Source organism: Emticicia aquatilis, from assembly GCF_014644295.1.
Classification (GTDB): Bacteria; Bacteroidota; Bacteroidia; order Cytophagales; family Spirosomataceae; genus Emticicia; species Emticicia aquatilis.
This window is the reverse complement of the sequence record NZ_BMKK01000006.1, coordinates 1-115,343: the sequence shown is the minus strand read 5'-3', so window position 1 is coordinate 115,343 and position 115,343 is coordinate 1. Positions and strand designations below refer to the sequence as shown.

Here is a 115,343-nt window from a genome sequence, read left to right as displayed (position 1 = left end):
AAGATATGCTCAAATGTATCCCATGGATTTTCTTCTAAGTGTTTGTGGCTAAGAGCTAAACGACGGTTTTCGCCATCTAATTCTAATACCATTACTTCAAGAGCATCACCAACTTTCACGAAGTCAGATGGGTGTTTGATTTTCTTAGTCCAAGACAAGTCAGATACGTGAACTAAACCATCAATACCTTCTTCTAATTCTAAGAAAATACCGAAGTTAGTCATGTTACGTACAGTACCAGTGTGTTTTGTGTTCACTGCATACTTGTTGATAAGGTCTTGTTTAGTCCAAGGGTCTTCTGTCAATTGCTTGATACCCAATGACATTTTACGCTCGTCACGGTCAAGAGTCAATACAACAGCTTCGATTTCGTCACCGATTTTCAAGAAATCAGATGGGTTACGTAAGTGTTGTGACCATGACATTTCTGAAACGTGGATTAAACCTTCAACACCTGGTTTCAATTCTAAGAAAGCACCGTAATCAGCGATGTTTACGATTTTTCCTTTAACTCTTGAACCGATTGATAGTTCAGCAGCCAAAGAATCCCAAGGATGAGACTCCAATTGCTTCATACCGAGCGAAATACGTTTCTTGTCTTCGTCAAAGTCTAAAACTACAACTTTGATACGTTGGTCAAGTTTCAATAATTCGTTCGGGTGGTTGATACGGCCCCAAGAAATATCAGTGATGTGCAATAAACCATCTACGCCACCAAGGTCAATGAATACCCCGAAGTTAGTGATGTTTTTAACCACACCTTCCAATACTTGTCCTTTCTCAAGGTTAGTAAGGATAACCTGACGTTGAGTTTCGAGGTCTTTCTCGATAAGAATTTTGTGTGAAACTACTACGTTATCGTTAGTATGGTTGATTTTCACAACCTTAACTTCCATTTTCTTACCAACGAAAATATCAAAGTCACGAATTGGTTTCACGTCAATTTGTGAACCTGGCAAGAATGCCTCAATTCCATAAATATCTACAATCAAACCACCTTTTGTACGGCGTTTTACTAAAGCGTCGATAATTGCATCTTCAGTAAATGATTTTTCGATGTTGCTCCAAGCAGTCAATACTCTTGCTTTTTTGCGAGAGATAACCAATTGGCCCATTGCATCTTCTTGTTTTTCGATGAAAACTTCCACTGTATCACCTACTGCAAGGTTAGGAAGGTCACGGAATTCAGAAGTCGAAACTAAACCGTCTGATTTAAAACCGATGTTAAGCAATACTTCACGGTCAGTGATACCCACTACCGTTGCCATTACTACATCTTTTTCTGTTACATTAGCAAGCGTCTCTGAGTAGAGTGCTTCTAATTTTGCTTTTTCGTCGGCTGAGTAGCCTCCGCCAATACCTCTTTTGGTGACCTTATCCCAGTCGAAATCTGCAATTTGTGCTGCCATAATATGTTGATTTTTAGCTCTTTATACATCAACCCGTCGAGCTGCCCGTGTTGAAAATTGTTAAAAATAAAGTATTCCTTTGCAAAAAGGAGTGCAAAATTACTAAAATTTCTGTAAAAACAACCTTTTCAAGTCGAATATTTTTACTTAAAAAGCTGATTTTCAACGAAAAATATAGATTGAATGTAGTTTTTTCTCATATTTCATATCTCATATCTCGCATCACAGCTATCTTTGCGGAAAAAGCAAAAATTGTGGTGAAAAACTATCCTTTATATTCGCATGAATACTTCATGGCAAAAGCCCTCGACTTGGCCATTCAAGCCGGCGAAGCTGGCGAAATACCAGTTGGGGCAGTAGTAGTGGCTGGTGGAAGTAAAATTATAGGTAAAGGAAGTAACCAAACCGAACAGCTAAATGATGTAACTGCCCATGCCGAAATCATAGCCATTACGGCCGCAACTCAATTTTTGGGAGCGAAATATTTGAAAGATTGTACACTTTACGTAACCCTTGAGCCATGCGTGATGTGTGCAGGAGCATTACATTGGTCGCAGATTGACCGCATAGTTTTCGGAGCATCCGATACCAAAAGAGGTTTTAGTCGAGTAAGTCCGCCGATACTTCACCCCAAAACAAGTGTTGTAAAAGGTATTTTAGAAACCGATTGTGAAATGCTTCTAAAGAATTTTTTCAAAGGTTTGCGAACATAAAATTGAAAGTTAGCGTTTACGGTTTAGTGTTGATAAGTAGTCCATAGTCAATAGCCGACAGTCCACAGTGGTATAAAGTATTTGTTAGTAAAGGTTTGCACAAATACAGATGTCGTTTATTTTCAATCATCTGCTTACAAATAGCGTAGCATAAAATTATCATCTAATATTTTAAATTTTGTTTCAAAAATGGCATATACACTCGAACCCCTACCGTATGCAAGTGACGCTTTAGAGCCACACTTCGACAAAGCAACCATGGAAATTCACCATGACCGTCATCATCAAGCTTATGTAACAAACCTCAACAATGCAATTGCTGGTACAGAAATGGAAAGCCTTTCATTGAAAGAGTTATTAGCAAATATTAGTAAATATCCAGCACCAGTTCGTAACAATGGTGGCGGACATTTCAACCACGATTTATTCTGGAATATTCTTTCACCAAATGGTGGAGGCGAGCCTTCAAGCACATTGGGTGCTGCTATCGACGAAACTTGGGGTTCGTTGGCTAATTTCAAAGAAGAATTCAAAAAAGCAGCTATCGGCCGTTTTGGTTCAGGTTGGGCATGGCTTTGTGTTGATGATCAAGAGAAGCTTTTCATCACATCAACTCCAAATCAAGATAATCCTTTGATGGATGTAGCCGAGAAAAAAGGTATTCCTGTTTTAGGTTTAGATGTTTGGGAACACGCATATTATTTGAAATTCCAAAACAAACGCCCAGATTACATAGATTCATTCTGGAATGTTGTTAATTGGGAAGAAGTACAAAAACGTTATTCAAATGCGAAAAGAGTAATTCCAAACTCATAAGAAAATAGAAGTTATAAATGAAAAGGGTAGGTTTTCGTCGTGAAACCTATCCTTTTTTATTATGAAAAATTAGGAATTTGAAAGATTATGAGAGTATTTCTATCTACCAAAAAATAAATAAACAAAATTTATTTGATTAATTTTGCTATATAATACTTAGTTTTGTGTTTTAATTAACGCCCTTTTATTCATAGGCAGCTACAAAATGAATCTAAAAAAACAACTCATTCTTTCGATAAGTAAACTTTCACTTTTTGTTTTTATTAGCCTTTTAGGTATTTCTACTGCTTTTGCACAAAGTGTCGACGAACTATCAGATGACCAAATTCAGCAGTTCATGAAACAAGCTCAAGAGAGCGGAATGACAGAAGAACAACTAATGGCAGCAGCAGCGGCTAAAGGTTTTGGCTCAGCTGATATTTCTAAGTTCAAAGAAAGAATGACCAAACTTCAAGCTGATAAAAAGGCCCCAGTTAATACAAATACCACTGATACTGAAAGAAGATTAAACGATACGACTTCTACTAAAAGTGTAAGACAACAAATTAAAGAAGATAGTACGGCCATAAGAAGAGAAAAGTATTATGGACTTAATTTGTTTAATAATAAAAAGATTGTTTTTGAACCTAATTTACGTATCCCAACACCCAAAAATTATATCTTAGGAACTGGGGATGAATTAAATATTTCAATTACAGGCTTTGCTGTACAAACTTACAAAACAAAGGTTTCTCCTGAGGGAACTGTCCAGTTAGATATTCTTAGTCCTATTTATGTGAGTGGATTAACAATTGAGCAGGCTCGTGAAAGAATAATAAATAGATTGAAAAGTCGATTTGCTGGCCTAAATAGTTCAGGCGGAGGATTATACGCAGATATAACTTTGGGAAATATTAGAAGTATTTCCGTAACGGTTATCGGAGAGGCTCTTCAACCAGGAACATTTACTGTCCCGTCGCTCGCAAATGTATTTAATGTTCTTTATGCTTGTGGTGGACCATCTGAAATTGGTTCACTAAGAAATATAGAAGTGTTTCGTAATGGAAAAGTTATTAGAACATTAGATGTTTACGATTTCTTATTACATGGCGACCAAAAGGATAATATCATTCTCCAAGACCAAGATATTATTCGTATTCCTTATGTTGATACCCGTGTATCACTTATCGGAGAAGTAAGAAATCCTAAAATTTTTGAGGTGAAAAGAGATGAAACGTTGAAAGATGTCTTGGCTTTTGCTGGTGGTTTTAAAGAATTAGCCTACTCAAAAACAATTTCTTTAGAAAGAGCAACACCCACTGAAAAGCGTATTATTAGTATCGACCAGAATGAGATAGCTAACTTTACTCCTCAAAAAGGAGATATTTATACGATTGGTAAAATATTGAATCGTTTTGAAAATATTGTCACAATCAAAGGAGCCGTTTATAGAGAAGGAAGTTATGAATTAGAAAAAGATATAACCGTAAAACAATTAATTGCTCGTGCAGAAGGTTTGAAGCAAGATGCTTTTAAGGAAAGAATTTTATTAAAACGAGAGAGAGAAAACCTTGAACCAGAGATTATACCACTCAATTTATCCAAAATCTTGAATAGTGAGTCCGAAGATATTCGTTTGAAATTAAAAGACACATTGTTTATTAAGTCATATAAGGATTTAAGAGAGCGTTTGACTGTTTCAATAAGTGGAGCTATCAATAAAGCTGGAACTTATGAGTTTGCTGATAATATGACAGTTTCAGATTTAGTAACAATGGCTGGTGGTTTTACTGATGGAGCATCTGCGTCAAAAATTGAAATTGCTCGAAGAATTAAAGCAGATACAATAGGTGTTTCTAAAGAACAATCAATCAAAATTGAAACAATAGATGTAGATAGAAATTTAATAGGAGCTGAAAGTAAAAAACTATTATTAAAACCTTTCGATAGAGTATATATAAGAGTTTTACCTCGTTATGAAGAGCAAAAGAACGTTACTATAACAGGAGAGGTTTTCTATCCTGGCCCTTATGCTTTAAAAGATAAAACAGAAAAAATTTCAGATTTAATACTCAAATCAGGTGGGTTAAAAAGTGAAGCAGATTTAGGTAGTGCAAAGTTTACAAGAGCAGGAAAGGTAATTGGTGTTGATATTATTAAGGTATTACAGGATAGAAATGATGTAAATAACTTAGTTCTAAACACAGGAGATGCCTTAGAAATTCCTCGTAAGAAAGAGACGGTTACTGTAAATGGACAAGTATACAACCCAACAACGGTTCCTTATTCATCTGGTTTAAAATTGAAAAAATATTTAGATTTAGCTGGTGGGACAACAGATAGTGCATTTGTAAAAAAGACTTATGTAAAATACGGAAATGGAAGACTTGACCGAACAAGAAGTTTTTTAGGTGTTAGAGCATTTCCTAAAATTGAGAATGGTTCAGAGATTATTGTTCCAGTCAGAAAAAGGTATAAATGGACACCTGCTGAGCGTATAGCAATCAGTTCTGCTATGGTTTCAATAGCGACTATTTTAGTAACAGTTATTAGAACATTTTAATCTATATAAAGCGGATTATGGAAGAAGAAAAAGATATTGTTAGTATTGACTTTAATGCTCTTTTTAAAATAATTTGGAAAGAGAAGATTTGGATAATTCTAATAACTTTATTGTTTGCCTTTGCTGGGATTTATTATGCCTTAACAGCACGCGAGGAGTTTATCTCGACAGGAAAAATATTACCAGAGTACCAATCTAAAGCTGGAGGTTTAGGGCAGTTTGCAGGTTTAGCAAGTTTAGCTGGCATTGATGTTAGTAGTGCAGGTGGAGGTGGTTCAGATGCAATACGTCCTGATTTGTACCCTGATGTTTTAAAAAGTACTCCATTTTTTTTAGATTTGCTTAAAATTAAGGTTAAAACTAAGGATAATAAGGAAATGACATTTAGTCAGTTTTACGATACCTTTGTTTTAGATAATAAGATTGAAGAGAAAAATACCAAAATTAAATTCCCAACGAGTAATCAATATATTGCTGTAAGTTATCAGACTGAAAAGGATTTAAAAGACTTAAGAGAACGCATTGGTGCTGTCATTGATAAAAAGACTGGACTTATTACTGTAACAGTAAAACTACCGGACCCAGTTGTTGCTACAATTATTACTGATTATAGTATGAATTTTTTGACGAATTACATAACTAATTATCGTACAGAAAAAGCAAAACGAGATTTAAACTTTTTAGCAGAAAGGTTAGATGCCGCTAAAGGTAAATATTATACAAATCAAGCTAAAAAAGCACAGTATAGTGACCAATATCAGCTTTCAATGATGAAATTACAAGCTGCTGACTTACAAAGAGAACGCATAGAGTCAGAATACAAGATTTCATCAACTTTTTATAATACTTTATTACAAAAGTATGAGGAGGCTAAGTTGAAATTACAGCAAGAAACACCTGTATTGAAAGTTTTAGAGCCACCAGTTGTTCCAAATAAAAGAAGTGAGCCAAAAAGAACAATAGTTGTTTTGATAGCTACTTTTTTAGGAGGAATATTTGGTATCATTTTTGGAATACTTAGAAAGAAAAACTATAAATTGATAATTAAGTAAAGATTTCGAAGACAAAGTATCTATATGAAAGGAATAATATTAGCAGGAGGTTCGGGTACGAGATTGCACCCACTCACATTGGCAGTAAGTAAGCAATTAATGCCTGTGTATGATAAGCCTATGATTTATTATCCACTTTCTATATTAATGCTGGCTGGAATCAAAGAGATATTAATTATTTCTACACCTCATGATTTACCTCATTTTCAAAAATTATTAGGTGATGGTTCTCGCATAGGTTGTAGCTTTAGTTATGCTGAGCAACCAAGTCCCGATGGTTTAGCTCAGGCTTTTATTATTGGTGCTGATTTTATTGGAAATGATAGTGTTGCTTTGGTTTTAGGCGATAATATTTTTTACGGTAGCGGCTTGAGTAAACTATTACAAAACAGCACAAATCCCGATGGTGGCGTTGTATTTGCATATCAAGTATATGACCCAGAAAGATACGGCGTTGTAGAATTTGACGAAAACCAAACAGCAATTTCGATTGAAGAAAAACCAGAAAAACCAAAATCTAATTATGCGGTGCCTGGTTTGTATTTCTACGATAATAAGGTAGTCGAGATAGCTAAAAATATCAAACCTTCTCCAAGAGGAGAACTTGAAATAACGGATATAAACAGGGTTTATTTAGAACAAGGAAAACTCCAAGTAGGTATCATGAACAGAGGAACGGCTTGGCTTGATACGGGCACTTTTCAATCTTTAATGCAAGCGGGGCAGTTCGTTCAAGTTATCGAAGAGCGACAAGGGTTGAAAGTTGGTTGTATTGAAGAAGTTGCCTATCGTATGGGCTTTATTGATGCTCAGCAATTAGAAGCAATCGCTAAACCATTGGTAAAGAGTGGTTATGGTGCTTATTTATTAAACTTAATTGCTTAAGTTGATAAAAATACAAAATCTCCATATTGCTGTAATTGGATTAGGAAACATCGGTTTGCCTTTGACTTTAGCTTTAAGCGAAAAATACCCAACCATTGGCTTTGATATTGATGATGTTAAGATTGTAAGGTTAAGGGAAGAAAACCCTCTTTTAAACCTTACACTCACAAATGATATAAATAGTCTTTCCAACTGTAATATTTTTATTATCGCAGTTTCTACTTCAGTAAATACAGACGAAAGTCCGAATGTAGTTAACCTATTAGCTGCAACCAAAAGTATAGCCCCCTTTCTTAAAAAAAACGATTTAGTTATATTCGAGTCAACCGTTTTTCCTGGTTGTACTGAAGGGCTTTGCGTTCCAATTTTAGAGGAAATAAGTGGTTTAAAATTTAATATAGATTTTTTTGTAGGTTATTCGCCCGAAAGAATCAATACTGCTGACAATTTTCATACGTTAAAAAATACTATCAAAATAACTTCTGGGTCAAACCCTGAGACTGCTCAAAGAGTTGATGAATTGTATCGTTCGATTGTTGAAGCTGGAACGTATTTAGCTCCCTCAATCAAAGTTGCCGAGGCTGCAAAATTACTTGAAAATGCCCAAAGAGATATTAATATCGCTTTCATGAATAACACAGCGGCGATTTTGACTGAAAACGGTATCTCATTTGATGAAGTTTGGCAAGCGAGTAGCACTAAGTGGAATTTTCTTAAATTTTCAACTGGTCTTGTAGGTGGTGATTGTCTGCCTCTGGCTTCGCAATACCTGAATCATCTTTCTCCTGAAAAAAACAATATACTTTCAGCAGCTCGCGAGACCAATGACGCTTTACCCCAAACGATTACTAAACTTGTTTTTGACAAACTTCAAAACGCTTTCCCACAAAACACCAACCCTAAAATTCTAATTTTAGGAATTAGTTACAAACCTAATACACCAAGCATAAAATGCTCATTAGTAATTAATTTGGTAGAAAAGCTAAAGCAATGTAATGCTCAAATTGATGTTTTTGACCCAGTTGCTGAACTAAATAGTGTTGTAAATATCGAAAGTCTTTCTGATAATCAACATTATCATCTTATCATTAAAGCGACTAATCATCAGATTTTTGAAAATTTGAATCTCTCTGATTTTGCTCTTCCAAAGGCTCTTTTGTTTAATATCAGCACCTTTTCCTTCAAAAGTATCAATCAATAGAAGCCATTTGCAATAATTTTGTTGTTGATAGCGAAGAAATTCCGAACTTTACGGCTTAACTTGTGTAATCAAATAAAATCCGTAAAAGTGTCATACATCGAACTTTCCTTACAAATTGACCTTGATTTCAACGAAATCATGATGGCCGAATTGGCCGAACTTGGCTTTGAAACTTTTGTCGAAACCGAAGATGGCTTGGAAGCTTATATTCAAGAAGAACTTTTTGAAGATTTAGCAGTCAAAAATATGCTCGAAACCTATGCTGAGCGAACACCAATTTCTTACGCTTTCAAGCAGATTGCTAAGCAAAACTGGAACGAAGAATGGGAAAAAAACTTCCAACCCATTTCAATAGGAAATGATATTTACGTGCGTGCCGATTTTCACGAGCCTCAACCTAATTATCTCTACGAAATCATCATAACTCCTAAAATGTCGTTCGGAACTGGGCATCATGAAACCACTTCGATGGTCATGGAGCATCAACTCACGATTCCGCACCAAGATAAAAAAGTGCTTGATGTTGGCACGGGAACGGGTATTTTGGCAGTTTTAGCCGAAAAATTGGGTGCAAAATATGTAAGTGCCTTTGATATTGATGAATGGTCAGTTGAGAATACAATCGAAAACATTGCTTTAAACAATACGAGCAAAATTGCAGTTAGATTGGGTACAATCGAAGATGAGCCACGGGATAAGTATGAAATCGTTTTGGCTAATATCAATCGGAACATTCTTTTACAGCAAATTCCGTCTTATGCAACCTTCATGGCTGAGGGAGCAACTCTTATCATAAGTGGTTTTTATGAAGCCGATATTGCTGATATTCAAGCGGTTGCCGAATCGGTAGGTTTAAAAAAAGTAGCTCAACTAAGCAAGAATCAATGGGCTTCGGTCGTTTTTAAGAGTTGAATCATTCATAATTGATATTTAGTTTTACCCAAAAGTCTCTTCTTCCCTATCCTTATGAGACACTTTAGAATAATATTTTTCTCGGTAATTGCGTTGCTGTCTTTTTCGTCAAAAGCACAGCTAATAAGACTTTCTGAGCAACCCGAAACATTCATTACGGATATTCAGACCGTGATGGCAACCGACAATAATTCAGTAGCGATTGCAACTGGTAAAAAATTTGAAGCCTACTGGGCTTCCCGTTTTAGCCCAGAACAGAAAAAAGCACTTATCGCAACGTGCCGTAGTATGGGAACTCGTGGCCATAAAATGGCACAGTTTTATTTTTTCTTTACGATTCTTGATAAGGCGATTGAGCAAGAAAAGTTTTCGGACGAAAAAATTACCAGTCTGATAGAAATCACTCAAAAGTTTGTCGATGGGTATGATTTGAAGACCTCGACTAAGATGTTGGAAATTCTGAAAGATTTTATCGAAAAACGCCGACTTTATGCGTCAAACTTCAATCGATTGTATGCTTTGGGTGGAACTTATGAGATAAAATTTTTAGATAAGAAAGGAGAAACTAACGCACCCGCACCGACTACAACAACTCCAACTAATCCACAAACGACACTAACACCAACCGAACTTCCTGAAACCAAATATTTTGACGATTGGGATACGCCACCAGCTCCCGAAACAGTTATTACAGCCGCAAAGTCAACTTTTACACCAGATAAAAAACCGATGCCTGTCATCGGTGGTCTTTCGATTCAGCTTAACGATATTGATTTTGTGATGGTTACGGCCAGTGATTCGGTTTGGATAAAAAAGACCAGCGGAACGGTTTCGCTAAAAGATGGAATTTATGTCGGAAAAGGTGGTTTATTTACCTTTGAAAGTGCTAAATTACCACAAATTTCAGTTGTTTTGACCGATTTTGCTTTTGAAATCCGAAATCCGAAGTTTTCAGCAGAAGACGTAACACTGACTTACACCGACCGTCTAACTGCTCCAATCAGAGGTGTTTTTGAGTATAAAAGTGAGAAAAGAAATAAAGGCGTTCCGCCGACGTACCCTCGCTTTATGTCTTATCAAAGCGATGCTTTTATCAAGAATATCGACCGAAATATTGAATATCGTGGTGGATTTTCGATGTCAGGAAGCAGAATTTTCTCTTCTTCGGTTCAAAATCGCTATTCCAATATTTCGGTTAAAAAAGATGGGAAGTTTTTCTTCAAGGCAAGTAGCACACGTTTTGAATTAAGCGATTCGTTGATTACTTCACAGTTGGCCAATTTTGTGACTTTTATAGACAAAGATTCCATTTATCACCCAGCCGTAAAGTTTAATTATAACCAAAAGAACTACATTTTACGTCTGAATAAAATTGATGTCGGTGGATTTAAAGAAACTACGTTTTCTGATACTTACCATCAAATGAATATCAAGTCGGATGCGATGCGTTGGAATTTGAACGAAGGTCGAATGGATTTTTACATCGTTTCGGCCCGAACACAAGTTCCTGCGGTTTTTGAATCATTCGATTTTTATGATGCTCAACGAGTAACTGCTCTTAACAGTAGTGCGGGTTTCAATCCACTGTTGATGGTGGGAAATTTCACGCAAAAAAATAACAAACTGACTTTTACGCTTGATGAAATTGCAGCTTATAACAAAGTGCCTAAGAAAAACATCGGTGGCGGTTTGATGGTTGCGGTGCAGCAAGGTTTTGTTGATTACAATCCTTCTGACGATATTTTCAAGATAACCAGCAAAGGGCAACACTATCTATCTGCTTTTGCAGGAAAACGAGATTTTGATGATTTCTTGATTCCATCTATTTACGGAAATAGCAAAGACTCGACTTCAAATGCAACCCTCAATTTGAATGATAAAACCCTAACAATTAGAGGAATACGTCGATTTAATTTAAGTGATTCACTTAAAATTTATGTATTGCCGTATGACCGTACTATCAAGGTTTCAAAAAATCGTACATTTACCTTTAGTGGGCAGTTTAAAGCAAAAAACTACCGTTTTTCGGGAAAAGATTTGTTGTTTGATTACGAAAAGTTCTCACTTTCCCTCAATAAAATTGATTCTGTAACTTTCACACCTCAAGAGGTTTATCGTAAGGGTGGCCGTCAGGAAATTGGTGGACACATAAAATTCTTAAAGCCCGGTACGCTTTTCCTAAATCGTCCAGATAATAAATCAGGGAAAGTATATTTGCCACAATACCCAAGGCTGAAAATTGATGAAGGGGTAATTGTATATTTTGATGAGCCAGCTCGTGGGATAAGAAAATATAGTCGAGATGTGCGTTTTGATGTTCCGAAAATCGACTTTGATAGTTTGGCCGTAAAAGATATTGAGTTTGATGGAACATTCTATTCGGGAAATATCTTTAAGCCATTCAAAGAAGTACTGAGAATCATGCCTGATACCACACTCGGTTTCTTGCATAAAGTGCCAAATGGTAAATATAATGTCTTTGGTAACGAAACGTCTGTCAATTTTTCATCGGCTTTGGCAATGGATGGAAAAGGCCTCCACTCCGAAGGAAATATCAATCACCTTGCGGCAAGCATGACCGCCAAAGAAATTCTTTTCATGGCAGATTCCTTGACGGCTTCTGGTCAACTCGGAAAAGTGAATGAAAGCGTGCTGAAAGGCTCGTATTTCCCGCAGGTTGATATTAACGATTATACTTTGAAATGGATGCCAAAAGTTGATAGTATGATTATTGCCTCGAAGGCAGGTTTTAACTTCTACACGGGTACATCTTCACTCAAAGGTAAGTTAGTTGTGCGTACGGGTGGTTTGTTTGGTTTGGGTAAATTGATTCGTACTGACTCCGAGACTGCTTCCGACCAATTTAAGTTTAATAAAGAAGGTTTTATTGCGGATAGGTCGCAGTTTAACGTAAAGTCAACTCAAACAACTGCTAAGTCAGTACTCTTGGGTAAAAACGTAAACGTAAACTTCAACGTAAATAATAGCATCGTAAATATTGCTACCAATCAAGGAAACTTCAATGATAGCACTGGCTCAACGCTCGAATTCCCGTATGCGGCTTACAAAACCAACGTTGACCGTGCTGAATGGAATATCAAAGACAAGAAGATTTCGATGAAAGGTGATGTCGAAACGACAATCTTTACTTCAACCAATGCTTCGCAGCAAGGCTTGGCGTTTAATGGAAATTCGGCCGCTTATGACATCGACCAAATGACTTTAAATATTGGTGGAGTACCATACATTAAATCGGCCGATGCGAAAATTATTCCTGATAAAGGACAAGTAGCTATTCGTCGAGATGCCGATATGTTGCCATTTAAAAACGCACGCCTGACGATTGATACGCTCAATGGTTATCATAATTTGATTAACGGGAATATTCAGATTGTATCAAAAAATAAATTCACGGGTGATGCCACCTATCAGTTCGTAAACGTGAAAAAAGACACCTTCAATATCAAGATGGGTAACTTTGAATTGCGAGAAATTACGATGGACGGTGAAGCTGCCAAAAGAAGTAAAAACAAAGAACTATCGACCGTGGCACGAGCAACCGTTATCGAGCGTGATAGTATGTTCCTTTCGCCAAAAATGCTTTACAAAGGCGAAATTACAATGCTTGCCCCAATCAAAAATCTCTCGCTTGATGGTTATATTATTCCCGAACTCAAAAAATACCCTAAACTCGGTGGATATTGGATAACTTATAAAGGGAATAAATCGGAAGAGATCAGGATTACGGTTGATAAAAACTTAAAAAGTGGCAACTCGCCAATTTTTGCGGGACTTCATTTCCGTACAACGACTTCGTCGAATGGTCTTTATCCAACATTCTTATCAACCAAAGAAGTACCTGAAGACCAAAACGTTTTCTTGGCAAGTGGAGTGTGCCGACGAGATGAACCCAACAAGTTATTCAGCATCATTCCAGAAGAAGGCCGAACTTTGGCCAGTAATAAATACGAGATTTTGGATGAAAAAGGAATCATCAATTTGGAAGGAAGGTTCGACCTCTTGAATGAGAAAATTTCTCAATACGTCCAAACTTCGGGTTTTGCCAAAATACGCTTGGATACAGCAAATCACGAATTCAATACCATGATGCTCGTAAACTTCCCGATTGCTCAGCCCTTACTAACGAATATGGCTGAAAAAATCGTGAAAACAAACCTTGATTTAGGTGTAAATGAGGCAGCAATCGAACTAAATTCATCGGAATTGATTACAAAAATTGCCAAATTTGTAGGCGATAAAGATATTGATGATTACAAAGCAAAATCGGCCCGTGAATATGTGCCGTTGTTTAAGTTTTCACCAAAATTTGCCAATACTATTGTTTTCAGTGACTTAAAACTCTTATGGTCGCCGAAATACAATTCATACAGAAGCGTTGGGAAACTTGGTATTTCAAACATTGGTGAAACTGATATTAACGCCAAAATCAATGGTTATATAGAGATTCGTAAAAACCCAATCACTGGCGACGAAATGTATATTTTCTTAGAACTTTCTGGCGAAAACTGGTACTACATGGGCTACAAAGATGGCCAAATGGGCTTGATTTCGTCAGATGATAATTTCAATGCTGCCATTACAGCAAAAGCAGACAAGAAAAAAATCAAAGATTATCAAGTGATTCCAGTCGATTTCCCAGAAGCGATGCTTTTCCGTAAGACTTTCTTAGAAACGTACAGAGGCATTAAGGAAAAGCCAAAGGTGGCTGGCCAAAAACCAACCGATGCCAAGAAATTGGCCGATGTACCAAAAGATGAAACCCAGAAAAAAGACGAAAAGAAAAAGAAAGTAGAAGATGAAAAAGATGGGTTTTAAACGATGATTTTTATCGAAAAATGGGAGAAGTAGAGCCATCTGCTTCTCCCATTTAGTTTTATGATTGGCAAAGAAATTGCTATATTCGCAAACGAGAACTCAACCTCATAGAATCATGGCAAAAAATAAACAAAAACCCAAACAGAATCTACCTTCACAAACTTCCAGTACACCACAAGCTGCGGCGTATTCTGCCCCCAAAGCCAGCGAAAATAACTTTTCGTTGAGTCCTACGGTGGTTTATATTCTTTTGGCTGTTACGGTAATCATTGCTTTTGCGGCAGGTTTCTCGAATGGCTTCGTCAACTGGGACGACCAAATGTATGCCACTGAAAACATAATGATTCAAAACCCAACATTTGCCAATCTTATCAGACTTTTAACGGTTGAATGTGCCTTAAACTACCATCCACTCACAGTGGCCTCACTTTGGCTCAATTCGGCTTTATTTGGTAAGGCTTCAACTTCATTTATCGTTACCAATACGCTCATACATTTAGTTAATACGTTTCTGATTTTCCGTTTTTCACAACAACTCACTCGCAATAATACTTTGGTGAGTTTTTTAGTGGCTCTTTTTTGGGGAATTCACCCGATGCACGTCGAGTCGGTTACTTGGGTTTCGGAGCGAAAAGACGTGCTATATACACTTTTCTTTTTCTTGGCTTGTATTCAGTACGTAAAATATCTGGAGAAAAACGAGCGAAAAATGTTAGTTCTTTGCTTTGTTTACTTTGTTTTATCGTGTTTATCAAAAGCAATGGCGGTGGTTTTACCTTTGGTTTTATTACTGATAGATTATTGGTTCGATAAAGGTTTCTTGACAGTAAAGAACATTACCACAAAAATACCTTTCTTCATTGTAGCTTTATTATTTGGTGCATTAGCCGTACACGTACAAGGTGGCGGAGATTTGGGTGGAAGACTCGAAAAAATGACCCTCGACGTTGCCCTCAGCGATGCTCTTACATTGGGTGATAGAATTAAGTTTGGTTTCTATGGCTTCTTGGTTTACATCTTCAAGCTGTTTATTCCCATTAATCAACACAATTTTTATGCCTACCCAAGTCCTGATAAATACGGAGCGATTCAATACGTAACCGCACCGATTTGGGCTTTATTGATTTTGGGAGGAGCAGCATTTTTCTTCCGTCGTAAAAAAGAAATTTTCTTCGGAATCATGTTCTTTTTCTTTACAATCGTTTTGGTACTTCAATTCTTGTCGGTTGGTGGTGCTATTTTGGCCGAACGCTATACTTATATTCCTTATTTTGGTATTATCTTTTTAGTTTTCTATTTTCTGAATGAAAAAGTAACCTCTAAAAATCTTTTGCTTTACGGCAGTTTAGTGATTGCTCCAGTTTTCATGTATCTGACTTACAAACAGACGCTTACTTATAAAGATACAGGTACTTTATTTGCTAATTCTTACAAATACGAGCCAGAGTCGCCAGTTGTCAACGAAAACCTTGCCAACCATTTCGGGCGTTCGGGAGAAATCGACCAAGTGATTCGTTATGGTGAATATGCTGCTTCAAAAGGTGTACAATCGTATGCCTTGATGGGAGCGTTGGCAAATGCGTATTATTTGAAAGGAAATATGCCAAAGGCATTAGAGCTTTACCAAAAAAGTATTGATAATTCGCCAAATCATAGAAAATTTGTAGCATACTATAATCGTGGAATTGCTAACCGAGATGCGGGAAATTTCTTACAATCAGCCGAAGATTTTACCAAAGCAATGGAACTTGGGCAAAACAAAAATGCTTATTTAGGCCTTAGAGCCTTTGCCAATCTGAAAGCCAATAAATTTAAAGAAGCTTATGATGATTACTCAACGATGATAAACCTCGGCATTGCGGTCGATACGGCCTATAACGACCGTGCAGTGGCACGATATAGCTTAGGCGATACCCAGGGTGCCATCAAAGATTTGAAAGAGGTAATGAAGCGAAATCCCAACTATAAAGATGCTCGTGATAATTTAATCAAATTGGGTGTTCAACCGTAAAGAATAAAGATTGTATAAACAAAAATGGCTTCTGAGTTTTCAGAAGCCATCTTTGTTTGAATGATTAGTCAGTTTTACTGTCGACTATTGACTGCGGACTATTTATCCATATTATTCAAATTACTCTTTCTTTGACTATATAAGAAGTAAACCACAATACCAAGTGTACTCCAAATCAAGAATGCGTACCAAGTATCAGTACGAAGACGTGACATCAAGAATAAGTTAAATAAAACCCCCATTGGAGCTACAAACCAAATCATTGGAGCTTTATATGGGCGTTCGATATTTGGTTGTTGATAACGAAGTAATAATACTGCTCCCGAAATCATGGCAAATGCCAATAAAGTACCTGCCGAACACATTTCTGAAACTTTATCAATTGGCGTAACTGCTGAAACAACCGAAACGATAAATCCTACCAATAATGTACTTTTCCAAGGAGTTTTGAATGTCGGATGAATATCTTTAAAGAAATTTGGCAACAAACCATCTTTGGCCATACCTAAGAAGATACGAGTTTGTCCGAGCATCATTACAAGCATTACCGAAGTAAGACCAGCCACCGCAGCAAGTGTGATAATAAATACTGCCCAAGGAAGACCAGCATCAGCAAAAGCCGAAGCAACTGGAGCTTTCAAATCGAGCGTATCGTATTTAACCATACCCGTAAGTACCAACGATACTAAAATATAAAGAACTGTACAGATAATTAAAGAGGCTACGATAGCAAAAGGTACATCTTTGCGTGGGTTAATTGCCTCTCCTGCTTGCGTAGAAACGGCATCAAAACCAATATAAGCAAAGAAAACGATTGTTGCAGCCGTAATTACACCATCCCAACCAAATGTTGTTGTGCCATCAGCAGCCGTAACGGTATCAGGAATAAATGGAGTCCAGTTTTCAACTTTTACAAAGAATGCACCAACCAAAATTACAAAAATAACAACGCTCAATTTTACGATTACGATGATATTATTTGTTTTGGCAGATTCTTGGATACCTCTTACTAAAATCGAAGTAACTACCCAAGTGATAAAGAATGCTGCAATATTGAAAGCTGGCGTTGGGCCACCAAGACCAAGTTTTTCGCCAGCCGTATATGGGTCATTCATGAGGGTTACTGGTAGTTCTAATCCAAATAGGTGCAGAAACTTCTCGAAATACCCCGACCACGCAACCGCAACAGTTGTTGCACCCATCATGTATTCTAAGATAAGATTCCAACCAATAATCCAAGCGAAGAACTCTCCAACTGTACCATAAGAATAAGCGTAAGCCGAACCTTCTACTGGTAAAATAGAAGCAAATTCACTATAACAAAGTGAAGCAAATGTACAACCGATAGCAGCAATGATAAAAGCGATTGCCAATGCTGGCCCGGCAAAGTTATGAGCAGCAATACCCGTAAGAGTAAATATACCACCACCAATGATTGCACCAATACCGAGCGATGTAAGCCCCCACTTAGTAAGAACTCGTTTCAGTTCTGATTTCTTCATATCAGCTTCGTAAGCTGCCATGGGCTTTTTACGCCAAATGCTTTTTTCCATAAAATTTTAGGGTTTGTTTTTAGATTGTTTTACGAATTATATCGCAATATAAAACAAAAAAGGCTTGGTAAACCAAACCTTTAAAGCAAAATGCAAAATATTGTTTCAAAAAATCAATATTTTGGACATGAAAGTTCTTTTTTATTTCTTCTTTGACGTGGACTATTTCTTTCGAGTGGCTCTAATTGATACGCAATCGAAATTTCGTGCGAACCACCAGTCGAGAAGCCCAAACTTGAAATTGTTACATCATAGCTGTATCCAATCGAAAAATTTTCTTGACGATACCCAAGTAAGAAAACCAAAGCATCATGATTGGTACGTGAGATATTTTGTTTTTTTATGGGAATACCTCTATACCACAATCCCGCCGTAAGAGAAGAGTACGTGCCATAAAAACCTAAATCTAATTGGTCGAATTTTCCTTGTCTTTTATATAAAAATGCAGGCGAAACCGAAAATTCTTTATCGGCATTGGCTGCTCCCGAATAAGGGTTAGCCAATGGGATTTTTAACCCTCCACTAACGCTCAATTTACGAGGCAAACAATCGCCAGTTGGGCAACCAGCAATAGGGCTACTGGTGGCAGAATTCAAAAAAGTATATGTTGGACGATTAATATGGTGCATAGAAATTCCTAACCAAGTACGGCTATTATAAAATAATGCTCCTCCGCTAAAATCAACAAACTTTATGGGAGTAATGTTATTTTTATCAGCAAATGGGTCGCTTGAAGGATTTCCTGTGTATCCACGATTAGTATATTGGTCGCCAAAGGTAAGTCCTAAATAGTCTAAACTTTTATTTGAGTAAGTAGCTTGAGCCCCCAAACGTAAAAAGTTTTCTTCACCTAACTGAATTTGATAGGAGTAGATACCACTAATTTCATTACTTTTCAATCGGCCAGGGCCTTGAGAGTCATTGACCATCATAACACCGATGCCACTATTGAGTTTTTCTATATAATGGTCAACCGAAAAAGCCGAAGTAACAAAATTGGCATTAATCGAAGGCCATTGGTTTCGGTAATTTGCAATCAGCCGTGGTGCATATGCACTACCCGCAAATGCAGGATTCTGATACATAGGTGCCGCATAAAACTGCGAAAATTGAGCGTCTTGAGCCATGCTATTCCAGCAGACCAAAGACAAAAGGAGACTTCCTAAATAAAGTTTTTTCATTGCCTAAATTAAAAGCATTCAACGGGATATTTCTAAGCAAATTTCATTCCAAATACAATCTAAATAATTATTAAACGGATTTAATGGCGTGTTACGTATTTTTTGTAACTATTGTTTGTAAAATTACGTCTTTGTAGTAGAATTGGTGTTATTATTGTTCGATTTTTTGATATTAGCTTTTATTTTAGTAATGAAGTTTCAAATAAAAGAATTTCAAAAGTCGTTTAATTTATAAAAACCACTTCTAAGGTTTGTATGTTTATCTAAGTAGCCTAACAATTAACGAATTATGAAAGGTCGTATTGGCAATACCCTTAAGACTTTTTTACTGATTGCCACTTTTACATACATCTCTTTCGATTCTGTCGCTCAGTTTTATGTAGGAGGCAAACTCTGTGTCGGTTCTGCTGCGATACCGGCTACTCCTTCTATGGGTTCTACGACCACAGCCAACACCGATTGTAGCGAACCAACCATATTTTTCGACCAAAAGAAAGAAACAACTGCTTGGCTTTGGGATTTTGGTGACCCTACTACTAATAATGATGTATCAACAGTTCGTAACCCTAAATATTTTTATTCTACACCAGGGAAATACCTTGTCACACTCATCCGTACTGTGGGAACCACAGTCCAAGCTCCAGATACACTCACAATTACAATAAAAGAACCACCAGTACAGCCATTGTTTTTCAATAAAAAGAAAAGCGATACGACTCTTTGTGATGGGAAAAAACTCAAACTCGACCCATATCGACACCAATTGGGTATTGCACCAAAAGGTACAAAATTTCTTTGGTTTCCGAAAGGACAAACCACACAAACCATTGAAGTAGATTCTTCGGGGTGTTATTCGGTTGAAGTCTTTGATTCAACTGGTGGCTGCTCTCGAATAGCTCAAATCAATGTCAAATTTTGTATACAAGAAACCAGTAGTGGCGGTGGTGAAAAGTGGTATTTTGGACAAGGAGCAACTTTAGATTTTCAAGCCAAGACCAGTCCACCAGCTCCAAGAGATACTTTAGCAAGTAACGGGGACTTATTTGGAAAAACTGACCCAACAGACCCAGTTTTTGTACCAGTAACAGCCACTGCAAGTAATCCTATTCGCTCTCCTGAAGGTGTAGCTATGGTTTATGGTCCAACAGGTTCATTAGTTTTTTATACAGATGGAGTGGCAATTTATGGTAGTAATGACGCACTTTTACCGGCAATTCCCCCACTGACGGATAGTAAATTAGGCGGCACGAACACCTCTACGCAATCGGCAGTTATTATTCCAAAAAATACCTGTAACGAATGTCCGCACCACTTGTATTATGTTTATACAATCAATAAAGATACAGGGCTATTATCATACAGTATTGTAGATACCAGACGAAATGATGGTAGAGGAGCCGTAGTTGAGAAGAATGTGCCAATAAACATAACCACTTCCCAACGCATAACTGCTATGAAAAAGCAAGATGAAACTGGCTTTTTTGTGTACTCGCACGATGCAGGGACGAATACTTTTAGGATATTGAAAATAGATTCGACAGGCACAACCGAAATTACTCAAAATCTTGGTTTAGTTCATGATGATGCGACCAGTCAGCAAGGGTATATGAAACTTTCTGCTACTGGAGCTAAATTGGCCATAGCTGTTTCGAAAGGTGGAAAAAACTATGTAGAAGTATTTGATATAGACCCTGCTACAGGAAGGTTAGGAGCTTCTCCACTAACAATTGATTTAGGTGTATCTGCTCCACCACAAGTCTATGGGGTAGAATTTTCGGACGATGAACAAAAGCTCTACGTTACCCTCAAAGGCGACCCCACAAAGGGACAGACATCGTATCTTTATCAACTTAACTTAAATTTGAGGAATCCAGTAGATATTGCTAATCGAAAGGTAGAGATTGATAAGTCAAAAACTTTTGCGTTTGGAGCACTGCAAAGTGGTCCTGTGAATGGGATGGGCGTCAAATTTATTTACATGGCGATAGAGGGCAGTCAGTATATTCCTTATATTCAATACCCTAATGAATTAGCCCTCTTTGAACAAACTCAAACCAGTAATGCAGCAATTGTAGGTTATCAGCCTATTACAGGTGGTTTTGGGGCTGATGTTTTAGGAAATAGCGGTTTAGGGTTTCCGAATGTTATTCAAGCAAAACAAAAACAGGAAGGAGAGGGACTAAGTGCCACTTACACGGGAAATTGTCAGAATCAACCCACAATTTTTGAAACTCAGGGAATTTGTAGCCCAATGAAAGGCGAAGCCGCTTGGGATTTTGGCGATGGCGGAACGGGTACGGGTTTGAAGACATCTCATACATACACAAAAGCAGGAAGATACATAGTTAAGCTTACACTAACGGTTTATTCCGAAACCATTGTGAGTAAAAATGTGAATATCCCACTCCTAAATAATTTACTGGGAAATGCCCTAAAAGAGAAATGCAAAGATTTTGTGGTGATAGATACATTATATATTAAACCAACTCCAGTAGTTAACTTACCAGATTCAGCTTTTGTTTGCGTAATAGAAGGCGAAACACTTAAACTTGACCCGAAATTACAGCAAGCCTACAACCCTGGATTTCTGTGGAAACCTACCAATGAGACAACTCCAACAATCGTTGTAAGTGCAACAGGAAATTATTCCTTAACAGCAACAAACCGCTTTCAGAATAGCACTACCTGTGCTACAACAGATAAGATTGAAATCAAAGAAGGTTGTGAGCCACGCTTATTTGTTCCTGAAATTTTCACAGCTAATAAAGATGGTATTAATGATATTCTACAAATACCAAATGCTCATATAACAGACTTTGATTTACGCATCTACAATCGTTGGGGAGAGATAATATTTGAATCAAACGACCCAGAAAAAATTTGGGATGGTAGTTATAACGGTAAAGTTATCGCTCCCATGATGTACGCCTTTGTCGTAAGCTACAAAAGTTTATATTTTCCATACCGAGAAAAAATTACTCGTCGAGGAGGAATATTTTTGGTGAACTAATTCATCAAAATACTTATATTTGTGCTTTCAAAAAATAAAGTCTTTCCTCAACTTCATGCGACAAGATTATATCAAAGGTGATGGCGAAGCACTTTCTCCCATCGAAAAAGAGATAGAAAAAGCCTTAAGACCGCTTTCTTTCGATGATTTTACGGGTCAAGATAAGATTTTAGAAAACCTGAAAATATTTGTTCTGGCAGCTAAACAGCGAAAGGAAGCCCTTGACCATGTATTGCTTCATGGCCCACCTGGACTTGGAAAAACAACCTTGTCTAATATTATTGCCAATGAATTAGGAACAAATATAAAAATTACATCAGGCCCAGTTTTGGATAAACCCAGCGATTTGGCTGGTCTTCTAACGAATTTAGAGCCATTTGATGTGCTTTTTATTGATGAAATTCATCGACTTAATCCCATTGTTGAAGAATATTTATATTCAGCAATGGAAGATTATAAGATAGATATCATGCTTGACTCGGGCCCAAATGCCCGAAGTGTGCAGATTGGATTAAATCCATTTACTTTAATTGGTGCTACAACTCGTTCGGGACTTCTTACATCACCACTTCGTGCAAGATTTGGAATCAACTCTCGCTTAGAGTATTACGATGCAGTATTACTGACAAAAATTGTAAAACGTTCAGCATTTATATTAAATATGCCCATCGAAGACGAAGGTGCTTATGAAATAGCCCGCCGTAGTCGAGGAACACCACGTATTGCCAATAACTTATTACGTCGAACCAGAGATTTCGCTCAAGTAAAAGGCGATGGAAAAATAACGATAGCTATTGCCGAAATGGCCCTAACAGCTCTTGATGTTGACCAAGATGGCCTTGATGAAATGGATAACAGAATTTTGATGACCATCATCGAAAAATTCAAAGGAGGTCCAGTAGGCTTATCAACGATAGCCACAGCAGTAGGCGAAGAAGCCGAAACTATCGAAGAAGTTTACGAACCATTTTTGATTCAAGAAGGCTATTTGAAGCGTACGGCAAGAGGGCGAGAAGCGACGGAAAAAGCCTATAAACACTTGAATATATTACCTAAATATCGGATGGGGGAGTTGTTTTAAGAGTTTGCCGTATAATCAATTTTTTTAGGTTTTAGATAAGATAATTATTGTTTTTTTGTAGTTTTGCTGATGTAATAAAGAAACCATAAATAGTTTGCAATAATTGCTCGACAATAAATTAGGATGTACTAAAAAAAAACCATTTCATTGTCAGTCAAATAATTCGTAATTACTACGTAGTTTTATTATTAATACAAAATTGCATATTTAATTACTTCTTTTGCAAAAAGAGTGATTATTCTAAATGCTATCAATTACAAAGAGTAAAATAAAGGCATAAGTTCATGACATTTACATTGAAAGAAAAATCAATTCTTATTACAGGAGGCACAGGCTCTTTAGGAAAAGCACTGACAAAGCATATTATAAACACATATCCTGACGTACACAAAATTATTATTTTTTCACGAGATGAGCAGAAACAATTTCAGATGGCTCAAGAATATCCAGAAAATAAATACCCTCAAATGAGATTTTTTATTGGAGATGTTCGAGATTTTGAGAGAGTAAAAAGAGCATTAAAGGGTGTTGATTATGTAATTCATGCAGCAGCAATGAAGCACGTACCCATTGCAGAGTACAACCCAATGGAATGTGTTAAGACAAATATACTTGGTGCTGAAAATGTTATTAACGCCTGCCTTGAAACAAATGTAGAAAGAGTTGTTGCGTTATCAACTGATAAAGCGGCTGCACCTATTAATTTATACGGAGCTACGAAATTAGCTTCCGATAAACTATTTGTTGCCGCAAATAATATAAAAGGTTGGAATCCTATAAGATTTTCTGTTGTGCGTTATGGAAATGTAATGGGGTCTAATGGTTCAGTTATTCCTTTTTTTATGAATAAAGTAAAGGAGGGTATTCTGCCTATTACAGACCCAAATATGACACGTTTTAATATATCTCTGACAGGAGGAGTTGATATGGTCATGCACGCATTAGAGCATGCTTGGGGCGGAGAAATATTTGTGCCCAAAATACCATCATACAGAATTACGGATATTGCTGAAGCAATTGGCCCAGATTGTGAAAAACCAGTGGTGGGCATTAGACCTGGCGAAAAGATTCATGAAGAAATGATAACTGCCTCTGATTCTTACTATACGTATGATTTAGGAAAATATTATACAATTCTTCCCGCAACACATAGATGGGATTTAGCAGAGTTCATTTTAGCGTTTAATGCTAAGAAAGTTTCAGAAGGTTTTAGTTATAGTTCTGGAAGTAATACAGAATGGGAAAGTGTAGAAAGTTTAAGGAGTCTTATAAAACACCACGTTTCATCTGATATATGAGTTTAATGACACCTATTCCTTATGGGAGACAATGTATCACAGAAGATGATATTGATGTAGTTGTTAAATCTTTGCAGTCAAACTTCCTGACTCAAGGACCTACTATTGAAGCTTTTGAAAACGTTTTTGCCGATTACATTGGCTGTAAATATGCCGTGGCCGTATCTAATGGGACAGCTGCTTTGCATTTATCAGCATTAGCTTTAGGAGTAAATAAAAATTCCAAAGTTATTACTTCTCCTATTACTTTTGCAGCATCAGCGAATTGTGTTTTGTACTGTGGAGGTGAGGTCATTTTTGCTGATATTGAAGAGAAGTCTGCTGTTTTAGATATTAATAAAGTGCGAGAATTACTCGTAAATTCTCCCAAAGGCACTTTTCAAGGCATTATACCAATAGATTTTGCGGGTTTTCCTGTAAATATGGAATCTTTCAGACAATTGGCGGATGAATTTGATTGTTGGCTTTTAGAAGATTCTTGTCATTCACCAGGAGGTTTTTTTATGGATTCTAATGGTGTCCAACAAAATTGTGGTAATGGCCAGTATGCCGACTTAGCTATCTTTTCATTTCACCCAGTAAAACATATTGCTTGTGGTGAAGGTGGTATGATTACTACAAATAATAAGGAGCTATATGAAAAATTATTAAGGCTTCGTACACATGGAATTACGAAGGATAGTAATAAGTTTGTAAAGAAAACTCAAAAGGATGGTGCATGGTACTATGAAATGCAAGAATTGGGATATAATTATCGTTTACCAGATTTAAATGCAGCTTTAGGAATATCGCAATTACAAAGGGCTCATGAAGGAATTGAAAGGCGTATAGAAATAGCAAGAAAATACGATGCAGCTTTTGAAAATACACAAATTAAAACACTTCATAATCCAAGAGGACATGCTTATCATTTGTATGTAATCCAAGTTGACAATAGATTAGGATTATATAATTATTTGAAAGATAATGAGATTTATGCTCAAGTGCATTATATACCTGTTCATACCTTACCTTACTATCAAGGTTTAGGATGGAAAAATGGAGATTTCCCTATTGCGGAAGCCTATTATGAAAAATGCCTAAGTTTACCAATGTATCCAAGTTTAACCGATAAACAACAAGATTTTGTAATAAACTCAATTAAAAACTATTATAATGGCAATTGAAATTAAAAATACACAAGAAAACTTTTGGTCAAGTGATTTTGGAAAAGAATACACAGATAGAAATTCACGAGATACAAGAGATTGGGATAAATTCTATTTAGATACTTACGGGGTAACGAAAACAACTATAAATGAGAAAATTTTAGGTAATTTGCCCAAAGATGCTAAAATTTTAGAAGTTGGCTGCAATACAGGAATGCAATTAGTAGGTTTACAAAAAATGGGATTTACAAATCTTTATGGTGTAGAATTACAGCCATATGCGGTGGAACAAGCGAAAAAATACACTCAAAATATTAACATTATTCAAGGCTCTGGATTTGAGTTGCCGTTTAAAGACAACTATTTTGATTTGGTATGCACAAATGGTGTACTTATTCATATTGCTCCTGAAAATCATCACGGTTTTATGTCAGAAATAGTGAGATGTTCAAAAAAGTACATCACAGGTTTTGAGTATTTTATTGAAGGAGATGTGGAAAGTGTAAATTACAGAGGAAACGAGGGCTTTTTATGGAAAGCCGATTTTTGTAGTATTTACAAAAAAACATTCCCAAATTTAGACGTAATTCAAAAGGATTTTTATCCATACATTACCGACAAGAATTTAATAGATTGTATGTTTTTGTTAGAAAAGAAATAAATAATTAATATGTTAGAGTTAAGATATTGTAAAAAATGTCTTTTCCCCGAAACGAAGCCAGACCTTTTTTTTGATGAGGAAGGAGTATGTTCGGCGTGTCAAGCTGCAGAAGAAAAAGATTATAAAATCGACTGGATTGCTAAGGAAAAAGCATTCGTGGAGATTATTTCTACTTACAAAAAAAAAGATAGTGAAATTGGGTATGATTGTATTATTCCAGTAAGTGGGGGTAAAGATAGTACATATCAATGCTATATGGCTAAAAAATATGGGTTAAACCCATTAGCTGTATGTTTTGAAACAACGTATGTGACAGAGTTAGGGCAAAGGAATATTGATAATATTACAAAAATGGGAATTGATTTGATTCATTTTAAAAAGAATCATCAAGTCTATAAAAAAATGGTTATCGAATCCTTTAAGAGAGTAGGCGATGAGATGTGGCCTAATCATATAGGAATTTTTACCATACCTGTTATAGTTGCAGTAAAATTTGGAATACCACTCATTATATGGGGTGAAAATTCTCAGCAGGAATACGGTGGCCCTATGGAAGCAACAAGAGTTCCTGTTTTAAATCGGAAATGGTTGGAAGAGTTTGGGGGGCTATTGGGAAATAGAATTCAAGATATGATTGGGGTTGAAGGTATTACTGCGAAAGAATTAACACCATATTTTTATCCTTCTGACGAAGATATCAATCGTGTTGGTATAAAAGGAATATTTTTAGGTCATTATTTCTTTTGGGATGCCAGAAAGCAACTTGATATTATACTTCAGGAAACAGGTTTTTCTATTAAGGAAGATGGCCCCATCGAAGGTACTTACACTAACTATGAAAATTTGGATGAAAAATTAGTTGGATTACATGATTACCTTAAATTTGTTAAATACGGTTTTGGAAGGGCAACTGACCATGCGTGCATAGATATACGAAATAAGAGATTGACAAGAGAAGAAGCCAAATACTTAGTTAAAGAATATGATGGAAAATATCCCCACTATGCTATTAAATCTTTTATGGAATATTCTGGTATGACAATAGATGAGATAGATGCAGTAATTGATTCATTTACCAATCCTGTACTTTTCGCACAAGATGAAAATGGAAGGTTTTTACGACATGACAATAAGAACTTAGTACGAAATTTTGAGGTAATTTAGAGAAAGTTTTCACTTTGGTATGACCTAATTATACTTGATAATGGTGGCAATAGTAGAATATGGAATGGGTAACGTGGCTTCTGTTCAGAAAGCACTTCGCTTTTTAAATGTTGATAGTATCGTAACTGCTAATTTTGAAAAAATTAATCAGTCAAAATACATTATACTTCCTGGTGTTGGTTCATTTCGCCAAGCGATGGAGAATTTAGAACAAAGAAATCTTATCTCTTTTTTGAGAGAGAAGGTTACAGAAGGTAAACCATTTCTCGGCATTTGTTTGGGGATGCAGCTATTAGCTGAAAAAGGATATGAAGATGGTCTAACAGAAGGTTTGGGATTTATCGAAGGTGAAGTAATTAGAATTCCTGAATCTAATTTACCTGTACCACATATTGGTTGGAATAATATTAGTATTAAGATTCCTCAGTATTTTGACAAACTTACAGATAGTAATTTCTATTTTGTACATAGTTACTTTTTTAATGCAAAAAACATTAATGATGTAGCTGCAACAGTTAACTATGGGAGTGATTTAGTAGCAGTTGTTCAAAAAAACAATGTTTTTGGTACACAATTTCATCCTGAAAAAAGTCAAACTGCAGGATTACAGGTATTAAAAAACTTTATAGATTTTTATGCTTAAAATTAGAGTTATACCTATATTATCATTCAATGGGTTTGCATTAGTTAAAACCAAGCAATTTGATAATCCTCGTATGGTTGGCAACCCAACGCAAGTAGCAAGGGTTTATAATTCTCGAAACGTAGATGAATTAGTATTTGTTGATATTTTTGCCTCAAAACAAAAACGTAAAATAAATTTAGCAGTTGTTAAGCAAGTAATAAACGAATGTTTTATGCCTGTAACAATTGGTGGAGGTATTGACTCTATTGAAGATATTAATAATTTGCTTAAAATAGGAGCTGATAAAGTAGTTTTAAAAAGCGTTGCCTTGAAAAATCCAAGTTTTATACGAGAGGCTGTTAAGATATTTGGTTCACAATGTATCGTTGTTTCAGTAGATGTTAAATCTGTAAATAATGAGTATAAGGTATATCATTATGAAAACGAAATAAATCGTTCAGCAAATGATTTTATAAAAGAAATGGAAGATTCAGGGGCGGGAGAATTATTCATTAATGATGTTAAGAATGATGGAATGATGAATGGATTTGATATTGAATTATTCAATACTCTACGCAAAGACACTAATATACCCGTTATTGCGAGTGGAGGTGCTGGGAAACCCGAACATTTTGCAGATTTATTAGATAAAGTTAATGTAACAGGAGTAGCAGGAGCAAGTATTTTTCATTATACCCAGTTTACTCCTTTTGATATTAAATATGCCATAAATCAAATCAATCTTCCTGTTAGATTATTTGATTATCATTTATCTGAAGGTGTAAATAAGTAATGTGTTTTATGAAAATAGGAAATTATAATATAGGGCAATCTTACAAACCTTTTATTATTGCTGAAATGTCTGGGAATCATAACCAGTCAATCGAAAGAGCTTTAAAGATTATAGAAATAGCCGCAAAATCTGGTGCAGATGCCATAAAACTACAGACTTATACGGCTGATACATTAACAATTAATCAAAGGGGTGGATTATTTGATATTGAGGATTCTACTTCACTTTGGGCTGGTCGAAATTTATACGAACTATACCAAGAAGCCTATACGCCCTGGGAATGGCATGACGCAATGTATAAGTGTGCGGCAGATAATGGGATTATTTGCTTCTCAACACCGTTTGATGATACAGCCGTCGATTTTTTGGAAAAATTAGATACTCCTGCTCACAAGATTGCCTCTTTTGAGAACAATCATCATCCATTACTAAAGAAGGTCGCAAAAACAGGTAAACCTGTGATTATGTCAACGGGAGCAAGTACAATAGCCAATTTAGATGAGTCTGTAAGAGTACTGAGAGAGAATGGGTGTAACGATTTAATTTTATTAAAATGTACAAGTAATTACCCGGCAACTCCAGAAAACTCTAATATTCGAACGATTCCTCATCTAAAAGAATTATTTAATTGTGAGGTTGGATTGAGTGACCATACCATGGGAATTGGAGTACCGATAGCCGCTGTAACGATGGGTGCTACAGTAATTGAAAAACACTTTTGTTTGAGTAGAGCCGAAGGTGGCGTTGATTCAGCTTTTTCTCTTGAACCTGATGAATTGAAAGCTTTAGTTATTGAAACAGAAAGAGCCTGGCAGTCTTTAGGAGTTGTGCAATATGGGGTGCAAGAATCTGAGAAGAAGAGTTTGCTTTTCAAACGCTCAATTTATGTAGTGAAAGATATTCAAGCTGGAGAACTACTTACTGATAAAAATATTAGAGTGATTCGTCCAGGGGATGGAATGCAACCTAAGTATTATGAGGGGTTGTTGGGGAAAGTGGCAAAGATAAATTATACCGAAGGGACACCGTTGACAAGTTACTAATGAAAACCAAATTTTTTACAACATTATTACTATATCTATCAACTTTAATATCATTAGTTACACAATTTTACATTACCTCTTTTTTTAATAAAAATGATTTTGTGCAATTTAATGTTGGAAAATCAATATTTCAAATGTACGATTTAACTGATTTAGGTGGGCGTCAGGCTTTGGAAAAACTACTGCCGCAATCGTCTAATTATAGGGGTGTATTTTATATTGTTAGTTTAAATTTTATTGTTACTTTATTATCAATATTACTATTTGTTTTTTGGATTATTTTAGGTTATACAAATTATATATATCTGTCTTTAAGTTTATCAGGGGTTTTCTACGCATTAGTTAATAGTTTAAAATCTTATTATCGTTCTAAAGGTGATTTAATTTCATTTTCTAAATTGCTATTATTGAATGATGTTTTATTTCCGATAATTCCATTTCTGTTATTGGTGTTTTACAAAAACTTTTTTTTTTACTGTTCTGCAATTTTACTATCATATATAATTTTGTATCTAATAGTATATTCTAAAACATTAATTAAAATAATACATTTTTTTCCTAAAGTTTTCAAATATGTTGCTGAAGTATTGAGGAATAGTTATCTACTATTTCTTAATACACTATTTCTAATGCTTAGTTCAACAGTTGATAGAATAGTAATAAGCGAATATTTTCATGATATTGCGGCAGATTTTATATTTATATTTACTCTTTTCTCATTAGTGAATATTATACCAACATCATTGATACAAGTTCATATAAAGGATTTAATTTTAAACACAAATAAGGCGTATTACAGTAAATTCATACAAAAAATACTGTTTTTGTCAATTATTTCCAACTTATTTATATATGTATTATATTCATATATTATAAGTTTTTTTCCTTTATATGTTCAAAACTTAAATTTGCTACAAATAACGTTGGTAGGTAATGTGTTGTATTCTATATATGCTGTGCTATTTTATTATTTTCATTCAGTAGATAAAAGGCTTATTATTTTAAAAAATACTATATACAGTACAGTTATATATTATACTGTGCTGTTCTTTATATATCACAACAACATAACAAACATCAAATTCCTTGTATTTATTAAGTTATCGTATTATTTGATGGTAATCTTATTATTAATAATATCATTTTTAAAACATGAGAAGAAAGATTCTATTATTATTAAATAATGCTCCTGATGTGAAAATATTCACAAATGATTTATACAAAAGATTGGAAAACGAAGGGTTTGATGTAATAGTTGCATCTGAGAGTCTTTTTTATCAATATACATTAAATTTAGATTTTTCTGTTGACTACATTTTTAGTCAATATTTTAAATTAAATAAAGATAAATATGATTTAAAATTATTAAATACTTCTATTGCTAATTTTAATATTTGGGAGTCATATTTTAGCGATTATGATAGAGCAAATCATATAGGGAACAAGCATACCAAAGATTATACAAATAAAGTAATGGTTTGCTTATATAATTTTTTTTATGAAATATTTGAAAGAGAAAAAATTGATATAGTGTGGCACGAAGCTGTTTCAAATAGTTTTAACTACGCAGCATATAACATCTCTACCTTATTTAATGCGAAATATAAAGGATTAATTTATTCACGTTTACCTAATAGATATGAGGTACTTAATGCAGTGTATGCAGATTCAAGACAATACATAGAAGAGTATAATAATGCTTTATATAATGCTGATATATTAGATGAAAAGGCAGTAGAATATATAGATAAATACCTATTAAACTTTAGTAATATTCAGCCAGATTACATGCAATTAGTTGGGCTAAATGCTACCGATTCAATGGCACAGCTTTACCTTAGGAAAGATAAAATTAGGTATTTAATTAAGTCGTTGATTTATCTGAAAAAAGAAAGAAAGAATGATGTGCCATATGCTTATCAGTTAGGAAACCCGATTGTATCTTCAATTAATACTTTTTGGATGCAGTTAAAACGTAAAATAAAACTTCCTATAATAATAAAAAAATACTATGAGCCTATTGATAACTCGTTAAATGATTTATTCTTTTTATATCCACTACATTTTCATCCAGAATCTGCTACATCAATTTGGGCAAGGCACCTTAATGATGAGCTCAATACCATTATAAATATCGCATTTAATTTGCCATTTGGGTATAAATTATATGTTAAAGACCATATTAGTGCTGCTGGCTTTCCTTCGTTGTCATTTTATAAAAAACTATCTCAAATCCCTAATGTAGTAATAATTCCGTTTAGTCAAGATGCCAAGATTTTAATAAAAAGATGTGTCAAAGTGATTACACTGACAAGTACAGTAGGATTTGAGGCTCTGGTATTGGGTAAGCCAGTAATCGTGTTAGGGAAGGTATTTTATGAAAAACACCCCTTAGTTACTAAAATTGATAATTTTGAACAGCTATTTAAGATTTTATCTCAATCATCGAGAGATACTATAGCTAATTCTAATAATGCGGTGTCAACAGTGTATGGATATTATAAAATATCAATGTCAATAGATGACTATAAAGATACTATAGATTTGATAATAGATTCAATTAAAAAATAAACATATGAATTATACAATTAATTCTCGAAAAAGAGCTCCACTATGGGTTTTTGCATTTCAGTTAATTCAAGAGAAAATAAGAAAACCACACATTCGTAAAGCTGTTGCGGATATTATATCTAAGTTTTTACCTACTTCGGAAAATAAGACAATTCAGGGGGAGAAACTATATAGTAAATTAAAAGAAGTAGGGTATTGTGAGATGCCAAATATTATTACAACTGAAGAAGCTGATGAGCTAAGAGATAGTTTAACGAATATGATTTGCTTTGACCCGTGGAAACCATATCTTGGCAAATTTAACATTGAAGATGCTCCCAAAGAAGTACATACAGCACAAATAGAGAACGTTTTAGCAATACCACGCCTATTAGAAATTGCCAATAATCCAATTGCATTGGAGGTTTGTGAGCGATACTTTGGATGTAAACCTATTATTGATAGTATTCAGGCATGGTGGTCCTTGCCAGGTCATGAAAAGGCAGAGCAAGCAGAAAATCTGCATAGAGATAATGATGGTATTCGTTTTCTCAAATATTTTATTTATTTAACAGAGGTAACCGAAGAGTCGGGGCCTCATGTCTTTGTGGAGGGTAGTCATTTAGAACCTAAAGGGTTAGATATAAGAAGATATGAAGATACAGAAGTGGAGGCCTTATTTGGTAAAAATAAGTTTAGAAAATTCACAGGTAAGAAAGGCCTATCTTTTATTGAAGATACTTATGGCTTCCATAAAGGACAGCCAGCTAAAACTGAAAAGCGATTACTATTACAAATACGCTATGCTTTGATGCCTACGATTTTTTTGAATAAGAATTACATTAATAATTTCGAAAAAAAGCAAGAATTTGATATTTATTCCAATAAATTTCTTGTGAAATAAGGAGTTACATTTTCAATTGCTATACAGTTTTGTCTTCTAAAAAGCATTAAGCGTGATAAATACAACAAAGAGCAAGAGGATTATTTGCTTATTAGCAGTAGTTTTTCTGAGTTTAATAATTTTCGTTTCTCAACTTCACTTAGACTCGATTTTAAAAATATCTTTTATTTTAAATTTATTGCCAATTTTCGTTGGGACATATTACTACATACATATTCAAAGGTTTAGTATAGCTGGTGGTGCTGTAATTGTATTTATGTTTTTGTTTTATTTTCTTGCTCCAATTTTACAATTGGACAATGATTCTTATGAATTAATAAATAACGCAAAGTATGACACTGATTTATTATTATGTGGCAATCTTTTTGTTTTTGTTTTTTTAACAACATATTTTATTGCATTATTTATTATATTACAAAACACAACGCTTAAAGTGCATGTAGGTAAGTTTAGTTCTAACAGTGTTAGAATGGTGTATATATTGTTTTTTTTTAGTGTCATAATTGCACAAAGGAGCTATAATGAAATGGCAATTATAATATCTACATTTCAGTTAGAGTTGGATGCTGATGAAAGAATAGTAGCGATGTTTCAAAGAAAAGTTCTTTACATGATACCTTTTGTGACAATGTCTGTATATATATTGACAAAAAAAAAGAATTTTTATGTATTTGTGGGGTTTATAATTTTACTATTCTTAGTTTTTTTAACAAAGAATCCGCTGTTAGATAGACGAAATGCAATAGGGCCTGTTTACATTTCATTACTTATATTCGTATTTAAAAAAAAAATTAATTCAAATATAAAAATTTTTGCACTTTTATTTGTGATGATGGTAGTCTTATTTCCACTAAGTTCTTTGTTAACACATATATCCATTGACGAGTGGGGAGAAAAATCTGTAAACTATGGAGAATTAATAAAAGAGCATTTTGTCGATTTACATTATGATGCTTGGGCTAATATACCGGCAAGTATTTTATATGTAAGAAAAAATGGATATGCTTTTGGAAATCAATTATTAGGGACAATCACATTTTGGGTTCCTCGTTCAATTTGGGAATGTAAGCCTATATCAACTGGTGAATTAATCGGAAACTTTTTAATGCAGTTTGAAGGACTACATTTCAATAACATTTCGTCTACTCTTATTGTTGAAGGATATATTGATTTTGGAATATTTGGTATCATTCTCTATGGTTTTATATTGGCTCTATTTGTAGTTTGGCTTGAAAAAATGTATAATACTGAAAGAATTTACGATGAAATTTTTTCAGTGTACTCATCCATATTTATTTTTTTTATTTTGAGAGGTGCGTTAATGCCAGCAGTTGCATATTTGACAGGTGCATGGATATCCATTGTTTTAATACCCAGTTTATTCAATAAAGTTATTATTCTATTTAAATTTTTGAAAGTAAAGTGATGCCAACTGTGAAAAAAACTATCGTAATATCTGCAATTAATTTATTTGAAGGTGGCCCCTTTAGTATATTAGATGATTGTATAAGGGAATTGGTACATGATAGATATGAATATAATATTAAAATTCTGGTCCACAGTATAAAATTGGTAGAACATTATCAATCGAGTAATATTGAATTTGTACAATTTCCTAAATCAAGGAAGTCATATGTAAATCGTTTATTTTACGAATTTTTTTATTTTTATAAATTATCAAAAAAATGGGATGTGTATTTATGGCTATCATTGCATGATGTATCTCCGTTTGTAAAAGCTGAAAAGCAAGCTGTTTACTGCCATAATGCTTCAATATTTAGAGATGTTTATTTTAGAGATATTTATTTGCAGCCAACTCTTTTTTTCTTTTCATTATTATATAAATATATATATAAAATTAATATAAAGGCTAATAAGTATTTAATTACGCAATCTTCATGGATGAGAGATGCTTTTAGTGATTTATTTTCAATTTCAAAAGAAAGAATAATTGTTGCTAAACCAACAACCACAATTGTGCCAGCAAATATAAAAGAAGCTTTTAAATATGGAAAAAATAAAACTTTCTTTTTTCCTGCCTTCCCTAGACCATTTAAAAATTTTGAAGTAATTGGGGATGCTTGTGCAATTCTATATGAAAATAAAATTACTAACTTTGAAGTTTATATAACATTAGATGGTAGTGAAAATATTTACTCTAAATTAATTTACAATAAGTATAAACATTTGCCTAATATCAACTTTTTGGGCTTATTGAGCAGAGAAGAGGTGTTTAAAGTATATAAAGAATGTGATGTTTTAATTTTTCCTTCAACATTAGAGTCTTGGGGACTTCCTATATCGGAATTTAAAGATTTTAATAAACCTATTTTATTAGTGGACTTGCCTTATGCCCACGAAACCTTAGGGTATTATCAAAAAGTAAATTTTTTCGATGCTAATAATCCTAAAATTTTAGCTGATTTAATGAGAAAACACATTAATAATGATATAACTTTTGATGGTAATAAAGACCTCAATATTTTATCTCCTTTTGCCTCTAATTGGAAGGAATTATTTCAAATTTTACTTCAGGATAAATGAAATGTGTAATAGCTGGCAGTATAGTACTGTATAATAATGATTCAGAGACTTTAAGAAAAGCAATTGAAAGTTTTTTAGATACAGAATTAAATGTAAGACTTTATTTAATTGATAATTCGACAAGTAATAGTTTAAAAAAATTAAAAACCCTTGATGATAGAATAGAATATGTACACAATAATGCGAATATCGGATTCGGAGCTGCTCATAACATTGCTATTAAGTCTGCAATAGATATGGGGGCTAAATATCATTTTGTAATCAATCCAGATATTTTTTTTTATGGCAATGTCATCGAAACAATGATTGCGTTTATTGAAATGGATTCATCTGTAGGTATGTTGATGCCTCAGATTTTATATCCTGATGGTTCAATTCAGTATTTGCCAAAACTATTGCCATCTCCAATTCAAATTATTTGGCGAAAAATAGGGATGCCCAAAACAGCATTTCGAAAGTTTATCGACTTATATGAATTAAGGAAGGTACCTCAAAAGCAAATTTGTAATGTACCTGTTCTTTCGGGGTGCTTTTCCTTGTTGAATTTAAATGCCATTAAAGAGGTTGGGCTATATGATGATACATTTTTTATGTATTTTGAAGATTGGGATTTGTCGAGGAGAGTACACCAAAAATATAAGACACTTTATTTTCCATTAGTATCGGTTTATCATGAATATGAGCGAGGTGCAAATAAAAGTTTTAGATTATTCAAGATTTTCATAAAATCTGCTTTCTCTTATTATAAAAAATGGGGTTTTTTTATTGATAAGGAAAGACACAAAATAAATAAAAAAACTTTAGAGCAATTTAATTAATTATGTATAATATACAGATTTCTGGTATTACTGGATTTATTGGAAAAAACTTAAAAAAGTATTTAGAGATTAATGAAAATAATGTATCAGAGGTTTTACTAAGAAACAATAATCAAGACCTTATTAGATTAGAGACAGATACAATCATACATTTAGCTGGTAAAGCACACGACACAAAAAAAAAAACAAAATTGGAAGAATACTACGAAGTAAATACTGCTTTAACTAAGAAACTATTTGATGCGTTCTTAGCCTCTAATGCTAAGGTTTTTATTACATTAAGTTCAGTAAAAGCTGTTGCAGATAGCGTAGATGGTATTCTAACGGAAGAAGTTATACCTAATCCCTCAACTCACTACGGGAAGTCTAAATTATTGGCAGAGCAGTATATTTTTTCAAAACCAATACCCAATGAAAAAAGAGTATATGTTTTGCGTCCCTGCATGGTTCATGGAAATGAGAATAAAGGAAACTTGAATTTATTGTATAAAATAGTAAGTAAAGGAATTCCATATCCTTTAGGCTGTTTTGAAAATAAACGCTCTTTTTTGAGTATTACAAACTTATGCTTTGTTATTGATGAATTAATACATCAAGAAGATATTCCTTCGGGTATCTACAATGTAGCTGATGAAATACCGCTGTCCACAAATCGTTTAATTACACTTATGGGAGAAGTGCTAAATCGAAGGTCAAAAATTTGGTTTATTAATCAATCCGTCATTAGATTTATTGCAAAAATAGGCAGTATATGTCATCTACCATTAGATACTGAGCGTTTACAAAAGTTAACTGAAAATTATATAGTGAGCAGTGAAAAATTATTAAAAGCACTGAAGAAACCTTTACCTATATCTTCCGAAGCAGGCTTACGAATTACTATTAAATGTTTTGCTGATGAAAAATTATAGTCTATTAATTTGGGGTGCTTTTTTGTTTATTTTTGAGATACTATATATCAAAATAGCTAATTATTTTAATATTATTGATAAACCCAATGAGCGTAGTTTACATTCTAAAGTTACTATCAGAGGTGGAGGAATAGTTTATTGGATTGCAGGCTTGATTTATTTTTATTATTATTCAGACTATTCTTACCCTTATTTTTTTTTAGGATTCACTTGTTTAGTAATCATCAGTTTTATAGATGATATTGTCACAGTACCTAATCGTTATCGTTTGTTTACACAGTTTGGAGCATTGGTTTTACTGCTCTGTGAGGTGTCATTTTATACCCATTACTCTTATTATTGGACTTTACCTATTGTGATAATAGGAGTTGGTATTCTTAATGCCTATAACTTTATGGATGGAATTAACGGTATTACTGGTACTTACAGTTTGGTAATATTATTGACATTGACTTATATAAATAATTATGTTTTTCTTTTCATTGAACAAGGATTTCCTAACATAACTATCATTAGTGTTTTAGTATTTTTAATATTTAACTTTAGAAAAAAAGCAATTTGTTTTGGAGGTGATGTTGGAAGTATTGGGATTGCATACATACTGATTTTTTGTGTAGGCCACTTGATATATCTAAGCCACGATTGGAAGTATATATTTTTATTCACTATTTATGGAATGGATAGTATCTACACTATACTTTATCGTTTGCAGCTTAAACAAAATATCTTTAAAGCACATAAACTTCATTTATTTCAGATATTGGTATATAGTTATAACTTGTCTCACTTACAAGTTACGATTTTATATGCAGGAGTACAATTAATATTAAATATTTGGATTATTAATCAATCAGCAAATAGAATAATATACTACATTCCTTTCCTATTTTTGTTGGGATTGATGCATATAGTTAGAGAAAAGCGACAATTTGGAATAACCATTAAATAAAATTTGTAAATAAAGTTTTAATTAGTCTAAAAAACTCACGTACTTAGTATTTATAAAATTGACAAATTATTTATTAAAACAACTAATATTTAAGACAATGAAAACATGTATTACAAAATTGCTTTATGTAGCTACTATTCTTTCGCTAAGTACTTTGGGTGCTTTTGCTCAAAAAGAGAGAGCGAATGTTGGTATTGGAACAACTCAGCCTGATGAGTCGGCAGTGTTAGATATTAAATCATCGACAAAGGGGGTATTAATGCCTCGTATGAGTTTGCAAGAAAGAAATGCAATTCAAAATCCAGCTAATGGATTGATAGTGTACCAGACAGATATGTTATCTGGTTTTTACTTTTATGATGGTAAAAATTGGAAGCCACTAACAACTACAACAGATGCAAATTCAGTTGCTGGTGTAGATGGAGACTGGACATTATTAGGAAATGCTGCTCCAGCTGGGTCTTTTATCGGAACAACAAATGCTACTCCTCTTGAGTTTAGAGTTAATAATGTACGATTCGGATATTTAAGTCCAACTCAAACAACTCTTGGAAATCAAGCTTTATTAGCTAATACTAGTGGTCTATATAACCTTGCAATAGGAGAGTATGCTCTATACGGTAATACGACTGGTTCATACAACGCTGCCTTGGGGTCATCAGCATTAGAGAAGAACAACGGCACTTGGAATTCTGCTATAGGTTATCAAACTTTGCAGAATAATACGTCTGGAGCATATAATGTTGGGATAGGGGGGAGAGCTCTATTTAGTAATACGACAGGTATAAGTAATATGGCAATCGGAGTTAATGCACTTTACACCAATACTACTGGAAATGAAAATACAGCAATTGGTGTGAATGCTTTGAATGGAACAATAGGAAATAGTAATATAGGTATTGGAAATGAAGCTGGTATGAATAAAAATGGGACTGGTAATATTTATATTGGAGCCTTTGCGGGGAGAACGTCATCTTTAACTGCTGAAAGTAATACGCTTTACATAGCAAATTCAAATACCACAACTCCTTTAGTTTATGGAGATTTTGCAACAAAGTATCTTGCAGTTGGTGAAGTAGCTGCGGCCGACCGTGCAGCGGCAACCTCAGGTGGATACCGATTATTGGTAAAAGGTGGAATGATTACTGAAAAAATAAAGGTCGCAGTAGCTGGAAGTGCTGATTGGGCTGATTACGTTTTTGAACCATCATATAAGTTGATGTCTTTAGATAAAGTGGAATCTTTTGTGAAAGAGAACAAACATTTACCAAATGTACCTTCAGCAGAAGAAATGTCTAAAAATGGTTTAGATGTAATGCAGACATCCGCCAAGTTAATGGAGAAAATTGAAGAATTGACGTTGTACATGATTGAAATGAACAAAGAAATTAAGGCTTTGAAAGCAGAAAATGCAAAGTTAAAAAAATAAGAAGTGATGTTTCTCTATTAAGCATCTGATGTTACTTATCAAGATAACCTCTGTCTGAATTGGCAGAGGTTTTTTTTTACCGAATAATAAAATTATATATATATAAATCGTCAGAAACTTGCTGTGTGAGTGTTTCTCACTAAATTTGTTGATGGTTTTAGCCAAAACTCAAAAACTGATAAACTATGTCCCAATTTTTACAAAAATATGCAGATAGGTTTGTTTCAAAGTGGCTAATTTTAGTATTAGATTTATTTATTTGTGCCACAACATTCTCTTTCGCCTCAATACTAAGATTTAATTTTGATTTAATATATATCAATCCTAATTTATTTAAGTATCATTTGGCCATTATTTTAGTAGTTAAAATATGTGTTTTTGTGTATTTTAAGTCATATACTGGTATTGTTCGCCATACAAGTATTGAAGATGCAAAAATGTTATTTAGGGTAAATACACTATCACTGGGTATTTTGCTACTATGTTATGTTATATCTTGGGGAGGAAAAATAAATGTTTTTTTTCATTTGCCACTTTCTATATTAGTAATTGATTATTTTGTTTCTTCATTCGCTCTCATTTTTAGTCGTTTATTAGTAAAAAGTATTTATGAAAATATCTTAGGCTCGTTTAAAACAAATGTAAGTGTGATTATTTATGGAGCGGGATACCTTGGTTTAATGGTGAAGAATACTTTAATGAAAGACAAAAAAAAGAAGTATAATATTCTTTGCTTTGTAGATGATAATCCTCAAAAAATTAATAAGACAATAGAGGGCGTCAAGGTAATTTCAAGAAAGGAAGCAATCAATGATTATATCAAGGGTAATAAAGGAGGACATGTGGAGGTTATTTTTGCGATTCAGTCAATTTCACCAACTACAAAAACAAAAATAGTTGAGGAGTTTTTGTCGAATGAGGTTACAATAAAAACTATTCCGCCAATTAGTCAATGGATGGATGGAGAATTGAATATTAATCAGATTCAACATATTAAAATTGAAGATTTGTTGGAGAGAGAGGCTATTTCGATAAATAATAGGTTAGTTAAACAGTTTATCACAGGTAAAAAAGTATTGATTACAGGAGCTGCTGGTTCTATTGGTAGTGAGTTAGTTCGGCAATTAATTAAGTTTTCTCCCAGTAAGTTAGTATTGATTGACCAAGCCGAATCTGCTCTATATGATTTAGAAACTGAATTAATACGAATGGATATTGGCGGAGTTTTACCAAATATCAGAGTTGAAATTTTGAATGTTTCGAGTGAAAAATCAGTTGAAAAATTATTTAGAGAAGAATGCCCACAAGTAGTTTTTCATGCAGCAGCTTACAAACATGTGCCTTTGATGGAAAAAAATCCATATAATGCCGTTAAAGTAAATGTATTTGGCACAAAGAATGTAGCGAATCTTTCATCTAAATACGGCGTTGAGAAGTTTGTGATGGTATCAACTGATAAGGCCGTAAATCCTACTAATGTAATGGGGGCAACCAAGCGTTTGGCAGAAATGTATGTGCAGGGCTTGAACAGTTATCATGGAAATAGTACACGGTTCATCATTACTCGATTCGGCAACGTATTGGGTTCAAATGGTTCCGTGATTCCTCTATTCAAAAAACAAATTGAGGTCGGTGGGCCAATAACTGTTACACACCCAGATATTATTCGCTATTTTATGACTATTCCTGAAGCGTGCCAACTTGTTTTGGAAGCAGGAACAATGGGAAAGGGTGGTGAAGTGTATGTATTTGATATGGGTGAACCTGTCAAAATTGTTGATTTAGCAAAAAAAATGGTGCAATTGTCTGGTTTGGTCTTGGATAGAGATATTAAGATTGTATTTACGGGATTGCGTCCAGGGGAGAAACTATTTGAAGAGCTTCTGCATAGTAATGAAAATACAATTCCTACATATCACAATAAAATTATGATTGCAAAAGTTGTTGCAGAAGATTTTGATATATTATCAACAGAGTTTCAAAAGTTAGAAACGATAATTGCAAAGATGAATAATATTGAGATAGTTGCGGCACTCAAGAAACTTATCCCAGAATATCTCAGTAACAACTCTATTTACGAAAAATTAGACAAATTAGAAAGTACGCATGAGCTGCAGGCCAATACCTAAATTAGACTTAAACAAAGCATCTGAATTATAAGATATCTGGGAAGATACGATATTCTTTTTGTAAGAAAATTGTGCACTTTGCAGTATAGAAGTTTGATTAAACTTCTTATCTACACCATATACATGATTGTTTGTATTTGAGAATTTTGTTAGAAAAGAAATTTCTTTCATTCGATAGTAAGCCCCTAAAAAAAATCCGGAAAGTCTATTGACTACCATATAGGTTGATGGTATGGATTTAGAAATAGAAGCATAATTGGGTGTAAAGACTTCTTGTTGAATATTTCGAAGAGGTATTATAAATGGTGTTCCAATTGTATTACCTTTGTAAATCCACTGATAAAAGCCATTATTAAAATAGTTGTCGCCACCTCTAATTTGCGGAATCGTACTACCACTTCCACCTGGCCCTCCTTGACTTTTTGTATTGATAAACTCAAAAGTAAATTTTATTAACCCTGCATTTGTATTTTTTCTTTTATACGAAAGGCCCAATAGCCCATCGGTGATATTGCCCAAATAGAACAATGAACCGTCTTCATAAAAACTTTGACGATAAAGAAATAAATCAAATTTATTAAAACACATTTCTGTGGCAATATCAACACTGCCCAAATGATTGCCCGAACGATTCCAAGCATCATTGATAGGAATACCATCTTTTGATATACCATCTCCTTTTCGGTTGAGAGAAACCCCCGAAATAACATATAAATACGTATTGAAATCGTTTCCATAGTTCGTAATGAGTTTGCCTGTTTCCTTTTCAATATAAGGTTTATGTGGTTTTCCTCCCCATTGTACTTGATGATTAAACCCAGCATACATTTTAACCCTCCAATTAGGCTTGCCAATTCTTCCATATAGAGATTTTTGATGTAAAAAGAAGTTTTTGGTAGAATCACTGCTCCCAAACCAACCATGAGCATAGGCTCCTTTGATAGAGATAAGGCCTTTACCAAGAATTGAAACATAGTTAGGAATTGAAATTTGGAGTTTTGGCAATGGCAAGGCGTTACCAGACCAAATATATGAGCCAGATGTAAGCGTTGTATCGACTAAGCCTACTACTTCTTTCCTCCGTCCTCCATAAAACTCAAATACTCCATAACGTCCTTTCAAGTAGGCTTCTGGTAGGATAATTTGGTTTGCCTTACCAACATTGATAACCGTACTTATTCCGTACCCGTAACTAAATCTTTTTTGTTTGTTTTGCTCGTTTTTTGTAGAATCGTATTCTTTGTGTGTAGCTCCTCTTAGGGTTAAAAATTGTGATTCTAAAGGAATGATTCCATATTGATTAGAACGTAATAAAAAAGGGTTTTGACCTGATGTAGATAGATATATACCAGATTCGAGTTCGTATCGGATGTTTTTGGTGACACCTTGTGCTAAACAAACATTGATGGTTAGAATACTCAAAAAAAGTTTAAAAGATGGTATTTTTGAGATAATAAGGTACTGCTGCATAGAATTAGAGAGTTATCAAGTTTCCAAAGATAAAACATATTTACGCCATTACCATTTTTTTAGCACAGAAACCGATACGCCACTACTATTTTTTAACTTTGTCCCGTAATCACCAGCAACTGAAACTTTAATTTGATATTCCTGTCTCACAAAAAAATCAGTATATGCAAGAAATGAGAATTGATTAATATTTCTAATAATGTTTTGACGGTATAACGAATAATTTGTTTTTATACCATAATTATACCTTTTCCTGTTTCCCTCCAATGCTAAATAGATACTTTTAACTTGATTAAAACTGCTCGCAGGAATAGTAGCATTATAAATAGTTTCATTGTGTCTATCTAACATTAGAGGCGAACCAATTATGTTTTCATTATAACGCCAGCCATCTTGATATTGACCATGTTGAAAGTAGCCGTGAGGTTCTCCAAAATGCTTATCTTGAATATTTAATAATCGAGCAATACCCGAACGATAAGTCCCTTGATTATAGCTGTGGAAGCCCTCGACTGTAATTTTATTAACTGTAAAAATAGGCTTTTTAAATTTTAGAGCTATTCCATATAGGCCATCATCGGCATTTACTAAACTTGAGAAAAGACTACCTAAGTCATAAGGTAATTGACGATAAAATAAAATATTGATTTGAGGTAATTTTAATTCGCCTGCGAAATCGACACTACCTAACTGATTCCCACCATAGTTCTCACTATCATAACCTAACTTGATTTTAGGAGGGAATGCATTTCTGACAAAGGGTAATGGAAAAGCAACGCCCATCAAGGCATTAAAGTCGGAGGGTAGATGTCCATTTTGTGAACTATAATTATCGTTTACTAATAGTGGAGCATAGCCCCCCCATTGTACTTGGCTATTAAACCCACTATAAAAATTTATTTTCCAGTTGGGCTTTCCTATACGTCCATATAACGATTTTTGGTGTAAGTAATAATTTTTTACATATGTTTGGTTGCCAAACCAACCGTGTGCAAAACTACCTTTTATTGACAATAAGCCATGCCCGAGAATAGAAGTATAATTGGGTATGGAAATCTGAATTTTAGGAATTGGTAGAGCGTTGCCCGACCAAATATATGAACCAGAAGTTAGCATTGTATCAACCAGCCCTATAATCTCTTTTCTCCGTCCAACATAAATCTCAAATGTACCATAGCGAACTTTAACATAGGCTTCTGGAATCAAAATTTGACTCTCATTGCCAATATTTATAACTCCATTCAAGCCATAGCCATAGCCAAATTTTCCGGTTCTCTGTTCTATTTTAGTAGAATCATATTCTTTATGAGCGGAACCATTAAGCGATAAGATGGGGGGAGAAGTAGGTATAATCCCGTATTGATTTGAGCGAAGCCAAAACGGAGTTATGTTTGATGTAGATAGGTAAGTGCTGACCTCTCCTCGATATTTAATGTTTGAAAAGAAGCCCTGTGAATATGAGATGTTGACATAAATAGTGAGGAATACTATCAACAAAAGACTATTTCGAGTCATATTTTTTGTTTATCTTATCAGCAAAAGTTTACCAGTCTTATTTACTTCTTTGCCATCATTAACCTTGGCATAAATCTTATATGTGTAGGTGTCAGATGGTGCCAAGGCATTTTGAAACGTGCCATCCCATTGTAAATTTATATCATTAGAAATAAATACAGGATTCCCCCAACGATTGTAAATTTGTAATTCAAAAGTTGTTATACGTTTTATAGAGCCCTTTATCTCCAAGTTTTCATTTATACTATCATTATTCGGGGTAAAAGCATCGGGTAAAAATAGTTTTACGGCAATTGGAATAATGTAGATATTTGAAAAACTCTCTTCGCCATCAATTGATATCGTTTTTACTTGGAACTTGGCTTCTTCTTCAAATTTATCAAGAACTGGCACAAATATAGTCTCAGATGCGGTCTTGCTTGTTTCTACTGTTGTCGTATTTGTTTGTTCATTATAACTTAAAACCTCAAACTCTTTAATTGCAGTATTTCCAAATGGTGAGGTATTTGTCCATTCTAAGTTTCTTAGGGCATTCTCATTTAAAAATATTGTACAGAAAGCTGGAGAAAAATCAGATTCACTCCCACATTTATCTACAAATGAAACTTTGTAACAATACGATTTTTCAGAAGCGTTAACTCCTGTGTCTAAAAATGGCCTAATAGTATTTGTACTATCAATTTTTTTCTGAAGTGGTTCTTCTAATCGATAGAGTCGATACAATTTCCTATCTAAATTCCATGAACTATTATCCTTGAATGTAAATTGAACATTATTTGCCGCGTTTACACTCACTAAGCCATCAGTTATGGCTGGAGGATGTATTTCTTTACGGTCAATACATTGTTTTTGACTTACTGTTGCAGTTTCAATATAATTAGCACCAGTATAACCAGCATAAGAAACAGTAATTTTTGATGATAATGTGTAGCAGTATTTTTTATTGCAATCTGCTGTGTTATCTATATACGGACTACTCACATTATTAAAAGTTGTCTTATTAGCTCCATTTTCATCTCTGATTATTTGGGTATTAACTTGATTGATAAATGTAAAAACACCTGTATTTTGCGTTTTTCCTGTTGATATTGTTTGCCAAGTTAGTTGGTATTTGTCGTTAATTGGTTTTAGTGTAAAAGGGATTGTGCAAATTTCGTTAGAGAATTCAAAACAACCAGCTTGTCCTACTCTGCCGACTGAAAAGCATTGGCTTTTTTGTGGGTCAGGAATCGAAACTTTTATAGAACCAACTTTTACTTTAGGCATCGTATTATTAGGTACAACTCCATTTTGGTCAATAGAACGACTTGATAGAAAGTAATCTGCATCTGGGTTTCCAATTAGATTGATAGTAGCCTGTTTTCCATCTTCACTCAATTCAACTTTTTCTATGCGTGGAAACATATCGCCTCTGTCCATTTTAACGGAAATTGGTTGGGGTGCAGGGCAATTGTTGGGTATGGTATATAACCCTTCAACTAAAATATTTTGAGTGCTGGATGGGGCAAATGTTTTTTTTACAGAATATGGTAAAACTGTTCCTATAGGTATGTTATCAATACTACCATCACTCCATTTTATTCGATAAGAATCAAAATTGTTAATGGGTGAGTTCCTTATTGTTAATGTAATTCTTGTATTATCACATGCTTCATAACTTATATCTGGTTTATTATTCTCCCTCACATAAACCACATCACAATAATACATATCCTTACCATTCCTCTTACCATATTGGAGAACAGTATATTGCCCAGCAGCAAGAAAAGTATAGTCAAGATTGGTTTGAGAACTAATACTTGAAAGCTGGGAGGCAGGTTGACCAGTATAACCAAAAATATATCTGACACCAGTTCCACCTGAATTGTCTTTAAGTTTAACTGCTTGTCCAATACATACTGTTGAAGGATCATCAAAAGAAAATCCACCTTTTTCAATCCCTGTTGTAATATCGCAAACACCTTGTGCGAAAACAGTAGTTGAAAACAGAAGCAGAATAATAATTTTGGAAAGGTTATTCATATATGGTTAGTGAGCCTATATTAACTACAAATTTGCATATAAATAACGTATTCTCTGATGATAAAGTCTGAATTTATTTCGTTTTTTATTTAATGGTTAATAATAAAGTTCTGAATTAGGAGTTCTGAGTCCTGACTGCAAAATAGAAAAGGGTCATAATATTTTCAGACTTTCAAAATTCTTTCCTAAAATGGCCTTACTCTCTGTTTTTAGCCAATCTTTTAGAAGTGAAGCATAGATTTGTCTAAAATCCACAGAGAACTTCAAGTCACCTTCGTCTAAATCTGTGAGGTTGGGAGCTTCATTCAAAACTTTTGGTCGCTTTAGGTTTTCGCTCATCAAAAACACATTATTAGCTGTGCCGTGGTCGGTTCCACCGCTGGCATTTTGTTTGACTCTCCTTCCAAATTCTGAAAAGGTCATGATGGCTACCTCTTTAAACTTATCATTTTTCTTCAAATCGTTCACGAAAGCATTTACCGACTCGGCATAGTTTTTTAACAGTCGCTCTTGTTGATTGACTTGATTGAAATGCGTATCAAATCCAGAAATACTCACATAATAAATATTTGTTGACATTCCCGAAATTATTAGTTCCGAAATTGTTTTCAAGCGTTGCCCCAACTCTCCTTGTGGATATATGCTCGAACTCCTATATATCTTTGATTTTGTGTGTAAAAACTCAGCCGAAGAAGCTGTTTCTGCCAATGTTTTGTACAAATACGCAACATTATCATGTCCTTGGGCTGCTGAGTTTTGGGCAACTTTATTAATAAAATTACCACTTACTTGTTTATACAGCTTTTCGGGGTCTTGTACTGAGAGTGCTTTTACTTTTTCTCCTTTCATCGAAAGACTCAGTGTATCATCAATTTCTAATGCTTGGTACGGAACACAATTTCCTGCACAATTGGCATCTAAATAGCGACCAATCCACCCTGTGTTTAAGTATTCGGTCGATTCGCTGGCGGTTTGCCAAATATCCATTGAGCGAAAATGCGAACGGTCAGGGTTTGGATAACCCACATTATTGATAATACTCATTTGTCCGTTATCATACAAAGCTCTGAGCGATTCCATAGCAGAGTTTAAGCCTACTTCATCATTGAGTTTTAGCACTTTCTCACTTTGAATTGCAATACTTGGGCGAGATTTGTAGTAAATGTCATTTCGGTAAGGCACAATGGTATTCAAACCATCATTTCCTCCCGAAAGCTGAATGACTACCAAAATCTTATCAGTTGTTTGGCTTTGACCTAAATGTTGCATTTCAAATGCTTTCAAAAAATTAGGTATCATCATGCCACCAACGGTAGCAAAAGCCGATTTTTTTATAAATGCTCTTCTTGAAGTCATGGTTTTAAAGTTAAGTTTTTGGGAGAAAAGTAAATCAACAAACTTGATACTCGGGTAGCATCATTAGTGCAATAGCTGTTTGTTTGATGTTTTCTTCGTTTGAAGATTGCTGAAATTTATTCACAATGTTTTGAATGAATGACTCATTAGCAGTTACTTGAAATAAATATTGACTTATTTCGTCAACAAATTTTTTTTCGTTCTCAGTAAAAGCTCTACTGAAATTACTCCAATCGACACTCGCCTTGAAATTTCGCTTTTTTGTTTGATACTCGGTATTTATATCGCCATCTTTCTTGGCAGAAATACTGCCTTCTTTACCTAAAAACAACATTGCTGGTAGTTGCATCCTAAAAAGCAGACTCGAACTATCAATCCAGTTTTTGCCTCCTGCCCAGCCAGCAACATTGGGCGGATAAAGTAATACTTGCCCCAAAACTTTCTGAATAAATAAATCGGGTTGTTGGTCTTCAAACGTCGCTCCGAGGGTTCGTTTGATTCCCACCAACAATTCTACTGGCGATTTTATGTGCGAGCCAATATTTTCTTGGTCGTAAAACCAGTCGGCCGTGAAGATATTTTCGAGCAAATCGGCAATATCATAATTGGTTTTGTAAAAACGCTTGCTTAATTCCGCGATTCGCTTCTCTTTTCCACTTATATTTTCGTTGACGAAATATTTATAAATTTTGGCGGTCAGAAACTGGGCTGTTTCTTTTCGCTCCAAAATCATCTCAATTACATCTTCACCTTTGAAATTGCCCGTTTTTCCAAAAATGGTTTTCTCTCCGTTATCGTGTTGAAATTCTCTGAAAATAAACTTTCCTTGCAAATCAAAATCCCAGCCCGTAAATGCTCTGGCGACATCCTTGATGTCTTTTTCGGTGTAGTTTCCTCGTCCGAGCGTGAAAAGCTCTATTAATTCACGAGCAAAATTTTCGTTCGGACTACGTTTCTTATTTTGTTTGTTATTCAGAAATTGCAGCATCGAAGGTTCTTTTGAAACCGCCATGAGTAAATCGCCAAATTTTCCGAGAGCGTGTTCACGGAGTGTATTCAGATAACTTTGCGAAAAAGCAGGATTCAGACTTCTCGAAACTAAATGTCCATGCCAAAACAAAGCTATTTTTTCTCGTAAAACTCCTCTCGAAGTCACCATTAAGTCAATCCAATTTGTATTGAGTGTACCTTGTTCTTCTTTTCTATCCTTCTGTAAATCTTTCAGTTTATCACGTACTTCTTCTCTATTACCTTCTTTTTTTATATCACGCATTTCACGCAGTTGCCGAAACTCAGCAACAACTTCACGTAAATCAACTATATCAATCGGTCGAAAATCTTCTGAATCACTTAACATTTGTTTGAAAACTTGTCGTGCAGACTGCCTCTGTGCTGCTTGAACAACCGCATAAGGCTCTCCGAAGCCTGCACGCCAATATAAATGTTGAATATGTTTTTGTAGCATGACCTTTCTGTTTTTTCAATAACCTTTGGATATAAAAAAGTAGATAAAGGTTTAATAAGCAATATAATTATGTTCTTCGGAGGGTAAAAAATCCTTATCTTTGCACCCTTAATCTTGACAGGATTATAAGGATTACAAGATGGACACGATTTTTTGAGAGAATTTTAAATTCTAACGACGTAAATTAATCGTAGTTGTTTTAATCTTACTAATCTAAAAATCGCTTAATCCTGTCTAATTTTTCACTCACTATGCAATACAAAGAATATAAATCAGTCAATTATGCCGCTATTGCCGATGAAGTTTTAGCTTTCTGGAAAGAAAACAAAATCTTTGAGCAATCTATTGAGGTACGTGAAGGTTCACCGACTTTTACATTTTTCGAGGGGCCGCCATCAGCAAATGGTACGCCTGGAATTCACCACGTAATGGCTCGTTCGATTAAAGATATTTTTTGTCGCTACAAAACTCTCCGTGGTTTTCAGGTAAAACGCAAAGGTGGTTGGGATACACATGGCCTACCCGTTGAGCTTCAAGTAGAAAAAGAACTTGGCATTACAAAAGAAGATATTGGTAAGAAAATAACAGTTGAAGAGTATAACCAAAAATGTCGTGAAACGGTCATGCGTTTTACCGACCAATGGGACGATTTGACCGAAAAAATGGGTTATTGGGTTGACCTCGAAAATCCGTATATTACTTATAAAAACGAATACATCGAAAGTATTTGGCATTTATTGAAAGAATTCTACAATAAAGGATTGCTTTATAAAGGCTATACAATTCAACCATATTCACCAGCGGCAGGCACAGGATTAAGTTCGCACGAACTAAATATGCCAGGCACGTACAAAGACGTAAAAGATACATCTTTAACTGCCCAATTTAAGGTTATCGAAAATCATAAATCTGAGTTTTTGTTTAAAGCAAGTGAAGGAGAAGTCTTCATACTTGCTTGGACGACAACACCGTGGACACTTCCTGCAAACTCGGCTTTGACGGTTGGAAAAAACATCAACTATGTTTTGGTGAAAACTTTCAATCCATACACATATTTACCTGTAAATGTGGTCTTAGCAAAAGACCTAATCGGGAAGTATTTCTCCGAAAAAGGTAAAGATGGAGATTTTGAAGGTTTTGAGTCTTCTGATAAAAAAATCATTCCTTGGACAATCATTGCTGAGTGTAAAGGCTCAGATTTGGAAGGAATTGAGTACGAACAACTACTTCCTTATGTGCAACCCGAAGCTCCTGCATTCAGAGTAATTATCGGAGATTTCGTGACAACTGAAGATGGTACTGGTGTTGTACATACTTCACCAACTTTTGGTGCAGATGACTTTAGAGTTGCTCAACAACACGGCATTCCGTCAATCATGGTGAAAGACGAAACAGGAAAAGATGTGCCTGTGGTTGACCGTAGAGGACGTTTCGTGAAAGAAATCACTGATTTTGCTTTAGAGTACGTAAAAGAAGCCTATTTGACCGACGACGAAAAAGAGGCAGAAAGAATCAAACAAGGCCGTGACAAATATCTTTCGGTTGATGAGCGAATTGCGATTAAACTAAAAACCGAAAATAAAGCTTTCAACGTACAGCGTTACGAACACACATATCCGCATTGTTGGAGAACCGATAAGCCTGTGCTTTATTACCCACTTGATAGTTGGTTTATTCGCACAACGGCTATGAAAGATAAGTTGGTAGAACTGAACAAAACTATCAACTGGAAACCTGAAAGTACAGGAACTGGTCGTTTTGGCAACTGGCTCGAAAACTTAGTTGATTGGAATTTAAGTCGTAGCCGTTATTGGGGAACTCCACTACCAATTTGGCGTTCGGAAGATGGTGAAGAAGTGTGTATCGGCTCGGTTGAAGAATTGGTTAATGGTATTAAACATGCCTTGAAAGATGATGTATTGAATGAGGAGCAACGCAAAAAGAATGAATCTTTCATTCACTCATTCACTCATTCAACATTTGACCTGCACCGCCCTTATGTTGATGAGGTTTTCTTGGTTTCGGCAAGTGGAAAACTCATGCAGCGTGAAACTGACCTAATTGACGTTTGGTTCGATTCGGGGGCGATGCCTTTTGCACAATGGCATTATCCGTTTGAAAATAAAGAGATTTTCGACGCAAATTATCCAGCCGATTTTATCTCCGAAGGTGTTGACCAAACTCGTGGTTGGTTCTTTACACTTCACGCTATTTCTGGAATGTTGTATGATTCGATTGCCTTCAAAAACGTGGTTTCAACGGGCCTTGTTTTGGATAAAAACGGCAATAAAATGTCGAAACGTCTCGGAAATGCCATCGACCCATTCGATACTTTGGGTAAATACGGTGCTGACCCAACTCGTTGGTACATGATTACAAACGCCGAGCCTTGGGACAATCTTCGCTTTAATTTGGATGGAATCACCGAGGTGCGTAATAAATTTTTCGGAACGCTTACCAACACGTATAATTTCTTTGCACTTTATGCAAATCTTGATAATTATAAGATGTCGGAAACCGATAGAGTGCCTTATGCCAATCTTCCAGAAATGGACCGTTGGATTTTATCGAAATTATATACGCTCATCAAAGAAGTAGGTGAACAGTTCGATGATTATAATCCAACTAAAGCAGGGCGTTTGGTGCAAGATTTTGTTTGCGACCAACTTTCTAACTGGTATGTGCGTTTGTGCCGTCGTCGTTTCTGGCAGGGAGAAATGACTGAAAACAAAAAAGCAGCCTACGAAACACTCCAACAATGTTTGGTAACAGTTGCTCAGTTGATGTCGCCGATTGCACCATTCTATGGAGATTGGTTATACAAAAGCCTGACAGATTCTATTCGTGAAGAAGCCAAAGCAAGTAATTCGCCACTTCGACATGAGTCAGTACACTTTACTGATTGGCCAACTTATGATGCAAGCTGGGTAGATGCGAATCTCGAAACTTCGATGGAGTTATCGCAAACGGTTTCTTCGTTGATTCACTCATTGCGTAAAACGCACAAAATCAAAGTACGTCAGCCATTGCAACGTATCTTGATTCCAGTTTTATCAGAAAGCACACGAGAACAAATTCGCCATGTAGAAGATATCATCAAGTCGGAGGTAAATATCAAAGCCATCGAGTACATTGATGATGATTCGGGAATCTTGAAAAAGAAAGTAAAACCAAACTTCAAAGCTCTCGGCCCGAAATATGGTAAGGATATGAAGTTAATTGCCGAAGGAATCAATCAGTTAAGTGCGGAAGACTTGAAGGTCTTAGAAAAAGAAAAACAATTCTTAATTCCTAATTCTCAATTCTTAATTGCTTTAGAAGATGTCGAAATCCAAACTGAAGACGTTCCAGGTTGGTTAGTAGTTTCAGATAAAGGAATAACTGTTGCTTTAGATATTAATATTTCGGAAGAATTACGCCAAGAAGGTATCGCTCGTGATTTTGTGAATCGTATCCAAAATTACAGAAAAGACACTGGCTTTGAAGTAACCGATAAAATTAGCATCAAACTTTTAAATAATAATGAAGCCTTGACTGCTGCCGTAGAAGCCAATCGAGAATACATTAGTCAAGAAGTGCAAGCTCTTTCGTTGGAAGTATTGTCTGAAAGTCCAGCCAATGCCGTAGAAATCGAAATGGATGAGTTTATGCTCGTAGTTACGGTTGAAGTGAGAGCGTAAAATTTCACTCCAAAATACAATAGACAATAAATCCCTCATGGCTGAAATAGCGGTGAGGGATTTTTGTATGTAACAATCTATAAAACCAAATTTAACATAGATTTAAAACAAAAAAAGTCTGATAATCGCTTGATTATCAGACTTTTATATTTTGGTGGTGATGGACGGGATCGAACCGCCGACACAAGGATTTTCAGTCTTTATTTTTTGGTTTGATATGGTGCGAAATGGTCTGTTTTGGCTAATTTTTCTTATATTTGACTCATATAAATACACCAAGTACCACGTTAAACCTTTAATTGTTGTACCTATGTTGTACCAAAAGTTGTACCCATATCATGGCAAATGTAAAACTTGTTCTTCGTAAAAAGAAAAATAAAGAAGGGACATTCCCTTTAGCTTTGCGTATCACCAAAGATAGAAAAACATCTTTTATTCATCTTGGCTACAATCTTAACGAAGACGATTGGGATGAAGTTAAACAACGAGTTAAAAAATCTCACCCTAATTCTGTTCGTCTCAATAACTACATTCTCAAAAAGTTATCAGAAGCCAATGACCACTCATTGGAGCTTGAAACACAAAGAAATTATGTTTCGTCTCAATCGGTAAAGCAAAAAATCAAGCCGTCCGCCGCTTCAACATTCTTTCCTCAAGCCGAGTTATACCTACAACGCTTGAAAGAAGCAGGCAAATATAATCAATATACATCTGATAAACCAAGAGTAAAACACTTTAAAGAGTTTATAAAACAAGATATTGCATTTCAAGATATAACTGTTTCGCTTTTAGAACGGTTTCAAAACCATGTTAAGTCTAAACTTAATTTATCCGAAAGGTCGGCTATAAACCATATCGTAGTGATGCGATCTATTTTCAGCTTTGCTATCAAAGAAGGTGTAGTAGATGAAAAATACTACCCGTTTGGCAAAGGGAAAATGAAAATAAAGTTCCCAGAAAGCACTAAAGTGGGGCTAAATGCCGAAGAAATAGAAAGACTTGAAAATGTTGAACTATCAGGTGCAGCCAATCATGCTCGTAATCTTTTTCTTTTTTCGTATTATTTTGCAGGTGTTAGAATAAGTGATGTTTTACGATTACGTTGGTCTGATTTTCAAAACGACCGTTTACACTATTCTATGGGTAAAAATCAAAAGGTAGGCTCTTTAAAAATCCCTGACAAAGCTGATACTATTCTTAAACAATATGAAGCTTTCAAAGAGAATAAGGACGATTTTGTATTTCCAGAATTAAAGGGTGTAAATCTTGATAATAAATTCGTTACTCAACGAACGATTGCGTTTAAAACAAGTGCATTAGATAAATGTCTTAAAACACAAGTTGCACCAGCAGCAGAAATAGATAAAAAATTAACGATGCACATAGCACGTCATTCATTTGCCCAAATGGCAAATGAAAAGATTCCCGTACAAATTTTACAAAAACTTTATCGTCATAGCAGTATTATTACCACGATGGGCTATCAATCAAACTTTACAACCCAACAAGCCGATGATGCTTTGGATAAAGTGCTAAATACTCAACCTGAGAAAAATAAGTTGTAACTAACGTTATATGCCAGTAAAAGCAAAAACTGTATAAGTGATAAAAATCTTTACATGGATAGTGGTGGTACTTTTTTCAACGAATTGGTAATGTGATTAGGGGTGTCTTGTTCAAAGTTTGAAGTAAAATCTTTTAATGACTTTTCCCTATGGAGACATTCCAAATCCTTAATTTTTCTACGATATAGAGTTGCAGTATCTTGATTCTCAATTTCAAGTTTACGCCTTCGACTGAGATTTAAAAAGTCTAATTCTTGCTCTATCCCTACGAAACGCCTATTCGCTAAATTAGCAGCAACACCTGTTGTACCACTGCCAGTGAAAGGGTCAAGTATAACATCTCTTGGTTTGGTAGATGCCAAAATTAAACGATTTAGTACTGAAAGTGGTTTTTGTGTGGTATGTTTTCCACAAGACTTCTCCCAAAATTCAACGGCTGGCAACTTCCACACGTCTTGCATTTGTTGGTTTTCGTTCATTTGCTTCATTAAATCATGGTTGAAGTAATGAGGTATTTTTTCGTTTTTTCTTGCCCAAATGATTTGCTCAGTTGAGTGCGTAAAGTATTTGTGAGAAAAATTTTCTGGTGGGTCAGTTTTTTGCCAAGTAACGATATTTAGTATTTTAAAATTTAATTCATGCAGCAGTTGCCCAACTGAAAATATATTGTGCATTGTTCCGCTTATCCAAATAGTGGCATTGTCTTTCATGTTATTACGGACAGCAGATAACCAACTCCGATTAAAAATATTTATAGCTTGATAATTATCTGATTTATCCCACTCTCCTTTGTTTACACTTGCAACCTTACCATTTTTAACGGTTAAACCATCATTTGATAAAAAATAGGGTGGGTCTGCAAAAACCATATCAAACTTGTAATCTATTTGAGGTAATATTTCTATGGAATTACCTTGAAATAGATAAAATGATTTATCATTGGATTTGAAAAAAGGGGTAATCATTTTCAGACAAAACACCTTTTAATCTTAAAACAATTTAAGTTGTGAGCCAAACCCACTTAGAGAAGAATGACTAACTGTTTCTTGTTTTGGGGCAAAAGTAGGGGGAGCAGGTTGCGAAGTAATCTCCGTGTTGTCTGTGGTGATAAACTCTTTCAAACGATTATAGCGGTTTCTTTGCTCCAGTTTTCGTCCCCAACCCCCTAAAACATGGGCAGGGGTAAACCAATGGCTATATTCTTCCAATGAAATGGTATTGCCATGAATAACTGTTGCAGGGATATGTAGGAGCGAAAATTGAACGAAAGTCGCATGAACGCAGGTTGGGTCTAAATCAACAGCCGTGACGTGTAAGTTTTGCTGATAATTGACACCCTGATTGCAAAGCTCCTGAGCAGCCGCTATAACCATAGCACCAGTGCCACAAGCAGGCTCAGAAACGCTTATAAAGCCTTTTTCTGCTACGATGTCTTTAGCATTTTCGCCAATTATCATTTTTGCCATCATTTGGCAAAGAGGGTAAGGCGTGAAAAATTGCCCTTTTTTATCATTATGCAATTCTAATTCGTGGAATACATCGCCCAAAACATCTTTGGGACTTTCTTCTAAGTGGTTTACGAGCATGGCCAGCAATTGTGGGAACTCGTTAATTTCCTCCTTTTTATATTGCTGAACAATATCTAAATATCGCTTTTCTCGTGTTTCATACTGGATTTTATCGGTTACATTGCTATAAGCGATCGCAGACATTTCAACAAAATCCGAGTAAACCTTATAGGTGCTGTGCCTATGTGAGAGCTGGTGGATAAGTTTAACTATATCTTTCATGATGTACCTACCTTTAAAAGATAGGATACAGTACAATAGGCACTACTTTGAGAAGTATCTTAATTTATATAAGTCAAACAATATTAAGATGTAGTATGTCATTTTGCATTTATTGACCGTCTATCAAATTGTAAAAGACTCTGAGAAAATAAAATATGTCGATTTTTTTCTCTTCAATCCCATATTCTAATACCTAATAATAAATAAATCTTTTTTTTCTTGTAATGTGGTACAATACATATTAGAATTGTGTTCTTTAATTCTCTATAATTATTTCATATAATACAAAGTTTAAGGCCTAAGAAAGTTCATAAAGAGGGTAAATAAAAAAATTGAATGGTGAAAAAGAAAAATCCATTGTTAGAACCACAACGAGAGGTATCGGGGGCAAATACCTTTGCCAAATATTTATACCAATATCACTTTGGACTATATACTGCATTATGCAATCATACCAAAAATGCTAAGTATGCGGTTGCAATGGAATATCATGAAGACGTAATTTTTATAAACTCTTTAGAACCTGAAACCGCTAAATATAACTTTTACCAAGTCAAATCCTTAAAAGGAAGGATGAATAAAACCGACCTGTTAAAACAAAAAAATGGTAGTTCAGTTTTAGGGAAACTACTAAAAAGTTGCATAAAGAAACCATATTCTAACAATATTGAAGAAATTAATCTTGTATCAGCGAATGGCTTCAACTTTGAAGATAATAAGCTGAATGTAGCCAAATTTCCTATTGGTAGTTTATCATTAGCAATAAGAAATGATATAGAAACCCAAATACGGACAGAAATACAAGATACGACATTCACTCTTCCTAACAATATATATTTTATTTGCCCTGATATAAAAGAGATCGGCTGTAGAGACATGCTTATAAGAATTATATCTGAAATAATAAGAAACATACATGGTGATGTCTATTCTAAGGTAGTTGAAATTTATAGAACCCTTATAGATGAGATGTTTAGAAAAGGTGTAATTACACAAGATTATTCCGAATGGGAGCAGTTTAAACACCATAAAACACTGACAAGTGAAAGTGTTGATAGTGTAATTGAAATGTTTATCTTCGATGACAGAAGACAAGATCAAGAGAATGATTTTGATGATATTGTTTCAGAATTAGGATTAGGTTTTATGGATAAAAAGCAAATTAAGGCATCGTATAAGAGATATAAAACACTTAGGCTAAGCAATACTATCTTTCAGTTAGATACAAAGAATGAAATTCAGAAAAAATTAACACAAAATGAGCCATATTGTGAAAACTCAATAGCTAAACTGATTGAATTAGTTGATGAAAATTTAGATAAAAGCATTGCGAAGAAATTAGGTAGTCCGCTGGATATAAAAGCAGCAATAATTTGTGAATACTTAACTGGTAATTAAAACTATGACATCAGACAATTTTAAACTATTAATCCGAAACTTACGAACAAGAAAACATGTCAAACTTAAGATTCAATCAACTGCTAATAATATCGAATACATTAAAATCGGCAAATCGGTTCTTATTCCAGAAACGATTAAACCTGATAACAAGTATTGATAATACTGTTGGTAAATCAACATTGGCAAAGGTATTATTTTGGAGTTTGGGCTGTGACCCAGTTTTAGATGCTACATGGAAATCTTTTGATTGTAAAACTCTTTTAGAGTTTTCAGTAGATAAAAATATCTATCAAATATTCAGACATAAGAATGAAATTGTTTTAATAGATGTAAATAATAATCAGCGATATTCTTTTCCAAAAGTTTCAGGAGAGTTTTCAAAGTTATTATCAACTATTATCAACTTCAATTTTAAACTACCCAATAGAAAAACAGAGGCATTAGAAACACCACCTCCAGCATACTATTTTTTACCGTTCTACATTGACCAAAGAAGAAGTTGGAGTCTTCCTTGGAATAGTTTTGAAAACTTAGATCAGTATGCAAACTGGAAGCAAGACCTCATTAAGTATGATGTTGGTTTGATTTCCGATAGATATTTTGAAATACAAGAAGAACTCTTTTTAGAGAGGAGAAAAAATGAAAACTATCGTTCTCAAATTACAAGTATTGATACTACATTCAATGTTTTAAGAGACTATCTACCACAAAAAAATTTCTCAATTGACCCTAATGTTGTAGAACAAATTACAAAAGAGATTGAAGTTGAACTGGTTACATTAGCTCAGAACCAAGAAGAAATTTATAATACTTTAGCCCAATTAGAAACTGAAAAAACTCAAATTTCACATCAACTGAATATTGCTTCAAAAATAGTTCTTGAGTACGAAAAAGATTATGTTTTTGCTGTTGAGAATATTCCAGAAGACTATTTAGAATGCCCGCTTTGTGGCCAAATTCATGAAAATAGCATTATTAACAGGGCGTCTATTTTGACGGATAAAGTAAATGCAGAAAATCAACTTAATGAGATAAAGCAAGCTATATCAATAATTGATGAAAAAATATCTACTCAAAAAAGAAAATTGAATGCTGTTAGAGATAGTATAAATTTAATTAACAGTAAGTATATAAAATATAAAAATGAAACTATCAGTTATTCAGATGCTATCAATGGAATTGCCGAGTCTTCTTTAAGGTTTAGAGTAAATGAGAAAAAGAAAGAGCTTTTATTACAAGAAAAAGGCTCTAAAGTTCTTATAAAAGACTTAGAAAGTGAAAAAAGACAACTTCAAAGTAAGGAAGATAAAGAAACCATAAACATTTCTTTTCTGGAAATTTTCAAACGATATTTAAAGTTATTGAACATTAATAGTATTAATATGTCGGAAATAGAATCTCCTTTAGATTTTACAAAGATATACAAAGAAGGCGGAGCCGCCGAGAATACGAGAACGATACTTGCATATTATTTAACAATCTATGAAATGATTTGCAATACTGGCACTCAAGTAATTGCACCATTAGTTATAGATACACCAAATCAACAGGAACAATCAGAATCTAACTATGATAAAATAGTTGAAACACTACTCAATAATATCCCAGAGAATAACCAGATATTTTTGTGTGCAATGGAAAACAATCACCTAAAACCCTTTGAAAGTCAAGCTTCTATTTTCAATTTAGATGGAGATAAGCTCCTTAAAGAAACCATGTTTAAAGAAGTTGAAAGTATTTTTAAAAATTACAACTTATTGTAGGAGTAGATAACGTATAAAGATCAATACTTATACATTTGCATACCACCAATATTGGTAGTTTATCACCTTTTTATACCACAAAATAAATATAGTTTGTTTTTTTATTGAATAATCATTTATATTTATCGCAAATTAAAGCGAACACAACATTGAAAATATAGCGTTATAGCTAACAATCCTGTATCTGAAAGGTCGAAGATTTCAATCCCACAGGAAAGTTAAAGCTGAACGCTCACGAATGCGTGGGCGTTGCTTTGCTTTGTGGGAAAGGGATTCGACCCCCTCAGATACGAAGTAGTGGCAACCGTCCACGCATTTTTGATAGATACCCAAAAAGTAGTATAAAAGTTAAATCCATTTTTCACTTTTAACCATTTTCACACATGAAAAAGGTACTATTTTTTGCTGTTATTGCTTGTACATTTATTTACATTCCTCACTTTTCTTTTGGCCAAAAACAACCACCAAAAGACACACTTAGAAGGCTTTTATCTGCCGAAGACCAGTACAAAAAGTACATTCCAACCTTTTCTCCCTTATCTCCTAATGCGGCGGGTATTGAGAAACACGGCGATTATCAAGTTAATCTGGCTACTGGTATTCCCGATATAAAAATTGTATTAGGCAATGCCGCCAGTGGTTCATTAAACAACCCTATTGTTTTGCGTTATCATGCCTCTGGTTTTAAAATTGATGATTTAGCATCTTGGGTTGGGTGGGGCTGGAGTCTCGATTATGGGCCATCATTGAATAGGAGCGTGAGAGGTCAGGCAGATGACAAAGATGGAACTTACGGTAATAATTACCTAAATGTACCCATTGCTCCACGTAATTTTTGTAGTTTTTATGACGATTATATTTTTGGAAAAGATGTCTTAGCGGGACAAGGTGATATTTTACCTGATTTATTTTCATTTAATGTCTTCAAGAATTCGGGTAAATTTTATTTAGGACAGACAGACAGTCCACATTTTTTGTTACCCTTCCAACCTGTAAAAATCAACAAACACCTTAATACGAGTGGGATTATTAGCCATTTTGATTTGATTAATCAAGAAGGGCAGCAATTTGTTTTTGGTTTACAGAGCGATGGTAATTTTGCCCATGAAACCTTTAATATAACCACAGGAGCAAGCACCAGAAATTATATTAATAACTGGCTGATTACTGAAATAAACGCTCCAAATAATAATGATAAATTGAACTTTGAATATCAAAATGGTGGATCGCAGTTATTATCCTCTTTGAGTTATTCAGCAACTATTTATTATAACCGAAACCCAACGTGCTATCCTTACCAGCCTGACCAAAACGAACCAGCTTATTGCCCTCAATTTTACCCATTGCAAGGCACAGTTACACCAACAGAAACACGCACGGAATCAACCATATCCCAAACAAATATCTATAAAATTAACCATGAAAACGGTTATGTAGAGTTTGAACAATCTGCTCAGTCTGAGCGTCAAGATTTACCAAATAGCAGATATTTGAAAAAAATAAAATTCTATAACCTTGAGAATGGGTCGTATGAATTGATGCGAACGATTACATTTAACTATGGTTATTTTCAGGGGGTAAGTGAAACCCGATTGAAACTTCAATCTCTTACAATTAATGATGCCAGTCAACAAATAGCCCAAACATATCAATTTAGCTATTTTACAAACAATTTCTCATGGAATAGCAGTGATAGCTATCGCCCTCGTCAAGATTATTTTGGATATTACAACGGCACATCAAATACACATTTAATAAGTGTTGGTAGCTATGCTGGAGTTAATATTAATAATGGTGCTGCTAATAGAGAAACAGTGAGTACCTATGCAAAAGAATGTGTATTACAAAAAATTACTTTTCCCACGCTGGGTTATACAGAGTTCGATTTTGAAAATAACCAATATGAATTTAACAATAGCATTAAATTAGCTGGTGGATTACGTGTAAAATCTATTAAAAGCACCCCTAATATTACAAGTCCAGCTTTATTGAGACGCTATACTTACGGCATTACTGGCACTGACAATATCGGAAGATTTACGACTAATTGGTTTCCTGAAAATGCACAAGTTCCTAAAATTCAGAAGTTAGAACATTTAAGCACAACAGTGAATGGTGGTAGTAGGGCTGACCAAGCAATATTTACACAAAATGGTTTTTTGGAGGTTGGCAGTTTTGACCAAGCACCGCTTTATTATACCCATGTCAAAGAATATTTTGAAGCAGCCAATGATTCAGTAAAAAATGGGTATAACGACTATACCTTTGATTTTAGGAATGATGTTTACATTGATGAAAACAACTATTATTCAAGAGACGTGAAACCTTGGTTAAGAGGTAATTTATTAAGCAAACAAACTTTTAATGCGAGTAACGTTTTAGTAGAAAGTACTACCAATGAATACATTTCAAATGATCCCAAGGCCAGTTCATCGCTAATTGGGGCATTTATTGGTACACCCAATATTATAGAAGGTAGTGGCTTTGTTCCGTGGACTTCATGTCCTGATAGTCCCGAGTTTTATGCCAGCTTCCCAACAATGATTTATGGACAAGTGCTATATCAGACAGGTAGCAGACCATTAGAGAAGACAACTGTGTGGCGTGATAGTGTAACCACACAGCAGCAGTTTTTCTACGATAATAATTTGTTGGTTAAGAAAACGGAAAACTTAGACAGCTATACCAACCAAAAAAGAATCCAAGAAACAGTATATCCAACAGATGCCAGTTACGATGCCGATTCAATAGCCTTAAAGATGAGAGTTCGGAATATTCTTGATTTAACACTTGAAAATATTGAGAAAGAAGAGTTAAACGGAAATATAAGTGTATTATTCAAGCAAAAGACGGTATATCAAGCTCTTGATTCAATCATAAATGCACGAGGTTTAGATTCCAGTTTTGTTCCTAAATCGGTTTGGGTTACTCCTACAGGTACAACACTTGAAAAACGTGTAGATTATACTAAATATGATACTACTGGTAATGTGATTGAATATAAAGTTGATGATATTCCAACAACTTTAATTTGGGGGTATAATAAATCATTAGTATTAGCACAGGTGCAAAATGCTAATCATGCTCAGGTTTCGGCAAAATTGGCAAGTGCAGGAATTACAGAAAATATTTTTAGTATTACGCAGCTTTCAAATACGCAATTAACAAGTTTAGAAACTTTTAGAAATAGCCTATCCAAAACAACTTATGTTTCATGGTTTAGTTATCGTCCTAATATTGGGTTAAGTCTTACTATTTCACCCAACGGACTGAAAACATTTTTTAGTTATGATGGCTTACAACGGCTTGCCACTACAAAAGACCATTTAGGTTATTTTCTGACCAAAAACGAATATTATCATGGTGTGACTCAAGGTCTTGATTTTTACAATAAAGTTATCACTCGGAACGCAAGGATTGCTACAACCTTAGAAAGTAATTTGAATTCTTATCGAAATGCTGAGATAAACCACCAATATTTTGATGGATTGGGGCGACCTTTAAGAACAATAGGAGATAGACAAAGCCCCAGCCCGAATTATTACGATATTATCTATTCAGATATGAAATATGATAAGTATGGACGAGTTACAACCACACTCCCCATTGCCCCAACGATAACGACATTTCCTGATTACAACACGAATCCATTACCGTTTGCACAGAGCTTTTTTGCGGACTCTAAACCTTATGATAGCACTATTTACGAAAGTTCTCCTTTAAACCGTGCCATAGAGGCTTTTGGGGTCGGGAATGCTTGGCGAACGGCTAAAAGAAGTACAAAAATATTTTACGAAAGTGCAGGAGTAAATGTTCCGTATTACACAGTCAATGCCAGCACAGGCGATATAAACCTTAATGGAACATACCCTGCACGAAGCCTTTTTAAGAAACGAATCATTGATGAACAAGGAAACACAAGCATTGAGATAAGTGATAAAAGAGGCCGATTAATACAAAAGCAAGTAGAGTATAAAAAAGATAGCTTATTAACAACCTATTTCATTTATGATGGTTTGGGGCGTGAGTTAGCAATTATTCAACCAGAAGGCTATGCCCTACAAGCCAGTATGGCCAGTGGCAGTACAGCATGGAATAATTTTGTTTTCTTTTATAAATATGACGAAAGAGGTAGGAGAGTAGAGAGTCATATACCTAACACTGGTAAAATATACAGTATATTTGATAAGCAAGACCGCCAAGTATTAAGCCAAGACGAATACCAAAGAACCAGTAATAAATGGCTATTTATGAAGTATGACTCACTCAATCGTAATATTATTTCGGGCGAGTTAACACTGTCAAATACAGATACAAGAGCATCATTACAGACACAATTTAATTCTCAAATAATAAGGAGTGAAGGTTTTGATACCTCTAAGCCTAACTACTATACAGATGTAAGTTTTCCATTTTCTGTTGATTCAAGTAAAGCAATGATGGTTAACTACTACGATAGTTATGCAACATGGCGACCTGAAAACTATGAATATTATACTTTTACTCCCTATCCTGATTCAAAAGGTTTACTAACAGGAAGTATTTTGCGGAATACAGAAAGTAGAAGCATGAACCATGAAGTTAATTACTATGATTATAAAAATAGACTTATCCAAGTAAGAAAAAAAGAACAAAATGGTTTAATAAGCAACAGACAAAATAGGTATTTATTTTCGGGTTATTTAGAGCAGACCCTCAAAAGTTATTCAGTACCATCATCTTTTTTTATCGTTACCAAAAACTATACGTATGACTATGCTTTTAAAAAGTCACAATTTAATTTTCAGATAGGTGGTGACTCTCAATTTACAATAGCTCAGTATCAATATGATGACATTGGTAGATTAAAAACTAAGAAGATAAAACCCAGTGGAAACTACGAAATAGATGATAATGGAGCAAATTATATTGATAGACCTCCTATTTTTGAGCAAGCTAATACTCAAGATATAGCAAATAAAGCCATAACACTTAATGCAGGTTTTGTAGCAAATGCAGCCGATAGCACCACTCAAACCTACATAGCACAAATTGATACTTTAGGTAGCAGTGGTATAGTTGATGCCCTCCAAACGATTGACTACGAGTATTATATAAGAGGCGGTATAAATTGTATTAATTGTAAGAATAAACAAGTAAGGCTCGGAAACAAACAAAATGACTTATTTTCAATGAAATTAGAATACAATGATGATAAGCGATATTTTGATGGAAACATTTCAAAGCAAACTTGGAAAACCCCAATTATACCCAACGCACAACAATTTAAATATAGTTATGATGCCAGTAGCCGACTAAAAAAGGCACAATATTTGGGGGGAAATACAGGGGATAATTATTCGATTGATACACTAAATTATGACCGAAATGGTAATATTTTTAATCTCAAACGGAATGGCAATTTATCAACTTCTGGAGCAAGAACTACGTCTGGTGCTGGGTTGATAGATAATTTGAGCTATATTTATGATGGTAATAAATTACTTTCAGTTTCTGATATAGCAACTTTAGATGGCTTTATAGACGCTAATTCAGGCAATGATGATTATGAATACTGGAATGATGGCTCTTTAAGAAGAGATAAGAATAAACGTATAGATAGCATTATTTATAATTCTTACCTGAAAAAAGTAAGCAGAGTAAAATTTGAAAATGGTAACTGGATAAATTTCTATTATGATGGTGCTGGAAAACTTATCAAAAGAAGAACTCATATAGTTTCTCAATCCCAAGATGATATTTGGGCTTATACTGATGATTTGATAACTAAAAATGGTCAGGTATATCAACTTAATCATGAAGAAGGGCGATTAACCTATGATTATACAAATAACAGATGGGTTTATGAGTATGACTACCGAGACAATCAAGGTAACTTGCGTTTGAGTTTTAGAGATAGCTTAACAACAGGAAAACCACCTGTTATTACCCAAATTGAAGATAGAGACCCAACAGGTGTGTTACTTTCAGGATTAAACTATTCAACGCAAAACAAAAATAATATTGGTTTTATTAATCGTGAAACCATTACCGAAACAGGTTGGATAGACCTAAATAATCGTTTTTTTGACCCATACATTATTCGTTTTCATCAGACTGATCCAGTAATTCAGGGACAAGAAAATTATACTTTGTTTCAATATGGGTATAATAACCCAGTTAAGAATTCTGACCCTGATGGTAGAGACCCTAATGATGTTATATTAAAAGGAAAAGAAGCACAAGCTGCATTTTCTCAATTACAAGCCTCAGTTCAGAAAGATTTAACTCTTTCAATGGATAGCAATGGAAAGGTTACATATACACAAAATGGCACAGGTAAACTTTCAAGAGATTCAAAACAATTGGTAAATGCTATAAATGATAATAGCATTGTGGTTAATGTGAATGCTGAAAATACAAAATTTACTAAGTCAGGTAACCTCTATATTGGTGGAGCATATTCAGGAAATACTGTTACACAAGGGACTAATGGAAACACTGTTGTAGCAGAACAAGAAGTAAATCCTGTTGTTTTAGGTATAATGAGTACAACACACGGAAAAGCTGGAGCAGATATGCTACATGAAGTTACAGAAGCATATCAAGGTGCGTTGATTTCTCAAAAAAGTGGTCAATCATCACCTGCTTCTAATAATTCTAATTCGGTTTATCCAACAGCTCATAATAGAGCAACAGCACAATCAGGACAAGTCTATGAAACGTTATATGATGCCTCTAATAACGTGTTGCAAATGAATGCTAATGGTGGTTATCCTGCCAGTTTGAAGAAGGTTGAGTGGTCAGTTAAAGACCCCAAAGGAAATAATGTAATAATCCAAATACTTAAATAAAATGAGAAAATTACTTTTTTTAATCATCGTTTTAGTAAGTTCATGCAAAAACTCAAAAATTGCTAATCAAACAAATCAATTATCTTATTTGGTAAAAAAAATTGATTCTAAAAACAACTGGAACATTATTTATGCCTCAAAACAAGATAGTATTTTTAAAATAATTGTAAGAAAAGAAGTAGGTATAATCAATGATTGTGAAAAAATAGTAGTTGGGGGATATTATCTTTTTAAACTACATTCCAGAAAGAAGGATGTTCCCGACATCAATGGTATTAAAATAGAACCAATTAATAATTTGGATATACAATGTTACAGTTATGATAACGAGACTTCAATTTGTATTGAACCTAAAAAAGGTATATTCGATTTGCATCATGCTGAAAATATAAAGGGCTTGTGTCTAATAAAATAGTATGGTGCAGACAGAAATAATCAACCAGTTATTAGATAACTATAAGAAAAATATCACCATAGTTGTCGATTTGTTTATTTCAAACTTTGGCGTAAAAAATCCGATAAAAAAATGGAGGAATGATTTAATACCAAGGACAGGATATTTAGATAAAAAGAAATCCATTGAATATTCATTACATGGAGCAGGCTGCACTGTGGAGTTTGCTAATAAAGAAATCATTTCTTTTGATTTTGATAAGGATGACAAGTTTATTCTTGATAAATATAAATTCTGGATATTTGTAAATAGTAGTAATGAGCCTAAGGAAATTAAAGACCACATTGAAAACCTCATTAATACCAAAGAATGGGAAATAGAACAACAATAAGAAGCTTCAAATGATAATTTTACAGATAAGTGTGGGTGAATTTTCAAAAACATCATTCGGTAGTATTACGAGTGGTGTTTATTTTGAAGTAAACAAAAAGTTTTTTCCTGAAAAAGATTGGAATGACTTTGTAGTCGTAGTTTTAAGTTTTTGGCTGGACGAGATAATAAAAATGAAAACAAGTAATTGCGACAACGGTAGTTTTTTATTTATGGATGGTCCACTAAAATTTACTATTGATAGAGTTGGAAATCTTTATTTCTTTAAAGGCTATAATCGAAACAAAAATATTTTAGATGAACAAATTGAATATGAAGAATTTATAACCACTATTATTTCAGCGGCAATAAAAACACTGAATATTGTAAGAGAAAAAGAGTGGCAGAACAAAGATATTGAAAGTTTGACTCATAAATTAGAATATATTTTAACTATATAGTACAACATTTGTTGTTTTGATTTATTACAAAGCCAACTACGTCATACATAGTTGGCTTTTTTACACCCTTACCTCAATTTCAAAATCACCACCCGTTCTAAATACCCAACTCTAACGAGGATAAGTAACTTCAAAAAAAAATCTTCAAAAAAATTTGTCTATGAATAAACCATCGTTTACTCATAGACAAATTCGTCACTTTTTTGAGTGATTTCCTTATCGTAAATGCCTGAATTACAGAGCCTCCTTTCATTATAACACTTGATTTCAAATCCAATTTCGTACAAATATAAACGATCGTTTACTACTGGACAGAAAGACGGATAAAGGCCTATGAAACAAGCAGTTGCATACTATCGTGTTTCGACTAACAGACAAGGTAAGAGTGGGTTGGGCTTAGAAGCTCAACAATTGGCTGTCAAAAACTATTGTAGGCTCAACGATTATGACGTAACCAGCGAAGTTGTGGAGGTTAAGTCAACCCGTAGATGCAGAATTGGGCTATTACAAGCACTTGAACTATGCAAGAAAAATCACAGCGTTTTAGTAGTAGCACGGCTTGACAGATTGGGAAGAGACGTTGAACAAATCGCCAAAATAGTTAAATCAAACGTCGAAATTATCGTTACAGATAATCCCCACGCCAACCGATTTACCCTGCATATTCTGGCCGCAGTAGCAGAAGACCAAAGACAAAGAATTAGCGAAACCACAAAAGACGCTTTAGATGCGGCCAAAAGACGAGGTGTTGTGCTTGGTAAAAACGGCAAGAAACTCTCAGAAGCTAATAAAAAAGCTGCCGAAGAATTTGCCCAACGGTTATCCCCTCTCCTCAAGCGGCTTAAACATCAAGGAATTTCAACCGTGCGGGCAGTTTCTCAAGAACTCAACAAACAAGGCGTTCCTACTTTTAGAGGCTTAGGTCGTTGGCATCCAAGTACAGTTGGCAATCTCATGAATCGTTTAAAATAAACATACACCTAAAAATTCTATTTATCATGGCAAATGAAAATGACATCTTATTCGATGATTCCTCAATTCTAACAAAATTGACAGGCAAAAGCACCCTAATTAATTTATCGCCTAACAGCGACTGTGATTGCACAGGCTATAGTTCTACCTCAAATCAAGATAACGTTGAAACCTATCAAAGCCCCTCACCTTTTGGTAAAACCAATTGATGAAAGATATTTTTACGCTGTCAACTGTGCCTATCCAAATTCATTGCGAATTCTGAATAAGGCTCAGTTTGATATACTCACAGCTATTGACAACCAAAGTAGCATAGCCACACTTTGTGAAAAACTATCAATACAGCCAAACGTTTTAGAAGGATTCCTAAACATACTCGCTGAAACAGAAATCATCAAATTCGACCATAGTTTTACAAAACCCAAAAGACCCAACACACCCCAATCGTTGAATTTTTGGATTCATACTACCAATAAATGTAACCTTACCTGTGGCTATTGCTACATTTCAACGCTGAATACAACCAACGGAATGTTGGCAGAAACGCAAACGCAATTACTAAACAAGTTGGTTGAAACGGTTAATCGTAGAAAAATAACCAGTATCAAATTAAGGTTGGCGGGTGGAGAACCATTAGGACAATTTAAGTTTTGGAAAGGATTTATCGTTGAGGCAAAGACAATATTAAAAGACTTAGGCTGTAAGCTTATAGTATCGTTTATTACCAACCTAACAATCCTAAACGAAGATATTTTGACATTCTCAAAAGCTAATGACATCCGTTTTGGCGTATCGCTTGATGGGTTGGAGCAGCATAATGATACCGCAAGGAAGTTCCGAAATGGCTTAGGCTCTTTCAAAGTGATTGATGAAAACCTTCGGAAACTGATAGCCAATAATATTCCAGTATCAGTCAATACAGTAGTGGGTAATCATAACTTGGAAGGTTTACCCAGCTTAACCCACTATTTAATTGCTTTAGATGTGCCATTTAGATATTCCATTGTTAAGGGAGAAGCCGTTGATGCTCAACTACTCGAAAAATATCTGTCAGAATCTTACGCCATCATGCAAGATGCCATTCAAACGGGTTGGGCTTTCTCTAATCGACACCAATTCTGCGACCTTAAACCCAATGAGTTAGGTTTTCAAACCTGTACTTCGGGGTTTTCGGGTGGTGCTATTTATGTAGATGGCACATTGAACTATTGCCATGTTCACTTTGGTGAGGCCAATCAACCTGCCTTTTCTATTTTTGATGAAGATAGGGACTTAGTTAATATGATTGAGCAAGGTAGCCACTACGAAGATATGAAATCAACCGATTGTTCCCTATGTAAATACAAAGCAGTTTGCACCAGCGGATGTCCTGTATATAGAGTTAACGGCAAAGACCCACAATGTACTATTTATCATAAGTTTATTCCATTGATTTACGAACTTCAAGCAAGAGAACGCTTGAAATTACTCCAAGATTATAAGATGATAGCGACATAAATCCTTATATTCAAAAGTGGCAGGTGTTTCTTGGCAATTATCATTTCATTATTAGCATTACTGGCTACTTTTTACCAATTATATCTCCAACGATTACACAACGAAAAATCACTCAAGCCATTAGGCCAGATTGATGTCGGCGACCGCAAAACACACATCTATGTTCATATCCAAAATAATGGTTTGGGGCCACTAATTATTAAGAACGTGGTTTTTATCAAAGATGGCATTACATACAAAACTATCAGCGAATGCCTAAAGTTAGCCCCCAAATCTTATTGGCACATTTCATTGAAAGGTATAGATAAAAAGGTAATTCTACCCAATGCTTATTTCGTAATATTCGATAAAAATACAGAGAACAATTCTCCAGAAGAAATTGAAGATATTAAAAAGCAACTCACCCCAATCACTTTGAAAGTAAGTTGCCGAGATATTTATGATAACAAGTTTAGTTTTGAACGAAATCTGGAATGGTTTTCTCGGCACATACACAGTGAAGATAACTAAAGTTTACAACGTTAAATAAATTTTATTTATCTTTGAAAGATATAAATACTTAAATTTATCACCAAATAGAAAATTATTCATTGTAGTTATAAACTCTAATTTTTTTTACACCATTTTTCAAATAATAAATGTGTTACTGCTTATTTAAGATAAAGTATTTTAGCAATAGAAAAAGATTCTGATTTTTACCTAAAAGTGCTCAATAGCATTTTTACTTAATTAAATTTTAGATAGAAATATACAAAATCCGCAAATTGGGCGACTGTTATTTATTTTTTTTCACCATGTAAAATGATTGATTTGTTTGAAACGATGGTTTAATTTCATCAACTCTAAACCCTGATTTCTCCATATGTTGAAATAGTTCGTTAGAGAAATATTTCTCATTATAAATATTGAAAATAAATTTCCCATTTTTTGCAAGAATACGGTTTAATTCACAGATGAAGAATTTAGATATATTAAAATGCATAACAAAGCTTGAAAAAATAAAATCAAAATATCCATCTTGGAAAGGCAATGGAGTCTGATCATTGATATGAAACCAAAATATATTTGGGTAGTTTTTTTCAGCACACTTAATAGCATTCATACTAATATCGACCCCAAATACCTCACTTTGTTCAACTCTACTTTTTAGTCCTAAGGTGTACTTCCCATTTCCACAGCCAAAATCTAATATATTTAACCTATGCTTATTAGGAGGAATGTATGAAATAAACTCATTTATAACTTTTAGATTATAAGCATCATCCACAAATTCATCAAAATATTTCAACCTTATTTCACACATCAACATAGATTGCTTAGCCTCCATCTTTTTTATTGGTGTAGGGCTGAAAATCCTGTCCATATATCTATAATAAAGTTTTCCATGATGGAAAATAACCGACGGCAAAGGCTTTCTATGTAAATTTTTATCTACGTAAAAACCATCAATATATTCTAATGAATGACCATTTGAATTAACAAGCTTTTTTATTAATGAGGAACTATAAGTTAATAATGTCATTTTTTTACTCGTATATATCCAGTGAAGTTATTTTATTAAAATACAGTTTTTCTTTTAAACCAGAAGATATTTGCTCGCCAATTTTTATACTCTCTAATTTTTCTGAATGCTTGTTTCCAGCAGGAATTGTGCCGTTGATCTGACTTTTGACAACCTTTATATCATTATTGACTACCATTTTGTCAATAGTAATTATAAACCCTTGGCAAGTGTTAATAATTAAATCAATTACTTTATCTGAAAAAAAATCTATTTCTGATGAATCTATATATAACGCACAGTTGATTTTTTTGTTATTATCGCTGTCTAATGAGTAAATAGGAATAGCTAACATTGAATTTAAACTTGGTCTAATTGGATTCGACTTTAAACTATCTACATCCATTAAACTCACTGCTTTATCAAAATCACCTTTTCGCCTTAGCAATACTGCTTCATTAATTGCCGCAGCGTACCCAACTAATCCAAATTTGGCATTAAAAATACGACCTATATTACTTTCAGATTCGTATTTAATTGTACCACCATAACGACATAATTGCTGAAAAAAAATACTATTGTTGATTTCTATGAATCTATTCAATGACACCCTAAAAGAAGGGTTACTTTCCTTATGAAAATATGATAAGGTTTGACTTAAAATTTCAACAAATGTAGTTACTATTGCCTTTGTAAGTGGGGGGACAAATTCTGTGCCATGTACTTTATCAATATAATCTGAAGGCCAACCTGCATCCCAAATCCGATTTGAAGTATCAATACTATCCTTGAATTTAAGGTCAATTATACCAAGTGACTTTAAAGAGTCGGTTATTGCTATAGCAGGCCCATGTCTCATAATAAGAACGTCATAAGAGAGACTTGTAGAGCTTAATCCCTTGTAATTTTTCAGAAAATCAATTTTAATTTTTTTATCTTTTTTCTTAGATATTTTAGCAACGCCATAATAGTCAAAACAACCAGTTGTATGTAACAAATATACTATAAATGCATTAAAAATTGACATTTTTTTGGTTGAAAATATATCACTAATACTACTCTGCCTACCAAGTAAAGTTACTTTAGTGTCTTGTCTTTTTTGTTTGTGGATATATTCTTTTAATGGAATTAACAGCTCATTGGGTAACTCTTCAAATTTTCTGTATAACCAATTAGAATGAGTATCTTCATAAATGCCTGCATTTTCCTTTATTTTGTTTATCTGTTCTTTAATGTTTTCTATATCAACAGAATTAGAGAAAAAATCAAAAATTAAACGACCTTGATGAAAATTGATTAACGTACTCCTTAAAAGATCTACTAATGCTCCATCACCAGTACCTGAAATGATAATTTTTCTTTCAGAAGAATTTGTTTTCCCTATGTAAGGCTGATCAAGATCATCGTTTCTCCAATAGGAATTACTATCATTCAATAAACTATTTCTATCAAACCCACCTTCTATACCAAACCCTGTAGCAACAATGATGATATCAAATTCGGCGTCAAATTTGATATGATCTTTATTGGTTGAATATTCCTGAAAAATTTTTTTTGTTGAAAAATCAATATCCTCAAATCGTACGCCTAAACATTCTCGATAATTATTTGCATGTTTTTTCGTTATTAATCCATATTGTGTTAGCATCTCTTGTGCTACATCTGATGAGTACCCTTCCTTCCAATTTAATAAAGGTAATCCAGCATAAGGAAATTCAGAACCCTGACTTGGCCAATCATATATATTTGGGTGCACCCATCTGGTTTTGCATCCAGTTTGCAAATGCATAAGAATGGGTTTATTTTCATAGAGATAAACTTTGCATCCTATTGAAAGAGCCGCAGCACTTGCGGTAACTCCTCCAATCCCGCCACCAATTATTGCTATTCTCGATCCTTCTTGTATTTTGGAGGTTTTTTCTAATGTATAGATAAGGTTTAATGCTCTTACTTGTTGTTTGAAAATTGTAATTCCTCTTTGTTGAGTACCAATGTAATAGATATCTTTAAATCCGTTAACTTCTAAGTTATCTAAAAATTCTTCAGAATGATTCATTAATATTTTTATTTATAAACGTCACTATCACTAAATTAGAATGAATAAAAAAACTATGTTATAACACTTTATTTACCTTTAATATTTTAATATAATAACTCAAGATTCTTGTTAAAATACGCTGGAAATCTACTTCTAATATCTATAAGAAACGTTGTGCTAAATAACTATCAGCGTTTCTTTACATTTGTATCTAAATCTCATTAATATTTTCCCCAATTTAAAAAATTTGGTCTTCAAAACCAATTTTTTTTATTATTCGGTAATTCACATGTGGATGCTTTTGAGAAAAATATTAAAAACTATGAAATAGAGCATACCAGAAAGCAACTTAACTCAATCAAATTGAAAGTAAGTTGCCGAGATATTTATTATAACACGTTTAGTTTTGAAAGAAATTTGGAATGGTTTTCTCGGCATATGATTGATTAAAAACGTTGACCCGTAAAAGATGTTATCAACCACTATTAAAGCATAACTACCATGTGGGGCTTACCTTACGGTCGGGCTATCCGTTTCAAGTCCGACTTCGCACGAGGCTAATACACTTCGGGCTTTCCACTTCTATCCCTAAGCCTAAAATTCAAGATGATATTTCCAGAAAACTATTACAAAACACTAAGTCAATACTCTATCTATAATCCTCTGTCCTTTATTTGATACTTGACACGCTTCATGTTATATTTGTGTTACGTTGCTGTGATGTTAAGACACCCTAAATACAGGTATGTAAAAAACACCTCACATTAACTAAAAAGAGAAATTATGATATTATTTGATCCTACTCATTCGGGCGAACCTATCCGTAAAACCTTAACAAGGGTAATTCTATGACACAACTAAGCAAAAATACACTTTTAATAGATATAAAAAGTTTGATTGAGCAAGCCAAACAGCGAGTAGCTGTTTCGATTAATTCCGAAATGACCTTGCTTTTTTGGCATATTGGCAAGCGTATCAATCAATCTATACTGCAAGACCAACGAGCAGAATACGGCAAGCAGGTAATTAAATCCCTAAGTGATGAATTGACGTTGGCGTATGGCAAAGGATTTAACCGAACAAACTTGTTAAATTTTATCAAATTTGCCGAAATTTTTGAGGATATTCAAATTGTCCACGCAGTGAGTGGACAATTCACATGGACACATTTACGCATACTGATTTATCTTAAAGACGACCTTCAAAGGCAGTTTTACATGGAGATGTGCCGTTTGGAACGCTGGAGCGTTAGAACACTCCAAGATAAAGTTAATTCGATGCTTTTTGAAAGAACGGCCATTAGCCGAAAACCCGAAGAAACTATCAAGCAAGAGTTGATACAGCTTAGTAAAGGGGAATCGCCCAGCCCCGACTTGGTTTTTAGAGACCCTATTTTTTTAGACTTCTTGAACCTGAAAGATACTTATTCCGAAAAAGACTTAGAAGCCTCTATTTTGGCAGAACTACAATCATTTATCATAGAAATAGGCTCGGATTTTGCTTTTTTAGCCCGTCAAAAACGTATTACAATTGATCACACCGATTATTATATTGATTTGCTTTTTTATCATAGACGCTTACGCCGATTGGTTGCGATAGACTTGAAATTGGGAGCGTTTAAAGCAGCGTATAAAGGACAAATGGAAGTGTATTTGAAATGGCTGAAAAAATATGAATTGATGGAGGGCGAAAATCCACCCATCGGCTTGATTTTGTGTGCAGAAAAAAATCAAGAACACCTTGAGTTACTCGAAATAGAACAATCTGATATTAGAGTAGCTGAGTACATTACAAAACAAATACCAAAGGATATTTTGCATCAAAAATTACAAAATGCTATTGAAATAGCACGTAACCAAATAGCAACTAAAGAGAAGGACAAGTAAGGTAAACCGAAAAATAGCTTACTTACCTTGAATTAAATTACAAATGATAATAATTTTACAGTAATCTAATATAGAGTCTAACACCCACAAGGGTGTTTATGGGGCATCTTCAAAAAAATACCACAAAAAATTATAGAAAAGGCGGAATGTTACCAGCCTAATTATAATCCTTTTTGTGTAGCAATGCTGAAATGCTTCTATAAAGTATTCTTAGTAAAATGAACATTATTGATTTTAATGAGGGCTAATGCTAAAATCTATCACATCGCCAAGCTGCAAACCATTTATCTAAAAGAACCCACAAACTATTAAGATGAGAATATATAAAATAGAAATAGAGAATTTTAGACTTTTAAAAGATTTTTCAATTGATATTGAAGAAGAGCTTTCCTTAGTTATTGGAAAGAATAATACAGGAAAAACTTCAATTCTTTCAGTTCTTGATAAATTCTTGAATGAGAAAAATAAGTTTACTTACGACGACTTCAATATAGGTTTTAAAAACGATTTAGAAAGATTAATTAATGCCCTTGATGTTCCTGACGAATTTCCACCAAAAGGCATTAAACTAAAGATATTTATTGAATATAATGATAAAGATGATTTGTCAAATGTTAGTAGAGTATTGATGGATTTAGACCCTAATAACAATAAAATTGTATTAGGGTTTGAATATACATTAGCCTATAGTGATTTTCTGAAAATCAGAACAGATTATGCTGCTTTTGTCGTAAGTGAAATAACAAAGGTGGCTAATAAAAAGAAAAGCAAACCAAGAGAATTGAAAGAATTCTTAAAGCAAGAGTTAGGCAAATATTTTCACATTTATAAGATGTCTTTTGAGTATGATATAGCTACTGAGACAATCAATAATAATAACTTTATTGATCTCGAAAAAGAGGGTATTAGTATTAAAAATATAATTGATTTCAGATATATTAGTGCAAGGAGAGATGTAACTAATAAAGAAAAAGAAAACACACTATCTAAACAAACATCCAGTCTTCACAAAAAGAAAGAAGACAATAGTGACCAAAATCAAGCTACTGAAAACTTTAAAGATCAACTTTCAGAAACCGATAATACATTAAGCGATATATACAAAGACCTATTCAGCGATGTAATTAAAAAAGTCCAAGATTTTGGAGGAATAAAACTGAATGATACTGACATCGCAATAATTTCAACATTGCAACATCGGGAATTACTTGAAGGAAACACCACCGTAATATATACGCACGATGACCATAAGTTGCCAGAACATTATAATGGCTTAGGTTATATGAACCTTATAAGCATGATTTTTGAAATTGAAATTCTTGTTCAGGATTTCAAACGGGATAAGGACAAAAAGCCAGCAGATATAAATCTACTCATCATAGAAGAACCCGAAGCACATACACACCCCCAAATGCAGTATGTCTTTATTAAAAATATTAAGAAATTACTTGCCGAAGGTATAAAGAGAGATGATGGAATAAATAGACCCCTACAATATATAATTACGACACACTCATCACACATTGTTGCAGACAGTGATTTTGATGACATTAAATATTTGAAAGCAGAAAATAAGAATAATGTTGTTGCAAAAAATCTTTCCGATTTGAGAAAACAATATGATGCCGACCCAAGTCAATATCAATTTCTAAAACAGTATTTAACTATCAGTAGAGCTGAAATTTTCTTTGCCGATAAAGCTGTTTTGATAGAGGGAGATACGGAAAGAATATTAATACCAACTTTTATGCGAAAAGTTGATTTAGAAGAAGCAGATCGTCTAAAAGCAGAGGGTAAAGAAGACACTTTTCTTCCACTATTATCTCAAAACATATCAATTATCGAAGTCGGGGCATATTCACAAATCTTTGAGAAATTTATAGAATTTTTAGGGATTAAGTCTTTGATATTAACTGATATTGATGCCATCAAAGTTGTAAAACAAGACGATAAAGGGCAAGACGTTTGGGGAGCTTGTCCTGTTGATGAAGGTACTAAAACAAGCAATTCTGCAATTAACTATTTTTTGAGTACAGTTGTTTGGAATGACTTAAAAACATTACCTGTTGGCAATAGGATAATTATTATTGGCAGTTGTACGGTTTGCATTTGCTATCAACAGGAAGAAAATGCCTATCACGCAAGAAGTTTCGAGGATGCTTTTATTCATATTAACCGTGCATTTATAAACGGTAAAAAAGATGAATTTCAGGGACTACAAAATAGAAAGTTATTTGATGAAGTTGCCAATAATGCTTATGTATTAGCAGGTTCGTGTATAAAAAAGAAAACGCATTTCGCATTGGATATACTATATCATAGCGATAAGGACTTTAGTAACTGGAATATTCCTGCATATATCAAAAATGGTTTATTATGGTTGAAGCAAGATTAAATACAAATTTAGAACCCGAAGTACAGCAAATACTTCAATTAATTGACGAAGGAAGAAACTTTCTTTTGAGTGGTGGTGCAGGAAGTGGTAAAACCTATTCGTTGGTAAGTGTTATTCGACAGGTAATTGCTGAAAATCCAACAGCAAAAGTAGCCTGTATGACATACACCAATGCAGCAGTAAAAGAAATTGAAGAAAGAGTAAACCATAAGAACCTTAATGTATCTACAATTCACGACTTTTTATGGGATAATATAAAGCACTTTCAAAAGGAGCTTAAAGAAGCAATTATTTCGTTAGCCAATAATGAGAATGTTAGTGGAATTTCAATTGATGAGGCAAATCCTATTCCCAAAAGCTATTTTAATACTTTAATAGACGGAATACAATATAAAGAGTTTTTACGATTGCGTGAAGGAATCATTTCTCACGATGAGTTACTTATTGTTGCAAACTATCTTTTTGAAAAATATCCAAAACTTAGCAGTATAATAAAGCATAAATACCAGTTTATTTTTATTGATGAATATCAAGATACGAATAAAGCTGTTATTGATATTTTTCTCACTCACTTCAAGAAAAGCGAAAGAAAAAATATTATTGGATTCTTTGGTGATGCGATGCAATCTATTTACGATGATGGGATTGGAAATTTAGATGAATACAAAGGAGACTATGCAGATACTGTAAACGAAATTCCAAAGAAACAAAATAGAAGAAATCCTCAGCTTGTTATCGATTTAGCCAATAAACTTCGGACTGATGGCATCACACAAGAACCTTCTACAGATCCCAATGCACCCAATATGTTTAATGGTGTAGTAAAGCAAGGCACTGTACTATTCTTATATTCTACTGATGGCAATATTAAAAAGGTTGAAGAGTTTTTGGTAGCTAATCATGCTTGGGATTTTAGTAATTTAAAGCAAACAAAAGAACTTAATCTTACTCACAATTTAATAGCCGACAAAGCGGGTTTTAGAACCTTGATGGATATTTATAATAAAGACCAGATATTAAGTTATAAAGATAGAATTAAGAAGCATATTAAAGAAAACAATATTGCTACTGACTTTTCTGAAAATACATTTGGAGAAGTAGTTGAAGCATTGCAGCAAGGAAAAGGTGGTAGAGAATTAAACACAGTTCGCCCTACAAACACAATGCAGGTTTTTATTGATGGGAATACCGAATTGTACAATTATGCTAAATCTCTAAAATATTCTGATTTTTCCAAAATGTATGTTGATAAAGACCAATTGCTTGATGATAAAAAGCAAGACGAGGATGATGAAAACAAGAAAGGTTCAAAAAGAGATAACTTGATAAAACATTTGTTTAAAATCCAAAATAATATTTCTCTGTATAAAAGTAAAAGGTACAACGAGTTTCTAAGGGCAACAGACTATCGTTTTAAAATAACAAGTATCGCAAGCAAGAGAATTCTTAAAGAAAATATTGATAATCTTGTAGATGTTGGCGATAAAACCATAGAAGAAATAATTATTGATGCCAACGAAAAGGGTATATGTATGATTAATGATAAGCTCGTTAATTTTAAAGAGAAGAAAGAATATTTATATAATCGTGTTAAAAATGTCAGGTTTAGTGAATTTCAAAAACTATATGAATATTTGGAAGGTCAAACACCGTTTTCTACACAGCATAAAACAAAAGGATCTGAATTTGATAATGTATTAGTTATTCTTGATAATGGAGGTTGGAACAATTATAATTTCGGCAACCTTTTCTTAGAAACAGGCTCGCCAACTGTATTAGATAGAACTCAAAAGATATTTTATGTTTGTTGTACAAGGGCCAAAGAGAATTTAGCGGTTTTCTTTCATAATCCTAACGCACAGGTAATAGCAAAAGCTAAAGTATGGTTTGGCAATGATAATGTGATTGAGTTGAACTAATAAAGCATATGAGAAGCTAACATTTTTGAGATTTACTTATTTAATGGAATATAGAGTAGTAAATAGAAATCCTAATATGATAAGAATAGCATGGACTTTAACAGACACCAAGGTGCTAAAGTAATCTAATAATGTCTAAAATCTAAAAGGGTATTTTATGGGGTATCTTAAAAAAATTAACACAAAAAACAAAATCAAAACAATACTTTAATAGCTTATTTAGAATCCCTCTCCAGCCACCAATATTTCATCTCAACAAGTCCAAAGAAGTCTAAGAAAGCCTTGATTTACAAGGCTTTTGCTGTTATAATCGTCTAATCAGACACAAGTTAATCTGAATAAATTTAGTGGTTTTTGGGGTATGAAATGGGGTATTTTTTATACCCTCAAAGAAAATACCCCACTTTGGAGGACATAATGAGCGGTTTATGCGATTTAGATTGCCGACATGCGAAACCGAAAGATAAGGCTTATCGCTTACACGATTCTGGTGGTCTTTACCTTGATGTAAAAGTAACTGGCAAAAAGATATGGCGTTTAAAGTATAAAATATATGGCAAAGAAAAGCTTTTGACCATTGGAGAATACCCAAAAGTAACTTTAATTATAGCCCGTGAAAAGCGAGACCAAGCCAAAGAGAAACTGGCCACTGGCATTGACCCAGCACGAGAAAAGCAGGAACAAAAGAAACAGGCTCGTTTTAAGCAAACCCAAACATTTGAACTGGTTGCTACCGAATGGTATGAATACAACCTCAGTACATGGTCGCCTAATCATGCAAAACACATTCTGAGTCGATTAAAACAGAATGTATTTAGTGAAATTGGCAATTATCCCATTGCTAAAATTACAATACAAGATTTGCTTACGTGTCTCCGAAAGGTAGAAGAACGAGAAGCGAATGAAATGGCTCGCCGCATATTACAAATGATGGGGCAAGTGATGCGGTATGCTGTTATTACAGGGCGAGCAGAACGGGATATTACTGTTGACCTAAAAGGGGCTTTGAAAAAATATAAGAAAGGTCATTATGCGGCCATTGATTCAGATGAATTACCGCAACTTTTAAAGACCATTAATAAAAATGATGCCCGTTTATTTAAACAAACCATTATTGCGATTAAACTTATTATGTTGACATTTGTTCGCACCAGTGAATTGACAAATGCCACATGGAAAGAATTTAACCTTGAAAAAGCCGAATGGAATATTCCAGCCGAGCGTATGAAAATGAGATTGCCTCATTTTGTACCACTTTCAAAACAAGTGTTAGAGCTATTGGAAGAGCTAAAGCAAGTATTTGGGAAGTCAGAATATATTTTACCCAGCATTGTTCGCCATGATAAACCGATAAGCAATAATACTATTCTATCTGGTTTATCCCGTCTTGGTTATCATAAAATAATGACTGGCCACGGGTTTCGGGCTTTAGCGATGTCCACAATTAAAGAAAAATTGAACTATCGCCATGAAGTAGTTGACCGCCAATTAGCCCATCAGCCAAAAAATAAAATTGACCAAGCCTATGACCGAGCAAAGTTTATTTCCGAACGAACGAAGATGATGCAAGAGTGGGCAGACTATATTGACGCACTTCAAAAATAAGCATTTACTAAAAGGTGTCTTTTGCAGGTCTGAAATTTTCTATACAGCTTTGAATATCGCTTACCCTCCACGCTGTAATACGAGGTGCGAGTTTAAATGGTTTTGGGAACTGCCCCGTCTTACATCCACTCCACCATGTGGCCTTACTGACAGGAATAAGTTTTAAAACCTGTTCCAATCTTAGAAAGCCTGTTGGTACATTTGTCTCAATAGAAAAGTTATTCATTTTAAACCTCATGTTAGAAACAGTTTTAAGTAAGCGTATTTACTTCAACTAAACGATTTCTTTAGCTGAGTCTTAAAAAATGCAAGTAAATATAGTTGAGGATATAAAGGAGAAGCGGAATAAACCTATGTTAGTTGTGAAAACTACTGATTCTGTACGATTCACTAAATATTATCCGCTGATTACGACATAATTTTTAAGCAGATTATTTTTGGGTTGGGGCATACTAATTAATGGAAGTTATTCTTTATTTACAAAAGGTAAATTAAATTGACAAACGATGATGCAATCTCTTAGTGATTGTTCCCGTAACACGGGCATTGTTATCTTTTGTTCATTATAGATGTTATTTCCTGAAAGGATTTTTCTGCATGCTTTCTAAGACACCTCACAACTATCCTCAAGTCCTTGACCGCAAGAGTGCCGCTAAATATCTCGGTCTTTCTCCTAATACTTTGGCGGTTTGGGCTTGTACAAAGAAATATAATTTGCGTTACATAAAAGTAGGAAGAGCCGTGCGTTATCGCTTGTTAGATTTGGAGAAGTTTATAGAAGAACGTCTCAGTTCATAGAACCGCCTTGAAAGAAAAATATAGTTAAAATTCTTTCTTCCTAACATTTGAGTTTTTCAGAGGAGCAATCATGAATATTCATGAGGCTAATAAGATTTCTATGTGCGAAATCCTAACCAAGCTAAGCATTCACCCCCACAAGATAAATAAGAATAACGCTTGGTATTTTTCGCCATTCCGACAAGAGAGAACACCAAGTTTCCAAGTTGATTTGTACAAAAACCGTTGGTACGACTTCGGGGAAGCAATGGGTGGCGATTTAGTAGATTTTATTTGTGCCTACCTCAAACACCACAAGGAAGAAAATACAAAGTCAGATGCACTACGTTGGATTAGAAATATGTGCGATAATAGTGTGGAGCTATTAAACTTTCACCCAAAAATACCTCAAGCGGTAGAAAAAGACTTCGCATTAATCTTAAAAAATAGCAGATCCATTCAACACCTCGGATTGATTAATTATCTTGAAAAAAGAGGTATTCCATTATTCATTGCTCAAAAATACCTCAAGGAGCTTCATGTTTACAACAAAGACACGGGTAAAAAATTCTTTACACTTGGTTTGCCTAATGAAGAAGGCGGTTTTGAGTTGCGAAATCCTTTTTTTAAAGGTTGCTTGCGAACTAAAGCTATATCATTTATACGAGGGAAAATATCGAAACCGCAAGGTATTCATATTTTTGAAGGTCTGTTTGATTATTTGTCAGTTGCTTGTGATTTAAAAGGGCAATTCTTTCAGGATGATGCTATCATTCTGAACTCCCTATCTTGTTTGAGACAGATAAATCCCTACATCAGAAATTATGGTTATGAGACCGCATATACTTGGATGGATAATGACCATGCTGGTGAAAATGCCACAGTTATGCTGGCCGAATTTTTTAAAACGCAAGAAGGTATCACCCATAAAATAATGAATAATGTTTATGCTCCACACAAAGATGTAAATGCGTGGCACATGTCTCAACTCAATTTGTCATTGTAAAAGAGGCAATCCATGTCTGCTAACTCACTACAATCTTTGTTCAAAGTAAATGAAGTTGAAATTATCTATCGTAATCCAACACCCATTCAGGATAGGATTAGCATCAAACAGTCATCAACGGCCTATCAAGTTTTTCGGCAAACATGGGATGAAAATAAAATAGAACTACTGGAACAATTTAAAATCTTACTCATAGACCGTAGTAGCCATTGTTTGGGCATATCAGAAATTGCCACAGGTGGCATGAGTGCTTGCGTTGTTGACCCAAGGGTTATCTTCGCCATTGCTTTAAAAACAAAGTCAAGCGGTCTGATTTTGGCACATAACCACCCCAGCGGAGGTTTAAAACCCAGTGAGGCTGACCTATCAATGACCAATAAATTAGTGAAGGCAGGAAATCTATTGGATATTTCGATAATCGACCATCTTATTGTTACGACACAAGATTATTATTCGTTTAGTGACAACGGAATCATGCCCAAACCTTCATGATTAAAAGTTGTGAATGTAGTTTTGGCGACATTTATCATTGTTGTAATCCAAAAGTAAGGGTTTGAGACGGTGATGTACCAGACGCCACTCATGCCACCAACAATAATTTTCTCCTGTGTGCCACATTCCTCGCCCTACCAAAATTTTTGCTGGTTTATTCGCTTAAAACGTCTGGTTATTCCCTCCCCGTTACCCTGATTTTGGAGAATTAAAAATGAATAGAGTAAGCCCCAAAAATAAAAGACATCTTTCTCAACCTGTTTCAAAGGAGGCTCAATTGAAACCAGATACTTTACCCCAAACGGATATTTATACTCGTATCACCAATAAGATTGTGAGTGATTTAGAAAAAGGCAATCTCACATGGCGAAAACCTTGGAATTCCGACAACATGCAAGGTCGTATTTTGCGGCCACTTCGCTGGAATGATATTCCCTATACAGGTATCAATACACTTGTACTTTGGGGAACTGCCGCCGAAAAAGGCTATAATTTACCCTACTGGATGACTTTTAAGCAAGCAAGCGACATGAAAGCCTCCGTTCGCAAAGGTGAAAAAGGCGAACAAATTGTTTATGCTGACCATATTATTAAAGAAGAGCAACAGCCTGATGGTCAAACCAATACCAGTAAAATTCCATTTTTAAAATCATACACTGTCTTCAATGTGGCACAAATTGACGGATTGCCAGAGGCTTACTATACAATGCCACCAGCCGTTACAACCAATAAGGAACAACGCATTGCAGCCTTAGAAGAGTTTTTTACACAAACCAAGGCTGATATTTACACAGGCTATGAAGCCTCTTATTCTCAAAGTGCTGACCGTATTCAAATGCCTCCTTTTGAAAGTTTTGAAAATGCAGCAAGCTACTATGCTGTCTTAGCCCATGAGTTAACCCATTGGACAAAACATCCCAAACGTTTAGATCGCAATATGGGTCGCAAACAATATGGTGATGAAGGCTATGCCAAAGAGGAATTAGTTGCTGAATTAGGAGCGTGTTTCCTTGCATCTGACCTTGGTTTTGAACCTATGCCCGACGAAAAACATGCCGCCTATGTTCAATCGTGGCTCACAGTTTTACAGAATGATAAACATTTTATCTTCTCAGCAGCATCTCATGCCCAAAAGGCCGTTGAATATATTCACTCCTTGCAATGCTCTTAGCGTTGCAAGCTATATACTATTGGGTTGGTTTTAGCCTTTGATTTACTCAATTACCAAACACCTTTGTATGACAGTCGATTGGTGCTGTCAGCTTAACCCGACAGTTGTGCATACGCTTATCCCTTCTTTTTTCTTGCATAAAAAAATCTCTAACGACTTCGCAAAAAATAGACGACAAACCTCATTTTTTACTTTGGGGAGCTTTTCACAATCTTTACGGGTTTTGTTTGCTTCCGTCATCAACAACAAACAAAGGAGATTGAATGATGAATAACTCAAATGAAAACACTACTAAGAAACCAACACATAACATCTACATTACAAAACTAAAAACAGGTGCAGAAAAGCCTGAGTGGATTAAAGTAGGTGCCGCTTGGGAGCATGGTGATGAAGAAGGATTAAATCTTTCTTTAAATATTCTTGGAGAAACCGTTTCAATGGTAGTTCGTAAGAATAGAGCTAAGGCCGAATAAAATCTTAGTTGGGGTAGGTAAAAACCTACCCCAACTTTTATTATGTTTCTTTCTTCTCAATAATTATTTCAATGACTATTCCCTCTTTTGACTCATCGCTCAAGGCATATCTTGCATCAACCTCTCTAATAAAGCGAGGCAAGTGGTCGAGTAAAGCGGTATATAATGTTTCTAAATGATACCCATGTAATAAAACGGTATGTGATGAAAAAATAAGCTTAATAAGGTTTTTTTCATTGTTGGGATTAAATTCACCAGCAATCAGATAAGCATAGTTAAGAAACATACGCCTTTCATCTGACCAAATGAAACAGATATTACGAGCATGACCTAAATTTTGATAGAAATCATCGGTTTCGTTTTTTTGTGTCGCATCCAAATTTGTTGGGTCGCTTTCACGCATTTCATCAAATCTAAGTTTAAATCCGTGGCTCATACGTATTATCTTTTATAGGTGAAGATTGTTGTATGTTTTTGCTTTTATCCTTTTGTGGTGATGGAGTAAGAACTTGATTTCTTTCTTCACGAATGCGTTGATGAATCATTTCTGGAACAAGGCTTTTTCCCTTTACCAGTTCAATAGCCGATTTCCTATCCCCAAGCTCAGACGCATAATCCAGTAGCTGGTTTTTGTCATCCGTATAAATTCGGGCATTATTACGCCCACGAGAGACAGAAACATAGAATTGTTTGGCATCTGTGGCTGGAAAAGTGGAAGCGGGTTGCGAGATAAACACTTCATCAACCGTCTTACCTTGGGAAGCATAAGAGGTTACACAATAAGCGTGAGCAAGATGCCCATAATCTTGATTAAGTTTGTAAGCAGCTTTACTAACCGTATTTCGTAGGTGAATCTCTCCCTTTTTACTTACAGATGTAACCTCTAAAATTTGACTATTATTCAGCCGATTTTTCTCTGTATCAAATCCATTACGGGTAATTCTGATTATATCGCCTTTGGTTAATTGAATGACACTCTTTTGATACAGGTCAAAATCACTACTTTTTTGCACGGGTAAAAGCATAGATTGTTGCTGATTATTTTGAATGATAATACCATTTTCAGAGGCACTTTCGACAGTCCATATACTGCCACGCTTAATTTTTGGCATATTTTGGTTAAACTGAATGACTTGCCCTTCTTTAAAATTTCGCCAATCTCCTTTTTGAGCTTCCGTCAAATTTTGATTAATCAGACGAGAGGCCGAGATTTCTTTCTTACCAATTAAGCCATCAGTTTTTAGTTTACTGCGTATAGTATCAGTTACCTCATCGCTTTGCTGGTGGGTTGGGGACACTATCAATGCTGTCTTTTTATCTTTAATAACCGCTACATAGTCATTGACTAATGCTTCGTTGGGTTTTTGCGGGTCAATTGTCTTGATTGACCCCATATTATTCAATTTCTCAAAGGCACTACTAACACTACCCTTAGATAAATCTTCTACTGCCGATCGGTATTGCTCATTGCGTTGACGGTAAATTTTATTTACTTCCGCCGTTTTAATACCACCCACCGTGTTAAGAATTCGCAAGGCATCACCTCTAATGACACTTGAATGCTGTCGAGTATCGCCTCCTAAAATCAGACGAGCGTTTTTCTGTGTAGCAAGTTCAAGGAGTTGTGTCATATCTTTTGTACCAAGTAAACCTGCCTCATCTACCCAAAGCACTTGATTTGTTAAATTCTCTTGCATTTTTTTATCCGTCAAAAGTTGGGCAACGGTTTCTGCATTTTCAAAGCCTTCTTGACGCAAAACGCCACGAGAAGCCTCAGAAGTAGGGGCTACGACCGTAACGGTTTTACCCGCCTTCTCTATCCATGAAACGGCTTCACGCATCAGCGTGGTCTTCCCAGACCCTGCCGCCCCACGAATAATTGACACACGGTGAGGCGTAGTCAATACATGTTTAATAGCTTCGGCTTGTTGTCCCTCCAGCTTGAGTTCGGGAGGCTTTGTGTAAATTGGCTTTAACTTACCCTGCCCTTGTTGGGCAAGCCTAACCATGTGCTTTTCTTCAAGCAATACTTGTTTAGTTGTTGTGAGTATTCGACCCTTTTCTTTCACATGGATAAGGCGTTTGTCGTCATTAAAGCTATGGGTGATATTATCTAATGAAATATGGTTATTACCCAAACTATGCCGATAGGCAGCCGCCAATAAACGGCGGTCTTGTAAAACAGAGGCTCGTTCAAAACCATGTAGTAAGGCATAATCAACGCAGTGCTTAGGGAGAAGTTCTTTTGCTTCTTTATCAGGAGCAAACCGCACAACTTGTTGCCCTGCACCGTCTTTATCTTCTCCTAATTTATGGATTTGTTTTCGCCATTCTGCCTTTAACTCATTCATCGAATGGCCTTTTTGTTTTTTTGAACGAGTTCTTGCCCCCAACTCACTCAGTTCCTTAATATCTGTAATTCCTTTTTCTTTGGCCACACGCCCAATTTCATCCGTGCGTTTAGAGAATAATTCAATGACTTTTTGAGGTACTCCTTTGACCTCAAATGAGGTTTCGGTTTGGCGTATCTGATAGCCTAACTCAATCAGTTGGTCTGATAGCCGTTTATGAAAACGGGTTTGGTAATAGGGCATATCTCTTTTAATGTCTCGAAATTGCCCTGCCTTGATTTGCTTTTCATGTTCATCCCAAGTGGCATTGAAGACAAAACAGTGAGCATGAAGATGCGGGTCTGGTAAAGCCCCATCCACAGGTCTTGCCGTTTGGTGGATGAAGTTCGCCCACAGTAATTCCGCTGTATCTCGTTCGTCATATTGACCGCCCTTGCGAATTCGGGTTTTACTATCTCGCTCAATATCCTGCATGGTTTGATTGACACACTCTTGAAAGGCTTTCAAAATATGCTCATCTTTTGCCAAAGCATGGAGGACAGATACCGATTTTGGGCAGTGAAAATTAATGTCGTAACCTGTCGTGCGGTCGTCCTTTGTTCGAGGTGTCATAGGCTCACCTGTTAGAGGATTGACATTTTCACACAGGGCAAAGAATTTGTCTTTAGTAGCATCCCCATCTAATCCTAACCGAGTAGCCAAGAGTCCTTGTATATACCCATGCAACTCTTGGTCGTCCAGATAATAATCTGACTTTGACAAGGCATCGGAGAAATAGGCTTTGGCGTGAGCGGCTGAACTGCTTTGAATCATGCGTATCATAAGACAGGCAATTTACACCAACTGAATGCTGGATGATGGGTTTCCTTATGCTGTTAAATACTGTGTATCATGGATAAACGAAGCAGTGCTAAGGGCTGTGTTGAGAAATGTTGTTATACCAGTTAATCAATATTCATCAGACATCTTCCCTAAGCACTGCTTAGGAACTATTTGGCCAACACAGTTTCTTCAAAATCCTCAGTAAATGCGTCTGCTAATTTTCGTCTGGTTTCAGGGTCAGTAGGTTTCCGACCGTAGAAAGAAAAACCTCTCGTTTCACTTGGTTCTCTACCTTCAACAAATGAACTGACCATCTCTTCATTACAAATCATCTCGTCAATTTTATTCATAACAAAATGGTCACCAATCATGTATGCAGCCATATAACTTAATGAATAGAAAATACTTGAAATAACAAGTAGAGTGCCAACTCTTTGTCCAATGAGCATTAAGAATAAACCTATAAAAAAGAAAAGACCAGGCTCAACTAAAGTCTCAACTTGTCGCACATCCAAACTTTTTCCTTTCCATTTAAAGGCTAAAATACGAGGATGGCGTTCTCCAGTAGATAGGCTAAAACGAGCAAAATCAAACACCGAGGGCAATCGTTTGATTTCTTCATTACGTTCCATACTTTTATACATGAATGCAAGTAAAAATAGATACCAAGTAAAATAATGTTGGAAAACGTCGCCAAAATCAAAAGTTCTGCCATAGCCGCCAAAAGAAAGCATGTGAGTTATACCCGCCGAAATAAAAGGCCAAATAGATAAAAAGATGGTAATTGTAATAGCCGATATGAAAGAGAAATATCTTTCACCAAAGTTTTTACGTATAAATACCTCCAGCAATAATCTGGGATAAGAGCTGAATGTATAAAAGAAGATTAGAATAGTCCCTTTTAGGATGTTGCTACGTCCATAAATAGAACGATAATACAAGTTTTTTTTCATTTTCTTAAAAGTTTAAAGGTCAATATTTAATTAAATTGAGAAGTTCTGATTGAAAGTAATCTTAGTAAAGTTTTGTCTTTTATGGATAGGATCACCTTGTTTATGGAGATACCCTTCCACCTTGTAGCTATTCAAATGGCCACCAGTCTTTAATCTAACAAAATCCTCGGGACGAACAAGGCGTTCTAATTTTAAGGATTTTCCTCTGGTTTGTGAGAAATCCTTAGAAACTGTAACACTTGAGGAGGCATCTTCAAAAAAGGCATCGCCGAATAATTCAGATGCGTAACGATTGGTTTCTATATCCGCATTCGCATGAAAGATTTTTGTTCCTAAAGTTCCTAAAAAGCTTTTAACCCGATACTCTGCTTTTTGGCCACCCATACAAGCATAGTAATTAGGCAGGTTTTGAGAAATGTAAACGGTGGCAATACGGCTACTACGAGCGGTTGCTTGATAATCAGAATCATGCTCATGTAGAAAGTTTTGGGCTTCATCGGCCCATAAAAATATCGGGCGAGCATGTGGTGTAATTGAACGTTTTTCCATTGCCCGTTGCCAAATATATTTAAAAAGTATTTGGCAATCTCTGCCGAGTTTGTGATACAATTTAACTGGCAGGTTTATCAAAATAATCTTACCCTCCAAACTATCTTCGGGTATTAGCGTTGAATCTTGACGACAGAATAATGAATAAACAGGCTCTCTTAACAAGCGAAACAAAAAACCTGTAAAGGTAAAGTCGATAATGGAGCGAGTTTTTTCACTTAAATTGATAAAACTATCAAAAAAGAATTGGTCTAAGAACTTTAATAAGCGAGCTTCTGGGATTGCCTCTAAAAGTTCTATTTCAAATTTATTACCATCTTGGAGAATGCTTTGCTGTTGAGGCGAAAAGGAAGCTACCCAAGTATCTATCCTATGCGTAACCAACGACCGAGCAGCTTCAAAAGCTTTTTGAAAGGCTTTTACCTCACCTTGCGTTGAATCAACTTGTAGATTCTCGTTACTTTTAGGAATTGTTTGCACAATATCGTACATCTTTTGGATGGATAACGTGCCATAGGCCAATCTGCACAAATCAATAACATTGAAAATAAGCATATCTAAGGCCGTTTCCCAAAACGCATCATCAGATTTACCACTATCCTTTTCTTGCCCTGCCCGAATGACTGTTTTTAATACATCTACGATATTTTCGGTAAGGGCTTCTTGTGATTGAGACGATTCATATTGGAGAAAGTTAAAACAATGCTGGCCATTTGGCTCAAGAATAAGTAAATCTTTCTCACGTCCTGCCAAACGGCAATAGTCCTGCCATGCTTGTTTTTCGTCTGGTTTAACGGTGAGAACTAAGCCGCCAAAACCAGCAGCCAAGTATTTAAGGGCTAACATGCGACCCGAACCAGAGGTTTTGCCCGAGCCGATGCCACCAAAAATCTGTACACCTTCGACAGCGTGGCGAATAGTCCATTTACCGTTTCCTGTGGCGGAAGCGATTTCAATGATGGGTTGGTCTAAGTCGAATAAGTCCATATCATATCTTTAAAGCTGCCAAAAATAATATCCCTTATTTCTCTTGTTTTCAAAATTGTAGGGGAGGGTACTTTTTTAGTAGCCCCCCATAATCATCATTTACCAAGTGGTCTAAGGACATTTAAAATATTGCCATGTGATAAAATTATAACTACCAGCATTGGCATCGTAAGTATGAGTAGCCCTGATTTGTTTTGCTGTCATGTTGCAATAAGATGCTTCTTTTCTTATACCCATTGACTTAGTGCCAGCCCCTACCCAACTGCCACCACTCGCTGACCGATTATACGCAAAGGTTACACTGGCAGTATTGCTTGATTTATTATACACCCACAAGTAATTTTTAGGTGCAAATGCGAATAAATTGACCGTTACCCAACGTGGTGCCAAAGCCCTTGTATTGCTCCGATTTTTGTAAGAAACCCTCGCATATTCAGGAATATTAGTCTCTATAATTTCAATATCTACCGATGCTATTGTTTCAGAGGGTAATACTTGATTATCTCCTGAAACAGCGTTGCCAGTATCTAATTCAGTTTTTACAAACGTGATTTCAAAGCTATTTTCCGAGTAGTTTTTTAACAGCTCTTCGTTTTCAGATGAAACACGTAGTTTTACAAAGTTCAAGCCGCTTGCATCTTTAATTTGAATATCTTTACTTGTTAAATCTGTTGATTCAACCTCCAAAACATCCTTGTGGTCACATCCAACTAATAAAAGTAGAGACATGATGAATAAAACAATTAATTGATTTTTCATTTTCTGTTTTAGTTTTACGAATTGATTTTTGTTTGTCTTTTATTTCATGTTTTGCATTTTAAGAGAGGGCTTTATTAGCCCTCTCCTTGAACTTTCTGGCGATGATTTGTTGTCTTTTTTCTTGAAAGATTTAGATTTCAGTTTTTTCAATAAATCTTTCAATGTACTTGCTCATTCTCTTTAAATCGTTTGTGTAAAAAGCGAATCTTAAAAGAGACCAATATTTACCATTAAATAAAAAATGGTCTTTAAAAACACCCTCTTTTTTAAAGCCTGATTTTGTTGCCAGTTCTTTTGAGTGTGTATTATATTCAAATATTTCAAAGTAGATTTTGTGTAGGGAGAAATAAGAGAATAAATAAGTTACAAATACAGTTAAGGCTTCAATACCATAGTATAATTTCCGTTTATCAGGGATTATATAGATACCAATAAATAGGTTGTTATTCGCATTGTTGTGATTATAGGCAAATACTTGTCCAATGGGGGTGTTAGTATTGTTATCTACAATAATGAGCCTAATAATTCCATTGGAATAATCACTTTTTAGTTCTTGCCAATACTCGTGTTTAGGAATAATCGACCTTACCGAACTCCATAGCATCAAATCTTTAGTGTTATTTCTCCATATAAATAGGTGTTCAAAATGTTCTTCGGAAACGGGAATCAGCGATACTCGTTTACCATTTAGAGGAATTGACATCATAATGATATGGTTTGATATTTAAGGGGTGGCCATACCACCCCCAAGTTTTTTACTTTTCTTGGTGAAATGTCTCACCAAAGGTGCTTTTTTTGTAGGTTGTCCCAAAATCTGTTTCTATTTTGGTTGGTTTACCCGAAAAGTCCCTTTCTTTTACTTTTCCAGTCACATCATGACCGAAATCGTTTTTTACAGTTGCTCTCTCGTCTGCCATTTTTAATTTTAATTTTGGGTTATTAATTCATTTTTGGGTTGTTTGTAAGAGCAATCGCTCTTACAAACAGTTCAATTTAAATAGCTATTTCTTTATGAAATTGCTGGATGTACTCGGTTTTTCGTAAGTTGAAAGCCCAGAGTAAACGGTAGTAGGATTGCCGCTACTATCAACTCCAGTACATAAACCATAAATCGTGATCCCGTTAGGTCCTGATACGGCTACCGATGTGCCAATTGATGAATTTTTCATGATTAAATTGGGTTTTGAAAGTTTATTAAATGCTTAATTTTACTTTTATAATAGGTGTGTGATTTGTATTGCAAATTTGTAGAGAACAACTTCTTTCCCTATGTTTTTTCTCTGAGAAAGGTATTTTTGAATAGAGAAAATTAACTTTTATTGCTGAAGACATTTAAGTAATTGATTGGAAACATTTCTATCCGCATGTAGTTGAACAGGTTTGTACCGAATAATAAAAAAGATTGACTCTGCATAATTATTCTGGTATTGTCTGTTATATTTGGAAAGGGATAATAATATGATTGTGAAACCTCATGAAACAGTTGAAACGTGGGAATTATATTGTGCGACTTTTCATGACTTTAAAGACCCAGTAGGTTATTTGAGTGGTATCGAACACACTACCGATGAAGTTCATATGATACTTTCAAAATCTAAAACGTTTAAAGAACTAAAACAAAACTTGCATACATATATTGAAGAACGAAACGAATTTTCTGAGCAAGCTAAAGTCATGCTCAAAGAGGGGCATTTTAAGAATCACCCCTCATATATAGAAACATATCAAAGTGATATAGATGCACATCAACATGATGAAGATTCGTTGATTCGTAAATTGAATTATGGATTATAATTCTTTTAATAAAATTAAGTTTAAGTCTTTTTTTCTCTATGCTTTTTCTTTCAGAAAGCAAGGAAAAGATTTTTTTTATCAAGAAACTTATGAAACAAAAGCAAGTTGTAAATGTACTGCTTCCGATAGCTCAAGAACTTAGAAAAAAGGTTGAAGAAAAGTTTTTTCCATTAGTAAAAGATAACTATGAATTGCCGCCCAAAAGAAGAAAAATAAAGGGCGAAAGCGACAATCATCGTTTTTGGGATGCAAAAAATAAGGATACAGGTGTTTTTTTTTATAAAGAACTTATAGACAAAGAATCGAATCCATCATACCTATATAAATTACTTGATTACATTCCTTATAATGGTAGCTTACACACTTATCTAAATCTTCAATATGTGGCTATTGGAGAGAATTATTTGTATGCTTTTTTAAATTTTCTTGAAATAGACGGAGAAGATTTAGAGGACAAACTAATGTCATTTTGCGATGAATTAGGCGACGATAGAAAAGAAGATAAAGCAAATCAAAGTTTATTGCCACAAAGTAAAGCGAAAAATACTAAACTTGAAGATGATATACCGTTAGATGATTCTATTAGAATAGCGGAATTGCGAACAGAATTAACAAGACTTATGTATAAAAACACCCAATTATTTAACACTAAATGGTGGTTTTATCTCTATGGTTACGATAAACATAGATTAAAATCCGAAAAGGAAAATACATGGACATTAGTTAAATTAGTAATGAGCATAGGGGAAATAGATGACACAGGTAATGTTGAGATTAGAATAGATAATACAGGTGTAGAACATTATGATTATGTTGGCGTAATAGATTTTCAAGGTTCAAGAACAGAGGTTTTAGTTATTAATCTTAGCACAATGCCTTATTTGGGTAGGCAATTAAATATTAAAATACATGTTGGTAATTGTGAAGGTGATTTATTTTTAGGTCAATACCTTAACTACGAAAGCGATAATCACATCATAAGTGGAAGTGTTGTATTACAGAGAATAAACCAAAAGAAAGTATTTAATCCAGAACCTGCCGTATATAAAATTGAAAATTTAGAAAACGGAGAGCAATATGAGAAAGATACTGATGGTGTCAGTCGTTTCATATTACAATATCTACATGATAAAAAACAGAATTTTCATAGGACGCCTCTTAGAGTAGCACATTCCTTATTAGGGCTAAAAACTTGGTTAGAAACAAGACGAGAAGAAGATAATGAGTGATTTTGGTTTTTCTTTTAACCAATACATTACCTAAAGCATAAAATCATGTGATAATAAACTTTAAACCTAACAATGGTGAAGCGTTGGCTGTCGCTTGCCCATATTCAAGTAGAATTTCTCGATACCGAATAAGTGTTAAAACTTTAAAGTCAATGGCAGTTATTTCGTTTGGCAAGTAGAAATTATCCATTGCGAACATTTTTCTCAACCACATCTCCGCTGCCAATGAATGTTCTAATTTTGGCTCATATCCTAAAAAATGGATAATTCGGTCTTTTGCTTGCTGACCGTAAGGGGTAAATGTTTTCAAATAGTTTTCGTAAATCTCAGGTGCGTAAGTCTTACAAAGATTATGCTCCATATCTGCATTGCGGATAAGTTTAATATGTTCTTCCATTTGTAATAAATAATCTTCGGAAGTGAGTTGCCCTTGCTGATAGCTATGGATTAATGCTCTGATGAATGGTTCATGAGGCAGAATAATACGTTGAGCAGGTAAATAACCCATACGTTGTTCGATTAGATTTTGAGCTTTATTTTCTAAGTGTGGCAATATTGTTACCGCATTTTCAAGGGTTTTCCATTGAATAGCTTCACGGTGGCATTCAGCTAATGCTTCGGCATAGCTTGTTGCATTCCCATCAAATAACTCATCAATAAGTTTCTGACTCATTTTTATATACCATGAAAGTTCTTGGCTGAGATTTCTTTATATTAGCATAATTTATTGCTGACAGTCAACTAAAAATGAAAGGAAATGGACACCCAAGACCAAAATTCAGCCGCTCAAAATAAGTACCCTCCCGCATATGCTCACATAGAACATAAAGTTCGGGATGCTGTAGAAAAAATCCGTCAGTTCGATGAACGGATTCAAAACACACCTAACGATAGAGGCCCCGATTTAAGTTATAATCCACCCAGCTTTATGAAATCTCGACAGTTGGGTAGCCGAGATGCCATGATCAGCTCATTGGAGAAAGCAAAAGCACAGTTAAAAGCGGAAACTTGGAAAGAAATAGAGCATGACCTCAAGGATAAAAAATCAACTTTAGCCAAGCAAACCCGTGATATGGCAAGGGAAGAAATCTATCCCAATATTTACCAATCAATGGATGAAACTCATAAGAAAGAGCATCAACTTAAAGGAAAAGATATTGACCAATCTCAAGATTTTATGAGTGCAGCATTGACAAATGCACGAGCAAAGTGGATAGACAAAGAACAGAATAATCTTTCAGAAAAGTCAACTGATACCAAACAAGGCAGAGATATTGATGAGTCACAGAACCGTATGAGTGCAATGGTAGCACAATACAAACAGAAAAATAGTCTTGATAGAGAAAGTGTTTTGCAAAAAGAGTTGCCAGTAGAACAAAATAATAATGTCTCTGTATCAGTGAAGTTTTCTCAATCACTCAACTACAACAAAACCACAGAAAAAGCAGATAGAAATATGACACCTTCAAAAGATAAAGAAAGTCCTGATAGAGATTAAAAATTAAGATTTATCAGGCTCAATATCCTTGCTTTTGCCTTTCTCAATATTTTTATTGGGAGTCTGAGCCTCCTTTTCAGAACGATTACCTTTTATCCATGATGGCATTCGTTCTTTGACTTGCTCTTTTAAAAATTGTTCACGGCCTTGCTGAAATCCAGTCCAACGCAAGCCATCTTGTGTTACCTTAGCCAGTTGTCCAGCCAATTCAGGATTATATTTAGCAATTATATAGCCTTCATTAAAGCCATTTTGATAGTCTGGTGAAACTTTTTCTTCTTCCATAGCTAAAATGTATTTCGAGCATTTTGTTCTAAATAGGTATCAATAGAGTCTCGGTCGTAGAGAATGATTTTCTTTTGAGGCTGAGAAAACCTGACCTTGCCTTCATCTCTTAATTTTTGCAAAGTTGTTTTAGACTTGATATTTAGCAGGTGCATAGCTTGTTCATCCGAAACCCATTTATCTTTAGTTTCGTTATGCGTTTCTTTCAGGCGAGCCACTACTTGCTCAATGAGAGAATAGAATGCAGCTTCTTCAAGACAAATGACTTGCATACTGTTTTTATTGCAAGTTAAAAGTTTTCAATAAATTTACACATGAACCTTAAATAAAAATATAACGGAAGAGGTTTTGATAAACTAAAAGTGAGGGTTTTAGGAAGAAAAAATTAGGGGAATAGTAAGCGGACATAGCTTTTATCAACTTATTATCCTATCGTTTTAGATGTTTGTAGTTTTACGTTCAAACATGAAAATAACTACACATTAATAGTTTATTACGACTTTGAAGAATTCGGCCTTAAAACCAAATGTTGTACTATTGTTGTACCAAATAAAAAAAGCAGTTACGAATCTCTTCATAACTGCTTGATTATCAGCGTGGTGATGGACGGGATCGAACCGCCGACACAAGGATTTTCAGTCCTTTGCTCTACCAACTGAGCTACATCACCTTATCACCACCATTTCCTCGCTTCGTTGCCGTTGTTTGGGACTGCAAAAGTAGTCGAAAACTTTTTAAGAACAAATTTATTCTAAAAAAAAATTAAATATTTTTTTTCATGCTTGACATGAACATCTTTTTTACGATATTTGTAATGTTATGCACGCATACTATTTTAGGCCTGCATCACATCTCAAACCTTTGATAAAATATTGATAAACATTTGTCCGTCAGACCTTCGGTGCAGACGGTCGATATTCAACTAACAAGACTATGCAAATCGTTTCACAAATTTTATTTGTAGCCGCTTTGGGTTTGGCCGCTTATTTTATCAGCCGCCGAGTAATGCTCATCAAAAACACCATTCAGTTGGGTAGGGCAGAAGACCGCTCTGATAATCCTTCCGAACGCCTCCGCACGATGCTCTTGATTGCTTTTGGGCAGAAAAAGATGTTTACTCGTCCGTTGGTTGGTTTTATGCACTTCATTATTTATGCGGGCTTCATTATTATCAATATCGAAGTTCTCGAAATAATGATTGATGGTATTTTCGGAACACACCGAATTTTTGCCTCGCCACTGGGCGGACTTTATAATTTTCTCATCAATTTCTTTGAAATACTTGCTTTTGGAGTTTTGGCAGTTTGTGTGGTTTTTCTCACCAGAAGAAACCTTACAAAAGTAGAACGCCTGCAAGATACTCGTCACCGAGAGTTGAAAGGCTGGGCAACCAAAGATGCCAATATCATCTTGATAACAGAAATCTTATTAATGTGGGCATTTCTGAGCATGAATGCCGTTGATACGATTTTACAGGAACGTGCAGTTGGCCATTATGCCGAAGCCATCACTGGAGATTTTTGGATAAGCCAATTCTTGAAACCTTTCTTCATGAGTTTCTCCGACGGTGCTTTGGTGGCCTACGAGCGTGCAGCATGGTGGTTTCATATTCTCGGTATCATGGCATTTGCCACTTACGTAACTTACTCTAAGCATTTACATATTTTCTTGGCTTTCCCTAATACTTATTTTTCTAACTTAAATCCGAAAGGTGAAATGGCAAATATGCCAACGGTTACGAAAGAAGTAAAAATCATGCTTGGCCTCGAAGAACCAGATGCAAATCCTGCCGAAGTAGGTCGTTTTGGAGCAAAAGATGTGAAGGATTTATCTTGGAAGAATTTGATGGATGCTTACAGTTGCACCGAATGTGGGCGTTGTACTTCATCTTGCCCTGCAAATATGACAGGAAAGCAACTTTCGCCACGTAAGATTATGATGGACACTCGTGACCGCCTTGAAGATATTCAAAAGGGTTGGTTGGCAACTGACCAAAAAGCTCCGATTGCTGAATTTGAAGATGGAAAAAGCCTTTTAGGTGATTACATTTCGGAAGAAGAATTATTGGCTTGTACGACCTGTAATGCTTGCGTGCAGGAATGCCCGATTAATATTAGTCCGCTCGATATTATCTTACAGCTACGTCGATATAAGGTAATGGAGGAATCTCAAGCACCTGCTTCTTGGAACGGAATGTTCTCGAATTTAGAAAATAATATGGCTCCGTGGAAATTTTCTCCAAGCGACCGTTTCAACTGGGTAGATGGTGTAAAATAGAAAAAGTACAACAAAATAGATATTTGACGGTATTAATTATTAAAAAAATTAAATAAAAAACTGACTATCAGCCGATAGTCAGTTTTTTTATGTGTCAATCAAACATTTTATTTTAAAATTCGTTTTGTACTTAAAGGATATTTTTTTTAACTTTACGGAGATTAGTACTAAAAGTTGGTATAATATTTGAAAGATTATTTCCTAATTATCCTAATAAGTACATTAAGCTCTAAAGTGCATCTTGCACCCAACCACCTATGAAACGATTTAATTCTTCAATGTTTATGCAATGGGTTGTGTTTATACCCTTGTTATTGCCTTTAGCTATTGTGAGCGGAGCCTTCGACGGTATTAAAAAAGTATTTGAACAAGCCTCAGCCGATATTATTGAAAGCGAGCCAGTTGCTCATATCGAAGCTTAAATATAGTTTTCAACAGTTGTTTTTAACTGTGGTAGGGAAAGTACGCCCGATTGTCGCCATTTTAGTTCGCTTTTCTTGAAAAGCATTAATGTTGGTACGCCCGTCACTCTGTATTTTGCAGCCAGTTTTGGGTTTTGGTCAACATCAATTTTTACTATTCTAACTTTTTCTCCCATCTCTTGTGCCAATTGCTGAAGTGTGGGGGTGAGTGCTTTGCATGGCCCGCACCAAGTAGCAAAGAAATCAATCAGTATTGGTTGCTCAGAGGCTATTAGTTCTTCAAATGTTCCTGTCATAGTTTTTCTATCTTTTTTCTTTTAACATTTAATAGTTTCTTGGAGTTTCAAATCTTCATTTATTCGGTCTAAATGTTTACTTTTGTTAGTATTCAAAATGACTTTGTATGCTTTGGAGAGTACTCATATTTTGTATTTTGTTTGGGCAGATATGTTTCGGTCAGACTACTGTCCCTCCAAAAGAGAGACTTAAAACACTTTTATCGAATCAGAATAATTGGAAAAGTGTGATTTATATGGAAGGATTGAGCCTTGAAGGTGATAATGGTATGACTTGGCGAAACGAATCTGTGCCTTACGTGATTGAGATTGCTTTTGAATCTGACGGAGCAAGTGATTTGGGAGTGAAAGTTTTGCTAAAGTCAAATACGAACCAAGAAGCGATTGTAGGATATAATTTTGGTAACGAACAACTTTATTTGAATACCATCAATGCAGGAAAAACCAACCTTCCTGATGCTTTGGGCTTATTTACAACACCACTTAAAGTTTTAAGAGGTCGAGTTAAATTATACGTTTTTGTTCAGAAGAATTTAATCGAGGTCTTTGCAAATGATGGTGAAGGATTTCTCTCAAGTCAAGTTTTTCCCGAAGAGAATAGCTTTGATTGGCAAATCTTTACAGTGGGAAAGGCAAGTGTTGGGCAATTGGGAGTTTATGAGTTGAGAAAGTAAATCTAACAAAAACATCTATCTAAACTTTTACAAAAATCAATATAAAAATCTTGTCAATCTTAGAATCGTCTAATCCTGTTATATCTTTGCAAATATAATACGCTTCAAAACATTCGACCTTACAAAATGGAAAACATCTCAAGACGCAATCTGCTAAAAACCTTTGGCCTAACCGCTGGTGGATTATCATTTTTTTATATTGATGCTCTTGCCGAAGATATAAATGACCAAGAAATCGAAATCCATTACGATGACCGATATGTTTCGCTCGAAAAACCAGTAACGGCTATTGTTTTGGGTGCAGGGAATCGTGGAAATGTTTATGGCCGTTTTGCATTGGCATTCCCGAATGAATTAGACATGGTAGGCGTTGCCGAACCAATAGAGTTTCGTAATGAGAAGTTTACAAAGGCTCATAATATAGAAGAGAAAAATCGCTTTAAAACTTGGGAAGATGTTTTTAAAGTGCCAAAATTTGCCGATGCCATTATTATCTCAACACCCGACCGACTGCATTATGGCCCAGCCATGAAAGCACTTGCAATGGGTTATCATGTGTTGCTCGAAAAACCAATTTCACCGTCAATGCAGGAGTGTTTGGAAATTTTGGCAATGGCCAAGAAAACTAAAAGCATCATTGCGGTTTGCCATGTGTTGCGTTATACACCTTATTTCAGAAAATTGAAAGAGATAACCGATAGCGGAAAATTTGGTAAACTAATCAGTGTAAATCACCTCGAAGGAGTTGAATATGCACACATGGCACACTCGTATGTGCGTGGAAACTGGCACGTTGAGAAGGATACAAACCCGATTATTTTGGCAAAGTCTTGCCACGACCTTGATATTTTGCGTTGGATAATCGGAAAACCCTGCAAAAGCATTTCTGCTCATGGTTCGCTTACTTGGTTTAAGCGTGAAAATGCCCCAGAAGGTAGCACTGACCGCTGCACAGATGGTTGTAAAGTGGAAGCCGAATGCCCGTTTTCTGCCATCAGAATTTATCAAAAAGAGAAGCAACGCATCAATGTTTTGGATGTAACTGATGATAAATCGAAACAAGATGCCGAAATTTATGAGAAATTGAAAACATCTCAGTATGGAAGATGTGTTTATAGAATGGACAACGACCAACCCGACCATTACACGACGTCGATGGAGTTTGAGGGCGGTACGACGGTGAGCTTCGCAATGGAGGCTTTCACTTCATTTGAGCATCGAAAAACTCGTTTGATGTTTTCACACGGAGAAGTTTGGGGCGATATGAATCAAATTCAAACTTATGATTTCCGAACAAAAGAGACGACTTCGTGGAAAGCAAACGAGCAACCTGAATACAAAAATCAAGCATCTGGACACGGTGGGGGAGATTACGGTTTAGCTCGAAATTTCGTGCAGGCTGTTGCTCAAAATAAACCTGAGCTATTGACTTCAACGATTGAAGCATCAATCGAAAGCCACGTAATGGGTTTCATGTCCGAAAAAAGCCGACTTGGTAAAAAAATGGTAGAAGTAAGAATATAAATTTGTGGAGCGAACCTCCGAGTTCGCCGTTATACAGAAAAAAATGCGTAAAATACTAATATTAACCCTTTTAGCTTTGGCTTCGTGCCAAAAGAAAAAAGCCGATTTAGGTACATTCGACCAGAAAACTTTCCGAACTGACCGAGGAGGTTGTGAAGGAAAAAGAGAAAAACTAATTGAAGAACTAAAAACTCTTCGACCAAAGATTTTGGGTTTAACCGAAAACCAAGTTATCGAAACTTTGGGTAGATATGATTTTCAAATTCTGAGTCGTCGGAACGAAAAGGTCTTTGTTTTTTACTTAGAAAAAGGCCCTCACTGCGAAATTATTCAGAATCCAACGCAAGCCCGCTCAATGATTTTGTATTTCAATGCAGCCAGTTTGGTAAAAGAAGTGTCGTTTCAGTTTGGTAGCCCAGTTGAGTAATAAAACAATTTTCCAAAATTGTTTAGTGGACTAAAAGCATATTTTCTTTGGCAAAGAAAAATATTTCAATAAAAAATTTTGATTTCTAAAATCAACCATTACTTTTGCAATCATAAAGTAAAACAAAAAATGACTCAATATTCTAACATAGTAAAAATCTGGTGGTGGCGTCCTGCAAAATAGGATGAACAGATTTGCTATGTAGAAAAACATACAAGTATTAAGCGAAGCGGCTTACTGTTCATACCAGTAAGCCGCTTTTTTTTCACCCCCAGCCCCTAAAGGGGAGCTAAAAAGAAGATTAAAATGAAAAATAATATCGAAATGAATAATCATAAGTTAGATACGGACCGTAGCTCCCCTTTAGGGGCGGGGGGGCGTAGTTTTACAATCTCAACTCGCCATAAACGCTTACTTGCCGATACGCTTACGCCAGTTGGTATTTTTCAACGATTACGTGGACATTACCCACATTCGGTTATTCTCGAAAGTGCCGATTATCATGCCATGCACAATAGTTTTAGCTATATCGCTTGTGATGAAGTGGCAAGTTTTCAATTGGACAATGACGTAGTGACACAGAAATTTCCAGACGGTACACACGAAACTTTTCCGTTGAAAAGCAGAAAAGATGGTGTGAAAGTTTTGCAGGAATTTGCAGCGAAATTTGAAAATCCTAAAAGCGAATTCCCTTTCATTACAAACGGGCTTTTCGGACATATTACTTATGATTCGGTCGAATATTTTGAAGACATTGAGATTCAAGAAAAAAGTGCCGAAAGTGCCATTCCGCAGGTTCTATATAGAGTTTATCGCTATGTGATTGCCATCAATCACTTTAAAGATGAATTATATATTTTCGAGCATACTTACACGCCCGAAGGACAAGAACCACAAGTTTCGGCCGATGGCTTGGAAACTTTGGAGTTTTTTGTAAAAAATCCGAAGATGTCAACTGCTAAATTTAAAGCAGAAAAAGATGAGGTTTCTAATTTGAACGATGATGAAATGCGAACAATCATCAATAAATGTATCGGTCATTGTTTGCGTGGCGATGTATTTCAGATTGTGCCTTCTCGTCGATTCTCCAGAAAATTCGAGGGTGATGATTTCAATGTCTATCGTGCTTTGCGTTCAATCAACCCATCGCCTTATTTATTCTATTTCGATGGCGGTGATTACCATATTTTTGGAAGTTCGCCCGAAAAGCAAATTTTGATTAAAGATGGTCAGGCCGAAATTCATCCGATAGCAGGAACATTCAGACGTACGGGCGATGATGAACATGATACGGAATTGGCTCGTCAACTCCACGCCGACCCAAAAGAATCGGCCGAACATGTAATGTTGGTTGATTTGGCAAGAAATGACCTTTCACGCAGTGCCGAAAACGTAAAAGTTGAAACTTTCAAGGAAGTTCAGTTTTATAGCCACGTTATTCACTTAGTTTCAAAAGTGACTGGCAAAATGCACGAAGGCACGAATCCATTACAGTTGGTGGCAGATACTTTCCCCGCAGGAACACTTTCTGGAGCTCCGAAGCACAATGCCATGACAATCATTAATAAATTTGAACCTACTAATCGTAGTATTTATGGTGGAGCCATTGGCTTCATGGATTTCAAAGGAAATTTCAATCATGCCATTGCAATTCGTACGTTTTTGAGTAAAAATAATACACTTTTCTACCAAGCAGGCATGGGCGTAGTAGCAAAATCTGATGTAGAACTCGAAATGAAAGAGGTTCACTTGAAATTGGCAGCATTGAGAAAAGCTATTGAAATGGCGGAGGAGATTTGATAAAAACTTAAAAAAATATAGCTTATGAACGATTTTGATTTGGCATATAAAGATTGGCTAAAAAATATTAAAGAGCTTGTGAGAACAAGTCAAATTAAGGCAGTTTTGAATGTTAATTCTGAACTCTTAGAGTTATATTGGAATTTAGGTAAAATGATAATTGAAAAAGAACAAAATTCTAATTGGGGTAGTAAAGTTATAGAGCAATTATCAAAAGATTTATGTTCGGAGTTTGTAGAAATTAAGGGTTTTTCAAGGCAAAATTTATATTATATTCGTCAGTGGTACTTATTTTACAATCAAGACAATGCAATTGTCCAACAACTTGTTGGACAATTAGACGAAAACAGCTTGGCAAATAAATTAAGAGTTAAAAATGAAGGGTTTTCTCCAATATTAAAGTTAATTCCATGGGGTCATCATATCCTAATACTATCTAAGTGTAAGAATCTACATGAAGCTTTTTTTTATTTGATAGAAACCTTACAAAATAACTGGTCAAGAAGTATATTGAGATTACAGATTGAAAGCAATCTATATCAAAGACAAGGTAAAGCTTTAACGAACTTTGAATTGACTTTACCAAAACCACAAGCAGATTTAGCCAAAGATTTATTTAAAAATCCTTATAATTTTGATTTTATTACTCTTGGGAAAGAAGCCCAAGAAAGAGATGTTGAAGACGCATTGGTAAATCAAATAACCAAGTTTCTACTCGAACTTGGAAAGGGGTTTGCCTATATGGGCAGGCAATATGAATTCAGTGTAGGTGGAGATAATTATCGAATAGATTTGCTCTTTTACAATGTTTTTTTAAGATGTTTTATTGTGATAGAATTAAAAATAGATAGTTTTAAACCAGAATATATAGGAAAACTATCTTTCTATCTTACGGCTATAGATAATATCCTTAAAACAGAACAAGATAGACCAACTATTGGACTCCTCCTTTGTAAAATTGATAATAGAATTACAGCCGAATGGGCATTGAAAGATGCGAATAAGCCATTAGGGATTGCGGAATATCGGTTAAATGATAGCGTACCCCCTGAATTTCTACAAGCGTTACCAACTATCTTCGAAATAGAAAAAAATTTAGAGACAGTTATTTTTAAAGACCAAGATAAAGGCGTTGACTTAAATTTCCCTGTAATTAAGCTGAATAATAAAGATATTAGTAATCAAATAAATGGCTATTTGCAAAGTGAAATTCTGACCATTTTTGATGTAGTTGGTGGTGAGCTTAACGAAGACATAGGTTTAGAAAAAGCCTTAGAGCTATCTTCATATAGTCAAAAGGGTGTATATAGTAATATCTCATACAAAGTTCTATTAGAAACTAAAAAGTTACTTTCAATTTCTCTAATCTGTGAAACAATAACCGCATACCCAAGTACTCATAATTACTATTTCATTTTTGACTTGACTACTGGCACCCCTGTAACTCTTGATGATATACTCACTGAGCAGGGCAAATCCTTACTTTATTTAGATATATTAAATAAAAAACAAGAGAATATTAATAGTCATTTTAAAGATTTACGATTAAAGCCAAAGTCTAAAAAATTGTTAAAAGATATGGAAGCGGCTTTTGAAAATTATGACTGTAAAAATAAAGTACGCCTAAATAGATATTTTTTAGAGCCGAGTAAAATAGCATTTATTGAAAATTGTGAATTTCCACATGTTATCAAAGCATTAGATTTAGATACAAAAATTGAATATACTTTTGACCAATTAGAGAATTATTTGTCCTCTTATGGAAAAGAATTACTTGAGATGTAAAAAACACAAACAACATGAAAATATTAGTTCTTGATAATTACGATTCGTTTGTTTACAACTTAGTCTATATTCTAAAAGAATTAGGCGGAGATGTATATGTTTTCAGAAACGATAAAATTGCATTGGAGGAAGTCGAAAAGTACGATAAAATTTTACTTTCACCCGGCCCAGGGATTCCCGAAGAAGCAGGAATTATGCTTGATTTGATAAAAACATATCATGCTACAAAATCTATTTTTGGCGTATGTTTGGGGCATCAAGCAATCGGTGAAGCTTTCGGAGCAAAACTACACAATATGGGCGAAGTGCTTCATGGAGTAACGACCAAGTGTTTAATAACCGACCCGAGCGAAGTGCTTTTCCAAGGAATTCCTTCCGAGATAGAAGTTTGCCGTTATCACTCATGGACGGTTGTTCCCGAAACCATGCCAGCTGATTTGAAAGTCACGGCCATCGACGAAAAAGGTTTTGTAATGGCCGAGGCTCACCAAAAGTATGATATCAGAGGCGTACAATTTCACCCAGAAGCATATTTGACTCAGCACGGTGTGAAAATGGTGGAAAATTGGATGAAAAGTTGAGAGATTTTGTAAATTTGTTTGATTAAAACAGCTATTCTTATGACAGTTTCAACAAGACAACTTACACGAAAAGAGTTGATAAAGCAGATTCAAGATATTTCGGAAGTAAAATCTGAAAGTAAAATTGTGAATATTGCTTTGGAAGAATATCTACGTCGTTTGGCAGGAGAAGAGTTAAGGAAAATAAAAGGAAAAGCTATCTGGGAAGGTGATTTAGATGAAATGAGAACTTCAAAACATGCAGATATTACTATTTGATACTGGTATTTGGATTGACTATTTGCGTGGGAAAGAAACTTCAAAAGTTAATTTGTTGGATGAGTATTTATTGAATACCGATGTGCTACGAATTTGCCCTCCAATAATTCAAGAAATCTTGCAGGGAATTCGCCAAGACGAGCAATTTAACAAGATTCAGAAAAACCTTGATAGACTTTCATGCCTACAAATTGATGCCAAAGAAGCTGCATTTGGAGCTGCCGAACTTTACAGAAATCTTCGTAAAAAAGGAATAACTATCAGAAAACCAAACGATTGTCTAATCGCTTTCTACGCTATTTATTTTGATATTTCTTTAGTACATAACGATAGTGATTTTGATTTAATGATAGACCATACCCCGCTAAAAATATATCAATTATAAAATGAAGCATTACCTCAATCAGCTTGTAGAAAAACAATCTTTAACAAAAGACGAAAGCAAAGAAGCCCTCCTAAAAATCGGACAAGGAGAAGCTAATAATTCTCAGATTGCTGCTTTTTTAATGGGAATTCAACAAAAAGGAATCACCGTTGACGAACTCGAAGGGTTCCGTGAAGCTATGCTATTGTTGGCCGTACAAATAGACTTATCAGATTTCGATGCAATGGATATTGTCGGAACTGGCGGCGATGGGAAAGATACTTTCAATATTTCTACCACATCGGCTTTTGTGATTGCGGGTGCTGGACAAAACATTGCCAAACATGGCAATCATGGTGTTTCTTCATCGGTTGGCTCGAGTACTGTTTTAGAATATTTGGGTGTAAAGTTTACCAACGACGAAAGTTATTTGAAACAAAAGCTTGAAACAGCAGGTATTTGTTATATGCACGCACCGTTGTTTCACCCAGCCATGAAATACGTTGCACCGATTCGCAAAGAACTGGGCATGAAAACGTTCTTTAATATTTTGGGGCCATTGCTCAATCCTGCAAAAGTTCAAAAGCAGTTTTCGGGAGTTTATAATTTGCCAGTTTTTGATTTGTACGCCCAGTTGTTTAGTCGTACCGCTGCCAAATTTGCCATCATTTACGATTTAGCAGGCTATGATGAAGTTTCGCTGACTAATGATTTTCAGATTTCAAGTCATACCAATAAAGGTAAAAGTATTATTTCTCCGAAAAACTTAGGCTTTGATTTACAGCAACAATCAGATATTTATGGTGGAGGAACAATCGAAGAATCGGCCGAAATTTTACTAAACGTTCTAAATAATAAAGCTACTGCCTCCCAAACCAATGTAGTTTTAGCAAATGCAGGTTTTGCTTTAAGCATCGCAAAAGATATAAGTATCGAAGAAGGCATCGCCCAAGCGAAAGAATCCATAGAAAGTGGAAAAGCCTTAAACAGTATGAAAAAATTAGTTGCATAAAATAATGGTTAGAATGAACGGTTAGCCGTAGTTATGATGAATAGTATAAAAAATATTCACCATTTATCATTCACCATTCACCATTAAGAATATGACCATTTTAGATAAAATAACCGCCCAAAAGGCAATCGAAGTTGCAGCAGCAAAAGCCGAGGCTTCAATTCAAGATTTAGAAAAAAGCGAGTTCTTTGCAAGAAAAACCAATTCACTTGTGGCAAACCTCTCAGCTGAAAACTCAACAGGAATCATTGCCGAGCATAAACGTAAATCGCCGTCAAAAGGAATTATTAACGACCAACTTTCGGTCGAGGAAGTTACGCAAGGCTACGCCCAAGCAGGGGCGGCTGGACTTTCAGTATTGACCGACACTGATTTTTTCGGTGGCAACAAAGAAGATTTACAAAAAGCTCGAATCGCCAATCCATCAACGCCAATCTTGCGAAAAGATTTTATGATTGATGAATACCAAGTCTATGAAGCAAAAGCTTGGGGAGCCGATGTGATTTTGTTGATTGCAGCTTGTCTTTTGCCCGAACAAATCAAGACTTTAAGCCAAAAAGCTCATGAGTTAGGGTTAGAAGTATTGCTCGAAATTCACGACCAAGAAGAACTCGACCGTAGTCCATTAGAATATGTTGATATTGTTGGCGTAAATAACCGCAACCTAAAAAACTTTGCCGAAAACAACGTAAATGCGTCTTTGATTTTAGCTGACAAGATTCCTGCAAATGTTATTAAGATTTCAGAAAGTTGTATCAGCGAGCCAGAAACCATCAATTTATTGAAGTCGGCAGGATATCGAGGGTTTTTAATTGGAGAAACTTTCATGAAAGATGCTTCTCCAGGAACAAAATTGGGGGAATTTATAGCGAAAATCTAAGAAAAAACTTAATTTTGATAGTTTTTTATACCTTTTGCTAAACTCATACTACCCCGAGTATGATACAAATATAAAATATGCCTGTGGGGGCAGGTATTCCTATTATATGAAATTAAAAGTTTGCGGAATGCGTGATGTCGAGAACATCAAGGCACTTATCGAGTTGAAACCAGATTTTATCGGTTTTATTTTCTATGACAAGTCACCTCGCTATATAGGAACAGAGTTAGATGTAGAGTTTATCAATTCAATTCCAAGAGAAATCAAAAAAGTAGGCGTTTTTGTCAATGCAACAGTCGATTTTATTTTACAGAACGTTAGAAAGTACGGTTTGAACTATGTGCAGTTGCACGGCAATGAAATGCCTGATTTTTGCAAAAGCCTTCGACTAAAAGGCGTAAATATCATCAAAGCATTTCGTGTAGATAACGATTTTATCTTCACACAAGTAAATAATTACAAGCCGCACGTCGATTTTTTCTTGTTTGATGCCAAAGGCGATGGTTACGGCGGAAATGGAGTTGCATTCGATTGGAGTATCCTCAAAAAGTACGATAATCAAAAACCATACTTTTTGGCAGGAGGCATAAGTCTTGAAAATCTTGATGTATTGGAAACTATCATTCCCAAGCCTTACGCAATGGATGTAAACAGTAAGTTTGAAATTGAACCAGCATTAAAAGACATCGAAAAACTCGAAGAATTATTGGATAAAATTCGACCTATTGAAGTATAGATTGTGAAAATCGTAGCTATATCAGATACTCACAGAAAACATCAAAAGCTTGCTTTGCTTGAAGGCGATATGCTTATCCATGCGGGAGATGTTTCGTCAATGGGGCATGAATCCGAAATCAGAGAGTTTTTAAACTGGTTTTCAAAAACAGATTTTACATATAAAATTCTAATAGCAGGAAATCACGATTTTTATTTTGAGAAAATAAGCCATAACGCCAAAGTTTTAGAAGAACTGATTCCTGCGAATGTTATTTATCTAAATGATAGCGGAGTCGAAATTGAGGGCATACATATTTGGGGTTCACCTATTCAACCGTGGTTTTATAATTGGGCGTTCAATCGGTATCGTGGTGAAGATATCAAAAAACATTGGAATAAAATTCCACAAAATACAGATATTCTCATCACCCACGGGCCAGCTTATGGTATTCTTGATAAAACAACTCGGAATGAAAATGTTGGCTGTGAAGATTTACTTGAAAAAATAAAAGAAGTAAAACCCAAATTTCATATTTGCGGACACATACACGAAGCTTACGGACACATAAAACAATCTAATACTGAGTTTATCAACGCAAGTGTTTTGGACGAAAATTATAATCTGAGAAATGAACCAGTAGTATTTGAGATTTAGCATTAAAAAAACAGAAAACCTTTGAGGTATAAAAAATGACAACTTTACAACAGAACTACTCAGTAGATAAAAAAGGATATTACGGAAAATTTGGTGGAGCATACATTCCCGAAATGCTTTATCCAAACGTGGAGGAACTGCAACAAAATTACCTTGATATTATCTATCAGCCAGAGTTTCAAGCCGAATACCACGCACTACTCAAAGATTACGTTGGTCGCCCAACGCCATTATTTTACGCCAATCGTTTATCCGAAAAATATCAGACCAATGTTTATTTGAAGCGTGAAGACCTGTGCCATACGGGTGCACACAAAGTAAATAATACAATCGGACAGATTTTATTGGCAAAAAAACTCGGCAAACAAAAAATCGTTGCCGAAACAGGAGCAGGCCAGCACGGCGTAGCCACCGCCACAGTTTGTGCTTTGATGGGTTTAGAGTGTATCGTTTACATGGGCGAAATTGACATTAAGCGTCAAGCTCCCAACGTTGCACGTATGAAAATGCTCGGTGCAGAGGTTCGCCCAGCTACAAGTGGTTCAAAAACTTTGAAAGACGCCACCAACGAAGCCATGCGTCATTGGATAAATAACCCAGTTGATACACATTATATTATAGGCTCAGTAGTTGGTCCGCATCCTTATCCCGATATGGTTGCTCGTTTTCAAGCAATTATCTCCGAAGAAATCCGTTGGCAGTTACTTGAAAAAACAGGTACTGAAAACCCTGACTACGTGATTGCTTGCGTAGGTGGAGGCTCAAATGCCGCAGGTGCATTTTATCATTATCTCGATGACCCATCGGTTCAGCTAATCGCTGCCGAAGCAGGTGGGCACGGAATCAATTCTGGGATGTCGGCAGCAACAACTTTCTTAGGAAAAATGGGCGTTCTTCATGGAAGCAAAAGTATTTTGATGCAAACTGAAGACGGTCAAGTTGTTGAGCCACATTCAATCTCAGCAGGTCTCGATTATCCAGGTATTGGCCCAATGCACGCACACCTATGGGATTCTGGGCGAGCAAAATTCTTTGCCATTACTGATGAAGAATCACTCACCGCAGGTTTTGAACTTTCAAAACTTGAAGGAATCATCCCCGCCATTGAGTCGGCTCACGCATTGGCAGTATTGCCATATCTAAAAGCCGCAGCCAACGAAACTGTAGTAATTAACCTTTCGGGCAGAGGTGATAAAGATTTAGATACCTATATGAAGTATTTGTAAATTTAAATAATATTCAACCAATACTAAACAAATCCAAAATGAAAACCCTCTTTCTCGCAATCGCCATTATGTCAGTATCATTATTGTCGAATGCTCAAACCAAAAAACAACCAACCAAAATGTTACGTCACGCCGTTTTATTCAAATTTAAAGATACAAGTAGCCCAGAAGATGTAAAGAAAGTAGAAGACGCTTTTCGTGCATTACCAACAAAAATCAAAGAAATCGCTGATTTTGAGTGGGGAACAAACAACAGCCCTGAAAATCTTAATCAAGGTTTTACACATTTATTCTTTGTTTCTTTCAAAACTGAGAAAGACCGTGAAGTATATTTGCCTCACCCAGCACACAAAGCATTCGTAGAAGTGCTCGGGCCACACCTCGATAAAGTTTTAGTACTCGACTATTGGGCAGGAAAATAATTTTGTGGAGAGAATCTCCAGATTCGCTGTAATCAGAGTTTTACCCAATAGTGAAAGTAAAAGAAAAAACAATGAACAGAATTACCAAGCTTTTTCAAGAAAAGCCCAACAACGTACTCAATATATATTTTACCGCAGGATTTCCGAACCTCAATGATACCACAACAGTTTTAGAAGCCTTACAAGCCTCAGGTGCCGACATCGCCGAAATCGGAATGCCCTATTCCGACCCCGTGGCTGATGGCGAAACCATTCAGCAGTCAAACCAAGTGGCACTCGACAACGGAATGAGCCTAAAAGTTCTATTCCAACAATTAGAAGGAATCCGAGCAAAAGTTTCCATACCTATTATATTAATGGGTTATATCAACCCAGTCGTACAATTCGGTATCGAAAACTTCTGTAAAAAATGTCAAGAAGTAGGAGTCGATGGTCTAATCTTACCAGATTTGCCAATGGACGAATACTATGAAGAATACAAACCAATATTCGACCAGTACGGTCTGCTAAATATTTTCTTGATTACACCACAAACCACTGAGTCTCGCATTCGTCGAATCGACGAAATTTCCGATGGCTTTATATATATGGTAAGTAGTGCAAGTGTAACGGGCGGAACATCGGGCATTACCGACACCATGGAAGCATATTTCAATCGTGTCAATGCAATGAACCTCCGAAATCCACGACTCATCGGTTTTGGTATAAAAGACAACGCAACCTTTACCAAAGCAAGTCAATATGCCGCAGGAGCAATCATTGGCAGTCAGTTTATCAGAGTTTTACAAAATTCATCAGACAATACTCTATATAATGATATTGTTGAATACGTAAAATCCGTTAAAGGATAAAAACACCATTGATGTCAAAACCAAAGAATTTATGAAAACACCAATAACCATATTGTTCATTTTCATAAGTTCTTTGGTTTTTTCACAAAGTAATACCTACCGTCCACAACTTCGGCTTTCACCTCACTTTGGTATCGGCTGGGCCATACCCCCTTTTATTGATGGCACTAATAGTAACTTAGTGCTAAAATCAAATCCACTTAAAAACTATATCATCGGCGAAGTGACCACATCCTCGGGTGCCAACAAGCAAATTTATAAGATGACCAACACCATGGGTATTGATGCCAATTACTTAGTCAGCAAACAATGGTCAGTCAATTTAGGTGTAAACCGAGCCATGCACATTAATCTTTTGAGCGACCCCGACCCCGTACGAGTCTCAAATACTACCGAATACACCACCTGGATTTATGCTTATAAATACACATCATATCTAATAGGTGCAAGATATAATCAATATGATAAGTTTTTTCAATGCAATATTCACTATGCTGGAATGGCCAAGCAAGCTATCGAAAATAATGGTGGGGCAGGTGGAGGAATCATAACTAATGGAAACGGACTAAGCAGTACCATTCTATCTCGAAAAGAAAATACATTTGTTATCTCTCCCGAATATGGCATTACAGGAGTAAGCTCATTCGACCTACCAATGGAACTAAGTGTAGGGTTGCATATTCCAACATCAATTTTTTCAAAAGAACAAGCCACTTTTATCAGAAACGGCTCTAATGCTGGAACAAATAACCTAAATTTTACCCAAGCAGCTGTGTGGCTTAGAGTACGAATACCATTTTTAGTATGGTCAAGAAATCCAAAAGCTCCCAAACCTGTAATAGTTACGAAGCCAGCACCACAAAAAACTGTTGAATATGAAGGTAAGAAAGTAGCAACAGGTGAAAAGATAATTTTGAAAAGTCTTCAATTCGAGCAAGCCAAAGATGTACTTAGTCCAAGTGCCATGGCCGAACTTGATAAAGTAGAGCAATTGATGCAGCAATCTTCAACGATGATTATTGAAATCATTGGACATACCTCCGACGAAGGCGACCGCAATAGTAATATTGAGCTCTCACTAAAAAGAGCAAAAGCGTGTAAAGAATACCTACTCAAGAAAGGAATCAAGTCAAATCGCATTCAAGTAAGAGGAATGGGGCCAGACTCTCCAATCTCCCGAACCGATAAATCTCTCAATCGCAGAGTAGAGATGCAAATCATCCGCATGTAAGGCTAACATTACACCTTTTAAGTTGTGTGATAGCTGTAAATAATCAAGATGTAATATGGATTTTAGATTAGCAAAACACATAAAGTGTTTACAATCAAATGATTATCAAGTATTTTACTCCGTAGGAGTTAAAAGTTGGTAGAAATTAAGAAATATCCCCTCTAATAAAGCCCCATCGGGGCGTAACAATTCACCGAGTAAAAGCCACTCGAAGAGATTTAAGGTCTTTGAATTTGTTTTTCTTTCAATATTAAGTTCCCCTCCAATACATGCAAAATACTTTAATCTCGATTTCATGTAAGAGATGCAACTATTTTATAGGACAATAAGAAGAACTTGTTGCATCTTTAGTTGAGGTAGATTTTATAAGTCACTGATAATAAGGGGGGAAAGGGATATGTACAAAAAGTGTTTTTTGGGAGGGTATTGCGAATTAAAAAAGAGTTTGTACCTTTGCACTCCCAAACGACGAGAGCGGGTTAGTAAAAAAGACAGAACGTTGCGTAGCAAGAGCATGGCAAACTAAGTTGAAAAAAGTAAAGAAAAGATTTGGAATTATAAATTAAAAGTCAGACCTTTGCACCCCGATTAAGATAGAAAGGAAGAGGAGAGAGTTGAAAGAGAGGTTAAAAAAATAAAGTTTAAAAATAATTTGTTTTTGAAATTTAGATTTAAGACCTTTGCACCCCGAACGAAATTAAGTTAAAAGAGTAATTAATTTGATAACGTT

At 35.0% G+C, this 115,343-nt stretch carries 94 protein-coding genes and 1 tRNA gene (1 of these 95 running past the window's edge); 68 read left to right on the top strand and 27 right to left on the bottom strand.

From position 1 onward, the window contains the following. Window positions 1-1,409: the 5' portion of a 30S ribosomal protein S1 gene (rpsA, locus tag IEX65_RS15560; RefSeq protein ID WP_188767062.1), read on the bottom strand. 424 nt of this gene lie to the left of the window's left edge; 1,409 of the gene's 1,833 nt are visible here — the first part of the coding sequence; the start codon lies at window positions 1,407-1,409; its stop codon lies beyond the left edge, outside the window. Window positions 1,410-1,666: 257 nt separating this feature from the next. On the opposite strand from rpsA, the gene IEX65_RS15555 reads away from it, so the two are divergent. From IEX65_RS15555 to IEX65_RS15515, 9 genes are all read left to right on the top strand, one after another. Next, complete coding sequence (locus IEX65_RS15555; protein WP_262891869.1) at window positions 1,667-2,122, top strand: nucleoside deaminase; 456 nt, start codon at window positions 1,667-1,669, stop codon at window positions 2,120-2,122. Between the two features lie 189 nt (window positions 2,123-2,311). Next, window positions 2,312-2,938 (top strand): superoxide dismutase, encoded by a 627-nt coding sequence (locus IEX65_RS15550; RefSeq protein WP_188767058.1) that lies wholly within the window; start codon window positions 2,312-2,314, stop codon window positions 2,936-2,938. 205 nt (window positions 2,939-3,143) lie between these two features. After that, window positions 3,144-5,480 (top strand): SLBB domain-containing protein, encoded by a 2,337-nt coding sequence (locus IEX65_RS15545; protein WP_188767055.1) that lies wholly within the window; start codon window positions 3,144-3,146, stop codon window positions 5,478-5,480. A 17-nt stretch (window positions 5,481-5,497) separates the two neighbouring features. Beyond that, the gene (locus IEX65_RS15540; RefSeq protein WP_188767054.1) at window positions 5,498-6,532 is read left to right on the top strand and encodes a Wzz/FepE/Etk N-terminal domain-containing protein; all 1,035 of its coding nucleotides are present in this window, start codon (window positions 5,498-5,500) and stop codon (window positions 6,530-6,532) included. A 24-nt stretch (window positions 6,533-6,556) separates the two neighbouring features. Next, window positions 6,557-7,417, top strand: a complete 861-nt coding sequence (gene rfbA, locus IEX65_RS15535) for a glucose-1-phosphate thymidylyltransferase RfbA (RefSeq protein WP_188767052.1) — start codon at window positions 6,557-6,559, stop codon at window positions 7,415-7,417. A 1-nt stretch (window position 7,418) separates the two neighbouring features. After that, window positions 7,419-8,618 carry a nucleotide sugar dehydrogenase gene (locus tag IEX65_RS15530; RefSeq protein ID WP_188767049.1) on the top strand — a complete coding sequence of 400 codons (1,200 nt, stop codon included), beginning with the start codon at window positions 7,419-7,421 and terminating at the stop codon, window positions 8,616-8,618. A gap of 87 nt (window positions 8,619-8,705) precedes the next feature. Next, entirely contained in the window at window positions 8,706-9,530 is an 825-nt protein-coding gene (gene prmA, locus IEX65_RS15525) for a 50S ribosomal protein L11 methyltransferase (RefSeq protein ID WP_188767042.1), read from the top strand. A gap of 54 nt (window positions 9,531-9,584) precedes the next feature. Next, a complete protein-coding gene (locus tag IEX65_RS15520; protein WP_188767041.1) occupies window positions 9,585-14,366 on the top strand; it encodes a hypothetical protein in 4,782 nt (1,593 codons plus the stop codon). A gap of 115 nt (window positions 14,367-14,481) precedes the next feature. Beyond that, entirely contained in the window at window positions 14,482-16,377 is a 1,896-nt protein-coding gene (locus tag IEX65_RS15515; protein ID WP_188767040.1) for a tetratricopeptide repeat protein, read from the top strand. A 98-nt stretch (window positions 16,378-16,475) separates the two neighbouring features. Here the strand turns inward: IEX65_RS15515 and IEX65_RS15510 are convergent, their stop codons facing one another. Both IEX65_RS15510 and IEX65_RS15505 read right to left on the bottom strand, forming a co-directional pair. Then, window positions 16,476-17,930 (bottom strand): APC family permease, encoded by a 1,455-nt coding sequence (locus IEX65_RS15510; RefSeq protein WP_188767039.1) that lies wholly within the window; start codon window positions 17,928-17,930, stop codon window positions 16,476-16,478. A gap of 113 nt (window positions 17,931-18,043) precedes the next feature. Further along, window positions 18,044-19,111, bottom strand: coding sequence for a PorP/SprF family type IX secretion system membrane protein (locus IEX65_RS15505; RefSeq protein WP_188767037.1), 1,068 nt, complete (start codon window positions 19,109-19,111; stop codon window positions 18,044-18,046). A gap of 289 nt (window positions 19,112-19,400) precedes the next feature. Between IEX65_RS15505 and IEX65_RS15500 the strand changes: the two genes are divergently transcribed. The 18 genes from IEX65_RS15500 (at window position 19,401) to IEX65_RS15415 (ending at window position 42,168) form a co-directional block, all read left to right on the top strand. Beyond that, complete coding sequence (locus IEX65_RS15500; protein ID WP_188767035.1) at window positions 19,401-22,121, top strand: PKD domain-containing protein; 2,721 nt, start codon at window positions 19,401-19,403, stop codon at window positions 22,119-22,121. Between the two features lie 55 nt (window positions 22,122-22,176). Continuing rightward, entirely contained in the window at window positions 22,177-23,202 is a 1,026-nt protein-coding gene (gene ruvB / locus IEX65_RS15495) for a Holliday junction branch migration DNA helicase RuvB (RefSeq protein ID WP_188767034.1), read from the top strand. A gap of 284 nt (window positions 23,203-23,486) precedes the next feature. Continuing rightward, window positions 23,487-24,500, top strand: coding sequence for a UDP-N-acetylglucosamine 4,6-dehydratase (inverting) (pseB, locus tag IEX65_RS15490; protein ID WP_188767032.1), 1,014 nt, complete (start codon window positions 23,487-23,489; stop codon window positions 24,498-24,500). A gap of 5 nt (window positions 24,501-24,505) precedes the next feature. Beyond that, window positions 24,506-25,666, top strand: coding sequence for a UDP-4-amino-4,6-dideoxy-N-acetyl-beta-L-altrosamine transaminase (gene pseC, locus IEX65_RS15485; RefSeq protein WP_188767030.1), 1,161 nt, complete (start codon window positions 24,506-24,508; stop codon window positions 25,664-25,666). Then, window positions 25,656-26,309: a pseudaminic acid biosynthesis-associated methylase gene (locus tag IEX65_RS15480; protein WP_229250710.1), complete on the top strand. Its 654-nt coding sequence runs from the start codon at window positions 25,656-25,658 to the stop codon at window positions 26,307-26,309. Before pseC ends, IEX65_RS15480 begins: the two co-directional genes overlap by 11 nt. Before the next feature lie 9 nt (window positions 26,310-26,318). Further along, the gene (locus tag IEX65_RS15475; protein WP_188767021.1) at window positions 26,319-27,473 is read left to right on the top strand and encodes an N-acetyl sugar amidotransferase; all 1,155 of its coding nucleotides are present in this window, start codon (window positions 26,319-26,321) and stop codon (window positions 27,471-27,473) included. Between the two features lie 40 nt (window positions 27,474-27,513). Further along, a complete protein-coding gene (hisH, locus tag IEX65_RS15470) occupies window positions 27,514-28,116 on the top strand; it encodes an imidazole glycerol phosphate synthase subunit HisH (RefSeq protein WP_188767012.1) in 603 nt (200 codons plus the stop codon). Beyond that, complete coding sequence (gene hisF / locus IEX65_RS15465; protein ID WP_188767011.1) at window positions 28,109-28,891, top strand: imidazole glycerol phosphate synthase subunit HisF; 783 nt, start codon at window positions 28,109-28,111, stop codon at window positions 28,889-28,891. Before hisH ends, hisF begins: the two co-directional genes overlap by 8 nt. Before the next feature lie 8 nt (window positions 28,892-28,899). Then, complete coding sequence (pseI, locus tag IEX65_RS15460; RefSeq protein ID WP_188767010.1) at window positions 28,900-29,934, top strand: pseudaminic acid synthase; 1,035 nt, start codon at window positions 28,900-28,902, stop codon at window positions 29,932-29,934. Window positions 29,935-31,086: 1,152 nt separating this feature from the next. Beyond that, a complete protein-coding gene (locus tag IEX65_RS15455; protein WP_188767009.1) occupies window positions 31,087-32,505 on the top strand; it encodes a capsular polysaccharide export protein, LipB/KpsS family in 1,419 nt (472 codons plus the stop codon). A gap of 4 nt (window positions 32,506-32,509) precedes the next feature. Further along, on the top strand, window positions 32,510-33,388 hold the full coding sequence (locus IEX65_RS15450) for a phytanoyl-CoA dioxygenase family protein (RefSeq protein ID WP_188767008.1): 879 nt from the start codon (window positions 32,510-32,512) through the stop codon (window positions 33,386-33,388). Window positions 33,389-33,440: 52 nt separating this feature from the next. Next, a complete protein-coding gene (locus IEX65_RS15445; RefSeq protein WP_188767007.1) occupies window positions 33,441-34,814 on the top strand; it encodes an O-antigen polymerase in 1,374 nt (457 codons plus the stop codon). Window positions 34,815-34,822: 8 nt separating this feature from the next. Next, window positions 34,823-35,932 carry a glycosyltransferase gene (locus tag IEX65_RS15440; protein ID WP_188767006.1) on the top strand — a complete coding sequence of 370 codons (1,110 nt, stop codon included), beginning with the start codon at window positions 34,823-34,825 and terminating at the stop codon, window positions 35,930-35,932. Further along, window positions 35,929-36,750: a glycosyltransferase gene (locus IEX65_RS15435; RefSeq protein ID WP_188767005.1), complete on the top strand. Its 822-nt coding sequence runs from the start codon at window positions 35,929-35,931 to the stop codon at window positions 36,748-36,750. Before IEX65_RS15440 ends, IEX65_RS15435 begins: the two co-directional genes overlap by 4 nt. 2 nt (window positions 36,751-36,752) lie before the next feature. Further along, a complete protein-coding gene (locus IEX65_RS15430) occupies window positions 36,753-37,661 on the top strand; it encodes an NAD-dependent epimerase/dehydratase family protein (RefSeq protein ID WP_188767004.1) in 909 nt (302 codons plus the stop codon). Next, entirely contained in the window at window positions 37,648-38,610 is a 963-nt protein-coding gene (locus IEX65_RS15425; RefSeq protein ID WP_188767002.1) for an MraY family glycosyltransferase, read from the top strand. Before IEX65_RS15430 ends, IEX65_RS15425 begins: the two co-directional genes overlap by 14 nt. 97 nt (window positions 38,611-38,707) lie before the next feature. Then, window positions 38,708-40,039: a phage tail-like protein gene (locus tag IEX65_RS15420; RefSeq protein ID WP_188767001.1), complete on the top strand. Its 1,332-nt coding sequence runs from the start codon at window positions 38,708-38,710 to the stop codon at window positions 40,037-40,039. A 185-nt stretch (window positions 40,040-40,224) separates the two neighbouring features. Next, window positions 40,225-42,168 carry a polysaccharide biosynthesis protein gene (locus IEX65_RS15415; protein ID WP_188767000.1) on the top strand — a complete coding sequence of 648 codons (1,944 nt, stop codon included), beginning with the start codon at window positions 40,225-40,227 and terminating at the stop codon, window positions 42,166-42,168. Here IEX65_RS15415 and IEX65_RS15410 read toward each other — a convergent pair. The 5 genes from IEX65_RS15410 to IEX65_RS15390 form a co-directional block, all read right to left on the bottom strand. Beyond that, window positions 42,133-43,638 (bottom strand): capsule assembly Wzi family protein, encoded by a 1,506-nt coding sequence (locus IEX65_RS15410; RefSeq protein WP_188766999.1) that lies wholly within the window; start codon window positions 43,636-43,638, stop codon window positions 42,133-42,135. The genes IEX65_RS15415 and IEX65_RS15410 overlap by 36 nt on opposite strands. 48 nt (window positions 43,639-43,686) lie before the next feature. Further along, window positions 43,687-45,153, bottom strand: a complete 1,467-nt coding sequence (locus tag IEX65_RS15405) for a capsule assembly Wzi family protein (protein WP_188766998.1) — start codon at window positions 45,151-45,153, stop codon at window positions 43,687-43,689. Between the two features lie 9 nt (window positions 45,154-45,162). Continuing rightward, window positions 45,163-47,175 (bottom strand): T9SS type B sorting domain-containing protein, encoded by a 2,013-nt coding sequence (locus tag IEX65_RS15400; protein ID WP_188766997.1) that lies wholly within the window; start codon window positions 47,173-47,175, stop codon window positions 45,163-45,165. A gap of 153 nt (window positions 47,176-47,328) precedes the next feature. Next, a complete protein-coding gene (locus IEX65_RS15395; RefSeq protein ID WP_188766996.1) occupies window positions 47,329-48,531 on the bottom strand; it encodes a DUF1501 domain-containing protein in 1,203 nt (400 codons plus the stop codon). 34 nt (window positions 48,532-48,565) lie between these two features. Then, window positions 48,566-49,996 (bottom strand): DUF1800 domain-containing protein, encoded by a 1,431-nt coding sequence (locus IEX65_RS15390; RefSeq protein ID WP_188766994.1) that lies wholly within the window; start codon window positions 49,994-49,996, stop codon window positions 48,566-48,568. Between the two features lie 251 nt (window positions 49,997-50,247). On the opposite strand from IEX65_RS15390, the gene ileS reads away from it, so the two are divergent. Further along, window positions 50,248-53,676 (top strand): isoleucine--tRNA ligase, encoded by a 3,429-nt coding sequence (gene ileS / locus IEX65_RS15385; protein WP_188766992.1) that lies wholly within the window; start codon window positions 50,248-50,250, stop codon window positions 53,674-53,676. Between the two features lie 338 nt (window positions 53,677-54,014). Further along, entirely contained in the window at window positions 54,015-55,241 is a 1,227-nt protein-coding gene (locus tag IEX65_RS15380; RefSeq protein ID WP_188766990.1) for a site-specific integrase, read from the top strand. A 50-nt stretch (window positions 55,242-55,291) separates the two neighbouring features. Here IEX65_RS15380 and IEX65_RS15375 read toward each other — a convergent pair whose 3' ends face one another. Together IEX65_RS15375 and IEX65_RS15370 are read right to left on the bottom strand one after the other, a co-directional pair. Then, the gene (locus tag IEX65_RS15375; protein WP_188766988.1) at window positions 55,292-56,206 is read right to left on the bottom strand and encodes a DNA-methyltransferase; all 915 of its coding nucleotides are present in this window, start codon (window positions 56,204-56,206) and stop codon (window positions 55,292-55,294) included. 24 nt (window positions 56,207-56,230) lie between these two features. Further along, on the bottom strand, window positions 56,231-56,953 hold the full coding sequence (locus IEX65_RS15370; RefSeq protein WP_188766985.1) for an N-6 DNA methylase: 723 nt from the start codon (window positions 56,951-56,953) through the stop codon (window positions 56,231-56,233). A 414-nt stretch (window positions 56,954-57,367) separates the two neighbouring features. Here IEX65_RS15370 and IEX65_RS15365 point away from each other — a divergent pair, with 414 nt between their 5' ends. After that, complete coding sequence (locus IEX65_RS15365; protein WP_188766983.1) at window positions 57,368-58,429, top strand: dsDNA nuclease domain-containing protein; 1,062 nt, start codon at window positions 57,368-57,370, stop codon at window positions 58,427-58,429. 182 nt (window positions 58,430-58,611) lie between these two features. Further along, window positions 58,612-60,195, top strand: a complete 1,584-nt coding sequence (locus IEX65_RS15360; RefSeq protein WP_188766981.1) for a V-type ATP synthase subunit I domain-containing protein — start codon at window positions 58,612-58,614, stop codon at window positions 60,193-60,195. A 218-nt stretch (window positions 60,196-60,413) separates the two neighbouring features. On the opposite strand, the gene IEX65_RS15355 is transcribed toward IEX65_RS15360, so the two are convergent. Then, window positions 60,414-60,560: a hypothetical protein gene (locus tag IEX65_RS15355; RefSeq protein ID WP_188766979.1), complete on the bottom strand. Its 147-nt coding sequence runs from the start codon at window positions 60,558-60,560 to the stop codon at window positions 60,414-60,416. Window positions 60,561-60,578: 18 nt separating this feature from the next. Between IEX65_RS15355 and IEX65_RS15350 the strand changes: the two genes are divergently transcribed. From IEX65_RS15350 to IEX65_RS15320, 7 genes are all read left to right on the top strand, one after another. Further along, window positions 60,579-67,028 carry a DUF6443 domain-containing protein gene (locus IEX65_RS15350; RefSeq protein WP_188766978.1) on the top strand — a complete coding sequence of 2,150 codons (6,450 nt, stop codon included), beginning with the start codon at window positions 60,579-60,581 and terminating at the stop codon, window positions 67,026-67,028. 1 nt (window position 67,029) lies between these two features. Beyond that, on the top strand, window positions 67,030-67,443 hold the full coding sequence (locus IEX65_RS15345; RefSeq protein WP_188766977.1) for a hypothetical protein: 414 nt from the start codon (window positions 67,030-67,032) through the stop codon (window positions 67,441-67,443). Between the two features lies 1 nt (window position 67,444). Next, on the top strand, window positions 67,445-67,813 hold the full coding sequence (locus tag IEX65_RS15340) for a DUF6896 domain-containing protein (RefSeq protein ID WP_188766976.1): 369 nt from the start codon (window positions 67,445-67,447) through the stop codon (window positions 67,811-67,813). A 10-nt stretch (window positions 67,814-67,823) separates the two neighbouring features. Then, complete coding sequence (locus IEX65_RS15335) at window positions 67,824-68,252, top strand: hypothetical protein (protein WP_188766975.1); 429 nt, start codon at window positions 67,824-67,826, stop codon at window positions 68,250-68,252. A 333-nt stretch (window positions 68,253-68,585) separates the two neighbouring features. Then, complete coding sequence (locus tag IEX65_RS15330) at window positions 68,586-69,224, top strand: recombinase family protein (RefSeq protein ID WP_188766974.1); 639 nt, start codon at window positions 68,586-68,588, stop codon at window positions 69,222-69,224. A 165-nt stretch (window positions 69,225-69,389) separates the two neighbouring features. Then, window positions 69,390-70,721 carry a radical SAM/SPASM domain-containing protein gene (locus IEX65_RS15325; RefSeq protein WP_188766973.1) on the top strand — a complete coding sequence of 444 codons (1,332 nt, stop codon included), beginning with the start codon at window positions 69,390-69,392 and terminating at the stop codon, window positions 70,719-70,721. Window positions 70,722-70,751: 30 nt separating this feature from the next. Beyond that, window positions 70,752-71,231, top strand: a complete 480-nt coding sequence (locus IEX65_RS15320) for a hypothetical protein (RefSeq protein ID WP_188766972.1) — start codon at window positions 70,752-70,754, stop codon at window positions 71,229-71,231. 265 nt (window positions 71,232-71,496) lie between these two features. Here IEX65_RS15320 and IEX65_RS15315 read toward each other — a convergent pair whose 3' ends face one another. Next, the gene (locus IEX65_RS15315) at window positions 71,497-72,243 is read right to left on the bottom strand and encodes a class I SAM-dependent methyltransferase (RefSeq protein WP_188766971.1); all 747 of its coding nucleotides are present in this window, start codon (window positions 72,241-72,243) and stop codon (window positions 71,497-71,499) included. A 4-nt stretch (window positions 72,244-72,247) separates the two neighbouring features. Beyond that, entirely contained in the window at window positions 72,248-74,278 is a 2,031-nt protein-coding gene (locus IEX65_RS15310) for an FAD-dependent oxidoreductase (RefSeq protein WP_188766970.1), read from the bottom strand. Between the two features lie 830 nt (window positions 74,279-75,108). Between IEX65_RS15310 and IEX65_RS15305 the strand changes: the two genes are divergently transcribed. The 4 genes from IEX65_RS15305 to IEX65_RS15290 all read left to right on the top strand — a co-directional run bounded on the left by IEX65_RS15305 (window position 75,109) and on the right by IEX65_RS15290 (window position 82,065). Continuing rightward, a complete protein-coding gene (locus IEX65_RS15305) occupies window positions 75,109-76,146 on the top strand; it encodes a PDDEXK nuclease domain-containing protein (protein WP_188766969.1) in 1,038 nt (345 codons plus the stop codon). A 313-nt stretch (window positions 76,147-76,459) separates the two neighbouring features. Beyond that, window positions 76,460-78,541, top strand: coding sequence for an ATP-dependent endonuclease (locus tag IEX65_RS15300; RefSeq protein WP_188766968.1), 2,082 nt, complete (start codon window positions 76,460-76,462; stop codon window positions 78,539-78,541). Then, window positions 78,523-80,460: an ATP-dependent helicase gene (locus IEX65_RS15295; RefSeq protein WP_188766967.1), complete on the top strand. Its 1,938-nt coding sequence runs from the start codon at window positions 78,523-78,525 to the stop codon at window positions 80,458-80,460. The genes IEX65_RS15300 and IEX65_RS15295 overlap by 19 nt, the downstream gene beginning before the upstream one ends. Window positions 80,461-80,877: 417 nt before the next feature. Then, window positions 80,878-82,065: a tyrosine-type recombinase/integrase gene (locus IEX65_RS15290; protein WP_229250708.1), complete on the top strand. Its 1,188-nt coding sequence runs from the start codon at window positions 80,878-80,880 to the stop codon at window positions 82,063-82,065. 7 nt (window positions 82,066-82,072) lie between these two features. Here the strand turns inward: IEX65_RS15290 and IEX65_RS15285 are convergent, their stop codons facing one another. Beyond that, complete coding sequence (locus IEX65_RS15285; protein WP_188766965.1) at window positions 82,073-82,291, bottom strand: helix-turn-helix transcriptional regulator; 219 nt, start codon at window positions 82,289-82,291, stop codon at window positions 82,073-82,075. A gap of 371 nt (window positions 82,292-82,662) precedes the next feature. Here IEX65_RS15285 and IEX65_RS15280 point away from each other — a divergent pair, with 371 nt between their 5' ends. The 5 genes from IEX65_RS15280 to IEX65_RS15260 all read left to right on the top strand — a co-directional run bounded on the left by IEX65_RS15280 (window position 82,663) and on the right by IEX65_RS15260 (window position 85,984). Beyond that, complete coding sequence (locus tag IEX65_RS15280) at window positions 82,663-82,863, top strand: helix-turn-helix domain-containing protein (RefSeq protein WP_188766964.1); 201 nt, start codon at window positions 82,663-82,665, stop codon at window positions 82,861-82,863. A gap of 70 nt (window positions 82,864-82,933) precedes the next feature. Then, a complete protein-coding gene (locus IEX65_RS15275; RefSeq protein ID WP_188766963.1) occupies window positions 82,934-83,848 on the top strand; it encodes a DUF8464 domain-containing protein in 915 nt (304 codons plus the stop codon). Window positions 83,849-83,860: 12 nt separating this feature from the next. After that, window positions 83,861-84,340, top strand: a complete 480-nt coding sequence (locus IEX65_RS15270; protein ID WP_188766962.1) for a JAB domain-containing protein — start codon at window positions 83,861-83,863, stop codon at window positions 84,338-84,340. 214 nt (window positions 84,341-84,554) lie between these two features. Next, window positions 84,555-85,511, top strand: coding sequence for an ArdC family protein (locus tag IEX65_RS15265; RefSeq protein WP_188766961.1), 957 nt, complete (start codon window positions 84,555-84,557; stop codon window positions 85,509-85,511). Between the two features lie 263 nt (window positions 85,512-85,774). Beyond that, the gene (locus IEX65_RS15260) at window positions 85,775-85,984 is read left to right on the top strand and encodes a hypothetical protein (RefSeq protein WP_188766960.1); all 210 of its coding nucleotides are present in this window, start codon (window positions 85,775-85,777) and stop codon (window positions 85,982-85,984) included. A 40-nt stretch (window positions 85,985-86,024) separates the two neighbouring features. Here the strand turns inward: IEX65_RS15260 and IEX65_RS15255 are convergent, their stop codons facing one another. The 8 genes from IEX65_RS15255 to IEX65_RS15220 form a co-directional block, all read right to left on the bottom strand. Further along, on the bottom strand, window positions 86,025-86,420 hold the full coding sequence (locus tag IEX65_RS15255) for a hypothetical protein (RefSeq protein ID WP_188766959.1): 396 nt from the start codon (window positions 86,418-86,420) through the stop codon (window positions 86,025-86,027). Beyond that, complete coding sequence (mobF, locus tag IEX65_RS15250) at window positions 86,404-89,157, bottom strand: MobF family relaxase (RefSeq protein ID WP_229250705.1); 2,754 nt, start codon at window positions 89,155-89,157, stop codon at window positions 86,404-86,406. The genes IEX65_RS15255 and mobF overlap by 17 nt, the downstream gene beginning before the upstream one ends. Window positions 89,158-89,324: 167 nt before the next feature. Continuing rightward, window positions 89,325-90,110 carry a hypothetical protein gene (locus IEX65_RS15245; protein ID WP_188766958.1) on the bottom strand — a complete coding sequence of 262 codons (786 nt, stop codon included), beginning with the start codon at window positions 90,108-90,110 and terminating at the stop codon, window positions 89,325-89,327. A gap of 30 nt (window positions 90,111-90,140) precedes the next feature. Then, entirely contained in the window at window positions 90,141-91,646 is a 1,506-nt protein-coding gene (locus IEX65_RS15240) for a type IV secretory system conjugative DNA transfer family protein (RefSeq protein ID WP_188766957.1), read from the bottom strand. Between the two features lie 111 nt (window positions 91,647-91,757). After that, complete coding sequence (locus IEX65_RS15235) at window positions 91,758-92,405, bottom strand: hypothetical protein (protein ID WP_188766956.1); 648 nt, start codon at window positions 92,403-92,405, stop codon at window positions 91,758-91,760. Between the two features lie 130 nt (window positions 92,406-92,535). Beyond that, window positions 92,536-93,111, bottom strand: a complete 576-nt coding sequence (locus IEX65_RS15230) for a GNAT family N-acetyltransferase (RefSeq protein WP_188766955.1) — start codon at window positions 93,109-93,111, stop codon at window positions 92,536-92,538. 49 nt (window positions 93,112-93,160) lie between these two features. After that, window positions 93,161-93,322 (bottom strand): hypothetical protein, encoded by a 162-nt coding sequence (locus IEX65_RS15225; RefSeq protein ID WP_188766954.1) that lies wholly within the window; start codon window positions 93,320-93,322, stop codon window positions 93,161-93,163. Window positions 93,323-93,406: 84 nt separating this feature from the next. Beyond that, window positions 93,407-93,574 carry a hypothetical protein gene (locus tag IEX65_RS15220; RefSeq protein WP_188766953.1) on the bottom strand — a complete coding sequence of 56 codons (168 nt, stop codon included), beginning with the start codon at window positions 93,572-93,574 and terminating at the stop codon, window positions 93,407-93,409. A 289-nt stretch (window positions 93,575-93,863) separates the two neighbouring features. Here IEX65_RS15220 and IEX65_RS15215 point away from each other — a divergent pair, with 289 nt between their 5' ends. Both IEX65_RS15215 and IEX65_RS15210 read left to right on the top strand, forming a co-directional pair. After that, window positions 93,864-94,199 carry a hypothetical protein gene (locus IEX65_RS15215; RefSeq protein ID WP_188766952.1) on the top strand — a complete coding sequence of 112 codons (336 nt, stop codon included), beginning with the start codon at window positions 93,864-93,866 and terminating at the stop codon, window positions 94,197-94,199. Between the two features lie 89 nt (window positions 94,200-94,288). Then, window positions 94,289-95,428, top strand: coding sequence for a hypothetical protein (locus IEX65_RS15210; protein ID WP_188766951.1), 1,140 nt, complete (start codon window positions 94,289-94,291; stop codon window positions 95,426-95,428). A gap of 43 nt (window positions 95,429-95,471) precedes the next feature. Here the strand turns inward: IEX65_RS15210 and IEX65_RS15205 are convergent, their stop codons facing one another. After that, window positions 95,472-96,101 (bottom strand): hypothetical protein, encoded by a 630-nt coding sequence (locus IEX65_RS15205; RefSeq protein ID WP_188766950.1) that lies wholly within the window; start codon window positions 96,099-96,101, stop codon window positions 95,472-95,474. 84 nt (window positions 96,102-96,185) lie between these two features. On the opposite strand from IEX65_RS15205, the gene IEX65_RS15200 reads away from it, so the two are divergent. Then, a complete protein-coding gene (locus IEX65_RS15200; RefSeq protein WP_188766949.1) occupies window positions 96,186-96,926 on the top strand; it encodes a hypothetical protein in 741 nt (246 codons plus the stop codon). Between the two features lie 3 nt (window positions 96,927-96,929). Here the strand turns inward: IEX65_RS15200 and IEX65_RS15195 are convergent, their stop codons facing one another. The 3 genes from IEX65_RS15195 to IEX65_RS15185 all read right to left on the bottom strand — a co-directional run bounded on the left by IEX65_RS15195 (window position 96,930) and on the right by IEX65_RS15185 (window position 97,881). Then, window positions 96,930-97,211, bottom strand: a complete 282-nt coding sequence (locus tag IEX65_RS15195) for a hypothetical protein (RefSeq protein ID WP_188766948.1) — start codon at window positions 97,209-97,211, stop codon at window positions 96,930-96,932. A gap of 2 nt (window positions 97,212-97,213) precedes the next feature. Next, complete coding sequence (locus tag IEX65_RS15190) at window positions 97,214-97,483, bottom strand: helix-turn-helix domain-containing protein (RefSeq protein ID WP_188766947.1); 270 nt, start codon at window positions 97,481-97,483, stop codon at window positions 97,214-97,216. Between the two features lie 325 nt (window positions 97,484-97,808). After that, window positions 97,809-97,881, bottom strand: a tRNA-Phe gene (locus IEX65_RS15185). Window positions 97,882-98,144: 263 nt separating this feature from the next. On the opposite strand from IEX65_RS15185, the gene IEX65_RS15180 reads away from it, so the two are divergent. Further along, entirely contained in the window at window positions 98,145-99,488 is a 1,344-nt protein-coding gene (locus tag IEX65_RS15180) for a 4Fe-4S dicluster domain-containing protein (protein WP_188766946.1), read from the top strand. A 257-nt stretch (window positions 99,489-99,745) separates the two neighbouring features. Further along, window positions 99,746-99,910: a hypothetical protein gene (locus IEX65_RS15175; protein ID WP_188767617.1), complete on the top strand. Its 165-nt coding sequence runs from the start codon at window positions 99,746-99,748 to the stop codon at window positions 99,908-99,910. Here the strand turns inward: IEX65_RS15175 and trxA are convergent. Beyond that, window positions 99,907-100,206: a thioredoxin gene (gene trxA, locus IEX65_RS15170; protein ID WP_188766945.1), complete on the bottom strand. Its 300-nt coding sequence runs from the start codon at window positions 100,204-100,206 to the stop codon at window positions 99,907-99,909. The genes IEX65_RS15175 and trxA overlap by 4 nt on opposite strands. A gap of 107 nt (window positions 100,207-100,313) precedes the next feature. Here trxA and IEX65_RS15165 point away from each other — a divergent pair, with 107 nt between their 5' ends. The 16 genes from IEX65_RS15165 (at window position 100,314) to IEX65_RS15090 (ending at window position 114,613) form a co-directional block, all read left to right on the top strand. Beyond that, complete coding sequence (locus IEX65_RS15165) at window positions 100,314-100,880, top strand: GH32 C-terminal domain-containing protein (RefSeq protein ID WP_188766944.1); 567 nt, start codon at window positions 100,314-100,316, stop codon at window positions 100,878-100,880. 126 nt (window positions 100,881-101,006) lie between these two features. After that, window positions 101,007-102,404: a Gfo/Idh/MocA family protein gene (locus tag IEX65_RS15160; protein ID WP_188766943.1), complete on the top strand. Its 1,398-nt coding sequence runs from the start codon at window positions 101,007-101,009 to the stop codon at window positions 102,402-102,404. A gap of 43 nt (window positions 102,405-102,447) precedes the next feature. Next, the gene (locus IEX65_RS15155) at window positions 102,448-102,831 is read left to right on the top strand and encodes a hypothetical protein (protein WP_188766942.1); all 384 of its coding nucleotides are present in this window, start codon (window positions 102,448-102,450) and stop codon (window positions 102,829-102,831) included. Window positions 102,832-103,155: 324 nt separating this feature from the next. Next, window positions 103,156-104,631, top strand: coding sequence for an anthranilate synthase component I family protein (locus tag IEX65_RS15150; RefSeq protein ID WP_188767590.1), 1,476 nt, complete (start codon window positions 103,156-103,158; stop codon window positions 104,629-104,631). Between the two features lie 24 nt (window positions 104,632-104,655). Next, complete coding sequence (locus IEX65_RS15145) at window positions 104,656-106,416, top strand: PDDEXK nuclease domain-containing protein (protein WP_188766941.1); 1,761 nt, start codon at window positions 104,656-104,658, stop codon at window positions 106,414-106,416. A 14-nt stretch (window positions 106,417-106,430) separates the two neighbouring features. After that, window positions 106,431-106,997, top strand: coding sequence for an anthranilate synthase component II (locus IEX65_RS15140; protein WP_188766940.1), 567 nt, complete (start codon window positions 106,431-106,433; stop codon window positions 106,995-106,997). 39 nt (window positions 106,998-107,036) lie between these two features. Beyond that, window positions 107,037-107,255, top strand: coding sequence for a type II toxin-antitoxin system VapB family antitoxin (locus IEX65_RS15135; RefSeq protein WP_188766939.1), 219 nt, complete (start codon window positions 107,037-107,039; stop codon window positions 107,253-107,255). Next, entirely contained in the window at window positions 107,236-107,640 is a 405-nt protein-coding gene (gene vapC, locus IEX65_RS15130) for a type II toxin-antitoxin system VapC family toxin (RefSeq protein WP_188766938.1), read from the top strand. Before IEX65_RS15135 ends, vapC begins: the two co-directional genes overlap by 20 nt. A gap of 1 nt (window position 107,641) precedes the next feature. Further along, entirely contained in the window at window positions 107,642-108,631 is a 990-nt protein-coding gene (gene trpD / locus IEX65_RS15125) for an anthranilate phosphoribosyltransferase (protein WP_188766937.1), read from the top strand. Window positions 108,632-108,722: 91 nt separating this feature from the next. After that, window positions 108,723-109,511: an indole-3-glycerol phosphate synthase TrpC gene (gene trpC / locus IEX65_RS15120; RefSeq protein ID WP_188766936.1), complete on the top strand. Its 789-nt coding sequence runs from the start codon at window positions 108,723-108,725 to the stop codon at window positions 109,509-109,511. A 106-nt stretch (window positions 109,512-109,617) separates the two neighbouring features. After that, the gene (locus tag IEX65_RS15115; RefSeq protein ID WP_188766935.1) at window positions 109,618-110,247 is read left to right on the top strand and encodes a phosphoribosylanthranilate isomerase; all 630 of its coding nucleotides are present in this window, start codon (window positions 109,618-109,620) and stop codon (window positions 110,245-110,247) included. Window positions 110,248-110,250: 3 nt separating this feature from the next. Continuing rightward, window positions 110,251-110,883, top strand: coding sequence for a metallophosphoesterase family protein (locus IEX65_RS15110; RefSeq protein WP_188766934.1), 633 nt, complete (start codon window positions 110,251-110,253; stop codon window positions 110,881-110,883). A 35-nt stretch (window positions 110,884-110,918) separates the two neighbouring features. Beyond that, window positions 110,919-112,109 carry a tryptophan synthase subunit beta gene (gene trpB / locus IEX65_RS15105; RefSeq protein WP_188766933.1) on the top strand — a complete coding sequence of 397 codons (1,191 nt, stop codon included), beginning with the start codon at window positions 110,919-110,921 and terminating at the stop codon, window positions 112,107-112,109. Window positions 112,110-112,177: 68 nt separating this feature from the next. Continuing rightward, the gene (locus tag IEX65_RS15100) at window positions 112,178-112,531 is read left to right on the top strand and encodes a Dabb family protein (RefSeq protein ID WP_374757858.1); all 354 of its coding nucleotides are present in this window, start codon (window positions 112,178-112,180) and stop codon (window positions 112,529-112,531) included. A 71-nt stretch (window positions 112,532-112,602) separates the two neighbouring features. Continuing rightward, entirely contained in the window at window positions 112,603-113,382 is a 780-nt protein-coding gene (gene trpA / locus IEX65_RS15095; protein WP_188766931.1) for a tryptophan synthase subunit alpha, read from the top strand. Between the two features lie 31 nt (window positions 113,383-113,413). Next, window positions 113,414-114,613 (top strand): OmpA family protein, encoded by a 1,200-nt coding sequence (locus IEX65_RS15090; protein ID WP_188766930.1) that lies wholly within the window; start codon window positions 113,414-113,416, stop codon window positions 114,611-114,613. The last annotated feature ends 730 nt before the right edge of the window (window positions 114,614-115,343 follow it).

What these genes read in the sequence shown, in the direction of transcription:
- IEX65_RS15290 (WP_229250708.1), top strand. Translation starts at nt 80,878, where the DNA reads ATGAGCGGTTTATGCGATTTAGATTGCCGACATGCGAAACCGAAAGAT.
- vapC (WP_188766938.1), top strand. Translation starts at nt 107,236, where the DNA reads ATGCAGATATTACTATTTGATACTGGTATTTGGATTGACTATTTGCGT.
- IEX65_RS15375 (WP_188766988.1), bottom strand. Translation starts at nt 56,206, where the DNA reads ATGATTACCCCTTTTTTCAAATCCAATGATAAATCATTTTATCTATTT.
- IEX65_RS15255 (WP_188766959.1), bottom strand. Translation starts at nt 86,420, where the DNA reads ATGAGCCACGGATTTAAACTTAGATTTGATGAAATGCGTGAAAGCGAC.
- IEX65_RS15435 (WP_188767005.1), top strand. Translation starts at nt 35,929, where the DNA reads ATGAAATGTGTAATAGCTGGCAGTATAGTACTGTATAATAATGATTCA.
- IEX65_RS15225 (WP_188766954.1), bottom strand. Translation starts at nt 93,322, where the DNA reads ATGGCAGACGAGAGAGCAACTGTAAAAAACGATTTCGGTCATGATGTG.
- IEX65_RS15240 (WP_188766957.1), bottom strand. Translation starts at nt 91,646, where the DNA reads ATGGACTTATTCGACTTAGACCAACCCATCATTGAAATCGCTTCCGCC.
- IEX65_RS15140 (WP_188766940.1), top strand. Translation starts at nt 106,431, where the DNA reads ATGAAAATATTAGTTCTTGATAATTACGATTCGTTTGTTTACAACTTA.
- IEX65_RS15315 (WP_188766971.1), bottom strand. Translation starts at nt 72,243, where the DNA reads ATGACATTATTAACTTATAGTTCCTCATTAATAAAAAAGCTTGTTAAT.
- hisF (WP_188767011.1), top strand. Translation starts at nt 28,109, where the DNA reads ATGCTTAAAATTAGAGTTATACCTATATTATCATTCAATGGGTTTGCA.
- IEX65_RS15545 (WP_188767055.1), top strand. Translation starts at nt 3,144, where the DNA reads ATGAATCTAAAAAAACAACTCATTCTTTCGATAAGTAAACTTTCACTT.
- IEX65_RS15305 (WP_188766969.1), top strand. Translation starts at nt 75,109, where the DNA reads ATGACACAACTAAGCAAAAATACACTTTTAATAGATATAAAAAGTTTG.
- IEX65_RS15160 (WP_188766943.1), top strand. Translation starts at nt 101,007, where the DNA reads ATGGAAAACATCTCAAGACGCAATCTGCTAAAAACCTTTGGCCTAACC.
- IEX65_RS15190 (WP_188766947.1), bottom strand. Translation starts at nt 97,483, where the DNA reads ATGCAAGTCATTTGTCTTGAAGAAGCTGCATTCTATTCTCTCATTGAG.
- pseC (WP_188767030.1), top strand. Translation starts at nt 24,506, where the DNA reads ATGACACCTATTCCTTATGGGAGACAATGTATCACAGAAGATGATATT.
- IEX65_RS15500 (WP_188767035.1), top strand. Translation starts at nt 19,401, where the DNA reads ATGAAAGGTCGTATTGGCAATACCCTTAAGACTTTTTTACTGATTGCC.
- IEX65_RS15260 (WP_188766960.1), top strand. Translation starts at nt 85,775, where the DNA reads ATGATGAATAACTCAAATGAAAACACTACTAAGAAACCAACACATAAC.
- IEX65_RS15420 (WP_188767001.1), top strand. Translation starts at nt 38,708, where the DNA reads ATGAAAACATGTATTACAAAATTGCTTTATGTAGCTACTATTCTTTCG.
- IEX65_RS15350 (WP_188766978.1), top strand. Translation starts at nt 60,579, where the DNA reads ATGAAAAAGGTACTATTTTTTGCTGTTATTGCTTGTACATTTATTTAC.
- IEX65_RS15300 (WP_188766968.1), top strand. Translation starts at nt 76,460, where the DNA reads ATGAGAATATATAAAATAGAAATAGAGAATTTTAGACTTTTAAAAGAT.
- IEX65_RS15180 (WP_188766946.1), top strand. Translation starts at nt 98,145, where the DNA reads ATGCAAATCGTTTCACAAATTTTATTTGTAGCCGCTTTGGGTTTGGCC.
- IEX65_RS15115 (WP_188766935.1), top strand. Translation starts at nt 109,618, where the DNA reads ATGAAATTAAAAGTTTGCGGAATGCGTGATGTCGAGAACATCAAGGCA.
- mobF (WP_229250705.1), bottom strand. Translation starts at nt 89,157, where the DNA reads ATGATACGCATGATTCAAAGCAGTTCAGCCGCTCACGCCAAAGCCTAT.
- IEX65_RS15410 (WP_188766999.1), bottom strand. Translation starts at nt 43,638, where the DNA reads ATGCAGCAGTACCTTATTATCTCAAAAATACCATCTTTTAAACTTTTT.
- IEX65_RS15135 (WP_188766939.1), top strand. Translation starts at nt 107,037, where the DNA reads ATGACAGTTTCAACAAGACAACTTACACGAAAAGAGTTGATAAAGCAG.
- IEX65_RS15345 (WP_188766977.1), top strand. Translation starts at nt 67,030, where the DNA reads ATGAGAAAATTACTTTTTTTAATCATCGTTTTAGTAAGTTCATGCAAA.
- rfbA (WP_188767052.1), top strand. Translation starts at nt 6,557, where the DNA reads ATGAAAGGAATAATATTAGCAGGAGGTTCGGGTACGAGATTGCACCCA.
- IEX65_RS15210 (WP_188766951.1), top strand. Translation starts at nt 94,289, where the DNA reads ATGAAACAAAAGCAAGTTGTAAATGTACTGCTTCCGATAGCTCAAGAA.
- ruvB (WP_188767034.1), top strand. Translation starts at nt 22,177, where the DNA reads ATGCGACAAGATTATATCAAAGGTGATGGCGAAGCACTTTCTCCCATC.
- IEX65_RS15390 (WP_188766994.1), bottom strand. Translation starts at nt 49,996, where the DNA reads ATGCTACAAAAACATATTCAACATTTATATTGGCGTGCAGGCTTCGGA.
- trpB (WP_188766933.1), top strand. Translation starts at nt 110,919, where the DNA reads ATGACAACTTTACAACAGAACTACTCAGTAGATAAAAAAGGATATTAC.
- IEX65_RS15310 (WP_188766970.1), bottom strand. Translation starts at nt 74,278, where the DNA reads ATGAATCATTCTGAAGAATTTTTAGATAACTTAGAAGTTAACGGATTT.
- IEX65_RS15265 (WP_188766961.1), top strand. Translation starts at nt 84,555, where the DNA reads ATGAATAGAGTAAGCCCCAAAAATAAAAGACATCTTTCTCAACCTGTT.
- trxA (WP_188766945.1), bottom strand. Translation starts at nt 100,206, where the DNA reads ATGACAGGAACATTTGAAGAACTAATAGCCTCTGAGCAACCAATACTG.
- IEX65_RS15100 (WP_374757858.1), top strand. Translation starts at nt 112,178, where the DNA reads ATGTCAGTATCATTATTGTCGAATGCTCAAACCAAAAAACAACCAACC.
- IEX65_RS15275 (WP_188766963.1), top strand. Translation starts at nt 82,934, where the DNA reads ATGAATATTCATGAGGCTAATAAGATTTCTATGTGCGAAATCCTAACC.
- IEX65_RS15370 (WP_188766985.1), bottom strand. Translation starts at nt 56,953, where the DNA reads ATGTCTGCGATCGCTTATAGCAATGTAACCGATAAAATCCAGTATGAA.
- IEX65_RS15425 (WP_188767002.1), top strand. Translation starts at nt 37,648, where the DNA reads ATGAAAAATTATAGTCTATTAATTTGGGGTGCTTTTTTGTTTATTTTT.
- IEX65_RS15365 (WP_188766983.1), top strand. Translation starts at nt 57,368, where the DNA reads ATGGTGAAAAAGAAAAATCCATTGTTAGAACCACAACGAGAGGTATCG.
- IEX65_RS15195 (WP_188766948.1), bottom strand. Translation starts at nt 97,211, where the DNA reads ATGGAAGAAGAAAAAGTTTCACCAGACTATCAAAATGGCTTTAATGAA.
- IEX65_RS15280 (WP_188766964.1), top strand. Translation starts at nt 82,663, where the DNA reads ATGCTTTCTAAGACACCTCACAACTATCCTCAAGTCCTTGACCGCAAG.
- IEX65_RS15405 (WP_188766998.1), bottom strand. Translation starts at nt 45,153, where the DNA reads ATGACTCGAAATAGTCTTTTGTTGATAGTATTCCTCACTATTTATGTC.
- IEX65_RS15395 (WP_188766996.1), bottom strand. Translation starts at nt 48,531, where the DNA reads ATGACTTCAAGAAGAGCATTTATAAAAAAATCGGCTTTTGCTACCGTT.
- IEX65_RS15205 (WP_188766950.1), bottom strand. Translation starts at nt 96,101, where the DNA reads ATGAGTCAGAAACTTATTGATGAGTTATTTGATGGGAATGCAACAAGC.
- ileS (WP_188766992.1), top strand. Translation starts at nt 50,248, where the DNA reads ATGCAATACAAAGAATATAAATCAGTCAATTATGCCGCTATTGCCGAT.
- IEX65_RS15380 (WP_188766990.1), top strand. Translation starts at nt 54,015, where the DNA reads ATGGCAAATGTAAAACTTGTTCTTCGTAAAAAGAAAAATAAAGAAGGG.
- IEX65_RS15285 (WP_188766965.1), bottom strand. Translation starts at nt 82,291, where the DNA reads ATGAATAACTTTTCTATTGAGACAAATGTACCAACAGGCTTTCTAAGA.
- IEX65_RS15340 (WP_188766976.1), top strand. Translation starts at nt 67,445, where the DNA reads ATGGTGCAGACAGAAATAATCAACCAGTTATTAGATAACTATAAGAAA.
- trpD (WP_188766937.1), top strand. Translation starts at nt 107,642, where the DNA reads ATGAAGCATTACCTCAATCAGCTTGTAGAAAAACAATCTTTAACAAAA.
- IEX65_RS15150 (WP_188767590.1), top strand. Translation starts at nt 103,156, where the DNA reads ATGAATAATCATAAGTTAGATACGGACCGTAGCTCCCCTTTAGGGGCG.
- IEX65_RS15330 (WP_188766974.1), top strand. Translation starts at nt 68,586, where the DNA reads ATGAAACAAGCAGTTGCATACTATCGTGTTTCGACTAACAGACAAGGT.
- IEX65_RS15230 (WP_188766955.1), bottom strand. Translation starts at nt 93,111, where the DNA reads ATGATGTCAATTCCTCTAAATGGTAAACGAGTATCGCTGATTCCCGTT.
- trpA (WP_188766931.1), top strand. Translation starts at nt 112,603, where the DNA reads ATGAACAGAATTACCAAGCTTTTTCAAGAAAAGCCCAACAACGTACTC.
- IEX65_RS15175 (WP_188767617.1), top strand. Translation starts at nt 99,746, where the DNA reads ATGAAACGATTTAATTCTTCAATGTTTATGCAATGGGTTGTGTTTATA.
- IEX65_RS15400 (WP_188766997.1), bottom strand. Translation starts at nt 47,175, where the DNA reads ATGAATAACCTTTCCAAAATTATTATTCTGCTTCTGTTTTCAACTACT.
- IEX65_RS15235 (WP_188766956.1), bottom strand. Translation starts at nt 92,405, where the DNA reads ATGAAAAATCAATTAATTGTTTTATTCATCATGTCTCTACTTTTATTA.
- IEX65_RS15220 (WP_188766953.1), bottom strand. Translation starts at nt 93,574, where the DNA reads ATGAAAAATTCATCAATTGGCACATCGGTAGCCGTATCAGGACCTAAC.
- IEX65_RS15245 (WP_188766958.1), bottom strand. Translation starts at nt 90,110, where the DNA reads ATGAAAAAAAACTTGTATTATCGTTCTATTTATGGACGTAGCAACATC.
- IEX65_RS15550 (WP_188767058.1), top strand. Translation starts at nt 2,312, where the DNA reads ATGGCATATACACTCGAACCCCTACCGTATGCAAGTGACGCTTTAGAG.
- IEX65_RS15520 (WP_188767041.1), top strand. Translation starts at nt 9,585, where the DNA reads ATGAGACACTTTAGAATAATATTTTTCTCGGTAATTGCGTTGCTGTCT.
- pseB (WP_188767032.1), top strand. Translation starts at nt 23,487, where the DNA reads ATGACATTTACATTGAAAGAAAAATCAATTCTTATTACAGGAGGCACA.
- hisH (WP_188767012.1), top strand. Translation starts at nt 27,514, where the DNA reads ATGGTGGCAATAGTAGAATATGGAATGGGTAACGTGGCTTCTGTTCAG.
- IEX65_RS15145 (WP_188766941.1), top strand. Translation starts at nt 104,656, where the DNA reads ATGAACGATTTTGATTTGGCATATAAAGATTGGCTAAAAAATATTAAA.
- trpC (WP_188766936.1), top strand. Translation starts at nt 108,723, where the DNA reads ATGACCATTTTAGATAAAATAACCGCCCAAAAGGCAATCGAAGTTGCA.
- pseI (WP_188767010.1), top strand. Translation starts at nt 28,900, where the DNA reads ATGAAAATAGGAAATTATAATATAGGGCAATCTTACAAACCTTTTATT.
- IEX65_RS15480 (WP_229250710.1), top strand. Translation starts at nt 25,656, where the DNA reads ATGGCAATTGAAATTAAAAATACACAAGAAAACTTTTGGTCAAGTGAT.
- IEX65_RS15455 (WP_188767009.1), top strand. Translation starts at nt 31,087, where the DNA reads ATGAGAAGAAAGATTCTATTATTATTAAATAATGCTCCTGATGTGAAA.
- IEX65_RS15295 (WP_188766967.1), top strand. Translation starts at nt 78,523, where the DNA reads ATGGTTGAAGCAAGATTAAATACAAATTTAGAACCCGAAGTACAGCAA.
- IEX65_RS15155 (WP_188766942.1), top strand. Translation starts at nt 102,448, where the DNA reads ATGCGTAAAATACTAATATTAACCCTTTTAGCTTTGGCTTCGTGCCAA.
- IEX65_RS15215 (WP_188766952.1), top strand. Translation starts at nt 93,864, where the DNA reads ATGATTGTGAAACCTCATGAAACAGTTGAAACGTGGGAATTATATTGT.
- IEX65_RS15335 (WP_188766975.1), top strand. Translation starts at nt 67,824, where the DNA reads ATGATAATTTTACAGATAAGTGTGGGTGAATTTTCAAAAACATCATTC.
- IEX65_RS15505 (WP_188767037.1), bottom strand. Translation starts at nt 19,111, where the DNA reads ATGAAAAAACTTTATTTAGGAAGTCTCCTTTTGTCTTTGGTCTGCTGG.
- IEX65_RS15515 (WP_188767040.1), top strand. Translation starts at nt 14,482, where the DNA reads ATGGCAAAAAATAAACAAAAACCCAAACAGAATCTACCTTCACAAACT.
- IEX65_RS15450 (WP_188767008.1), top strand. Translation starts at nt 32,510, where the DNA reads ATGAATTATACAATTAATTCTCGAAAAAGAGCTCCACTATGGGTTTTT.
- IEX65_RS15475 (WP_188767021.1), top strand. Translation starts at nt 26,319, where the DNA reads ATGTTAGAGTTAAGATATTGTAAAAAATGTCTTTTCCCCGAAACGAAG.
- IEX65_RS15510 (WP_188767039.1), bottom strand. Translation starts at nt 17,930, where the DNA reads ATGGAAAAAAGCATTTGGCGTAAAAAGCCCATGGCAGCTTACGAAGCT.
- IEX65_RS15415 (WP_188767000.1), top strand. Translation starts at nt 40,225, where the DNA reads ATGTCCCAATTTTTACAAAAATATGCAGATAGGTTTGTTTCAAAGTGG.
- IEX65_RS15165 (WP_188766944.1), top strand. Translation starts at nt 100,314, where the DNA reads ATGCTTTGGAGAGTACTCATATTTTGTATTTTGTTTGGGCAGATATGT.
- IEX65_RS15540 (WP_188767054.1), top strand. Translation starts at nt 5,498, where the DNA reads ATGGAAGAAGAAAAAGATATTGTTAGTATTGACTTTAATGCTCTTTTT.
- IEX65_RS15430 (WP_188767004.1), top strand. Translation starts at nt 36,753, where the DNA reads ATGTATAATATACAGATTTCTGGTATTACTGGATTTATTGGAAAAAAC.
- IEX65_RS15090 (WP_188766930.1), top strand. Translation starts at nt 113,414, where the DNA reads ATGAAAACACCAATAACCATATTGTTCATTTTCATAAGTTCTTTGGTT.
- IEX65_RS15270 (WP_188766962.1), top strand. Translation starts at nt 83,861, where the DNA reads ATGTCTGCTAACTCACTACAATCTTTGTTCAAAGTAAATGAAGTTGAA.
- IEX65_RS15200 (WP_188766949.1), top strand. Translation starts at nt 96,186, where the DNA reads ATGGACACCCAAGACCAAAATTCAGCCGCTCAAAATAAGTACCCTCCC.